The organism is Rathayibacter sp. VKM Ac-2804, assembly GCF_009866655.1.
Classification (GTDB): Bacteria; Actinomycetota; Actinomycetes; order Actinomycetales; family Microbacteriaceae; genus Rathayibacter.
On record NZ_CP047420.1, the window covers coordinates 2194134 to 2304786 of the forward strand.

Sequence of the window (110653 nt, forward strand, 5' to 3'; positions counted from 1 at the left end):
CCCCGGTGGAGCCGGCTCTCAGGAGCCGGCTCCTTCCGTTTTCCGGGCTAGGGTCGTCGCGTGCCCTCCTCACGCTCGGTCGTGTCCCTGCTCCTCCGACTGCTCGGCCGCGCCAGTGCTCCGCGCGCCGACGCCGGCGCTCCCGCGCAGCGGCCGTACCTGAGCACCACGGCGCCGACACCGGGAGCGAACGGCATCGGCAAGACCGCCGAGGTCGATCCCACCCGGCTGCGCGGCGTTCACCTCGGCTACGCGCCGACCCCGGACGGCGATCCCGACCCGGGCGAGGTCGTCTGGACCTGGGTGCCCTACGAGGAGGACGACGGCCGCGGCAAGGACCGGCCCGTGCTCGTCCTCGCGGTCGAGAAGGCCGGCACGGCGCTGGCGATCCGCCTGAGCTCCAAGGAGCACGACGGCTACCTCGCGGTCGGCGCGGGGCCGTGGGATCCGGAGGGGCGACCGAGCTTCGCGGACCCGGAGCGGGTCTTCCGCGTGCACCCCGCAGGGATGCGGCGCGAGGGCGCGGCGCTCGAGCGCGCGCGGTTCGACGCCGTCGCCCGGGTGGTCTCCGCGCGGTACGGCTGGCGCTGAGTCAGCGGTTCCCGCCGACGCATCCCGCCTAGGCGGTCGGCGCGATCCGCAGGAGGTCCGGGTGCTTGGCCGTGCGGCCGTCGCCGGAGGACGTGCCCGTGAGGCGCCGGCGCAGCCACGGCGCGACGTGGGTGCGGTAGTACTGCGCCGAGCCGCCGCTCGAGGTGGCGGGCCGTTCGGGTGCCTCCTCGGCGGCGGGCGGGACCGGGAGGCCCAGAGCGCCGAGCACGCGGGCGCTGACCCGGTGGTGGCCGCGCGGGCCGAGGTGCAGGCGGTCCTCCGCCCAGAGCGTCGGGTCGGCGAAGGCCGGATCGGTCCAGTTGTCGGCCACGATGATGTCCCCGCGCTCACGGGTGCGGCGCAGCACGGCCGAGGTGAGGGCGTCGCCGCGGCGCTTGATCAGCCGGCCGAGCGGGAGGCGCGCGGACGGGTCCGGGGCGGAGAGGGCGATCAGGGTCACGCCCTCCGCGTCGCAGCGGGCGAGGACCTCGAGGTAGCGGTCCGCGATGCGCTCGATGTCGGCGCGCGGACGCAGCATGTCGTTGCCGCCGCCGTTGAAGGACAGGTGGGTCGGGCGCAGGGCGAGGGCGGGCTCGAGCTGCTCGTCGACGATCGGGTCGATGAGGCGGCCGCGGATCGCGAGGTTGGCGTACTCGATCGGCTCGCCGAGCGCGTCGGCCCAGCCCTGCGCGGTGAGGTCGGCCCAGCCGCGGGCGGTGCCGCCGGGGAGCTCGTCGCCCACGCCCTCCGTGAAGGAGTCGCCGATCGAGACGAAGCGGACGGCGGTCATCGGCGCGGCGATCGGCGCGGGGATCGGGTGCGGGGCATCGTCGCACTGTAGCCCGGGAAAGCGTGTACCGTCGGCGGCATGGACCAGGACTCGCCGACCTCCGTCGAACTGCCGGACGGGGTCGGGCGCCTCGTGCTGACCGATCCGGACACGCCGCCGCGGGACTCGCCGCGGCCGTATCTGCATCCGCTGCGGACGCCCGCGGGTCGCGTCGTCAGCGACGTGCGGCCCGCGGACCACGACTGGCACCTCGGGCTGTCGCTCGCCGTGTCGAACATCACGATCGGCGACGACGAGCTCGACACCAATCTCTGGGGCGGGCCGACCTGGCTGACCGGGACGGGCTACCGGCAGGTGGACAACAACGGCTCGCAGCGGCCGGAGGGCGCGGATCCGGGCGACCTCGCGCTGGGGTGGTTCGACGCGCGCGGGCGGCGGTTCCTCGACGAGCGGCGGCGACTGAGCGTCCGCCGGCTCGGGGACGTGACGGTGCTGCGGATCGGGAGCCGCTGGCGCGCGCTCGGGGAGCGGCTCGTCTTCGGCTCGCCGACCACGGCCGGGCGACCGGACGCGGGGTACGGCGGGCTGTTCCTGCGGCTGGATCCGTCGTTCGACGGTAGTGCCGTGAGCGGGCCGGACGGCGCCGTCGGGGAGCCGATGGGGGTCGCGTCGCGCTGGCTGGCGCTGGCGGACGGGAGGGCGACGGTCGCGCTGCGGGCGGACGAGGGCGATCCGGTGGATCCGTCGACGTGGTTCGTCCGGACGAGCGGGACGCCGATGCTGTGCGCGGCGCCGTTCTTCGGCGCGACGTGGACGCTGGAGGCCGGCGCCGAGGCGAGCTGGAGCTGGCAGCTGCTGCTCGCGGACCGGGTGCTGACGGTCGAGGAGATCGAGGCGAGCTGGGGGCGGGGCGCTTGAGGGCTGGTAGCGGGGGTCTCGATACGCCGCTTCGCGGCTGCTCGACCAGCATGAGGGGCCGCTGGGCGGCTGCTCGACCAGCATGAGCTGAGGGGACGGTGCCCCGGGAGGCGAGGAGAGGGACATGGAGCGGACCGGGAGGCTGGTGCTGCACGGCGCGCGGAAGGTGGACGCGGAGGGGACGGTCGCGGACTTCTGGCTGCTCGCGGTCGACGGCGTCGTCGCCGAGGTCGGCACCGGGCGCGGCTGGGAGCGGGTGGCCGAGGGAGCGCGGGTGCAGGACGCGGACGGGCTGACCGCGACTCCCGGGTTCGTCGATCTGCACGTGCACGGCGGGGGCGGGCGCAGCTTCGACGAGGGGGCGGACGGGATGCGGGCGGGGCTCGCACTGCACCGGGCTCTCGGGACGACGCGCTCGCTGGTGAGCCTGGTCTCGGCGCCGCTGGCCGGGCTGGAGGCGTCGCTGGACGCAGTCGCGTCGCTGGCGGCGGAGGATCCGCTCGTCCTCGGCGCGCACCTGGAGGGGCCGTTCCTCGCGCCGTCGCGCTGCGGGGCGCACGACCCGGAGGCGCTGATCGCGCCGACACCGGACGCGGTCGAGCGGCTGCTCGATGCCGCGCGCGGGGGACTCCGGCAGATCACGATCGCGCCCGAGCTGCCGGGAGCCCTCGCCGCGATCGAGCGGCTGAGCGAGGCGGGGGTCGTCGTCGCCGTCGGGCACACCGAGGCGGACGCGGCGACGACGCGCGCGGCCATCGAGCGCGGCGCACGGCTGGTCACCCACGCCTTCAACGCGATGCCGGGCATCGGGCACCGGGCGCCGGGACCGATCCCGGTGGCGCTGGCCGACGAGCGGGTGGTGCTGGAGCTGATCCTGGACGGCGAGCACGTGGACGCGGACGTGGCGCGGCTCGCGTTCGCGTCGGCGCCCGGACGGATCGCGCTCGTCACCGATGCGATGGCGGCGGCGGGAGCGGGGGACGGCGCGCACCGGATCGGCCGGCTGCGGGTGGACGTGCGGGGCGGGGTCGCGCGCCTCGAGGGCACCGCGACGCTCGCCGGCTCGACGCTCACGCTCGACGCCGCGCTCCGCCGTGCCGTCGAGGCGGTCGGCCTGGGGCTCGAGGCCGCGGTCGGCGCCGTCACCGCGACTCCCGCGCGCGTGCTGGGCGCCGGGGACCGGCTGGGGTCGCTGGCGGTCGGCCGGGCGGCCGACGTGGTGCTGCTGGACGACGCGCTGCAGGTGCGGGCCGTGTGGGCCGCGGGCGAGCCGGTCCCGACGGCCTAGACCCTCCGGAGCACGAGCCGCAGCGGCGCGCCGCTCCGCAGATCCACCGAGAGCGTCCGCGGGTCGACCCGGAGCACTCCGGCCGTCGCCTCCTCCGGCTCGACGTCGACCGGCAGCCGCACGAGCACGCGCTCGCCCAGCCGGGCCGCCGCGGCCTCGGCGGGACTGCGGAGCACGCAGTCCACGGTGTCGGGCGTCCAGGCGAGCGACTCCACCCGGAGCGCGCCGCGCAGGTGCAGACCGGCGATCCGCCCCGCCGCCCAGCGCGCGGGAAGGGCGGGCAGCAGGTGCAGCGTCGTCCCGTCCGAGTGCGCGAGCATCCGCGCCACGAGGGCGGGCAGCCCGCCTGCGGCGTCGACGTTGACGATCGCGTCGGCGTCGTGGGTCGGCATCATGTTCGGGCGCCAGTGCAGGCGGGCGAGCCAGTCGACGCACTGCAGCGCCGCGTCCGCGTCGCCGAGGGTCGCGGCGGCGAGCCCGGCCTGCACGAGACCGAACGCCATCTCCATCCGGCCGGGCGGGGCGGTCGGCTCCTCGGCGCGCCAGCGCAGCCGGGCGCGGACCGCCTCGAGCGCCGCGGCGCCGACAGCGGGATCGGCGGCGGCGGGGTCGCCCTCGTACCACCACGGGTAGAGGTGCGAGGCGTGCCGGTGCTCCGGTCGGTCGGTGAGCACCGGATCCTGCCACTCGGCGAGCTGCCCGTCGGGGCCGGCGCGGTAGCCGGGCAGCCGCGAGGCGAACGACTCCCACTCGTCGGCGGTGGTGGAACCGCCGGGCGCGACCCGCCGCTCGATGCGCGCGGCGAGCAGCAGGGCGTCGCGGATCATCGCGACCTCCGAGGTGGCGTCGCGCGTGATCGGCGTCTCCTGGTCGCCGGGGTGGTTCTCGGGGGAGTAGCCGGGCGAGACGTGCGCCGTCCCGTCCTCGTCGAGCACCAGGGCGTGCCGGTAGCAGGCGACGACCTCGCGGGCGAAGGGGCGGGCCCACTCGCGGAGGAACTCCTCGTCGCCGGTGCTGGACCAGTGGTCCCAGGCGAGGCGGAGGATCCAGCCGCCGCCGCCGAGCCAGTACTGCAGCGGGTACTCGGCCGTGAAGTGGTTGGCGCGGCCGTGCCCGGAGATCCGGGTGGGCAGCAGGAAGCCGGGCGCGCCGAGGATCCGCTCGGCGTTGAGGCGGTAGTCGTCCTCGAACTCCGCGACGGCGGTGAAGAAGGAGCGCAGCAGCTCGGGGGTGCCGGTCGTGCCGAGCGAGGCGACGCCGCCGTTCTGCACATTGCCGTTGAGCGTGTAGTCGGAGGACCAGGCCGGCGCCCAGGAGCCCGCCCAGACGCCCTGCAGGCTGGCGGGCAGCTCGCCGGTCGCGGCGACGATCGCGTGCCGGCCGGCGGCGAAGGCGCGCTCGACGAGCTCGTCCGCGGCGGCGGGATCGGCGCGCACCTCCTCGATGCTGCGCGGGGTCGCGGCGGCGAGCGAGAACGAGCAGGCGCCGACGAGCCGCTCGTGCGAGGTGCTCGCGGCGGCGTAGCGGGCGAGCACCGGCGGGGCGACGGGGGCGGGCGCGGTCGAGGTGACCGAGACGCGCAGCTCCAGCGCGAGCTCGTGCGCGCCGGAGACGCGCCAGGCGGGCCAGGGCGCATCGCGCTCCCGCTCGACGGACTCCTGGCCCCGCAGCAGGCGCGCGACGACGAGGGCGGAGCGGAAGCCGGTGGGGCGCGGGTGGCGCGGCACGGTCTCGAGAGCGAGGGTCTCGCCGCCGTCGACGGCGCGGACCAGGGCGTGCTCGCGGTGGTCGCGCGGGGCGTCGGGGCCGAGGTCGGGCGTGGTCGGCTCGTCGGCGGGGGCGAGCCGGAGGAGGCCGGAGAAGGGCGAGTCGGCGCGCACCGTGACGAGGAGCCGGTCGGCGCCGCGGTCCGCTCGGACGCTGACGGAGAGGCCGGTCGGGAGCGTCAGAGCCGCGGTGCCTGTCGTGTAGTCGACGGAGCGCCCGCGGGCGCCGCCCGAGGACCCGGTGGTCAGCTCGAGTCGCAGCACCCCCGCGGGCACCAGCGGGTCGGCGTCGAGCAGCGAGCCGTCGTGCCCCTCCTCGGCCCAGGCGCGGGTGTGCCACTCCTCGATCCGGGCCGCATCGGCGGCGCTCACCGGGGCCTGCGCGAGCAGCGCCCGGATCGCGGGCAGCAGCGGCGCGAGCAGCGGCGGCCCGACCAGCGGGTCGACCGGCAGCCGCAGCCGCTCGTGCGAGAGCGAGACGACCGCGCCGCCGTCGCCGTCGAGGCCCTCATAGAGCGCCGCGCCGGTCGTCCCGGTGCCGACCATCAGCCCGGTCTCCCAGCCGGTGGCGGCGGTGCTGCCGTGGAAGCCTCCGGAGCCGTCGACGGTACTCATCGGGGTGCTCATCGGCGAGCTCATCGGGGCGCGATCGCGAGCCGCAGGCGGCGCGGCTGGGTCGTGGAGCCGCCGAGGAGGATCCGGGTGCCGGCCACGCGGTCGGCGCCGCCGACGTACGTGAACATCTCGCCGTCGTCGAAGACCGGCGGGACGCCGTCGCCCGGCTCGGTCTCGATCGAGAGCACGGCGGAGTCGGTGGCGACGGTCGCGGTGGCTCCGTCGAGCCACCAGCCGTCCTCGAGCGCCGCCGCGCCCTCCACGAGCGCGTCGCCGTCGACGACGAGCTCCAGCGCGTAGCGCGTCTGGAGCCCGGTGAAGGAGACCCGCACGTCGAGCCCCGTCTCGTCGACCTCGACCGCCACCTCCGTCCGCAGCTCCACCTCGAAGCGCTCGCGGCGGGTGAAGTCCATCACCGAGAAGAAGCGGCCCTCGCTGTCCGGGACGGCGGTGACGGCGGGCGCGTCGGCGCCGAGCGTGTCGTAGTAGCCCGAGACGCGCCGCTCGACGAGCACCCCGCCGCGCTCGGTCTGCTCCAGCGTCTGCGGGCGCGCGCAGCCGAGCGAGAAGAACGCGGGCGAGACGCGCAGCGAGCGCAGGACCAGCCCGTGCGCGCGGGCGCGGACCAGGGTGGCGGAGTTGGCGAGACCGGAGCCGATCCGGCCGGTGCTCGCGAAGTCGCTGCCGGCCGAGACGGACGCCGAGAGAGCGCCCTCCCGGCGGCGGAGCAGCCGGCTGACCGGGTAGGAGCGCGTCACCGAGCCGGGTATCGGCGCGGGCGCGGGCAGCAGTCCGCCGATCTCCGGGCGGCGCAGCAGCTCGGCGAGGTGCCGCTCCGGCTCGCGCAGTGCGCGGCCGAGGATCTGGCCGACGATCCGGGCCGCGTCCGCGTCGCCGTCCTCGATCGCGAGCAGGCGGTAGGGCGAGAGCAGGTTCTCCACGTCGTACGGGATGGTCTGGTCCTGTCGGCGGGAGTGCACGCACTCGATCTCGCCGTCGTCCTCGACCAGGCCGGCGATCGCGCGGAGGTTCCGCCGCACCGGCTCGAGCAGTGCCGGCCGGTCGAGGTCGTGCGCCAGCGTCAGCAGGCTCGGGTTCGTGACCTCGGTGGCGTAGACGGCGCTGCGCTCGCTGTACTGCCCGTCGGCGTCGATGTCGACGCCCTCGGCCAGCCAGGCGTCGGCGCGGTCGAGCAGCGCCGCGGCGAGTGCACCGGAGGCGCCTCCCGCCGAGCGCCCGCCGTGCACGTGCACGGCGAGGGCGGCCAGCGCGCTGGCGAGCTCCCAGCGGTGGTTCGGCGTGTGCACGCCGCCGGCCAGCATCGCGGGCGAGGCGGCGACGGCGATGGCGGCGAGACCGTCCCGGACCGCGTCGAAGCCGGCCGGTCGGTAGCGGTCGAGCAGCTCGAGGCAGCCGCAGAGGTCGTTGATCGTGAACGCCGTGTCGGGCGGCGAGGCGAGATTGCCGCTGCTCGAGAACAGGCCGCTGCCGAGCTGCTGGGCTTCGAGGTGCTGCAGGTACGCCGCGGCGGCGACGCGCGACTCCGGGCCGTCGCAGCCCTCCGCGACGGCGAGAGCGACCAGGGAGGTGATGGCGCGCATGGTCGGGCGCGGGCCGAGCCCGGTGAGCGGCTGCCGGGAGCGCGCGACGAACTCGTCGCCGCGCACGCGGGCGTCCGCGACCAGCCGGGCGGCGTAGGGGGCGTCGTCGACGGTGATCACGGGGTCTCCTCGGGGGAAGGGGCGGACGCGGGGGAGAGGCGGAGGCTCACGACCTCGAAGGGCCGCAGCTCGAGCGCGATCCTGCCGGCGGTGACGTCGAGCAGCGCCGTCCCCTCGGCGTCGCGGTCGAGCAGATCGACCTCGCGGACGGCGGCCAGCGGGTGCGCGACGACGAGCGCCGTGCGCACTCGCCCGCCGAGCGCCTCGTGCAGCCGCACGATCACGTCGCCGCTGCGGTCGGACGCGAGGGTGACGGTGTCGACGACCACGGCCGGGTCCTCGACGGCGACGAGCGCCTCCGGGATCGACCCGCCGAGGACGACGCGCGGCGCGGTGCTCGCGGCGAAGCCCGTGCGGACGGCATCGGCGATGCCGGGCGCGACCGTGAGCGTGCTGAGGAACTCGTGCTCGCCCTGGTCCGCCTCCGGATCGGGGAAGGTCGGCGCGCGCAGCAGCGACTGGCGGACGACGGTGCTCACGCGGCCGTCGTCGATCGTGCGCTGCACGTCGTAGCCGTAGACCGCGTCGGAGGCCACGGCGACGCCGAAGCCCGGCTCGCCGACGTGCAGCCAGCGGTGCGCGCAGATCTCGTACTTCGCCGCCTCCCAGCTGGTGTTGGTGTGCACGGGGCGGCGGACGTGGCCGAACTGCGTCTCGGCGGAGGAGTGCTCGGCGTGCACGTCGAGCGGGAAGGCGAGCTTCAGCAGCTTCCGCCGCTCGTGCCAGTCGACGACCGTGCGGATCCGGACCGCGGGCTCGCGCGGATCGAGGGCGATCGTCTGGGTCGCCGTGCTGCCGGTGCGACCGAAGCCCCGGCGGACGACGACGCTCGCGCCGTCCTCGCCGAGCTCGACCGTGCCGTCGACGAGGTCGACGACGGTGCCGCGGTAGGCGGCGTCGAGGTCCCAGGCGTCCCACTGGTTGGGCTCGTCGCGGTGCAGCTGCAGCAGGTTGCCGACCCGGCCCGCGGGCAGCAGCTCGCGGCCGGAGGCGCGGTCGACGATGCTCGAGAGCTGCCCGGTGGCCGTGACCACGACGGTGAGCAGCGGCGACTCGAGCACGAAGCCCCCGCCGTCCCCGCGGACGGAGAGCCCGTCGACGGCCGCCGCGACTGCCCCGCCCCGCGCCGGCACCCCGCCGACGACGACCGGTGCCGCGTTCACCGCGATCCGCCGCTCGCCCGGCCCGACGACGAGCGCGAGCCGCTCGGCGATCATCCGCTCGAGCGCCTCCGTCACCTCGGCGTGCGTGCGCTCGGCCTCGCGGTGCACCCAGGCGATCGCGGTGCCGGGGAGGATGTCGTGGAACTGCAGCAGCAGCACCCGCCGCCAGAGCGCGTCGAGCTCGTCGAACGGGAACGGGACGCCGTGGCGCAGGACCGCGACGCTCGCCCAGTACTCGGCCTCGGCCAGCAGCCGCTCGTTGCGCCGATTGCCCTGCTTGGTGCGGGCCTGCGAGGTGAGGATGCCGCGGTGGAACTCGAGATACATCTCGCCGGACCACACCGGCGGGTCGGCGTACTCGGCCTCCGCGGCCTCGAAGAAGTCGCGGGCGGAGGAGAACTCGAGTCGCGGCGAGCCCTCGAGATCGGACTGCAGCCGCGCGAGCGCCATCATCTCGCGGGTGGGCCCGCCGCCGCCGTCGCCGTAGCCGAACGGCATCAGCGAGCGCGTCGCCCGCCCGTGCTCCTGGAAGTTCCGGACGATGCGCGCCAGCTCGGTCGGCCGGAGGTCGCCGCTGTAGGTGTTCGACGGCGGGAAGTGCGTGAAGATCCGCGAGCCGTCGAGCCCCTCCCAGACGAAGGAGTGGTGCGGCATCGCGTTGGTCTCGTTCCAGCACATCTTCTGGGTGAAGAACCAGCGCAGCCCCGCCTTCCGCAGCAGCTGCGGCAGCGCGGCCGGGTAGCCGAACGAGTCGGGGAGCCAGCCGACCTCGCTGATCGCGCCGAACTCCTCCTGGAAGAAGCGCGCCCCCTGCTGCAGCTGGCGCACCAGCGACTCGCCGGAGGGCATCGTCACGTCGGACTCGACCCACATGTTGCCGACCGGCACGAAGCGGCCCTCGCGGACCCGCTCGAGAATGCGGGCGAAGATCCCGGGGTGGTGCTCCTTCATCCAGGCGAACTGCTGGGCGGAGGAGCAGGTGAAGACGGCGTCCGGGTCGCGGTCCATCAGGTCGAGCACGTTGGAGAAGGTGCGGGCGCACTTGCGGACGGTCTCGCGGGTCGGCCAGAGCCAGGCGGAGTCGATGTGCGCGTGGCCGGTCGCCGAGATGCGGTGCGCGGAGTGCGCGGCCGGCGCGGCGAGCAGGGGAGCGATCAGCGCGCGCGCCTCGGCGACGGTGCCGGCGAGGTCGTCCGGGTCGAGGGCGTTCAGGGCCCGGGTCAGCCCGGCGAGGATCTCGTGCCGGCGCGGTTCCGTCGGCGACAGCTCGTCGTGCAGTCCGCGGAGGACGCTCAGCTCGAGGCCGAGGCGCTCGGCGACGGTGTCGACCAGCACGAGGGAGAAGCGGCCGAGCCGGTAGAGCGGATCGGCCGGCGCGGTGGCGCGGTCGCCGAAGGGGGTGGGGGCGAAGGCGCCCGGGCCGGCGAAGTCGTTCCCGCCGGTGAGGTCCGGGTTCGACGCACCCTCGACCCAGATCAGGAACGACTCCCCGGGGGCGGCGTCGAGCGGAACGTGGTGGTTGCGCGGTTCCAAGCCCTTGAGCACCCGGCCGTCCGCGGCGCGGGCGAGGCCCTCGCACTGGAAGCCGGGCTTGGCGCGGTCGAAGCCCAGGTCGAGCGAGAGCTCGATCCGGAACCGATCGCCCGCGTCGCCCCGGCCCGTGTCGCCCCAGGCCGCGGGCACCGTCCCGGTCACCCGGAACCAGGTGGTGTCCCAGGCGGCGCCCCACGGCGCTCCCGGCTCGATCGTCTCGTAGTGGTTCCGCGGGTCGCTCGCGGTCTCGAAGCCGACCGGCTCGCCGACCGCCGTCCACGCGGCGACGGCGAGCGGGATCCGCTCGGCCGTCGCCGCGAGGGGCAGGCGCTCGGCGAGGAAGCGGTCGACGCGGGCGGCGGCCTTCAGGTCGTCGTGGTGCATGACTAGTCGCGCAGCCCCGCATTGATGTCGGACCCGGTGATGTACTTCTGGAACACCAGGTAGATCGCCACCAGCGGCAGCATCGAGAGCACCGAGGCGGAGAGCAGGATCGCCCAGTCGATGTTCTGCGCGCCGATCAGCTGGCGCAGCGCGATCTGCAGAGTGAAGTTCTTCGGGTCGCTGAGGATGATCAGCGGGAAGATGTAGTCGTTCCAGCGCCACTGGAACGAGATGATCGACAGCGTCAGGATGATCGGCTTCGACAGCGGCAGCATGATCCGGAAGAAGATCGAGAGCTCGCGCGCCCCGTCGATCCGGGCGGCGTCGAGCAGCTCGTCCGGCACCGTGATGAAGAACTGCCGGAACATGAAGACGCCGGTGGGCGTGAGGATCGACGGCATGATGATGCCCATCAGCGTGTTGTACATGCCCAGGTCGCGGACCACGGTGAAGACCGGGTTGAGGATGACCTCGCCGGGCAGCATCGTCGTCGCGAGGATGCAGAGCGCGAGCACGCTCAGCCACGGCGACTTGTACTTGGCCAGCGCGTAGCCGGTCGTCGCGCTGAAGAAGACGGTGAGCAGCGTGGTCAGCGACGCGACCACGAAGGTGTTCGAGAAGTAGCGGAGGAAGTCGACCCGCTCCAGCGCGCGCTGGTAGCCGTCGAGGGTCCACTCGCGCGGCAGCAGCGAGAGCGGGTAGGTGAAGAGGTCGCCGCCGCCCTTGAACGAGCTGAGCAGGAACCAGAGCAGCGGGAAGAGCGTGAGGATCGCGATCGCCCAGAGCATGGCGGTCGGGCCGATCGAGCGGCGGAACTCGCCGGTCTTCTTCCGGGTCATCAGCGCGGGCGCGGCGGGCGTACGCCGGGAGCGCGTCGTGCGTGCGGGGGCGGGGGTCGTGGTCACCATGCCTGGCTCCTCTTGCTGATGGCGAGCTGGATGGCGGCGATGATCAGCAGGATCACCAGCAGCACCATCGAGGCGGCGCTGGCGTAGCCGACGTTCGACTGCGCGAATCCGGTCTGGAAGATGTACTGGACGATGAGCTGGTTCTCGGTGCCCGGGCCGCCGTTGTTGAGGGCCTGGATCATCGCGAACTCCTTCATGTGCCCGAGCGTCGAGAGCAGGACCACGAGCAGCGTGGTCGGCGCGATGCCGGGGAGGGTGATCGAGACGAAGCGCTGCCAGGGGTTCGCGCCGTCGAGCTCGGCCGCCTCGTAGTGCGAGGTCGGCACGTTGTTCAGCGCCGCGATGAACAGCAGCATGTTGAACGCCGCGCCGCCCCAGGCGGAGGCGAGGATGACGACGAAGAGCGAGAGGTCGGCGTTCGAGGACCACGGCACGGCGCCGCCGCCGAGCGAGGTGATGGCGAAGTTGACGAAGCCGAAGCTCTCGCCGAACATCCAGCGCCAGATGACGCCCGCGACGATGGGGGAGACCAGCCAGGGCAGGAAGAAGATGATGCGGGCACCGATCTTGCCCTTGGCCCGCGCGTTGTTCAGCGCGACGGCCATCAGCAGCGAGAGGCCGCAGGCGAACGGGACCGAGAACAGCGCGTAGACGAGCGTGCGGCCGACCGCGGCGTAGAAGACCGGGTCCTGCGCGAGCGCCGTGTAGTTGTCGAGGCCGACGAACTCGATGTCGCCGAAGCCCCGGTACGAGGTGAAGGAGTACATCACGCCGAGCGCGCCGGGCCAGACGAAGAAGAGGGCGAAGAGGATCGCGACGCCGACCGTCAGCAGGACGGTGCTGACGACGTAGCGGGGGCGGCGCACGGGGCGCTTGCGCGAGCCCTTCGATCCGCGACCCGCGCCGGGGACCGTGAGGACCGCCTCCGGTGGCGAGGACGGCGTGACGAGCGGCTGGACGGTCATGGTGCTCTCCTGATCGGGTGGTCCTGCGAGGGGGAGGGCGGTGCGGGGAGGACCCCGCACCGCCCGGTGGGGGACCTACTCGCCGAGGGCGGCCTGGGTCGTCGACAGGATGTTGTCGATGGTCTCGTCGACGCTCTGCTGGTCGTTGAGGTACTTGATCGTCTCGTCCTTGAGCGGCTCCGACTGGAGGAACTTGCCCTCGTAGCCGCCGATCAGCTGGTCGACGGTCTGCAGCGAGGAGACCGCGGGCGAGGCGGCGATCTCGGCGTTGTAGAGCGCGAACGCGTCCTGGTTGGCCGGGTAGTTCATCTCGAGGCCGGTGACGGCGGGCAGGCAGCCGGCGATCTCGCAGTACGCGGAGTACTGCTCGGGCTGGTAGAGCCAGTCGATGAACTTCTGGGCCTCCTCCTCCTGGCCGGTGCCGTCGAAGGCGACGATCCACGAGGCGGCGCCGTAGTTGGTCGCCTTGACGGGCTGCTGCGGGGTCGGCACCGAGGCCCACTCGAACTCGGTGATGTTGGACTGGAAGTCCGCGATCTGCCAGACGCCGGAGTAGTAGGAGACGACCTGGCCGCTCTTGAAGGTCGCGCTGGCGTCCTCGCCCGCGGTCCAGACCGACTTGGGCATGAAGCCGTCGTCGTTGAGCTTCTTGAAGTACTCCAGCGCCGTCTTGGTCTCGTCGTTGGCGGTGAAGGTGCCGTTGTCGTCGACGATGCCCTCGCTGCCGAACTCGTAGAGGAAGGAGCGCAGGCGGTGCGCGGAGTTGTCCATCACCATGCCGTACTGCGCGCCGGTGGCCGCCTGGACCTCCTCGGACTTGGCGACGAACTCGTCCCAGGTCCAGCTCTGCGTCGCGTCGGTGGGGTAGGAGACGCCCGCCTCGTCGAAGAGCGACTTGTTGATGAACATGCCGACGGAGGTGAGGCTGGTGGGCAGCGCCTTGACCTTGCCGTCCTCGGGGTCGGGCACGGCGAGCAGCGGCAGGATGTCCTGGTCGGTCGCGATCTGCGACAGGTCCAGGATCTGGTCCTTCCACAGCGGGTCGACGTTGGCCGCCGCGGCGAGGGCCGGCAGGTCGTTCGCCTGCGCGCTGTTGCGCAGTCGCGTCGTGAGGTCGTCGCCCGGGACGTCGACGATCTCGACCTCGACACCGGTCTGCTCCTGGTAGAGATCGGCCATCTTCTGGTAGCCGCCGCCCTGGGTTCCGTCGCCGGAGAGGACGAACTGGAGCGGGTCGGAGGCGCCGGCTCCGGAGGAGCCGTTCGCGCACCCGGCGAGAGAAGCGATCAGCACTCCCGTGCCGAGGAGCGCCAGGGTGGCGCGTGCTGTCTTCTTCAACGGAACACCTTTCATGTGTCTGTCAGTCGACGAGGCGCGGGCGCTTCGTCGTCGAGGCGGTAGTGCTTTCTTATCAATACGACCCATATAGGTCAACAAGAATCTTGACGGGGCCGGAAGTCGTGATCGGGCCGTAACTCGCGGAAACAGCGCCGTAACGCGGAGGTGTGCGAGGGGCGTTGTCTCGCGCCGGCCGCCTTGTCCTGCTGGCCGAGAGATGCTTTCATGCCACTGTGACGCAAAATCCTCCGCACGCCGCAGCCCGTCTCGTCGGTGTCGACGTGGGCGGGACCAAGACCCACGTCCGCCTCCTCGACACGGACGGAGCGGAGGCGGATCTGGTCCTGCCCTCGAGCGCCTGGCGCTCGGGCGAGCTCTTCGCCGACCCCGAGAACCTGCCGCGGCTGGCCGAGGTGCTGCTGCGCCTCCGCCCGCTCGCCGAGGACGCCGTGGTGGTCCTCGGTGTGCACGGCTGCGACACCCCCGGGCAGATGCGCGAGGCGACGACGACGCTCTCCCTCCGCCTCGGCCGGCCCGTCACGGTCGTCAACGACGCCGAGCTGCTGGGCTTCGCGGAGCAGGAGGGGCACTGCATCCAGATGATCGTCGGCACCGGCGCCGTGATCTGCGGGACGACGGCGGAGGGCGTCCGGATCACCGTCGACGGCCACGGCTGGCCGCTCGGCGATCGCGGCAGCGCGCACGACCTCGTCTCGACGGCGCTGCGGGAGACCCTCGTCGCGTGCGATCGCGGGGAGATCGACGACCCGCTGATCGGCGCCGTCCTCGCCGCGTTCGGCGCGAGCGACGCCGCGACCCTCGCCGCGGAGGCGACGCGCCTCGCCGGCGGGGCGTCCTGGGGCGCCTACGCTCCGCTCGTCTTCGAGGAGGCGGCCGGCGGATCGGCCCTCGCCGCGCGGATCGTCGAGGACGCCGCACAGGCGCTCGCGGCCGGTGTCGCCTCGCTCGTGCGCCGCGGCGCGATGGGCTCGCTCGTGGTGGCGGGCGGCGGCGTGATCGTCAACCAGCCCTCCTACGAGCAGCGGATCCGCGAGCGGCTGGCCGAGGAGGCCCCGCAGCTGGAGTTCGTCGTCGTGCGGCGCCCGCCGGTGGTCGGCGCGCTGGCGCACGCCCGCGCGCTCGCCGCGGCCGACCGCACCCTCTCGGAGGTGGCCTCGTGAGCCTCACCGGCACCTCCGGCGCCACCGCCTTCGCGCCCGGCATCACGGTCCGCGTCTTCGACTCCTTCGCCGAGGCCTCGCGCGCCGCCGCCGGCCTCGTCGCCGAGCGCGTCCTCCGCGACCCGGCCGCGGTGCTCGGCGTCGCCACCGGCTCGACGCCCTCGCTGCTCTACCGCGAGCTCGCCGGCCGCGTCGCCGCGGGCCGGATCGACTTCTCCGGAGTGAGCGCCTTCGCGCTCGACGAGTACGTCGGCATCGCCCCGGGCCACCCCGAGAGCTACCGCGCCGTCCTCGATCGCGAGGTCCGGCTCCCGCTGCGGATGGGCTCCGTGCACGTCCCCGACGGCACTCGCGCGGACGGCGAGCAGGCGGGGCGCGACTACGACGCCGCGATCCGGGCGGCCGGCGGTGTCGCGCTGCAGATCCTCGGCATCGGCGGCAACGGGCACATCGGCTTCAACGAGCCCGGCACCCCGCACGACGTCGGCACGCACGTCGTCCGGCTCGAGCGGAGCACCCGGGAGGCGAACGCCCGCTTCTTCGACGGACGCCTCGAGCAGGTGCCGGAGTCGGCGATCACGCAGGGGATCGCGACGATCCTCGCCGCGCGCTCGCTGGTGCTGCTCGCCTCGGGCGCGGCCAAGGCGGACGCCGTCGCGCGTGCGCTGCTCGGCCCGGTCGACGTCGACTGCCCGGCCTCGGCGCTGCAGGGGCACCCGGACGTCACGGTGCTGCTCGACCGCGAGGCGGCCGCGCTGCTGGGACGCGACCTGGGCTGAACCGGGCCCTCAGCTGAGGTAGGTCGCCGTCCGCGAGCGGGCGATGATCAGCTGCGCGACGCCGACGAGCGCCGCGTCGGTGCCCAGCTCGGCGGTCGCGATCCGCGGCGGGATGGTGATCCGGCCGACCAGGCGGCGCGTCACCTCCTGGATCGCGTAGTCGGGCTGGCGCGAGAGGTGGCCGGCCAGCACGATCAGCTCGGGGTCGAGCACGGTGCAGAGCGCGATGCAGGACAGGCCGATGTAGTCGAACACCTCGGCCGCCGGCGCCCGCGCGGCCTCCTCGCCGGCCGCCGCCGCGTCGAGCAGGGCGCCGAGCGCGTTCGCCGCGTCGGCCGCGTGCTCGCGGGCGTAGCTGCGGCTGATCCCCGCGATCCGCGACTCCAGGTCGCCCTGGGTCGTGTACGGGCGCTCCAGGTGCGAGCGCTCGGTGACCAGGTAGCCGATCTCGCCCGCGGCCGAGCGCGAGCCGCGCAGCAGCGCGCCGTCGTGCACGATGCCGGCGCCGACTCCGACGCCGAGGACGTAGGTGGCGAGGCTCTGCGCGCCGCGGCCGGCGCCGCGCGACCACTCGCCGAAGCCGATGGCGTTGGCGTCGTTCTCGACCAGCACGGGCACGCCGACGCGGGCCTTGAGGATGCTGCCGAGCATCACGTCGCTCCAGCCGAGCTCGATGGTGTTGGTGACCCGCCCCTCCGGACCGTGCACGATGCCCGGGATGGTGACGCCGACCCCGGCGCAGGGCTTGCGGATCCGCTGGGACGCGGCCGTCAGCAGGTCGACCATCGCGATGGTGCCGGCGAGGCGCTGGTCGGCGTCGGTGCCGTCGCCGGCGAGGTCGAAGGCGAGGACCTCGTCGCGCACGGTCTTGCCGTCGAAGTCGACGAGGCGGCCGTGCGCCTGCGCCTCGGACACCTCGATCGCGGCGACCACGCGGGCGTCGCCGGCGTAGCGGTAGAGCGAGGACGGCCGGCCGCCGGAGGAGCGCTCGCGGCCGTCGAGCACGATGACGCCCTCGCCGAGCAGGGCCGAGCAGAGCCGCTCGACCGTGGCGGGGCTGAGGCCGGTGTGCCGGGCGATGGCGCTGCGGGAGGAGGGGCCGTGCAGGCGGAGGGCGTCGACGATCGCCGTCCGGTTGATCTCGGTGACGACGCGGGTCGTCGCGGTGCGCGGAACCTTCATCCGACCCTCCCTCGCGGAGTTTCCCAGCATAGTGATGCGGATCGGTGTGCTCGTGCGCGGAGCGGTCAGCGCCGGCGCCACCACCGGCGGCGGGGCCGCGCGGGCTCTTGCGGCTCCGGCGCCGCGAACCGGGCGTTCCGGCGCTCGGTCCAGGCGGAGACCTCCGCGTCGATGTCGCGGAGCGGCGTCACCACGGGCGGGCCGCCGAGCAGCTGGCGGCGCGCCTCGACGACGCGCTTGTTGAAGTCGGCGAGCACCGCCCGCACCTCGGACTCGCGCATCAGCCGGTCCAGCTGCTCGTCCAGCCGCCGGTCCTCGGCGCGGAGCAGGAACGCGGCCGGGCCGATGCCGGTGAGGTTCTCGCGCTCGATCTTGCGGCGGATCCACCAGTCCGGGTCGTGGTGCTCGCCGAGGCCCTCCAGCGGCTTCCCGGCGCCGGGGAGGCCGTCGAACTCGCCGCGGCGGATCGCCTGCTGGATCGACGTCTCGATGAACGCGGCGCGGTCCTCCGCGTTCTCGGGCAATGCGCCGGTGCTCTCGTCGCCGGTCTCCGGACGGCCGCCGGCCGCGCGCTCCGCGGCGTAGCGGGCGGCGCGATCCCTGGCTTCGGACATGTCGACCTCCTCTCCTACCAGGCTAGAAGACCCCCGCCGAGGAGGGGTGCGTCGATCCCCGAGCCGGAGATCGATCGGGTCACCCCGGATCGGTCCGCACGGTGAAGAGCCAGCCGGACAGCTCCTCGTCGCCCTCGTTCTGCCGGGCGAAGCCCATCGCGTACGCCGTCCCGTCCGCGTCGGGCTCTGAGTGCGGCTGCCAGTCGATCTCGGGGGTCGGCCTGCGGGTGTCCGCGGTCGAGCGCAGCGGCTCGAGGACCGCGGAGCCGGGACGGGCCGTGAAGGTGCCGTCGGCGAGCTGCGTCAGCCGGGTGCGGATCGCTGCGACGGAGATCACGACACCCTCGATCCAGACGGTGTCGGCGGTGCCGACCGCATCGCCGTAGCGGTCGAGCATCCACGGAGTCTCGTCGAGGTCGCCGCCGAAGTAGCCGCCGCGGTGGGGGACGGCGAGCCGCCGGATCCGGTCTCCGACGGCGACGACCTCGCCGTCCTCGTCCAGTTCGGAGGTCGTGCAGAGCGCCTGGAGCAGCGCGTCGTCCGCGTCCAGGCTCACGGCAGGCGGGAAGAAGTCCATTCGGCCACCGGACCATATCGGGGCTGCAGCGCGCAAGGGCGGTCGACTCAGCCCTCGACGAGGGGGTCGCAGTCGCCGGTGCCGAGCAGGTCGGCCGGGTCGTCGCAGGCGTGGCCGGTCCAGCTCTCGCCGGGGCTGAGCGGCTCCTCGAGGCCGCTGTGCCGGTCGAAGGCGTGCGTCGTGTAGACGAGCAGCCGGGTCGCGGTGCCGCCGACGAAGGCGAAGGAGACGATGGGGTCGCCCTCGGAGGTCGGCGTGCTCCAGGCCAGTTCGGCAGCCTCCCCGCGGGCGGACGCGTCCACGAGGCAGGCGCCGGCCTCGGCGGGGAGCTCCTCGCCCTGCTCGAGGACGTACTCGCCGCAGGTGCCGGTCGCGTCGCCGATGCTCACGATGCCGCCCGCGTCGGGGAGTGCTCGCGCCGCGGCGATCGGATCGCCCTCGGGGGCCCGCGACTCGGGGGCGGGCGCGGACGCGCATCCGCTCAGCAGGAGCGCGACGCCGAGGGCCGTGGCGAGGAGCGGAGGCCGCGGGCTCACGGGCCGCCGAGCCAGTGGTCGATGCGGTGGTGGTCGGGGGTGAAGCCGTGCTCGACGCCCCAGAGGACGGCCTGGGTGCGGCTGGAGGCGCCGATCTTGCCGTAGACGCTGCGGATGTAGGACTTCACCGTGTTGGGGCTGAGGTAAGTGAGGGCGGCGACGTCGGCGTTGCTCTTGCCCTGGGTGATCAGGGCCAGGATCTCGGACTCGCGGTCGGTGATGCCCTCGTGGCGGCCGGGCCAGTCGAGGCCGGGGGCGGTGCCCGCGCGGCGGGGCGGCTCACTGACGACGAGGTCGCCGTTCCGCACGGCCTCGAGGGCGGCGACGAGCTCGCGGGCGGGGAGGGTCTTGGAGAGGTAGCCGCGCACGCCCTGCTCCAGCGCGTCGTGGACGAGGTCCGGGTGGAAGTTCCAGGTGTAGACGACGACGTGCTCGGCGCGCGGGTTGCGGACGAGGTCGGCGAGCTCCTGCAGATCCGACTCCGGCTGGGCGAACGAGTCGTAGAGCACGATGTCGATGCGGTCGGAGAGCGCCGCGTTCGCGTCGATCTCGGCCACGACGACGCGGTCGCGGTAGTGGTCGAACATGTGCGCGAGGCCCTTGAGGACGACGTCGTAGTCGTCGACCAGGGCGACGGTCAGGGGCGCCGGCATGCTCTGTCCATCCATGCTCTGTCCATCCACGGACCGTACCGTGCCGGCGGGCTCCGCGACTACACCCCCAGGGGTGTACCGGCCACCCCTCCGCCCCTGCTTGGGTGGGCCATCGGCTCAGCGACCGCAGAGCCCCACCGCACGGCCCGCCGTGCTCGACCGGAAGGTGACACCCGTGCTCGGACTCATCATCAGCCTCATCGTCGTCGGCCTCATCGCCGGCGCTCTCGCCCGCCTCATCGTGCCGGGACGGCAGAACATCAGCATCCTGATGACCATCGTGCTGGGGATCGTCGGATCCTTCGTCGGCGGCTTCCTCGGCTTCCTGATCTTCCAGCACGACCCGATGGAGGGCTTCCTCCAGCCGGCCGGCATCATCGGCTCCATCATCGGCGCGATCATCGTGCTGTTCCTCTACACCCGCTTCGGCGGACGCGCCCGCAGCCGCGCCTGATCGGATGCGGAACGACACGACGCCGGCCCGGGTTCTCCCGGGCCGGCGTCGTCGTGCGCGCTGAGCGCGAACCGTGCCGCTACTCGAGCAGCTTGCCCGCGGTCGCGACCTCGCGGATCAGCGCCTGGATCTCCTCCGGGACCGCGGGGATCTCCTCGCGGGTGATGCCGGTGGCCGGCGACCAGACCAGGTTCACCTGCAGCGCCGGGTCGATCTCGGGGTAGTCGCTGCGGTTGTGGCAGCCGCGGCTCTCGCGGCGCTCCAGCGCGGCCTCGAGCGTGGCCCGGGCGGCCATCGCGGCGGACTTCAGGTCGAAGGCGTGCGCCAGGTCCTGGAAGCCGGCGATGTCCGGGTGGATGCCGATGTCGGCGATGCGCGCCTCGATCGCGTCCAGCTCGGCGAGACCGGCGAGCAGGCCCGCCTCGTCGCGCACGACGCCGGCGTGCTCGGTCATGGTGTTGCGGATCGCGCGCTGCAGGGCCCGCACGTTCTCCTCGCCGTCGGCGGCGAGCAGGTCCGCGATCTCGTCGCGGGCGACCTGCACCGACGCTGCGGAGCGGGTCTGCGCGGTCAGCGATGCGGAGTACTCCGCCGCCGCCCGGCCGACGATCCGGCCGAAGACGAGCAGCTCGATCAGCGAGTTGCCGCCCAGGCGGTTCGCTCCGTGCAGACCGCTGGAGGCTTCGCCGATGGCGTAGAGGCCGGGGACGTCGGTGCTGTGGTCGTCCGAGCGGACCCAGACGCCGCCCATCGAGTAGTGCGCCGTCGGCGCAATCTCGATCGGGTCCTTCGTGATGTCGAGCATCTGCAGCTCGAGCATCGTCTGGTAGACGCGGGGGAGCCGGGTCATGATCGTCTCGCGCGGGAGGTGCGAGACATCGAGCCAGACGCCGCCGTTCGGCGTGCCGCGGCCCTCCTTGATCTCGGTGTAGCAGGCGAGTGCGACGCGGTCGCGGGTCGAGAGCTCGAGGCGCTCCGGGTCGTACTTGTGCATGAAGCGCTCGCCGAGGCCGTTGCGGAGGATGCCGCCCTCGCCGCGCGCCGCCTCGGAGATCAGCGTGCCGCCCGCGTTCTCGGGCTCGATGATGCCCGACGGGTGGAACTGCACCAGCTCGGGGTCGCGCAGGCGGCCGCCGGCCTCGACGGCCAGGCGGAACGAGTCACCCGTGTTCTCGTCGCGGCGCGAGGAGGTGCGGCGCCAGATCCGGTTGTGCCCGCCGGCGGCCAGGATCACCGCGTCGGCGTGGATGAGGTAGCGGGTGCCGTCGACGAGGTCGAAGCCGTACGCGCCGAAGACGGCGCCGTCCTCGTTGACGAGGATCCGGGTGACGTAGACGGTGTCCAGGATCGGGATCTCGAGCTGCGCCGCCCGGTTGACCAGCGTGCGCTGGATCTCGAGGCCGGTGTAGTCGCCGGCGAAGGCGGTGCGGCGGTAGGTGTGCGCGCCGAAGAAGCGCTGCGAGATGCGGCCGTCGTCCTCGCGGGCGAACGGCATGCCGTAGCGCTCGAGGTCCTGGATGCCGCGGGCGGCGTTGGACGTGACGATCTCGACGGTGCGCGGGTTGGCGAGCAGGTAGGACTCGGTGATGGTGTCGGCCGCGTGCTGCTGCCAGCTGTCGTCGGGGTCCATCGTCGCGAGGGCCGCGTTGATGCCGCCGGCGGCGAGCGAGGTGTGGGCGTCCGACTTCGAGCGCTTGCCCAGCGCGAGGACGTCGACGCCGGCCTCGGCCAGCTCGATCGCGGCGCGGAGGCCCGAGCCGCCGGTGCCGATGACGAGGACGGAGGTGGAGATCCGGCGCTCCGCCGTGGCAGTGGGTGCTGAAGTGGTCATGACTCCACGCTAGGCACGGCGCTTCTATTACTCCAATGCATAAAGCTGGGGCTCGGCATGCGCTTACGCTATGGGCATGAACTTCGAGCAGCTGTCCGGCTTCGTCGAGGTCGCGCGCCTCGGCAGCTTCACCCGCGCCGCGGAGGAGCTGCATCTCGCGCAGCCCTCGCTGAGCCGCCAGATCTCCGCGCTGGAGCAGGACCTCGGCTCCGAGCTGTTCCACCGCGCGCGCTCCGGCAGCACCCTCACCTCGGCCGGCGAGCTGCTGCTGCCGCTCGCGCGCCGCATGCTCGCCGACGCCGAGTCGGTGCGCCGCGAGCTGGCCGAGCTCGCCGGTCTCGAGCGCGGCCGGGTGCGCTTCGGCGCGACGCCCACCCTCTGCATCAGCCTCGTCGCGGAGGTGCTGCACGCCTTCCACGCAGCGCACCCGGCCATCGAGCTGCACCTGGCCGAGGACGGCTCGCGCAGCCTCTTCGACCGGCTCGCGCGCGGCGAGCTCGACCTCGCGCTGGTCACGACCTCGACGGCGGCGGCCGTGGGCGCCTTCTCCGTGACGCCGCTGCTCGTCGAGGAGCTGGTGGTGGTCTCCTCCGCGGCCGAGCCCGCGCTGAGGGACGGCGACGCGATCGATCTGCCGGCCGTCGCCCGCCTCCCGCAGATCGTCTTCAACACCAGCTACGACCTGCGCCGCACGACCGACGCCGCGTTCTCCGCCGCAGGGCTCGTGCCCGACGTCGTGCTGGAGGGCGCCGAGATGGACGCGGTGCTGCGCTTCGCCGAGCGCGGTCTGGGGGTCGCGATCGTCCCGGCGATGGTGCTGCAGGGCCGCCCCGGACTGCGCTCGATCCGGCTGGAGGAGCCGACTCTCAGCAGGACGATCAGCCTCGCCCGCCCGGCCGACCTCGCGCCGACGGCGGCGGTGCGGGTCATGCGGCGCACGATCGCGGCGACGGCACGGGCGTTCGCCGCCCGGGCGGGCGGCACGATGCGGCTGGCGGAGGGTCAGTCGGAGACGACCGGCTCCTCCGCCGCGATCTCGTTGAGGTAGTTGTAGATCGTGAACCGGGTCACCGCGAGCGACTCGGAGATCATGTCGACCGCGTCGCGGAGCATGAAGAAGCCGCGGTGCTTCAGCTCGAGCACGACACCGACCTTGTGCTTCTTCTTCATCGCGGAGACCGGCACCCCGGCGGCCGCGATCGCCTGGCTGACCAGCAGCGCGGCCAGCTCGTCCACGTCCTTCACGAAGGTCTCGCCGCGGTCGGGCACCGCGGCGGGCGCTCCTGATCCGGCCACCATCTGCGTCACGAGCGACTGGATGGACAGCCAGGCCGAGATGTCGGTGTGCACGCACAGCGCGGCGACCGGGTGGCCGGCGATGTCGCGGATGATCAGCGTCGAGGAGCGCATGCGGTTGCCGTTGGGCAGCGTCGACTCGTAGTTGAGGTTGTAGTCGTCGAAGCCGCGGGCGGCCTGCTCGAGCAGCACGTCGGTCGGCGGATCGCCGATACGGCGGCCGGTGACGTCGCCGTGGATGGCGACGATCGAGTTCGGCACCAGGCTGAGATCGTGCAGCACCACCTCGGTCGAGGTCGGCAGCGCCCGCGCGAGCGGCTCGACGAGCGAGGTGAAGAGCGCGACCAGGCGCTCGCCGTCGACCGTCCTCGGCACGGAGAATCCTGCCCCCGGTGCCGGAGGCTCCGTGCCCGCGGCCCGCTCGACCGCGGTCATGGTGCTGCTGCTCTCATAGCGGTGTCCTTCGTCGACGTCGTCGTCCTCGCCGGGCGGCCGGAGGCGGGCGCCCGGGCGGAGATCAGAGTAACCGTGCCGCCTAGGAGAGCTCGGCGCGGACGACCACCGCGATGTCGCTGTCGCCGTCGCCCTCGCGCTGCACCCGGGTCAGCGTCTCCAGCATCGCGGTCACCGCGGGCAGCGGGTCCGGCGACGAGTGCAGCATCAGCCGTGAGTCCTTGGCGAGCAGGTCCGCCGAGAACTGGGTGTCGGCGAATCCGTCGGCGAGGATCATCGGCCCCTTCATCCCGGCCATGAAGCCGAGACCGGTCTTGTCCAGCATGGCGAGCACCTCCTCGGCGTCGACCCCGTTCGCACGCCCGAGCCGGAACGACTCGACGAGCCCCTGCAGGCTGACGGCGATGGCGAGGTTGGCGATCAGCTTGCCGACCGCCGCCTTGGCCGCCGAGCCGGTCACGCGGATCCGCTCGGGATCGCTCCAGAGCCGCACCAGCGGCAGGACGTGCTCGACGTCCGCCTCCGCGCCGCCGACCAGCACGCCGAGGGTGCCCGCGCGGGCGGGGGCGAGGGTGCCGACGACCGGGCTGTGCACGTAGCGGGTGCCGCGGGCGTCGGCCCAGGCCTGGAACTCGTCGGCGTCGGCAGGGGCGACGGTCGTGACGTCGAGCCACACCGCCTCGGCGGGGATCGGCAGATCCGCGGCGGTCACGACCTCGCGCACGGTGTCGGGACCGAAGAGCACGGTCATCACGACGTCGGCGCCCTCGATGGCGGATCGGGGGTCGTCGGCCCGCGCGGCGCCGGCGGCGACGATGCGGTCGGCGCCGGCGGGGGTGCGGTTCCAGACGGTGAGCTCGTGGCCGTCGGCCAGCAGATGGACGGCGAGCTCGTGGCCCATGCGGCCGGTTCCGAGCAGGGAGATCTTCATGACGGGGTCCTCAGGATCGAGATGGAACGGACGTTTCGGCGGCTCACTGCTGGCCGGGCAGGCGGGGCACCGGGGCCGCGAAGCGCGCGGCCGGATCGAGCAGCCGGGCCGGCCGGAAGGTGCGGAGCGCCTCCTGCTCCTCGCCGTCGATCTCCCGCGCCACCCAGTCTCCCAGCGCGAGCGAGAGCGTCACTCCGCTGTGGGTGGCGACGACGTAGAGCGGCGAATCGGGTGCGAGGCGGCCGACCGCGGGCCAGCCGTCCGCCGGCATCGCCCGCTGGCCGACCACGAAGGACTCGATCTCGGCGCCGCCGGCGTGCCGGAACAGCGCGCGGAAGCGGTCGCGCAGGGTCGTCGCCACCTCGGAGTCGAGCCCGTAGCGGCGGGCGGAGTCGGCGTCGGCGTCGAGCACGGTCGACTGCAGCAGGAAGCGGCCACCGCCGGCCGGCCGGACGTTGAGGCCGGTGTGGCTGAGCAGCGGGGCGAAGTCGACGGGGACGGGGGTGGTGACGGCCAGGTAGCCGACCCCCGCGCCACCCACCTCCGCGGTCGAGACCATCGGCACGGGGCTGCCGAGCATCCCGGTGAGCTGCTCGGTCCAGCGGCCGACGCAGCTGACGACGGTGTCGACCTCGAGGCTCGCGCCGTCGGTCGTCCGCACGATCGCGCCCTCGCCCTGCGGCTCGATGGCGGCGACCGGCGTCCGCTCGCGCACCTCGACACCGGCGCGCCCGCAGCGGCGGAACAGCTCGACCAGCAGCAGGGCCGGATGCACGTACCCCTCGCTCGGGAAGAAGGCGACCCGCTGGTCGTCGGGCATCCGCAGTCCGGGCGCGCGGCGGCGGGCCTCGGCGGAGTCGAGCCACTCGACCGGGTAGCCGTAGCTCTCCAGGCGCGCCACGCGCGTCTCGAGGTCGCGGGCGTGCGCCGCGTCGACGGGCCACTCCAGGTGCCCGGAGCCGACGAACCAGTCGGAGCCGCCGCCCTGCTCGTGCATCAGCGCGAGACCGCGCAGATTGAGGTCGTAGTACTCGCGCGGCGACTTGCCGTTCGAGTTGATCCAGGCGTAGGACGTGCTCGACGTCCCCGAGCCGACGGTGCCCGCCTCGAGCACGACGACCTCGTGCCCGCGGCGGCCGAGCTCGGCGGCGACCGACAGGCCGACCACTCCGGCTCCGATGACGGCGATCCTGCTGCGGGTGCGGCTCATGCGCGTGCTCCTTCGTCGATCTCGTTCTCCTCCAGCAGGACGCCGCGCAGGAAGGCCCGGGTGCGGGGCTGCTGCGGGCGGACCAGGACCTGCTCGGGCGGGCCCTGCTCGACGACGACGCCGCCGTCCATGAAGACGACGTGGTCGGCGACCTCGCGGGCGAAGGCGATCTCGTGGGTGACCACGATCATCGTCATGCCGCTGTCGGCCAGGTCGCGCATCACCTCGAGCACCTCGCCGACGAGCTCGGGGTCGAGCGCGGAGGTCGGCTCGTCGAAGAGCATCACCTTCGGCTGCATGGCCAGGGCCCGGGCGATGGCCACCCGCTGCTTCTGGCCACCCGAGAGCTGGTTCGGGTAGGCCGTCGCCTTCTCGCGCAGACCCACCCGCTCCAGCAGCGCGTGCGCCTCGCTCCGGGCCTGGGTGGGAGCGACACGCTGGATGCCGACGCGGCCCTCCATGATGTTCTGCTCCACGGTCAGGTGCGGGAAGAGGTTGAAGCCCTGGAAGACCATGCCGATCTCCTGGCGCTGCCGCGTGACCAGGCGCTCCTTCATCTCGTAGAAGCGGCCGTCGCGCTCGGTGTAGCCGATCAGCCGGTCGTCGACGAAGACGCGCCCGCTGTCGATGCGCTCGATGTGGTTGATGCAGCGCAGCAGCGTGGACTTGCCCGAGCCCGACGGGCCGAGCAGGCAGGTGACCTTCTCGCGCTCCATCGTCAGATCGATGCCCTTGAGCACCTCGAGCGAGCCGAACGACTTGTGCACGCCCTCGAGGCGCACCATCGGAAGGGTCTGGATGCTCACGGCTGTCCTCCTGTGATCGTGGGTCCTGCGGCGGCGGGGGTGGAGGCTCCGGAACTCCGCCGCTGCAGGCGCACCGCGGCCTTCCAGAAGCCGGTCCGGCCGGCGCTCGTGGGCCCGTGCCCCTGGCCGAAGTGCCGCTCGAGCAGGTGCTGACCGGCGGTGAGCACCGTGGTGACGAGCAGGTACCAGATCGAGGCGACGATCAGCAGCGGCACGGTCAGGTAGTTGACGGCGTAGATCAGCTGCGCGGAGTAGAGGAGCTCGGGGAAGGCGACGACGCTCACGATCGAGGTGGTCTTCAGCATCGAGATGACGTTGTTCCCCGTCGGCGGCAGGATCACCCGCATCGCCTGCGGCAGGATGATCCGGCGCAGGATCCGCGCCCGGGTCATCCCCATCGCCTGGCCGGCCTCGCGCTGGCCCTGGTCGATGGAGGCGAGTCCGCCGCGCACGATCTCGGCCATGTAGGCGCCCTCGTTCAGGCTGAGTCCGAGCACCGCCGCGAGCCACGGCGTCATCAGCTCGCGCATCTCGGCTTCGACGAGCGGGCCGTCGGCGAACGGCAGCCCGATCGACACGGTCGGGTAGAGCGCTGCGATGTAGCCCCAGAAGAGCAGCTGCACGAAGAGCGGAGTCCCGCGGAAGAACCAGATGTAGAGCCACGCGATCTTCGAGAAGACCGGATTGGTCGACTCCCGCATGATCGCGACGAGCACGCCCAGCGCGATGCCGACGATCATCGAGATCGCGGTGAGCTCGAGGGTGTGCCAGAGCCCGGTCAGGATGCGGGACGAGAAGAGGTACTGCCCGACGACGTCCCAGTGGTAGTTCTCGTTCGTGACCACCGTCGAGGCGAAGCCGGCCAGCAGCAGCAGGAGGATCCCCGCGACGATCCGGCGGCCCCAGTGGCGCACGGGCACCACGGTCATCGCGGGCGGCGCGGTCCGCTCCTGGGTGCGGGGGAGCAGGTCCGTCATCAGCTGTTCGCTCCGTTGACGACCGACTCCTCGATGGCGATGTCCTCGAGGCCGTACTTCGCGATCAGCTCGTCGTAGGTGCCGTTCGCCATCAGCTCCGTCATCGCGGCGTGCACGGCCTCGGTGAAGGCGCCGCCCTTGGGCAGCGCGACGCCGCCGGGGTTCGGGTTCTTCGTCGCGGGGCCGGCGATCTCGAAGGCGTCGTTCGCCTGCTGCGCGAGCACGAGCGGCGGCACGTCCGCGAGGACGGCGTCGACCTGGCCGGCGGTGAGGGCGAGCAGGGCCTCCGGGGTGCCGGCGAAGACCGCCTCGGTCGGAGCCTCCTCGCCCTCCGCGGCGCAGGTCTCGGCCTGCGGCGGGAGCATCGTCGACTGCTGGAGCGAGCCGCGGTTCACCGCGACGGTGGCACCGCAGAGCGCGGTCGCGGTGAGGTCCATCGGGTTCCCCGCTCCACGAGCGCGACGGTGCCGTTGTGGTAGTAGGTGACGAAGTCGACGACCTCCTCGCGCTCCTTGGTGTCGCCGATCGAGTTCATCGCCATGTCGTTCGTGCCGGACTGCAGCGAGGGGATGAGACCGTCGAAGGAGGTGATCGAGAACTCGACCTCGAGGCCCATCAGCGCGGCCATCTCCCGGGCGAGATCGGCGTCGAGCCCGACGAGGGTCTCGCCGTCCTCCTCGGAGATCGAGCCGAACGGCGGGTAGGCGCCGTCCAGGCCCATGCGGATGACGCCGGCCTCGGCGATGTCGTCGGGGACGAGCGCCTGCACGTCCGGGTCCACCTCCGACGCGACGCCGGCGGAGGAGCCGGAGCCGGCGGAGGACGCGTCGTCACCCGCGCTGCACGCCGTCAGCGTCAGCAGGAGGGCGGCCGTTCCGGCGGCGGCGGACAGGCGGAGCAGGGAGCGAGAGGACATGATGACCTTCCAGGGCGCACGGGGGGAGGAATTACTGCTTCTGTTGAGAGTGCAGCAATTCTTACCCGAGCCGTTGAAGTGAAGCGCGCACGAAGCGGTTCCAGGGCTGCTCTTTTACACAGCAGTAACAAAAAGAGCCTCCACGAAACATGAAGGCCGGTCCGGAGGCTCGGGAGGCGACGCCCCGTTCGTCCCTACACTCGGACGATGCGACACGGCATCGTCATCCTCCCGCAGGAGCCCTGGTCCACCGCCCGCCGCAAGTGGCAGTCCGCGGAGGGGCTCGGCTTCGATCACGCCTGGACCTACGACCACCTCTCCTGGCGCTCGCTCGCCGACCAGGTCTGGCACGCGACGATTCCGACGTTGACGGCCGCCGCTGTCGTCACCGAGACGCTGCGGCTGGGCACCTTCGTCGCCTCGCCGAACTTCCGCCACCCGGTGCCGTTCGCGAAGGAGATCGCGACGGTCGACGAGATCTCGGGCGGCCGCTTCGTCCTCGGGGTCGGCTCGGGCGGGACGGGCTTCGACGCGACGGTGCTGGGGCAGGAGCTGCACTCGCCGCGGGAGCGGCACGAGCGCTACGTCGAGTTCGTCTCGGCGCTCGACGTGCTGCTCCGGCACGAGGCTCCGGGCTCGGGCGGCATCGATCTCGACGGCGCGTGGTTCACCGCGCGCGGCGCCCGGATGGTGGGGGAGCCGGCGCAGTCGCCGCGCGTGCCGTTCGTGCTCGCGGCGAACGGGCCGAAGGGCCTCGCGCTCGTGGCCGAGCGGGCGCAGGGCTGGGTGACGACGGGTCCGGAGGGCCGCAGCACCGAGGAGTGGTGGGCGGCGGTCGCCGAGCTCTCGCAGCGCCTCGACGACGCGCTCGAGGCCGCCGGGCGCGACCCGCGTTCGATCGAGCGGCACCTCTCGCTCGACTCCGGGCCGGACTACTCTCTCGAGAGCGTCGACCGCTACGCCGACTCGTCGGGCCGCGCCGAGGCGCTGGGCTTCACCGACGTGATCGCGCACTGGCCGCGTGCCGAAGGGCTGTACGCGGGGGACGAGGACGTGCTCTACGAGGTCGCCGCGCGGTTCTGACCCGCCCGCTGGCGGCGCAGTCCACGGGTCGCGAGCGCGACGCAGGCGAGGATCGCGAGCGCGGTCGCCGCGAGCAGCAGCGGCATCGGCAGGGCGACGGCCAGCGCCGCCAGGATCGCCGGCACGAGGAAGCCGGCGTAGGTGACGGAGTAGTAGACGGCGGTGACGCTCGCCAGCTCGCGGGTCTCGACGAGGGCCTGCGACGCGGTGAGGCCGGAGACCATCGCGAGGCCGTAGCCGCAGCCGAAGACCGGCGCGGCGACGAGGACGGGCCAGAGCTCCTGCCCGACCGCGGCGGGGATCAGCAGCAGGGCGCCGAGGGCGGTGAGCGCACCGCCGACGAGGGCGCCGCGACCGCGCAGCAGCACCAGCAGCGGACCGGAGAAGAGCTGGGTGACCCAGCCGCAGCCGAGCGTGATCACGGTGACGAGGGTCGCGAATCCGACGGTGAGGCCCGGCAGCCGGCCGGCGACCAGGCTCGGCCCGACCGCGAAGGACAGGGCGGGCGCCGCGAAGACCCAGGGTGCGAGCGGCAGGACGACGGCGGCGAAGCGGGCGCGGGCGGGGCGCGGGATGCTGAGCTCGCCGGTCAGGCGGCCGGCGGACGAATCGTAGGCCCGCGTCTCCGGCGCGCGGAGGAGAACCGCGACGGCCGCGATGCAGGCCGCCGACTGCACGACGTAGGGCAGCACGGTCGGCCAGGGGCCGAACTGCGCGAGCGCCCCGCCGACGCCCGCGCCGCCGCCGAAGCCGATGGTGAGCATCGCGGAGGCGCGGCGGGCGCCGGCCGAGGACGCTCCGGTCGCGATCGAGAGCTCCTTGATCCAGGCCGTGCCGACGACCATCCCCGCCGCGACGCTGAGCCCGCTGACGAAGCGGCCGACACCGAGTCCGAGCACCGAGGCGGGGGAGCAGGCGAGCACGACGCTGCCGAGGATCCCCAGCACGAGGCCGGCGAGCAGCACCGGCCGGCGGCCGAAGCGGTCGGACCAGCCGCCGGCCAGGGCGAAGCCGGGCACGATGCCGAGGACGTAGGCGGCGAGCAGGATCGTGACCTGCGTCTGCGTGTAGCCCTCGAGCTGGCGGTAGAGCTGCATGAGCGGCAGGAACTGGTTGCCGCCCCAGCCGAGGACGACGAGCGACGGCGCGACGAGCAGCCAGGAGCGGGCGGAGGGCCCGGGGGAGGGGAGCGGCACGGTTCATAGTGGCGCACCGCGGGGGCTCGCGGTCAGAGCAGCACGACGAGCTTCCGCGCCGACACCCCCGCGTGCAGCCGGTCGAGCGCGCCCTGCACGGCGCCGAGCCCCGTGCCGACGACCTCGGGCTCGGGCGCGCAGCGGTGCCGGCCGTCGGCGAGGGCGCTCGGCAGGTGGTCGCGCCAGAGCATCGGCCCGACCTCGTTGCTCATCAGGGTGGCGCCCCAGACGTAGCGGGCACGGATGCCGCGGCGGCGCGCGGAGAGCTGGAGCGCGAGGTTCCCCCGGACCAGGCGCGACATCGTCCGCGCGAAGGACAGGGAGAGCCCCGCGCGGCGCGGCAGCGAGCCGAAGGAGACGGAGGGGCTGGCCAGGGCGACGCGGCGGGCGCCGGTGGCGGCCGCGACGGCGACGCAGGGCTCGGCGGAGCCGGTACCGACCGCGAGGATCCCCGCCACCTCCGCGCCGCCGATCGCGGCGACGACGTCGGCGACCGCGCTCGGGCCGCGGTAGTCGAGCACGGCGTCGGCGCCGAGCTCGCGCAGGCGGGCGTGGTTGGCGGGCGAGGCGGTGGCGACGACGCGGTGCCCGGAGGCGACGGCGAGCTGGATCGCGTTGCTGCCGACGCTGGTGGCGCCGCCCCAGACGACGACCGTCCGCCCGGTGGCCACGGGAGCGGCCGACGGGTGGGGCAGCGCCAGGTGGTCCCTCTGGAAGAGCGCGGTCGCGGCGGTGGAGACCGCGAGCGGCAGCACCACGGCCTGCTCGTAGGCCAGCTGCGCCGGGATCGGCGCGGCGAGGTCCGCGCGGACGACCGTGTACTCCTGGAAGCCGCCCTCGGCGTCGTGCCGGCGCCCGCGCTCCATCCCGACCGCATAGGCGACGACGCGGTCGCCGACGGCGAAGCGGTCGACCCCCGGACCGACGGCGGCGACCTCGCCGGCGACGTCCTCGCCGAGGACCGAGGGGTAGGGGAGCCAGCGGTACATCAGGTCGCCGGTCCACTGCTTGACCTCGTCGAGCGGATTCACGGCGACGGCGCGGTTGCGCACGAGCAGCTCGCCCGGCCCGGGCTCGTGCAGCGCGGCGGGACCGACGACGAGGTCGGCACGGGGCGAGGGGAGGCGCGCGGCGGTGTTCGGGGCGGCGGCGTTCGAGGGCACGTGATCTCCAGAGCTCGATGACAGGACGTGTCGTCACCGTACACCCGATGACACGTCGTGTCATCGACTAGCCTGAACCCATGTCACGCTGGGCCCCCGACGCCGCACTGCGCCTGGAGCGCGCCGCCATGGAGCTGTTCGCCGAGCACGGCTACTCCGCGACGACGGTGCCCTCGATCGCCGAGCGCGCCGGGCTCACGACCCGCACCTTCTTCCGGCACTTCGCCGACAAGCGCGACGTGCTGTTCCTGCGCGAGCGCGAGTTCCCGGAGGTGGTGGCGCGGCTGCTCGCTGGCGCGCCCGCGGGACTCGATCCGCTCGGGCTGCTGATGCACGGGCTCGAGACGGTCGCGGCGGGCGATCTGGAGGGCTGGCGCGGCGAGATCGCGGCGCGCCGGGCCGTCGTGCTGTCCGAGCCGGCGCTGCGCGAGCGCGAGCTGCTGAAGTCGGCGCTGCTCACCGACGCGATGCGCGACGCGCTGGTGCGCGCGGGCGTCCCGGCTGCCGAGGCAGCGCTCGCCGCGCGCACGGCGGCGGCGCTGTTCGACACCGCGCTGGAGCAGTGGCTCCTCGCGTCGGCCGGGACCGCGCTGGTCGTGGTGCTCCGCGAGCAGCGCGCGCGGCTCCGGCGCCTCGCTGGCTAACCTGGACGGATGGCCAGAACCGTCTCCACCACCACCGCCGTCGACCGCGACGGCATGCTCGACTTCGTGCGACCGCGGCACCGGATGCTCGTCGCCACCACCCGCGCGGACGGCCGGCCGCAGATGTCGCCGGTGTCCGGCGGCGTCGACGCCGAGGGCCGCCTGGTGGTCTCGACCTACCCCGGCCGGGCGAAGACGCGCAATGCCGAGCGCCGCTCCGCGACGTCGGTCCTCGTGCTCTCCGACGACTGGAACGACGCGTGGATCCAGGTCGACGGCGAAGCCGAGGTGCTGCACATGCCGGAGGCGGAGGACGCGCTCGTCGACTACTACCGCAGCATCTCGGGCGAGCACCCGGACTGGGACGAGTACCGCGCGGCGATGCGGCTGCAGGACAAGTCGCTGCTGCGCATCACGCCGACGCGCTGGAGCCCGATCGCGACCGGCGGCTTCCCGGCCGACGTCGCGGCGCGGCTCGACGCCCCTCGCCGCGACGACCGGGCGTGACCGGCCCTCGCCTCACCCGGGCCGGCCGGGCCTGGCGCGACGCGGTCGCCGGCCCGCGGCTGCTCCTCGCGCTGAAGACCGCCGTGGCGGTGGGCATCGCCTGGGCCGTCGCGCCGCACGTGCCGGGAGTCGCGGAGCAGTACCCGTACTACGCACCGCTCGGCGCCCTGGTCAGCATGTACCCGACGCTGATGGGCTCGGCGAAGACCGGGCTGCAGACGCTGCTCGGCCTCGCGGCGGGGATCGGGCTGGCCGTGCTCGTGGTGGTGACGGTCGGGCCGACCTGGTGGACCATCCCGCTGATCGTCGGCATCGGCGTCGTGCTCTCAGGCACCGGCTGGTTCGGCGCCGGTCGCGAGTACGTGCCGATGGCGGCGCTCTTCGTCCTGATCATCGGAGGAGCGCGCGCGGAGGACTACTCGCTCGGCTATCTCGTGCAGATGGCGGTCGGGGTCGTCGTCGGGCTGCTGGTCAACGTCGTCGTCGTCCCGGGGCTCACCTCCGAGGCCGCGACCGCGCGGGTCGACGAGTTCGAGCGCCAGCTCTCGACCCACCTGCACGACATGGGCACCGCCCTGGAGGAGACCTGGCCGCCCGAGCACGAGGCCTGGTCGACCAACGGCGAGCAGCTGGCGGCGACCGCGGCCGAGGTGCGCCGAGCGCTGGTCGACGGCGACGAGAGCCGGAAGGGCAATCCGCGCGCGCTGCTGCACCGGCACAGCTCGCAGACCGACCACCTCCGGCTGGCGACCCTCGACGGGACGCTCTTCCACGTCCGCGACATGACAGCCGCGCTGGCGGACACCATCTGGGACCGCCCGGGCGCGCTGCCGTTCGACGCGGAGCTGGCCGCGCCGCTGAGCGCCGCCTGCCACGCGGTCGGCGACGCGGTCGTGACGGGCGACTCCCCGGAGGACCGCTCCCTCGAGCCTGCGGAGAGCGCCGTCGAGGAGCTCGTGCGCGCGGTCGACGCGCGTGCCGCGGCGACCGGGACGAGCATGGGCCCGGGCGTCCTGGTCGCGATCCACCTCCGCCGCATCCTCGTGGAGCTGCGCAGGGACGACCCCGTGCGAGCTCGAGGATCGCGTGCGGAAGGATGAGGGGATGACTCCGGAGCTCCTCGACAGGTTCGCGCACTGGTTCGACGAGGGGGCGCCGGTCGCGCCGTCGCTGAGCTGGGCGCTGTTCGACCGCGACGGGCTGATCGCTCAGCACGGTCGCGGGGAGCACCGCCTCGACGGCGCGGTGCCCGCACCCGGCACCGTGCACCGCATCGCCTCGATGTCGAAGAGCTTCGAGGCGGCGGCGGTGCTGATCCTCCGCGACCGCGGACTGCTCGACCTCGACGACCGGGTGAGCGCGCACGTGCCGGAGTTCGCGGACCCGATCGACGCCGCAGGCCGGGAACTGCCGGTGACGATTCGGATGCTGCTCAGCAACTGCTCGGGGCTGCCCGAGGACAACGGCTGGGCCGACCACGTGATGGCGATGCCGCGCGCCGAGTTCCTCGAGCTGATCGCGCGCGGGCTGACCTTCACGGAGCGGCCCGGCGAGGTCTACCAGTACTCGAACATCGGCTTCTGGCTGCTCGGGGTGATCGTCGAGAACGTCTCCGGCGAGGACTTCGTCGCCTTCGCGACCCGGACCGTCCTGGAGCCGCTCGGTCTCGCGAGCACGCGCTACGACGTGGGCGCCTACCCCGCGGGCGCCGATCTCGCGCGGGGCTTCAGCAGCTTCGACGAGGGCGCGACCTGGACCGCCCGCCCGTCCACCGGCACCGGCGTGGGCGCCTGCGCGGCGAGCATGTACAGCACGGTCGGCGACATCGCGCGCTGGAGCGGGTGGCTGTCGGCGGCGTTCACGGGCGACGACGCCGCGGAGAACGGCGACGAGGCGGTGCTCAGCCGCGCCTCGCGCCGCGAGATGCAGCGCGGCTGGACGCCGGTGCCCGCCCTCAGTCCCCGCGTCGGCGAGAGCACCCTCGACGGCTCCGCCTACGGCCTCGGCCTCGTGATCGAGCAGGACGTCCGCTTCGGCGCGATCGCCCACCACTCCGGCGGGCTGCCCGGCTGGTCCTCCAACATGCGCTGGCACCTGGAGTCGGGTCTGGGAGTCGTGGTCTTCGCGACCACCAACGGCGCGAAGCTCGCCGCCGCGGCCACGGGCCTGCTCCGCGCAGCGCTCGAGGACACGGACCCGCCGGCCCGGACCATCGCGCTGCACCCGTCGACGCTGGCGGCAGCGGAGGCGATCGAGGCCGCGATCGCCGGTCCCGGCGACCTTCTGCGGGCGGAGGAGCTCTCCGGCGGCGTCCTGTTCAGCCCCAACCTCCTCAGCGACGTGCCGGCCGAGGTGCGCGCCCGCCGCCTCGCCGCCGTGCTGGCGGAGGTCGGCGGACTCAGGGAGCGGCCGACCGTGCTCCCCCTGCGCGAGCGGCTGGTCTGGAGCGCCTCCGCGGCCCAGGTCGCCTTCTCCCTGCCCGGCCGGGACGGCGAACTCGAGGTCCGACTCGAGATGACGCCGACGATCCCCGCGCTGCTGCAGCGCCTCGACATCGTGAAGCGGGAGGCGCTCGAGTCGCCCCCGGTGGTGCGCTCGTACCGCCCGACCCTGGACTGAGCGCACATCGGAACAGGGCAGGCTGGTCGGATGACTGCGCGCACTCCCGACGACCACCGCCTCGACCGGGTCCGCGTCCGCGGCGCCCGCGAGAACAACCTCCGCGACGTGGACGTCGACATCCCGCGCGACGCCCTGGTCGCCTTCACCGGCGTCTCCGGCTCGGGCAAGAGCTCGCTCGCGTTCGGCACGCTCTACGCGGAGGCGCAGCGCCGCTACTTCGAGTCGGTGGCGCCGTACGCGCGGCGGCTGATCGACCAGGTCGGGGTGCCGGACGTCGACGCGATCGACGGACTCCCGCCGGCCGTCGCGCTGCCGCAGCGCCGCTCCGGCGGCTCGGCGAGGTCGACGCTGGGCAGCGCGACCACACTCTCGTCCGTGGTGCGGATGGTCTTCTCCCGGGTCGGCACCTACCCCGAGGGCGCGCCGATGCTCCTCGCGGAGGACTTCTCCGCGAACACCGTCCAGGGGGCCTGCCCCGCCTGCCACGGGATCGGCCGCGTCTACGACGTGCCCGAGGAGCTGATGGTGCCGGACGGCTCGCTCTCGATCCGCGACGGCGCGCTCGCGGCCTGGCCGACCGCCTGGCACGGCAAGCAGCTGCGCGACAGCCTGATCTCGCTCGGCTACGACATCGACGTGCCATGGGCGACGCTGCCGGCGGAGGAGCGCGAGTGGATCCTGTACACGCAGGAGTCGCCGCAGGTGCCGGTCTGGACGGATCGCGGGCCGGCCGAGGTGCGGGCGGCCGTGGCGGCAGGGGCCGAGCCGCGGTACATGAGCACGTTCCTCGGGGTGAAGCGCTACGTGATGGACACCTTCGCCGGCTCCAAGAGCGCCCGGATGCGCGAGCGCGCGGCGACCTTCCTGGTCAGCGTCGCCTGCCCGGACTGCCACGGCAAGCGGGTCAAGCCGGAGGCCCTGGCGGTGAGCTTCGAGGGGCTGGACATCACCGAGCTGTCGGCGCTGCCGCTGGAGGAGCTCGCGGCACTGCTGACCCGCGTGCTCGAGCCGGAATGGGTGCCGGTGGGCGGAGCGCCCCTTGCTCCGGAGACGCGGCTCGCCGCCCAGCGCCTGGTCTCGGATCTGCTCGGCCGGATGGCGCCGATCGTCGACCTCGGCCTCGGCTACCTGTCGCTGGACCGCTCGACGCCGACGCTGTCCTCGGGCGAGCTGCAGCGGATGCGCCTCGCGACGCAGGTGCTCTCGCGCCTGTTCGGCGTGGTCTTCGTCCTGGACGAGCCGTCGACCGGGCTGCACCCGGCCGACACCGAGGCGCTGCTCGGCATCCTGCGCGCGCTGAAGGACAGCGGCAACACGGTCTTCTTCGTCGAGCACTCGCTCGACGTGATCCGCGAGGCCGACTGGATCGTCGACATCGGCCCGGCGGCCGGCTCGGGCGGCGGCACCGTCGTCTACTCGGGCGAGCTCGACGGGCTGCGCGAGGTGGACCACTCGATCACCCGGCGCTACCTCTTCCCCGAGACCGCGGAGCCGACGCCGCCGCTGCCCGAGCGGCGGACGCCCGACGCGCGGGTCCGGCTGGTCGACGTGGCGCGGAACAACCTGCGCGGGCTCGACGTCGCGTTCCCGCTCGGGGCGCTGACCGCGGTGACGGGAGTCTCCGGATCGGGCAAGTCGACGCTGGTCAATCAGGCGCTGCCGGAGCTGCTGCGCGCGAGCCTGCAGGCCGATCTGGCGGGGGAGAGCCCGGAGCCGGACGAGTCGTCCTCCGACGACCCGCTGCTCGACGCCGACTCCGGCGTCACGACCGGCAGCGCGACCGGACCTGCCGAGCGGCTGCGCCGGGTGGTGCAGGTCGGCCAGACGCCGATCGGTCGCACCTCGCGCTCCAACGTCGCCACCTATACCGGCCTGTTCGACCGCGTCCGCGCGCTCTTCGCGGCGACTCCCGAGGCGAAGTGCCGTCGCTACGGGGCCGGCCGCTTCTCCTTCAACATGCCCAGCGGCCGCTGCCCGGTCTGCAAGGGCGAGGGGACGATGGAGGTCGAGCTGCTCTTCCTGCCGACGGTGCAGGCGCCGTGCACGGCGTGCGGCGGCACGCGCTACAACGCCGAGACGCTCGAGGTGACCTGGGGCGGACGGTCGATCGCCGAGGTGCTCGCGCTGAGCGTGGCGGAGGCCCGCGAGGTCTTCGCCGAGGAGACGGAGATCGGCCGGCACCTCGACGCGCTGCTCGACGTGGGTCTCGGCTACGTGGCGCTGGGGCAGCCGGCACCGGAGCTCTCCGGCGGTGAGGCGCAGCGGGTGAAGCTGGCCTCGGAGCTGCGGCGGGCGCAGCGCGGCGACACGCTCTACCTGCTCGACGAGCCGACGTCGGGTCTGCACCCGGCCGACGCGGACCGGCTGCTCGGCCACCTGCAGCACCTCGTCGACGCGGGCAACACGGTGATCGTCGTCGAGCACGACATGCGGATCGTCGCCGACGCGGACTGGGTGATCGACCTCGGCCCGGGGGCGGGCGACGCGGGCGGCTCGATCGTCGCCACGGGCACGCCCGAGCAGGTCGCGCGGGCGGAGGGCAGCCGGACGGCGCCGTACCTGCTGGCCGCGCTGGAGCGGCGCTCGTAGGGCTTGCCCGGCGCTGAGGGGAGTACCCGGCGACCGGCGGAGGGGCTAGCGTGTGCCGCATGCCCGCCCCCGCTCGCCGTGTCGTCCCGGCGCTCCTCGCCACCGCCCTCGTCGCCGGGGCTCTCGCGCTCCCGGCTCCCGCCCTCGCCGACACGGCCGTGAAGGCCGGGACGAGCGGCGGCACCAGCTCCGGCGACCCGTACTTCCCCGGCCTCGGCAGCTCGGGCTTCGACGCCCTGAGCTACAGCCTCTTCCTCACCTACGACCCCGCTCCGCGGGCGCTCACCGGCCGGGCCGTCGTGACCCTCGCGCCGACGCAGGAGCTGAGCTCGTTCTCCTTCGATCTGCGCGGGCTGACGGTCTCGAAGGTCTCGGTGAACACGCGCGGCGCCGCCTTCAGCCAGGTCGGCGACGAGCTGACGATCACGCCGTCCCGCTCGTTGAAGAAGGGCGCGCCGACCCTGGTCGACATCCGCTACGCCGGCACGACCGGCAACCCGGTCGACGGCACCGGCGCCCCCTACGGCTGGTGGTCGACGGACGACGGCGCCCTGGTCGCGAGCGAGCCCGACGGAGCGTCGACCTGGTACCCGGTCAACGACTCGCCGGCCGACAAGGCCCGCTACTCCTTCACCCTCACCGTGCCGGAGGGGCGCACCGCCGTCGCGAACGGCGTCCCGGTGGGCTCGCCCGTCACCCGCAACGGCTGGACCACCTCCAGCTGGGTCGAGACGAGCCCGATGGCCAGCTACCTGGCGATGGTGAACATCGGCGACTACGACCTCGTGCGCTCGCGCGCGGGCGGAGTGGTCAGCATCGACGCCGTCGACCGCGACATCACCGGCGACGCGCGCGCGAGCACCAACGCCGCGCTCGCGCGCCAGGGCGACATCATCGACTACTTCACGCGGGTCTTCGGCCCGTACCCGTTCCGCTCGGGCGGAGCCGTGGTCGACGACGACGAGATCGGCTACGCCCTCGAGACGCAGGGACGGTCGTTCTACTCGGGCGGCGCCGACACCTCGACCGTCGCGCACGAGATCTCGCACCAGTGGTTCGGCGACAGCGTCACCCCGCGGGTGTGGGCGGACATCTGGCTGAACGAGGGCTTCGCCACCTACGCCGAGTGGCTGTGGGCGGAGCACGACGGCGGCCCGACCGTCGCGGAGTCCGCCGCCGAGGTCGCGGCGATCCCCGCCGACGATCCCTTCTGGGCGACGGAGGTCGCCGATCCGGGAGCGCTCGGCCTCTTCGACAGCCCGATCTACGCGCGCGGCGGACTCACGCTGGTCGAGCTGCGCTCCACGATCGGCGAGGCGGCCTTCGGCACGCTGCTGCAGCGCTGGGCGGCCGAGAACCGCTACGGGAACGTGACCACGGCCGACCTGCAGGACCTCGCCGAGTCCGTCTCGGGCCAGGACCTGACCGCCTTCTTCGACACCTGGCTCCGCACGCCGTCGAAGCCCGCGGGGCTGTAGCGGGCTGGCGCCGCCTCGCGGAGCGGTGGATCTCGATACGCCCTCTGCGAGGGCCCCTCGATCAGCATGATGGAGCGCGGCGGCACGCCTGCAGGAGGAAGCGCGGCGGCGCGCGTGCATGCTGGTCGAGTAGCGCGCAGCGCGTATCGAGACCCGCGTCCGTCAGAACGGGGGCGGTGCGTCCTCGAAGCGGGGGCCCGGCGGCGCCCCGGCCAGGGCCGGCGGACGGACGACGACGAGGCGGCCGGTCGGCGTGGTCCAGACGATGCTGCCGTCCGGGCGGCGGACGTAGGTCCACCGGTCGCCGTGGCGGACGTGGTGGTGCGACGTGCAGGGGCAGACGAGGTTCTCGAGGGACGTCTCTCCGCCGTTGCGCCACTCGAGAGTGTGGTCGGCCTCCGCCCGGGAGGCGGTGCGGGTGCAGCGGGCGTGGTCCCGGCGATGTCGCCGTCACGCAGCAGATCGGTGAAGACGTCCGCCTTCAGCTGCGCCAGCGTGCGCTCGTCGCCACCGTCCCGGAGAATGCGGGCGATGCGGTCGACGCGATCAGCGATGCCCATCGCGTCCGGCGCCGGCAGCAGCGCGCACAAGGTCGCCATCCCGTCGACCTCGGAGGCGACCCAGACGGCACGGTCCTGGCGAGCGCGGACGTGCCGCCGGGTGAGCGGCTCCTCGTGCAGCTCCTCGCGCAAGCGGGCGACGATCCTCCTCAGCTGCGTCGGCGTCACCTCCGGGGCGACCTCCGCCGCGCGCTCGTCGAACGCGGCGCGGGAGGTCGTGGGCAGGGTCGCGGCGGTCGCGCCGATGATCTCGCCCGACTCCCACAGCAGGCGGCCCTCGGCCAGCAGAGCACGCGTGCGCGGCAGATCCTCGACCAGCAGGAGCGCGTGATCCAGCACCTTCGACGCCTCCCGCTCGGACACTCGCAGCCTGACCGCGAACTCCGCCCGGATCGACCGCTCGGCGAGGTCGCTCGCCTCGCTCCTCGACAGGCGGCTGCCGCGCGCGAACTCCTGCGGGACCGTCAGTGCCGTGCGGTAGGCGAGGTGCATCGCCTCCGCACGTGCGAGGAGGAACTTCGCCGACGTGCGGCCGAGGTCGGCGGCGACGTCCAGCACCGCCCCGACGGCGGCGACAACCCCGGGCCGACCCTCCGTCGCTTCTGCTCCGTTGTACTCATCCATACGCGTATTGAATCAGGGACCACCGACACTGCACCGAGCGCGGGACCGGACCATCGGACAGCCTCGAGGAATCCGGTCTGTGGAGGAGCGATAGTCGCGCCCGACCCGGCGACGCACGATCGGTGCGCTCTGTCAGGACGACCCGGCGCCACCGCCGGTTCGCCCGCGCAGAGTGACGATCGGCGCCACCTCCGTCCAGCCGAGGCTCGTGTAGAGCGCGCGCCCGCCGACGCTCGCCATCAGGAGTCCCGTGGTCGCGCCGTTCTCCGCCGACCAGGCGCTGAGGCCGGTCATCACCAGGCCGCCGAGGCCGCGGCGGCGGAACCGCGGAGTCGTCTCGATCCGATCGAAGACGGCGTCACCGCCGCTCAGCGCCGCCTGCCCGCGCGCCGCGATCTCGCCCTCCACCTCGATGCGGGCGTGCGCGACACGACCGTTCTCTTCGATCCGCACCTGCGGCGGCCTCGCGGCCGTCCGGAGCCGGGTGGTCATCATCCGCTCGTCGCTGGTCACGGCGTCGAGGCCGGCCACCGCGTCGCGACCGCGCTCGTCGAGGTCGCCGACGATCGTCAGCCAGACGTCGGGCGTGGTGACGGCGGCGGCCAGTCGGTGCAGCTCGGGCAGCGACGGCTCGGCGACCACGTACTCGCGGGAGCGGGTCTCCGCCGCGACCTCGACGAGCCGGCCGTCCCCGTCGCTTCGCGCGAGCATCCCGCGCGATGCGCACCACCCCGCCACCCAGCGGTCCACCAGCTCTCGCGACGCGTTCATCACGGCACCGTACCCGGACAACCCGGCCCGGTCGCTCCTGCCGATCACGGCACGAGGTGCTGGGTGATCGATCCGCTCGCGCCGTTCAGCCGGACGTCCGCGAGCGCGCCGTTCACCAGCGGCAGCTGCGGCGGCTGATGTCCCGTGTCGAAGTCCAGGACCACGGGGAGATTCAGATCACCGAGCGCCCGACGCACCGCCTCGTCCTGGCTGAGCTCGGGAACGGCACCGCCGCCGGTCCGGCCGATGAGGACGCCGTTCGCGTCCTCGAACCAGCCCGCGAGGCGCAGCGAGGTGAGCATCCGGAGGACGGTGACGGCGTCGGACTCGGCCGCCTCCAGGTGGACGATCGTCCCCTCCGGTGCGTGCCGGCGCGCGAATCCGGGGACGTCGCCGTACGGCGTGCCCGCCAGCAGCGAGACCGTCTCGAGGCAGCCGCCGATCAGACGGCCGCGGATCGCGACGTCCGCACTCCCGTCGAGGGAGCGCCAGCGGGTGGGCGTCTCGTAGGCGCGATCGCGGTCGAGCGGCTCGTCCGCCCACGCTCCCCAGGGCCGGCCCCGGCGGCGCGGCGCGGCGCGCTGGGTGAAGGAGCTCCCGGGCGCGAGGGCCGCGACGTCCGTCCACCGCTCGAACTCGAGGGGGAGCTCCCAGGGCTCGTCCATCAGGTTCGCGCCGTTCAGCGTCGCCAGCCCGGTGATCGTCGTCAGCGGTAGGAGCAAGGTGGAGACGTCCGACCAGCCCACGAACCACGCACGAGCGTCGGCCAGAGCCTGCCAGTCGACCGCGTCGAGCAGCTCGATCGCCAGCTCACCGCCCCACGGCGGCAGGACCGCGTCGCCCGTCCGGAAGGCGTCGTGCAGATCGGCGACCCGCTCCGCGGCGGACGCCGGCACGAGTCCGGGCGTGAGGGCGTGCGGACGGACCCGGACGTCGAAGCCGCGGGCCGAGAGGCTTCCGACAGCCGCATCGAGCCGCTCGTGCAGGTGCTCCGGCACGCCCATCGACGGCGCGGGGACTTCGACGCGCGCTCCCGGGCGCAGCGGAGCGGGGTAGGTGATGCTCGCCATCAGGCGACGGTAGCAATCCCGTCCGGCGAGGATTCGCGACGAGAGCGCTCGGCGCAGGACGACCCCGGCAGAAAGCGCGGGCGGAGCCTCCTCGGGGCCGACGCCGTCCCGTGGGTGGATCTCGATACGCCCTCTTCGAGGGCTACTCGATCAGCATGAGGGGGCGCTGCCGTGAGAGGGAGGCATGCTCCTGTGCGTGGGGGTCGAGTAGCGCGCAGCGCGTGTCGAGACCCGGTCGCCGGGTGACGGTGGATCTCGATACGCCCTCTGCGAGGGCTACTCGATCAGCATGATGCGCGAGAGCGACACCTGTGTCTCTGCATGCTGGTCGAGCAACCCCGCAGGGGCCTGTCAAGAGCCCAGCTGCCCCGAGGACGGCGGTCTGATCCGCGCCCGTGTCACTTCTCCGGGGTCACGACGAGGCCGACGCCGCCGCCGCGGCGGACGGGCTCGGCGGCCGCGGTCATCAGGCCGGAGGGGTCGACCTCGATGGCGGCCACTGCGCCGATCTGCGCGGCCGAGGTGAAGGTGTCGCCCGAGGGCGTCAGCTGCTGCCCGAAGGGCGCGAGATCGTCGGCGTACGCCTCGATGAACCCGGGCTCGGCGGAGGTCGACGCGGTGTTGCGCTGGGAGGCCCGCGGCGCGGCCACCGCCTCCGGCAGGGTCATGCCGAGGTCGATGCGGTTGACCAGCGTCTGCAGCACCGTCGTGATGATCGTCGCTCCGCCCGGCGAGCCGACGACGAACTTCACCGCGCCGTCCTCGAGCACGATCGTCGGCGACATCGAGGAGCGGGGGCGCTTGCCCGGCTCGATGGAGTTCGGGTCGCCCTCGACGGGGGTCGCGGAGAAGTCGGTCAGCTCGTTGTTGAGCAGGAAGCCGCGGCCGGGGACGGTCATCGCCGAGCCGCCCGTCTGCTCGATCGTCAGCGTGTAGGACGCCGCGTTGCCCCACTTGTCGACGACGGAGAGGTGGGTGGTCGAGACGTTCTCGGTGTCGGGCTGCTCCGCGGTGAGGGCGGTCGCGCAGCCGACGCCGTCGAGCGCTCCCGGGGCGACCGGCCGGGTGGAGGCCGTCGCCGGGTCGATGGTGCAGTCGCGGGAGTCCGCGAACTCCTGGCTGAGCAGCGTCTCGGTCGGCACGTCGACGTAGGCCGGGTCGCCGACGTAGGCGCCGCGGTCGGCGAAGGCGCGGGCCGAGGCCTCGAGGTAGAGGTGCAGGGCGCTGCCGGTGTCCTCGGCGGAGAGGTCGTGATTCTCGAGGATGTTCAGCGCCTCGCCGATCGCGATCCCGCCCGAGGAGGAGGGCGCCATGCCGTAGACGTCGAGCCCGCGGTAGGAGACGTGGGTGGGCGCCTGCTCGGCCACCGAGTAGCCGGCGAGGTCGTCCTCGGTCATCGAGCCGGCCGGGGCGGGGAGGGTCGAGCCCTCGGCGAGACGCGGGTTCTGGACCGTGTCGGCGATCTCGGCCGCGAGCGGTCCGTCGTAGAACGCGCTCGGCCCGCGGGCGGCGATCCGTGCGAGGGTCTTCGCGAGATCCGGATTGCGGAAGGTGCTGCCGACCGCCGGGGCGTCGCCGCCGGGGAGGAACAGCTCAGCGGTGTCGGGGAACTGCTGGAAGCGCTCGAGGTTGTCGAGCGTCTGGCTGCGGAAGGTCTCGTCGACCGGGAAGCCGTGGGCCGCGAGCACGATCGACGGGGCCAGCACGACGGGGAGCGGGAGGGTGCCGAAGCGGTCGACCGCGGCGTCCCAGGTCGCGACGGTGCCGGGGACGCCGACCGCGACTCCGGACGAGACGAGCTGGGGGGTGAACGGGTACGGCGCGCCCGTCGCCGGGTCGAGGAAGGCGTCCGGAGTGATGCCGGCCGGCGCTGTCTCGCGGCCGTCGATGGTGCTCACGTCGCCGGTCTCCGCGTCGAAGTAGACGAAGTAGCCGCCGCCGCCGATGCCGGCGCTGTAGGGCTCGGTCACGCCGAGGGCGGACGCCGTGGCGACCGCGGCGTCGGCCGCGTTGCCGCCGCGCTTCAGCACCTCGAGACCCACTCGGCTGGCGAGCGCGTCGACGGAGGAGACCGCACCGCCGTAGCCGACCGACGTCGACGGCGAGACGACCGGACCGCCGAGGGCGTCGCGGAGCTCCTGCGCGGACGGAAGACCGCCGCTCGGGACGCCGGGGAACGGCCAGTCGAGCGCGGCGGCGGGTGCGGCACCCGCCACTCCGAGGGAGGCGACGGCGACCAGCGCGAGCGCCGCCCGTCGGAGACTGCGAATCGTGGCCATGAGGTTCCTCCATCGGAACTCGGTGCGGGTGGAGCAGGTGCCTCCAACCTAGGGCGGTGGCGGGTCGCGGGGCCAGGGCTCCGCGCCTCCGAGACGGGGAGGCGGGCCCCGGGAACGGCGGAAGGGCCGCCCCGGCGGGGACGGCCCTTCTGCGATCAGTGCCCGAGGATCAGCGCTTCACGGTGAAGGCGAGGGTGATCGCCTTGCCCGACTGCGCCCCGGTGACCGTCACGCTGTAGTCCCCGGGGGTGGTGGGGGCCTTCGCCGTGGCGGTCAGCGCGCCGTCGGCGAGGTCGCGGGTCGCGGTGCGCTCCGTGAAGAGCGGCGCGGAGCCGACGAGCTGCGTGTCGCCGTCGAAGCCCTCGGCGGTCAGGGTGATGCGGGCTCCGGGGGCGAAGGTGCTGCCCGAGAGCTCGGCGGTGGCGCCGAAGCTCAGGTTCCGGATGTCGCGGTCCAGGCCGAGCGCGTTCGTGATGGTGAAGAACGTGTCGGTCTGGTCGGTCAGGCCGGCGACGTTCGCCGCGCCGGGCCCGTAGGCGGCGATGCGCAGCTGCGTGCCGGTGTGCTGCTGCGAGCCGCCCTCGGCGGCCGTGCCGTAGGACACCTTCATCGTGCTGCCGTCGACCGTCTTCAGCGCGGTGCTGAGCGAGGTCGGCGGGGTCGAGTCGACGATCTGGCTGGAGTGCGCGTGGTCGGCGGTGACGATGACGAGGGTGTTCCCGTCCGCCTCGGCGAACGCGAGCGCGGCCTGGACGGCCTCGTCGAGGTCGACGGTCTCGCCGATCTGGCCGCAGGCGTTCGCGGCGTGGTCCTGCTTGTCGATGCTCGCGCCCTCGACCTGGAGGAAGAAGCCCTCGTCGCCGGTGTCGAGCAGGTCGATCGCCTTCTCGGTCATCGCGCGCAGGGTGGGCTGCTCGGCGGGACGCGAGGGGTTCGCCACGCAGGTCTGCGGCGCGGCGTCGGCGCCGCCGACGGTCGCGGGGGTCGGCGCGTAGCGCACCGGCAGGTTGCCGGAGTTGAACAGGCCGAGCACCGGCGCGTCCTGGTCGGCGACGGTGAGCGCGTCGAGCTGGTCCGCGGTAGCGGCCGTCGTCGCATCGCCGAGCACCTGGTAGCCGCGCTCGTCGGCCTGCTGGAACAGGGTCTGCCCGGCCCAGTCGCCCGCCTTCGCGGTCTGCGCGAACGTGGCGGAGCCGCCGCCGAGGGTGAGGTCGGCGCGGGTGTCGAGGATCTGCTCGCTGATCGAGCCGAGTCCGCCGTTCTCGAGCGCATCGTCGCCGCAGCTGGCGCTGTCGGGTCCGTAGCAGCTGCGCGCGTCGACGTGCGCGGCCTGCACGGCCGGGGTGGCGTCCTGGATCTCGGCGGTGGTGACGTTGCCGGTCTTCAGGCCGTTCGCCTTCGCGATCTCGAGGAGGGTGTCCTTGCGCTCCTGGTCGATGTCGACCGAGATCGCGTTGTCGTAGGTCTTGGTGCCGGTGGCCCAGGCGCTGCCGGTCGCGGCGGAGTCGGGGACGTAGTCCGGGGCGCCCTTGACCGCGCCGGTGGCGGGGTCGTCGGCGCGGTAGAGCGAGTAGGTCGTGTACTGGCCGGTGATCGGAAGGGCGTCGATGCCGGGGAAGCGGCCGGCGGCGCCGTAGGCGTAGTTGCGGGCGACCGTGATCTCGGAGTCGCCCATGCCGTCGCCGATCAGGAGGATGACGTTCTTCGCGTCCTGCTCCTTCACCGCCGCGCGCAGCGAGTCGGAGAGGTCGGCGTCGACGGGGGAGATGCGGGCGGCGCCGCCGGTGGCGGAGAGGTCGGCCGCACCGATGGCGGTGGCCGCGCCGGGGGCGGCCAGGGCGGCGCCGCCGACCAGGGCGACGGCCGCGAGGGCCAGTGCGGTGCGTCCGCGGTGCGCGGAGCGGGGCAGTCGTGTCACGTCGTGGACTCCTTGGGGTGAGGGCCCCTGAGAAGGGGCTCACCCAGCACACTCCTGATCCCCGCTCCCGTGGGTGAACGGAGATGCATAGCCGGGTGAACTTTCCGCGCGCCGGACCCCGTGGCGAGCGCGCGCAGTGACCCCGTGCGGGGGACAACTCGGGCGGAACCGGCACCGGCCTGACCGGCGGGCGCTAGCGTGACGCCCGGTGTCCGCCGCGCCGCCGATCCCGCCGAGAGGACCTCCCCCCATGACCACGCCCCGCCCCGTCTCGCGCCGCACCGCGACGACCGCCGCCCTGTGGAGCGCCCCCGTCCTCTTCGCCGCCTCCGCCGCTCCGCTCGCCGCCGCCTCCGGGGAGGTCCGCGCCGCACTCGCCGTCTCCGGCGGCCTCACGAACGGTGGCGGCGACCTCTACGCCGGCCAGTTCACCCCGGTGGTCTCGGCCTCGCAGGACAGCGAGCCCGTGCGCGACATCCTCGCGCGGGTGACGTTCGACACGGGCGACAGCGACGTCGTGCTGACCGACTTCGTCCTCGAGGACGGTCCCTGGGTCGTCCGCGAGGCGCTCGGGTCCCGCACGCCGGGCGTCGTCGTCCTCGCCTGGTCGGACGCGACCGGCCTCCGCGACGGCGAGTCGCCGGTCCCGCCGCAGTTCAGCGTCCACTCCTCGGGGTACATCGTCAGCTGCCTCGTGGCGCTGTCGAGCACCTCGGCCGCTCCGTCCAGCGACTACCTGATCATCGCGGTCGTCTGACCGCCGGCCCTCAGAGCGCCCGCGGCCGGTACGTCTCGATCAGCGCGTCGAAGAGCCGGTCCGTCCGCTCGTCGACGGTCCGCCGCGCCGGGTCCGCGTCGTACCACTCGACGATCTCGCGCGCGCCGTCGCTGAAGCGGGTCGAGGGCGAGAACGCCGGCACCAGGCTCCGGATCTTCGCGTTGTCGAAGACCATCGAGTGCGCCTTGTCGCCGACGATGCCCGCGCCGAGCTCCGGGTCGGCGGCGGCGATCGCGTCGGAGGCGATGTGCACGATCCGCGCCTCGGTGCCGGCGGCGGCTGCGAGGTCGTGGTGGATGCGGTCCCAGGTGGGCGCCTCGTCGCCGGTGATGTGGAACGCCTCGCCGATCGCCGCTGACGCGCCGAGCAGCCCGACCAGGCCGACGGCGACGTCGCGGCTGTGGGTGATCGTCCACAGCGAGGTGCCGTCGCCGGGCACGACCACCTCGAGTCCGCGCCGCATCCGGTCGATCACCGTCCAGCCGCCGTCGACCGGGAGCGCGGTGCGGTCGTAGGTGTGCGAGGGCCGGACGATCGTCACCGGGAAGCCGGTGCGCCGGTACTCGCCGACCAGCAGGTCCTCGCAGGCGATCTTGTCCCGCGAGTAGCTCCAGTACGGGTTCCGCAGCGGCGTCGACTCCGTCACCGGGAGTCGCGCCGGCGGCTTCTGGTAGGCCGACGCGGAGCTGATGAAGACGTACTGGCCGGTGCGCCCGGCGAACAGGTCGATGTCCTGCTGCACGTGCTCGGGGGTGAAGGCGGCAAACTCGATCACCGCGTCGAATCGCTCGTCGCCGAGCGCCTCGCGCACCGAGCCCGGATCGCGGACATCGGCGGTGAGCGTCCGGACGCCGTCGGGCAGCGGGCGGATCGAGGTCCGACCCCGGTTCAGCACGGTCACCTCGTGCCCGACCGCGAGCGCGCGGCGCACGCCCTCCGAGCTGATGATGCCCGTTCCTCCGATGAACAGCACGCTGAGGGGCACGGCGGACCCGACCTTCCGTTGAGGGGCGCGCGCGCCGCTCCGGGAGCGGAGGGACGTCGTCGGGCACCGGCTCCATCCCCTCACACCGCTGCGGTTCCGTCGAGGGGCTAGCGTGAGGGGTGACGGTTCTGCGGGGGGCCGACTCGGGGGAGTCATGAACGGACGGTTCGACGGACAGCGCGACGAGCAGCGCGACGGACGGCGCGCATGGACGGCGTGGCGGCGGTTCTGGGAGCGCGGCGGGTTCCGGCGAGCCCTCCTGCTCGCTGCCGTCTACTACGGCCTCTACGAGCTGATCGGCTACCTGCTCGGCTTCGTGGTCGGCGACACCGGCAGCGCGCTCCACGGCGAGGAGGGCTCCGCGACCGACGTCTTCTTCTCGATCGGCCTGCCGATCCTCCTCGCGAGCGTGCTGCTGGTGCTCTTCGCGCTCTCGCTGGGGTGGCTGCGCGAGCTCTTCGCGACGCAGACGATCCGCGGCCGCGGCTGGATGTGGATCGGCACCGGCGTGATCCTCGCGATCAACGTCTCGGCGCTGCTCGACATCGACTACGCCGATGCCGGGGGAGCACTCGTCGCCTCCTGGCTGCTGACCGGGCTGTTCGTCGGCTTCGCCGAGGAGACGCTCACCCGCGGATTCGTCGTGAACCTGATGCGCAAGCGCGGCCACGGCGAGATCCGGGTCGCCCTGGCCTCGGCGGGGATCTTCGCCGCGCTGCACATCGGCAACGTGTTCACGAGCGACCAGGGCGTCGCCGTCACCGCGCTCCAGGTCGTCTACACCTTCGGCTTCGGCATCGTGATGTACCTGGCGCTCCGGGCGACCGGCAGCCTGCTCGGGCCGATCCTGCTGCACGCCTCCACCGATCCGACGCTGCTCCTGCACGCCGAGCACCCGGCGGGGACGATCGCCGGGCTCCTGCCCGCGTTCAGCACCTACCTCGTCATCGCGACGGGACTGATCCTGCTGCTCGTGCTCGTCGTGAGCGAGCGGCGCCGGCGGCGCAGCGCCCTCGAGCAGGGAGCGACGGCATGAGCGCCGAGCGCCGCCCGGTCCCGCGCGTCATCGCCGTGGGCGTCGCGGCCGCCGTGCTCTACGTGCTCATCGCCGCCGGCGTCGGCACGCTGCTCGATCCGCTCGCGGGCGGCGACGAGACCCTCGACTTCGTCATCGGCACCTGGCTCCCCGTCGGGGTCCTCATCGCCCTCGGTGTGCTGTTCCTGCGGCGCGCCGGCTGGCTCCACGAGGCGTGGACCGCCCCGTCGCCGTTCACCGAGCGGCGGCGCTGGTGGCTGCTGGCGATCCCCGTCGTCCTCGTCGTGCAGACCGTCCTGCTCCTGCTCGCCGTGCCCTGGGCGGAGCGGGAGCTGCCGATGGTGCTGGTCTTCCTGGTCGGCTGCCTCCTGATCGGCGCCGGCGAGGAGCTGTACTTCCGCGGCCTCTTCCGCGTCGCGGTCCTCGGCCACCACGGCGAGCTCGCCGCGCTGCTGATCACCTCGATCGCCTTCGGCCTCGCGCACACCGCGGGCTACCTGCTCAACGGCGTCCCGCTGCCGGCGACCGCGCTGGCCGTCGCCTTCCTCGCGATGGACGGCGCGATCTTCTACGGCGCGCTGCGGGCGACCGGAACGCTCTGGGTGCCGATCGTGCTGCACGGCCTGGGCGACTTCGCCCGCTTCCTGCAGCAGGGCGGCGACGACCAGTCCGCCACTCCCGGCCTCGGCGGCGACACCACCACCGCGCTCGTCGAGTACGTCCTCATCGGCCTCTCGATCGCGATGGTGGTCAGCGTCGCCCGCAGCGACCGGCGCGAGCGGCGCGCCCGGAAGGCGCGGGCCGCGACGACGTGACGTCCTGCCGCGGTGCCCGTCCCGACGGGTACTGCCAACCCCTCCCAGCGGCCGCGCTCGCGTTCTAGCGTGGAGGGATGACTCAGCAGCTCACCCTCAACAACGGCGTCACCCTTCCCGCTCTCGGGCTCGGCGTCTTCCAGAGCGCGCCCGAGGAGACGACGGCCGCCGTGCTGTCCGCCCTCGAGGCCGGCTACCGCCACATCGACACCGCCGCCGCCTACGGCAACGAGCGCGAGGTCGGCGAGGGGATCCGCCGCTCGGGCCTGGACCGCTCGGAGGTGTTCGTCGAGACGAAGATCTGGGTCACCGACTACGGCTACGACGAGACGCTGCACGCGTTCGAGAAGGCGACCGGCAAGCTCGGCGTCGAGCAGCTCGACCTGCTGATCCTGCACCAGCCCGTCCCCTCCCGCTTCGACAGCACGATCGCCGCGTACCGGGCGCTCGAGAAGCTCCTCGCCGACGGCGGGGTGCGCGCGATCGGCGTCAGCAACTTCACGCCGGCGCACCTCGCGCGGCTCCTCGCCGAGGTCGACGTGATCCCCGCCGTCAACCAGGTCGAGCTTCACCCCTACTTCAGCCAGCCGGATGTGCGCCGCGAGGACGCGGAGCGCGGGATCCTCACCCAGGCCTGGTCGCCGATCGGCGGGATCACCTTCTACCCCGGCTGGGGCGACGAGCGCCGCAGCGTGATGGACGACGCGACGATCGGCGCGATCGCGACCGAGCACGGCAAGAGCCCGGCGCAGGTGATGCTCCGCTGGCACCTGCAGCAGGGCCGCTCCGCGATCCCCAAGTCGACGAACCCCGAGCGGATCGCCGCGAACATCGACGTCTTCGACTTCGAGCTGAGCGACGACGAGCTGACCCGGATCGACGAGCTCGACACCGGCGTCCGCAGCGGCCCCGACCCCGACGTGGAGCGGCCGGCGCTGTTCGAGCGCACGATCCCCGAGGCGTGAGGGCCGACGGTACGGGTGCCGGCCCTCTCGGCGGGGGAGCAGGAGCGGTCGGATACCGTGACGACGCACCCCGAGCACAGCCACCCCGACGCACAGGAGGAGACACCATGACCGACCCGATCGGCATCCCCGAGGCCACCGCCCTCGAGAGCACCCGGCGCACCATCGCGATCCTCGGCGCGGGGGGCGACCTCACCGAGCGGCTGCTCCTGCCGGGCCTGGGCCGCGTCGCCGAGCTCGCCCGCGACTCCGAGCTGACCCTGATCGGCGCCGCGCGCACCCCGCAGACCGACGACGAGTGGCAGGGCCTCGTCCGCCGCAGCCTCGAGTCCGCCGGCATCGCCGCGCACACCGTCGACGACCTCGCCTCGCGCGCCCGCTTCGTCGCCACCGACGCCTCCGACCCGGACCAGCTGAAGGCCCTGCTCGACGCCTGCCCGTCCACGCCCGTGCTCTACGTCGCGCTGCCGCCGGCGATGGGGCACAGGGTCGCCGACTCGCTCTCGAAGCTCGAGCTCCCGGAGGACCTGGTCGTCGCGATCGAGAAGCCGTTCGGCGAGGACCTCGACGACGCGATCGCGCTGAACGCCGCCTTCGCTCCGGTGATCTCCGAGGACCGCCTTTGGCGCATCGACCACTTCCTCGGCAACGCCACCGTGATGGGCATGCTGGGCATGCGCTTCGGCAACCGCCTGCTGGAGGCGAGCTGGAGCGCCGAGCAGATCGAGAAGATCGAGATCGTCTACGACGAGACCCTCGGGATCGAGGGCCGCGCCGCCTTCTACGACGGCACCGGCGCCCTGCGCGACATGCTGCAGAGCCACCTGCTGATGGTACTCGCGCTGACGACGATGGAGCGCCCGGAGGAGGTCTCGCCCGAGCATGTGCACGAGCGGATGGCCGAGGCGCTCGGCGCCGTCCGCCTCTGGCGCGACGACCCCGCCACCGCCCGGCGCGCCCGCTACACCGAGGGCCGGGTGGACGGCCGCTTCTTCCCCTCCTACGTCGACGAGCCCGACGTCGACCCCGAGGCCGGCACCGAGACTCTCGCGCAGCTGCTGCTCCAGGTGGACACCCCCCGCTGGGCCGGCGTGCCGTTCGTGCTGCGCTCCGGCAAGGCCGTCGGCGACCCGCGCCACGAGGTCGCCGTGCACTTCCGCGCCGCGACGCCGCCGCGGGGCCTGCGCTCCGGCGACGACGCGTCCGGCACGGTCCTGCGGATGTCGCTCAAGGGCGGCGACGTGAGCCTCGACCTGCTCGTCAACAGCGCCGACGACCTGACCGACGTCGAGCGCACCACCCTGGAGGCGCAGCCCGGCGCGGCCACGCTCGACCCCTACGCGCAGGTGCTCGCGGGGATCCTCCAGGGCGACACCCTGCTGTCGGTCCCGGGCGCCGTCGCCGAGCAGTGCTGGCGCATCGTCACCCCGGTGCTCTCGCACTGGGCCGAGGGCGGCACCCCCCTCGACGAGTACGAGGCCGGGAGCGCGGGCCCCGAGGGCTGGTAGCGCGCGCTGCAGGACGGTCGAGCAGCCCAGGCGCGCATCGAGACCCGCGCCCGCAGCTCTCAGACGTCGACGAGGACCGTGCGGGTCGGAAGGCCGAGGAACGCGGGGGCCTCACCCGTCGTCTCGGGGGAGACAGGGCCTCGCGTCACGGTCGCTGTGACACGGAAGCGGCCGGGGGGAAGCGGCGTCAGTGCGCAGAACATCCGTCCCGGTCCGAGGGGCGCCACCTGCATCAGGCGTCCTTCCCGGTCCGTGTACATGCCGCGGCTCGGCGAGCTCCCGGCCGGGATCACGAGGTGGGCGCAGCGTGGCCGGTCGACGACGAGCCACTCCGACCAGTGCCCGACGTCGTGCTCGGCGGTGACGTCCATCCGGGCGTCGCTGAGGAGCTCGACGGGTGCTCCGGGCGGTCCGCTGTGCGCTGCCCGGAGCTCGAGGACGAAGTTCCCCGACGACAGGGAGTCCAGGAAGAGGCCGACGTACGGCCCGACCTCGAGTGGTCGCGGGGCGGATGCGGCGGCTGCGGGCGCGCCGACCGCCGTGGCGATGACGGGCGCCGACCACGCCATCGCCATCGCGGCCCGGCGGGTGACTCCGGGTACGTCGGGACGACTGTCGGACACGAGAGACCTCCCTGTGGTCGGGCGGCTCCTCGCGATGCATCGAGCCGCTGATGCCGGACGATCCCGCCATCCTCGGCCTCCGGTTCTGATCCGCCGAATCCGTGGCGCGATGCAGCAGACCTGGCACGAGGTCGTCCGGTCAGGCCACGAGGCTGAGGGTCTGCGTCCCGAAGCCGAGCGCCGTCTGCGCCTTCGGATCGGCGCCCGGGTGGACGCGACCTCGCGTCACGGTGGCCGTCACAGCGAACCGTCCCTTGGGTTGCGAGGTGAAGCTGGAGTACCCGCTCCCCACGATCCTCGCCACCTGGAGGGTCACCCCGTCCTTGCCGGTGTACGACCCGGCCGAGGGGTAGGACCCGGCCGGGAGCAGGAGATGCCCGGCCCGCGGGCCGTCGACGACGATCCCCGCGGCCCAGGTCTCGACGTCGTGCTCCGACGCGATGTCCACCCTCGCCTCGTCGGCGAGCACGACGGGAGACCCGGCCGGTCCGCTCCTGGCGACCCTCAGGTCGATCCGGAACTCGCCCGCACGGCGGGGGATGAGGATGAGCCCGACGTACGGTCCCTGATCCACCGGCACCGGTGCGGAGGAGGCCGCGCCCGGCGCTGCCACGGCGGCCGAGACCACGGGGGTGGTCCACGCGACCGCCGCCACGGCGGTCCGGCGCGTCACCCCCCGCTCGGCGCCGTCCCCCTGATCGAAGCGTGCATGGTCCCGTCGAGCGTCCGACATCGTCTCTCCCTGATCGCGCCGGTGCTCGTGACAGGCGGGAGACGTGCACCGATCCTCCGCTGGAAGTCCGAAGTCTCCGGTCCGGGGGCCGACGCCGCCGAATCGGTGGCACGATCCCGTCGATCTGGCAGCGACAGGTCGGCGTCAGCTGGGCGTCAGGGCGTCGCGGAGGCGGACGCGGGAGCCCATGCGCAGCAGGGAGTTGGTGTAGATCCGGCTGGCGACGGCCATCACGGCGGCGGTGGCGACGACGAGGAGGCCGAGGGAGAGCAGCGGCTCCCACCACTCGGCCTCGCCGAAGAACAGCCGCACCGGCATCGCGACCGGAGCGCTGAAGGGCACGTAGGACAGGATCGTCATCACCAGCGGGTTGTCGCCGAAGAGCACGACGCCGAAGTACGGCACCATCACGAGCATCATCGCGGGGGTCATCACCGAGCCGGTGTCCTCCTGCCGGGAGACGAGCGCCGCGCCGGCCGCGAAGACGCTCGCGACCAGGACGAAGCCGAAGACGAAGAAGACGACGAACCAGATCAGCGGGGCCGACAGCAGGTCGAGCAGCTCGGTCTGGCCGGTGATCGCGAGCCCGAGGGCGGACGCGGCGGCGATCGCGGCGGCCGTGCCGACGCCGATCACCGAGTTGCCGAGGATCTTGCCGGCCAGCAGCGCCCGGGCGGGCACCGCGGCGAGCAGGATCTCGACGATGCGGGACTGCTTCTCCTGCACGGTGTTCTGCATGATCGTCGCGCCCGAGCCGAGCACGGCGAGCATGAACACCAGGCCGAACGCCAGGCCGATCAGCGTGCGAAGACCCGACGGCGTCTCGGAGGGCTCGAGGAGCTCGACGGCGGGGCTCGCCGAGAGGGCCGCGACCAGTCCCTCCGGTGCCTCGTCGAGGGCGAGGACCGCGAAGCCGAGCGCGTCATCGCTGGGGACGAGCGCCGCGTCGACGTCGCCGGAGCGCACCAGCTCCTCCGCCTCCGCCGCCGTGGCGACCTCGGTGACGTCGAGGGTGTCGGCGGGGACCACCGAGGAGCCCGCGGAGCCGACGACCGCGACCGGAGTCGCGTCGGCGGTGCGGCTGCCGAGCACGTTCGAGAGCACGATCCCGCCGATCACCAGCACGAGCGTGATGACCGTCGAGATGAGGAACGCCTTCGACCGCACCTGGGAGAGGATCTCGCGCTCCGCGACCAGGAGCGTCGCGCCCCAGGTGCTCAGCCGGCCGTCCTGCGCGCCGGTGCCGGTGCTCCTCGTGCTGCTCGTCGTCATCGGACCGCCTCCGTCTCCTTCTCGGCGCCCGCGGGCGCGCTCACCACGATGTCCCGGAAGATCTCTCCGAGGGTCGGCCGCACGGGCCGGAACGACGACACGGTGCCGCGCTCGACGGCGGCGCGGAGCACGGCGTCGGCGGCTCGCGGGTCGGCGTGGAAGAGCACCGACGTGCCGGCCAGCTCCTCCACTTCGACGCCGGGGACGCCGCGGACCCAGCCCGCGTCGCCGTCGATCTCGAGCGACCACCGGTCGCCGGAGTACTGCTCGCGCAGCGCCTCGCGCTCGCCCGCGGCCTTCACCTGGCCGCCGGCGATGATCACCAGGTCGTCGCAGAGCCGCTCGACCACGTCGAGCTGGTGCGAGGAGAACAGCACCGGGATGCCGCGTGCGGCGTGCTCGGCGATCACCGTGACCACCTCGTCGACCGCGAGCGGGTCGAGTCCGGAGAACGGCTCGTCCATGATCAGCACGTCCGGGTCGTGCACGAGGGCCGCGGCCACCTGCACGCGCTGCTGATTGCCCAGCGAGAGCGCCTCGAGCTTGTCGCGTCGGCGCTCGATCAGGCCGAGGCGCTCGAGCAGGTCGTCGGCACGCTGGACGGCGGTGGCCTTGTCGATGCCGTGCAGCCGGGCCAGGTAGGCGAGCTGCTCGCCGATCTCCATCTTCGGATAGAGGCCGCGCTCCTCGGGCATGTAGCCGAAGCCGTGCAGCGCCGCCTGGCCGACCGGCGTGCCGTCGAGGAGGACCTCGCCGGAGTCCGGGCGCAGGACGCCGAGGATCATCCGCATCGTCGTGGTCTTCCCGGCGCCGTTCCCGCCGACGAAGCCGGTGAGCCGGCCCCGCCCGACATCGAAGCTGACGTCGTCGACGGCGCGATGGGCGCCGAAGCTGCGACTGATGTTCTGCACGCTGAGCATGCGACCTCCTCGGATCCGACTGACCCCTCCACGCTAGGGAGGGCGCGTCTCCGGCACCTCCGGCGCGGGACTGAACGGCGGCCTCCACCTCGGGGCGGAGGAGGCGCGCGCGGACGCAGGCGGGGTCAGAGGGAGAAGCGGATCGTCCGCGACGCCAGGCCGATCGCGCCGTAGCCGCGGCCGTCGGTGCCGGTGTAGACCGGACCGCGGGTCACGGTGGCCGTGACGGTGACCAGTCCCTTCGGGAGAGGGCTGAACGTCGAGGACAGCCCGGAGGCGGCCGACCCCAGCTGCAGGGTCGCGGTGTCCTCCAGGGCGATGCTCCCCACGTTCCGGTAGGAGCCGGGAGGGATCACGAGGCGGCCGGCCCGGGGACCGTCGGCGACGATCCCTCCCGACCAGACGTCGACGTCGTGGTCGGTCGTGATGTCGATCCGCGCCTCGAGGGGGAGGACGACGGGGGAGCCGGCGGGCCCGGTCCGCGCCACGCGGACCTCGACGACGAACTCGTCGATCGCCTCGGCACTCCGGGTGAGCACCACGCCGACGAAGGGCCCCTCCGCGGACGGCGGGGCGGACGCTGCGGCCCCGGGGGCCGAGACGGCCGCCGCGATCACGGGGATCGTCCACGCACCCGCCAGGGCGGTCCGTCGCTGGAGCCCCGGTGCCGGCGAGTCCGCTCCCTGTCCGTGCGTGCCCTGGGTCATCGTCTCTCCTCCTGCGCCGGTGCGCGTCCCCGGTGGGACCCCGATCCTCCGGCGTGCGGCTCGTCGCCGGGAGTCTCCCGCCTCCCCTCCGACGCTCCGCAATCGGTGGCGCGGTGAGCGGTCTCTGGCGGGATCGCTCAGGACGCGGGAGCCTCCGGGGCCCGCCGCGGGTCGACCAGGCCGGAGCGGTAGGCGAAGGCGACGGCCTGCACGCGGTCGCGGAGGGACAGCTTGGCGAGCACGTTCGAGACGTGGGTCTTCACCGTCGCCCGCCCGACGGCGAGGAGCTCGGCGATCTCGTCGTTGGAGAGCCCCTGGGCGAGCAGGCGGAGCACCTCGAGCTCGCGGGCGGTCAGCGTGTCGGGGGCCGCCGAGGGCGGCGGCGCCGGGAACGGCGCGGACGACCGGTCGCGCTCGCGGGCGACGGCGCGCTCGATCACCGCCCGGGTCAGCTCGGGCGCGAGCAGGGCGTCGCCCGCCGCGATCGCGCGGACTCCGGCGACGAGGCGCTCCGGCGGCGAGTTCTTCAGCAGGAAGCCGCTCGCGCCCGCCTCGAGCGCCGCGACGAGGTAGTCCTCGCGCTCGAACGTGGTCAGCACGAGCACTTGCACGGTCGCGTCCGGCTCGGCGAGGATCCGCCGGGTCGCCTCGAGCCCGCCGATCCCGGGCATCTCGACGTCCATGCAGACGACGTCCGGGCGGGTGCGCGCGACGACCTCGACGGCCTCCTCGCCGCTGGAGGCCTCGCCGACCACCTCGATGCCGGCCTGCAGCGAGAGGATCGTGCGGATGCCCTGGCGCATCAGCGCGTGGTCGTCGACGAGGACGACGCGCACGCCCGGACCGCCGCTCACGCCCGCACCGCGAGCGGCACGGCGACGCGCACGACCCAGCCGGAGCCGGCCCGCGGCCCCGTCTCGAGGACGCCGTCGAGGGTCGCCGCGCGCTCGCGCATCCCGAGCAGGCCGAGGCCGCCGCCCTGCCGGCGCGGGCCGGGGCGCCCGAGTCCGTCGTCGGCGACCTCGAGCTCGACGGAGTCGCCCTCGTAGCGCAGGTGCACGCGCGCGCGGGTGCCGGGTCCGGCGTGCTTGAGGACGTTGGTGAGCGACTCCTGGGCGATCCGGTAGAGGTTCAGCCCGACCAGCGCGGGGAGGTCGACGGGCTCGCCGACCACCTCGAGCGAGACGCGCAGCCCCGAGGCCTCCGCGTCCGCGATCAGCGCCGGCAGCGCGCCCAGGTCGAGCGAGGCGGTGACCGGGTCGAGCACGGACTCCTCGTCGCGCAGCGTGCCGAGCAGCTGGTAGAGCTCGCCGACCGCCGCGCGGGACGTGCCCTCGAGCGCCTGGAGCTGCTCGTGCGCCTTCGCCGGATCGGCGTCGACGAGCATCCGCGCCGCTCCGGCCTGCACGCCCATCAGCGAGACGTGGTGGGCGACCGCGTCGTGCAGCTCGCGCGCGATCCGCAGCCGCTCGATCGTGATGGCCTGGCGGGCGACGGTGGACTGCTCCTCCTCGAGCTGGCGGGTGCGCAGGTCGGTCAGGGCGCGCTGGCGGGCGGAGGCCCAGGCGTGGTCTCCGAACCACCAGGCGCCGGCGAAGTAGAGGACGTTGATCAGGATCTGCTGGAGCATGTACGCCGCGACCGGGGTGAGCGCGCCGATCCCGGCACCGTCGAAGTCGAGGTCCTGCGTGCTCGCGCGGAAGAACGTGACCAGCAGCCAGACCGCCATCACGGCGACGAGCACGCCGCGTGCCCAGCCCGCCCGCGTCCGGTTCGGCTCCCACGCGCCGACGCTGTAGAGGGCCATGAACAGGGCGATGTTGCTGATCGTGAGCTCGGGCACCCTCAGCTCGCCGACCAGCAGGAACGCGGCCCCGATGACCGCGAGGACGGGCACGGGCGCCACCCGGCGGAACGCGAGCGGCAGGATGACGACGGCCAGCACAGCGGCGCTGAGCGCGGGCGACGCGGGATCGGTGAACAGCCCGATCGCGCGGCCCAGCACCAGCGAGAGCACGGCGGCGCCGAAGAGGACGGCGGCGGTGGCGGCGTCGGCGCGGCGCTGGTCGGGCGTGGCGGGCGACCGCCGCCAGGCGCGGGAGTCCGGAGCGGCAGTCATCCCGCCAATGTAGCCGGGACGCTCAGGACTGCGGGTGCGGGTGCGTCCGCTCGAGCGCGGCGCCCTCCAGGTCGACGTCCGGGAGGAGGCGGTCGAGCCAGCGGGGGAGCCACCAGGCGGAGCGGCCGAGCAGGTGCATCAGCGCCGGCATCAGCAGCATCCGGACGACGAACGCGTCCAGCAGGACTCCGAACGCGAGGCCGAAGCCCATCGAGCGGATGATGGTCGACTCCGAGAAGATGAAGCCGCCGAAGACCGCGACCATGATCAGGGCAGCGGCGATCACGACCGCCTTCCCGGCCTGGAAGCCCTGCGCGACGGCGAGCCGCGCGCTCGCCCCGTGCACGTAGGCCTCGCGCATCCCCGAGGCGAGGAAGAGCTGGTAGTCCATCGCCAGCCCGAAGAGGATCCCGACCAGGATCACCGGCAGGAAGCTCAGGATCGGCCCGGTCGAGTGCAGCCCGATCAGGTCGGCGCCCCAGCCGAACTGGAAGACCGCGACGATCAGCCCGTAGGTCGCGAACAGCGACAGGATGAAGCCGCCCGTCGCGATCAGCGGCACGAGGAGCGAGCGGAACACCAGGATCATGATCAGCAGCGAGAGCCCGACGACGACCGCCAGGTAGGTCGGCAGGACATCGTTCAGCCCCTCGGAGATGTCGATGTTGGTCGCCGCCTGGCCGGCGACGCCGAGGACGATGTCGTCGGCCACCGGCGGCAGGGCGCGGAGGTCCTGCACGAGGGCCTCGGTCGAGGCGCTGTTCGGGCCGTCGGTCGGCAGCACCTGGAAGGCGAGCAGGGTGCCGTCGTCGGAGGCGGCGACGGGCGCCACGGCGACGACATCGTCCTGCTCGGCGATCGTGCGGGCGACGTCGACCTGGGTGGCGAGGAGCGCGTCGTCGGCGACCCCGCCGGGGACCGTCGCGGTCACGAGCAGCGGGCCGTTCGCTCCGGCGCCGAACTCGTCACCGACGATCTCGAAGGTGCGGGCGCTCGTGGAGCCCTCGGGCTCGCTCGCACCGTCGGGCAGACCGAGGCGCATCGAGAGCGCGGGGATCGCGATGACGAGGAGCACGGCGACGGTGCCGACGACGGTGAGGACCGCGCGCAGGGTCGACATCGGCGCGACCGTCTTCGCCGCCGCGTGGTGCACGACGGCCGAGCGGGCCTTGCGACGCAGGAGCCGGGTGCCGAGCAGGCCGAGGATCGCCGGGGCGAGCGTGACCGCGATCAGCACGGCGACCGCGACGCAGACCGCGCCGACCGTGCCCATCAGGCCGAGGAACGGGATGCCGGTGACGTTGAGGGCGAGCAGCGCGACCACGACGGTCGAGCCGGCGAAGACGACGGCGGTGCCGGAGGTGCCGTTGGCGAGGCCGATCGACTCCCGCACCTCGACGCCCGAGAGCAGCTGCTTGCGGTGCCGGTTGACGATGAAGAGGGAGTAGTCGATCCCGACCGCGAGACCGAGCATCACGCCGAGCACCGGGGTCACCGAGGCCATGTCGATGACGCCGGAGAAGGAGAGCGAGGCGGTGACGCCCACGCCGACGCCGACGAGCGCGGTGACGATCGGGAGCGCGGCCGCGACGAGCGAGCCGAGCATCACGATCAGGACGACGCCGGCGAAGACGAGGCCGACCGCCTCGCCGACGCCGAAGATCTGCGGGACGCCCTGCGCGAGATCGGTCGCGAAGCTGACGTCGGCGCCGGCGACCGGGGCGGACTCGAAGTGGTCGATGACGCCCTGCTTGACCTCCTCCGGCAGCTCCAGGCGCGGCTCGGTGAAGGAGACGTTGACGATGGCGGTCGAGCCGTCCGCCGAGACGACGCCGATGCCGTCGGCGAGCGCGAGCAGCTCCTCGCCCTGGTCGAGCGGTGCGGCGCCGGCCTCGAGCTCGGTGCGCGAGGCGTCGAGCGCGGACTGCTGCGCGGTGAGCTCGGCCTGCTGCGCGTCGAGCTGCGCCTGCTGGGCGTCGAGGGCGGCGAGCTGCTGCTCCGGAGCACCGGCGGCGACCGCCTGCTCGCGGACCGCGGTCAGCTGCTGCTGGCCTGCGGTGAGCTGGGCCTGTCCCGCGTCGAGCTGCGCCTGCCCGGCGTCGAGCTGCTCCTGACCGGCCTGGAGCTGCGCCCGGCCGTCGGCGAGCTGCTGCGCGCCGTCGAGCTGCGACTGGCGCGCGGCGAAGGGATCGACGACCGCGGCGACGCCCTCGAGATCGGCGGCCGAGGCGGCCAGCGCCGAGATCGCCGACTCCTGCTCGGCGGAGAGTGCCGAGCCGTCGGCGCTCCGGTAGACGACGGTGCCGGTGCCGCCGGCGGTGTCGGGCAGCTTCTCGGCCAGCTGGTCGGTGACGGCGCCGGACGCGGTGCCGGGGATGTCGAAGCTGTTGGTCAGCGAGCCGCCGACCGCGAGGAAGGCGCCGACGCCGACGCCGAGGATCACGACCCAGGCGACGATCACCGCCCACGCGCGACGAGCGGCGAAGGTGCCCAGACGGAAGAGCAGGGAGGCCAAGGAGGAGTCCGATCGAGAGGGGGGCCCGGCGTCGGGCGGCGGCGGTCGCTAGATCATACGCGACGTCTCGTCTAGCGTCGCTGTACGCTCGACGCATGACGGAGCATCGGAGCGGACCGGTCCGCAGCGCCGCGGCCCGGGAGTCGGTCCTCGAGGCGACCGCGCGGCTGTTCGTGCAGCAGGGCTGGGATCACCTCACGATGGAGGGCATCGCGAAGGACGCCGGGGTCTCCAAGCAGACCGTCTACCGCTGGTGGCCCTCGCGCGGTGCGCTGATCGCGGACTGCATGATCGAGGGCCGGCTGGTCGCGATCGAGGTCGAGCCGCCCGACACCGGCGATCTGCGCCGCGACCTCGGGGTCTGGCTCGCGCCGATCCTGGAGCTCGCCGGCACGGAGACGGGCGCGTCGCTGATCCGCTCGCTGATCGCCGCCGGAGCGGAGGACGCCGCCGTGGGGGAGCGCCTGGGCCGTGCCTTCGGCGTCGACCAGACGCTCTCGGACCGGTTCGCGAAGGCCGTCGAGGCCGGGCAGCTCCCGGCCGACACCCCCGTCGACGAGCTGGGCCTCTCGATCCTCGGGACGATCGTCCTGCCCGTCGTCGGGCGCCGGCCCCTGGTCGCCGCGTCCGTCCTCGGGCACGTCGACTTCCTGCTCCGGCCGCGCGGCTGAGGCGGCGGCCGGAGCAGGGGGGCCTCACCGGATCAGGGCCGGATCAGAGCCGGATCAGGCCCAGGCCCAGGAGGCGAGGACCGACTCGGCGACGGCCTCGCGCTGGTCGTCGTCCACGGTGGGGCTGAACGAGAAGGTGACGACATAGGTCTGGCCCTCGTCGGTGACGTAGTACTGCTCGACGGCGTAGGTCGCCCCCGACGCGGTCAGGTTCGCGCTGAGGTGCGCGGACTCGGCACCGGCGACGACGACGCGGTCGTTCGCCTCGACGTCGGTGGCGCCCGCGCCCTCGAGCTCGGTGACCCCGGCGTCCTCGACCTGCTCGGCGGAGACCTCGCCGGCCGGGCTGAGCACGACGTTGACGTTGTCGGCGAAGCCGTCGGTGTCGGTGAGGTCGGCGGCGAGGGTGTCCGCGCCCATCGTCGCGGGGTCGGCGTCGGGGGCGCCCCAGCCCTCGGGAACGGAGTAGGAGTAGCCGTCGCCGGTGATCGTGTCGCCGGTCGCGGCGGCCGTCTCGATCTCCTCGGCGTCGCTGCCGGAGTCGGTGGCGGCGGGGGAGGAGCAGCCGGCGAGGAGGACGAGGAGGGCGGCGGCGGTGGCCGTGCTGGCGGTGGCGCCGAGGCGCGCGGGAGCGCCGGAGCGCGTGATTCGTGACATCCCGCCACGCTAGCGACGGCGCTCGGGCCGCCGCATCCCCCGTGCCGGGGAGGACGGCGGTCCGACTACGCTGGGGGCCCTATGGCCTCCGACAGTGAACCCTCCGTCACCCTCACCGATCCCCTCGAGGAGCGGCTGCGCGCCCAGGTCGCCCGCGAGGGCGAGCGCGCCGTCGCCCTGCGCTCGGCCGCGCTGCTGACCGGCGGCTACGAGGGCGAGGCGTTCCTGCTCACCGTCGGGGGCGAGCACGCGGCGGGCGTCCTGCAGGGCGCTCCGTCGCTGTACTGGCCCGAGCTCTGGGGCGCCCGCGCCCTGCTCTACGTCTGGGACGACACCGCGGCCGACGCGGTCCTCGCGGGACTGGCCAACCCGGCCTGGCGCGTGCGCGAGATGTGCGCGCGGGTCTGCGCCGAGCGCGTCCTCGGCGGGCAGAAGAAGCTGGCGCGGCTCACCACGGACGAGCACGCGCGGGTCCGCGCGGCCGGCGCCCGGGCGCTGGTCGCCGCGGCCATCGCCGGGATCGGCTCCGGGCGCGACGCGAAGGGCGAGTTCGCGGCGAGTGTCGAGCAGACCCTGACCTCGATGGTCCGCGACCCCGACAAGGACGTGCGCCGCGACGTGCGGGCCTCCCTGGATCTGCTCCGCGACGCCCGCCGCTGAGAAGGCCTGCGTCGGCGGCGCTCAGCCGCCGACGGTCGAGCCGAAGCCGGACTTGCCCGTGCCGCCGAAGCCACCGGCGAGGGTCGCCTTCGAGCCGACCGTGGATCCGGCGGGCGCCTTCTGCACCACGTCGGGCTGCGTCGGTCCTCGAGCCGCGAAGCCGCCCGTCGTGACCGGCGCCCAGCTCGTCGCCCGGGTCGAGTTCCAGCGCGACGACGCGAAGATCAGCGGGCCGATCCAGTAGCCGCCGGCGTAGTGACCGCGGTACTCGTCCGTCGCCTCGCAGAGCTGCTCCGGATCGTCGCCGACCTCCTCGCCCTGGGCCTGGAGCTGCGCGATCTGCTCGCGGACGTCGGCGAGGCAGTCCTCGCGGCTCGCATAGACCGGGCGCTCGGCGTTCTCGGGGATGACGTAGTCCTGGCCGTCGGCCCCGGTGGTGACCACGCCGTCGGTGGAGGGGCTCGCGGAGTTGAGCGCGACCGCGAGGCCGAGGACGCCGACGGCTACGACGCCGCCGATGACGAGGCCGCGCCGCTTCGAGGCGATGCCGCTGATGCCGACGTCGCCCGAGCGGCGCCGCGCGGTGCGGGTGGTGCCGGCGGCGTCGCCGGCGGAGTCGGACGGGGCGTCCTGAGGCCGGTCGTCGGGGGTGGTCATCGGATCTCCTCGTCCTGCGGGCGGTTCTCGCGCGCGTCCTGGGGCCGGCTGTGCTCGGCGTGGCCGAAGGCGGGCTCGTCGATGAAGTGCGGCACGAACTCCGCGAGGTCGCCGGTGATCGGCCCGCCGGTCTCGCGGACGTCGATGCCGGCCGGCGTCTCGCCGACGATCCAGCTGCCGATCACGACCGTCCGCCCGTCGATGCGGGCCAGGTCGGCGAGGGACTGGTGGATGAAGCCCTCCTCGCCGTACGCGCCGCCGTTCTCCGCGACGACCGAGCCGTCCGCGTCGAGGATCGTGACGTTCGCGCCCTCCCGGCCGAGCCGGGGCTTGCGCACCTGCGCGGTGCCGACCAGCGGCTCGACGGAGGCGGGGAGGAGGTTCGGGTGGCCCGGGAACAGCTCCCAGAGCACCACGAGCAGCTGCTTGTTGCTGAGCAGCAGCTTCCAGGCCGGCTCGACCCAGCGGGTTCGCTCGCGCCGGTCGAGCAGGAGCCCGCCGAACTGCTCGCCGAGCATCCACTCCCACGGGTAGAGCTTGAAGATCCGCCGGATCGGCTCGCCGTCGGCGTCGAGGAAGCCGGCGCCGTCGAGCTCGTAGCGGATGTCCTCCACGAAGATCAGCTTCGGGTCGAAGCCCGCCTGCGCCGCGGTCTCGGCCATGTAGGCGACGGTGTCCGCGTCCTCGACGATCAGCTCGCCGTCGCCGGAGTCGTGCAGCGAGGCGAGGTGCAGCCGCGCGCCCTCGTCCAGGCGCCAGCGGTCGACCCGGAGGTGCCGCCACTGCTCGACGAGCTGCTCGTGCAGGCTGTTGAACTGGTCGGCCTCGGGCCCGCGCGTCTGCTCGAGCCACTGCCACTGCGCGGCGGCCGTCTCGACGAGCGAGGTCGGGGTGTCGGCGTTGAACTCCAGCAGCGACACCGTGCGGTCGCCGTCGTAGGCGAGGTCGAAGCGTCCGTAGACCGTCGGGTCGTCCTCGTCCCACGAGGTGCGCACGAGGTCGTGGAAGCGCTCCGGGATGCCGAACTCGGCGAAGCGCCCGGTGCGGACGACGTGCTCGCAGGCGTCCATGCAGCGGTCGAAGAGCTCCTGCGTCGCCGTCTCGAGCAGCTCGATCTCGGCGGGCGTGAAGCCGTAGGCCGCGGACTCGTTCCAGTAGGGCCGGCCGCCCTCGGACGGGAGGTCGTAGAAGCTGAAGCCGACCTCGTCGCACCGGGCACGCCAGTCGGGACGAGGGGTCAGGCTGTGTCTGCGCATGTGCGCTCCAGTCTACGACCGGCCTCCGCCACTCCCTCGGGTCAGAGGTAGTCCACTCCGTAGAGGTCGTCGTAGTCGGGCGCCCCGTCCGCGTGCGGCGCCGTGGGGAGCGGAGCCTCGTCGTGCAGCTCGAGCACGACGGAGCTCGTCGCGGTCAGCAGCACCTCGACCTGCCCGCCGAGCACCGTGCGGAGAGAGAGGAACGCGGGCGCGGCGCGCATCGCCTCGAGGACGGCCTGCTTCGTCCGCTCCATCGTCGCGTCCGCGGCGAGGAGGTACGTCCGCTCGGACACCGTCACCTGCAGCATGCTTCCCCCGTCGTCGTGTTCGGCACATAGGCCCGAGTCCTCAGCGTACGGAGCCGAGCCGATCGGGAAGACCGCGTTGACCCGCCGACGGCCGTCGGGTAGGACGCGGACGCGGGGGCGCTGCGGGACGTCGGCCGCGGGTGTCATGCGCTGTCCTGTCATGCGCTGTCCTGAGTCATGCGCTGTCCTGAGTCATGCGCTGTCCCGCCACTCCGGCCAGGGCGTGACGACCGTCATCGGGTCAGCGGCGCCCGCACCACCGGGGGTGAGCAGCTCCGACAGTCGGAAGGCGGCCGCGCGGGCGATCAGCGCGCGGTCGATGGTGAGCGAGGTGAGGCTGGGGAGCATGGCCGCGCCCAGGCTCAGGCCGTCGATGCCGGCGATGCGGACGTCGCGCGGCACCCTCAGCCCGAGCCGGCTCGCGCGCTGCAGGGCGCCGAGCGCCATCATGTCGTTGAACGCGATGACGGCGTCGACGTCGGGGTGCGCGGCGATCAGCTCGCCGAAGGCGTCGGCCCCACCGGCGATCGTCTCGTCGCCGGCCGTGACCAGCACGGCCTCGCCGGGCTCGAGGCACTCCTCGAACCGGTGCCGACGGGTGCTCGGCGCGTAGTAGCCCGGGTCGGCGTGGTCGATCATGCCGATGCGCCGCGCCCCGCGCTCGCGCAGTCCGTCCACGAGCGCGCGCATCCCGGGCGCGAAGTCCACGGCGATCGCGTGCACGCCGGGCAGCTCGGCGTCGCGCTCGATCAGCAGGACCGGCACTCCCCGCGCCGCCCGGCGGATCGACTCCAGGCTCTCGCGGGCGAGGTAGCCGACGATGACGTCCACCTGGGTGGCGAGGTCCGCCACGATCTGCTGCTCGGACTCGTTCGTCTCGGCGACGACGACGACCTGCCAGCCGCGAGCGGAGAACTCCTCCAGCAGCTCGGCGGCGAGGTCGGTGTAGTACGGGTTCCGCAGCGAGGTGATCACGAGACCGACCGCGATGCTCTTCTGCCGCGCCATGTTCGCGGCGAAGCGGCTCGGGACGTAGCCGAGGGTCTCGCTCACGGCGAGCACGCGCTCGCGGGTCGCGGCGCTGATCTCGGACATCCCGTTCATCGCGCGGGTGACGGTCTGCCGCGAGACGCCGGCCTCGCGGGCGACGTCCCGGATGGTGGCACGGCGGCCGAGCCCGTCGGGGCGCGGGAGGGCGGGCGGCGGCACGTCGGAGCGCTCCACGGTCCTCTCCTTCGGGATCATCCGGTGATGGCAACACGCAGATGGTGCCAACGGCCTCGGCTTTCGCGACATGCGCCTTGACATGCCGACGGCCGCCAGCTTAGCGTGTGGGCATTCACGGCCGTGACCGTTCACGTGAACGGTCACGGCCACCGTGGACACCCGCCCGCCGAACATCCGCCCGCCCTTCGATGGAGAAGAACGCCATGCCTCTGAAGACGACGCCACTGATCACGAGATCGCTCGCCGCAGCGACCGTCCTCGCTTCGACGGCCGGGCTCACCGCCTGCACCGACGGCGGCTCGACGGCCGACGACGGCTCCGTCGACGTCCTGATCGCGCAGAGCACGGCGCAGGTGCCGGTCGGCGAGACCGCCTGGGCGGCCGCGCTGGCGGCGGAGACCGGCTGCACGGTGAACTGGAACACGATCGACGACACCGCGTGGAACCAGCAGAAGAACCCGTCGCTCGCGGCGGGGGACGTGCCCGACATCGCCCTCCGCGCCGTCGGCGCGAACGACGCGGTGCAGTATCCCGGTCTCTTCGAGGACATCGCGCTGCACCTGGACGACCTGCCGAACGTGCAGCGCTTCTTCGAGGAGAAGCCCGACGCGCGCAGGCTGGTCGAGAACGAGAAGGGCGAGATCCACTCGCTCTCCTCCTCGCGCGGCAGCGGCTACGCCGGGTCCGGGCAGCACATGATGATCAACCGGGCCTGGCTCGACGCGCTCGGTCTCGAGATCCCGCGGACGTGGGACGAGCTGACGACGGTGCTCGAGGCGTTCAGGACGCGCGACCCGAACGGCAACGGGCAGGCCGACGAGATCCCCTTCAACATCCGGCGCCTCGACACCGGCGGATTCGGCTGGTACAGCCCGTTCCTGCTGCTCAACTCGACCGGCGTCGTGACCTCGTTCAACAAGGGCCCGTCCTCGCAGGGGATCCGCGTCTCCGACGGCGAGGTGTCCAGCTTCCTCGTCTCGGAGGAGTACCGGCGGGTCGTCGGCTACCTGCACGAGCTGCTCGCGGCCGGGCTCGTCCCCGCCGACGCGCTCACCAAGGACGACTCGGCCTACTACGCCGATCAGAAGGGCGACGGGCGGAACGCCCGCACCGGGCTGATCTTCGGCTGGTCGCTGGCCGACTTCGGCGATCTCCGCGACCAGTACGTCGCGATGCCGGCGCCGGCCGACTCCGCGAGCCGGCCGGCCCAGGACGTGGTCTGGGACGGCTCCGACAACGAGTACGAGGGCGGGAAGCTCGCCGTCTCGGCCGCCGCGGCGGGCGACGAGTGCGTGTGGAAGGTCGTCGACGCCCTCTACAGCGAGAAGTACTCGATCCAGCAGTTCACCGGGTCGATCCCCGAGTACGTGACCGACGACGGCGACAGCACCTACACGGTCACCGAGGCGTACCGCGCGGCGGTCGCCGACGGCCGCGACCCCGCGCTCGCCGATCGACTGGCCGGCTGGATCCCCGACTCGGTGACGCTGAACGGCGACTGGAACCGGGACGACCTCCGCGAGGTCGACGACGTCTACGCCGAGCAGTACTCCCACTACGACCACGTGCGCGACGTGATGCCCGACTACGTGCGCCTCTCCGCGGAGGACGCGACGATCGTCGCCAACAACGACACCGCCGTCCTCAACTACGCCATGCAGAAGACCTCGCAGTGGATCGCGGAGGGCGGCGTCGACGAGGAGTGGGACGAGTACGTCTCCCAGGTGACGTCGATCGGGCTCGACCAGAACGTCGAGCTCTGGCAGAAGGCCTACGACCTCGCCACTGCCGCCTCATGACGCGGACGGCTCCCGCCCCGGTCGCCGCCCCGGTCGCCGCCCTCCGCAGCGTCCGCCACCAGTGGCAGCTCTGGCTGATGGTCCTGCCGGCACTGCTGTTCACCGTCGTCTTCGCCTACGTGCCGCTCTACGGACTGCAGCTCGCGTTCCGGACGTACGTGCCGGCCCTGGGACTGAGCGGCGGCGAGTGGGTCGGCCTCGACTACTTCGTCCAGTTCTTCGAGTCGCCGCTCTTCTCGACGATCGTGCTGAACACGGTGCAGATCAGCCTCTGGACGCTCGCCATGGGCTTCATCGCCCCGATCGTGCTGGCGCTGCTGATCAACCAGATCGGCGCCGGGCGGCTGAAGAGCTTCGTGCAGACGATCACCTACATGCCGCACTTCATCTCGGTGGTGGTGATCGTCGCGATGATCAGCATCTTCCTGCGCCCGGAGAACGGGATCCTCGGCCGGTTCCTCCCGGGACAGAACCTGCTCGCCGAGCCGGACGCGTTCTCGACGATCTACTGGATCAGCGAGGTCTGGCAGCACTGCGGCTGGAACGCGATCATCTACCTCGCCGCGCTCTCGACCGTCGACACCTCGCTCTACGAGGCGGCGCGGATCGACGGCGCCGGGCGGCTGCGGCTGATCCGCTACGTCGACATCCCCACGATCCTGCCGACCGCGGCGATCCTGCTCATCCTCAACATGGGCTCGGTGCTGAGCGTCGGCTTCGAGAAGGTCTACCTGATGCAGAACGCGCTCAATCTGTCGTCGTCGGAGGTCATCGCGACCTACACCTACAAGATCGGCATCCTGAGCAACCAGTTCTCCTACTCGACCGCCATCGGCCTCTTCAACACGGTGATCAACTTCGCCCTGCTGATCCTGGCCAACCACCTCGCCAAGCGCGCAACGGGCTCCAGTGTCTTCTGACGAGCGCGGGCCTTCCGAGCGCGGGCCTTCCGAGCAGCGCTGGGACCCGTGGACACCGAGGGAGAGAAGACCCATGACCTCTGCACCCGACACGCTCAGCATCGTGACGGCCGCGCCCGGGACCGGTGGCCGGGCGCCGCTCCCGCCCCGCCGTCGACGCCGATCGGTGCCGAAGCGCCCGCTGGACCGGCTGATCGACGTCGTCGCCGGCCTGCTGATCGCGGTCGTCGTGCTCGCGGTGCTGTACCCGCTGTGGTTCATCGTCGTCGCGTCGTTCTCCGATCCGGCGGCGGTCTCCTCCGGCCGGCTCACGCTGATCCCCGAGGGCTTCCGGCTCTCGGGCTACGAGCGCCTGCTCCAGGACGAGCGCATCTGGAACGGCTACCGCAACTCCATCGTCTACGCCGTCGTCGGGACGGCGCTCAACCTGCTCGTCACGATCCCGGCCGCGTTCGCCCTCTCGCGCCCCGAGTTCCGGCCGCGGCGGGTGCTGCTGCTGGCGTTCGCGGTCACGCTGTTCTTCTCGGGCGGGCTGATCCCGAACTACCTGCTCTACCGGGACCTCGGGCTGCTGAACTCGATGTGGGTGTTCGTCCTCCCCGGCGCGCTCAGCGTCTTCAACCTGATCATCGCGCGGTCGTTCTTCGAGACCTCGATCCCCGAGGAGCTGCACGACGCCGCCCGCATCGACGGCGTGACCTACCTCGGCTTCTTCCTGCGGATCGTCCTCCCGCTGTCGGCGGCGATCGTCGCCGTGATCGGGCTGTACTACTTCGTCGGGCACTGGAACGACTACTTCACCGGGCTCGTCTTCGTCCGGGACGCCTCGCTCCTGCCGCTGCAGAACATCCTGCAGAGCATCCTCCTGGCGAATCAGTCGGTCGCCGGCCAGGGCGGCAGCGGCGGCCAGTCCGCGCAGCAGTTGCAGGAGACGGCCGATCAGATCAAGTACGGCGTGATCATCGTGTCGACCCTGCCGCTGCTCGTGCTCTACCCGTTCCTGCAGAGGTACTTCACCAAGGGCGTGCTGGTCGGGGCGGTGAAGGGCTGATGGCGTCGCTCGCCGAGCGCTACGAGGCGGCCTGCCGGATGGTCCTGCTCGTCCTGGTGGTCTCGGCGGCGATGCTCGTCTTCACCCTGCGCGGCGCGGTGGTCGCGGGGTTCTTCCCGTCCGTCGCCGCCGCGCACGCCGTGTACCGCGCCCGGCTGCTCGACGCCGACGGACCGTGGTCGCTCCGGCGCACCGTCTCGACGTTCGCGCGCTCCTGGAGCGACGAGTTCCCGCGGGCCAACCTCCCCGGCGCCGTCCTGCTCGGTGTCGGCGCGCTGCTCTGGGCCGACCACCGGATCCTGGGCGGCCTCGAGGTCGACGCCGTCGGCGTCGCGGCCACCGGGGTGCTGCTCGTCGTGACCGTCCTCTTCGCGCTGTTCGCGGTCGAGTTCTGGATCGTGCGGGCGCACTTCGCGGAGCGGACGCGCTGGCAGCTGCGGACGACGGCGCTGCTGCTGCTCGCGCGGCCGCTCTGCACCCTGATGCTGGCCGCGGTGCTGCTCCTGCTGCTGGCGCTCGCGACGAGCGCTCCAGTGCTCGGGCTCCTCGCCGCGGCGGCGGTCCTCCCGTTCGCCGCGACGGCCGTCGTCCAGGCCTTCGGCCGGCTGCCGGGCTTCCGTCCGTCGTCGCCGGCACGTCCGCCGACCGCATGAGGAAGGGCGGGTCTCGATCCGCCGTCAGAAGCGCGGCGGCAGCGCCGCGAGGAGCGCGTCGGGCTGCACCGGGAGGTCGCGGACGCGGACGCCCGTGGCGTGGAAGACGGCGTTCGCGACGGCCGCCGCGGTGCCGACGTTCCCGATCTCGCCGATGCCCTTGCCGCCCATCGGCGCGAGGTGCGGATCCTCCTCGTCCAGCCACTCCGCCCGCAGGTCGAGCACGTCGGCGTTCGCCGCCACGTGGTAGGTCGCGAAGTCGTGGTTGGCGTAGTCGCCGAGCAGCGGATCGAGGGCGCCGTGCTCGTGCAGCGCCATCGACAGTCCCATGGTCATGCCGCCGAGGAACTGCGACCGGGCCGTGCGCGGATTGAGGATGCGGCCGGCCGCGAAGACGCCGAGCATCCGCGGCACCTGGATCTCGCCGGAGTCGAGGTCGACCCGCGCCTCGACGAAGTGCGCGCCGTAGGCGTAGCGCGCGTACTCGCCCATCCCGGCGACGTCCTCCGTGGTATCGACGACCACCTCGAGCCCCTCCGGCGGCAGCGGCTGCCCGTCGCCCAGCAGGGCGAGCAGGCGGTGGCAGGCCTTGGTGACGGCCCAGCCCCAGGAGCCGGTGCCCGAGGAGCCGCCCGCGACCGGTCCCTGCGGCAGCGCGCTGTCGGCGATGACGATCTCGATCCGGTCGACCGGCACGTCGAGCGCGTCGGCGGCGATCTGGGTGAGCACCGTGCGGGCGCCCTGGCCGATGTCGGTCGCGTTGACCGCGATCACGAAGTGGCCGCCCGGGAGGGCGGTGGCGCGCGCCCCGCTCGGCGAGGTGAGCGCGGGGTAGGTGGCGCCGGCGACCCCGGTGCCGACCAGCCAGCGTCCTCGGCGGTCGACGCCGGCGCGTGGATCGCGCTCGTGCCAGCCGAACAGGTCCGCTCCCCGGCGGAAGCACTCGAGGTAGTGCCGGCTCGAGAACGGCGAGCCCGAGTCGGGGTCGACGTCGGGCTCGTTGCGCACCCGCAGCTCGATCGGGTCGATCCCGGCGGCGACCGCGAGCTCGTCCATCGCCGACTCGAGGGCGTACATCCCGGGGCACTCGCCGGGCGCGCGCATCCATCGGGGAGTCGGCACGTCGAGCGCCGCGACGCGGTGGGTGACCAGGCGGTTCGGCGCCGCGTAGAGGTGGCGGGTCGCCTCGCCGGTCTGCTCGGCGAACTCCTGGATCGTGGAGGTGTGCGAGAAGGCCTCGTGCGCGATCGCGGTGAGCCGCCCCTCCGTGTCGGCCGCGAGCCGCACGTGCGAGATCGTCGGTGTGCGGTAGCCGGCCAGCGCGAACATCATCTGCCGGGTGTAGGCGATCTTGATCGGCCGTCCCGTGATGATCGCCGCCATCGTGGCGAGGACGACGTTCGGCCGCGGCGAGCCCTTGGAGCCGAAGCCGCCGCCGACGTGCTCGCTGCGCACCCGGATCACGGAGGGATCGAGCGAGAACAGCGTCGCCAGCGTCGACTGCACCGAGCTCGTGCCCTGCGAGGAGTCGAGGACGTCGAGCCGCCCGTCCGCCCAGGTGACCACCGAGGCGTGCGGCTCCATCGGCGAGTTGAACAGCGCCGGGGTGGAGTAGCGCGCGTCGATCGAGACGGCCGCCGCCGCGATCGCGGCCTCGACGTCGCCGTCCGAGCTGTCGGTCGGGAAGCCGGCGTTGACCTGCGCCGGGGCGTAGAGCTTCGGCTGGTCCTCGGTGAGCACGACGTCGGTCCCGGAGTCGACGTACTCGACGCGGAGGGCGGCAGCGGCCTCGCGGGCGTTCTCGAGCGTGTCGGCGAGGACGAGCGCGATCACCTGGCCGCGGTAGGCCACCGCGTGCGACTGCAGCACCTGCAGCTCGCCGTCGCCCGCGTCCTGGAGCGGCAGCGCGGAGTCGGGCGTGATCACGGAGTGCACGCCGGGCAGCGCGAGCACGGCGTCGACGTCGATCCGCTTCACCATGCCCGTGGCGACGGCCGACTGCACCGGCCAGGCGTGCAGCAGTCCTTCTGGCGAGTGCTCGAACGCGTAGCGCGCGGCTCCGGTGACCTTGTCCCGGCCCTCGAGGCGGGCGAGAGGAGCTCCGAGCGCGGTCATGCCGCCGCCTCCTCGTCGACTCCGGCGAGCTCGGCCAGGACGCCGACGATCAGCCGCGCGAGCAGCGGGACCTTGAAGGCGTTCTGCTCGGTCGGCGTCGCCGCGGCGAGCTCCGCCTCCGCCGCCCGGGTGAAGGCTGTGACGGTCGCGGGGCCGCCGCGCAGCAGGTCCTCGGCGATCCCGGCGCGCCAGGGCGCGTGCGCGACCGCGCCCAGGGCGAGGCGGACGTCGGTGACCGTGCCGTCGGTGACGTCGAGGGCCGCGGCGACCGAGCCGAGGGCGAAGGCGTAGGAGCGGCGGTCGCGGGACTTGCGGTAGGTCGAGGTCGCCGCGAACGGGAGCGGCGGCAGCTCGACGGCGGTGATGAGGGCGCCGGCCGGCAGGTTCGTGTCGCGCTCGGGGTGCTCGCCGGGGAGGCGGAAGAACTCGGTGATCGGCAGGGCGGCCGGCCCGTCGACGGTCTCGAAGCGGATCACGGCGTCGAGCGCGGTGAGCGCGACCGCCATGTCGCCGGGGTGCGTCGCGATGCAGACGTGCGCCGAGTCCGCATCGGTGGCGATGCCGAGGATCGCCAGTTCGCGGGAGACGCCCTCGAGCGCGGAGCAGCCGGAGCCCGGCTCGCGCTTGTTGCACGGCTTCGAGACGTCGGTGAAGGAGGTGCAGCGGGTGCGCTGGAGCAGGTTGCCGCCGGTCGACGCCTGGTTGCGCAGCTGGCCGGAGGCGCCGGCGAGCAGGGCGCGGCTGAGGGCCGGGTAGCGGCGGCGGACGAGCGGGTGCGCGGCGAGGTCGCTGTTCGCGACTCCCGCGCCGATCAGGAGTCCGCCGTCGGGCGTCTCCTCGACACCGCCGAAGTCGACTCGGCTGACGTCGACGAGCGCGGCCGGGCGCTCGACGCCGAGCTTCATCAGGTCGACGAGGTTGGTGCCGCCGGCGAGCGGCTTCGCCTCGGGCGAGGCGGCGAGCAGGCGGACGGCGTCGGCGACGTCGCCGGCCCGCTGGTACTCGAAGGTCCTCATCGCGCGGTCTCCGTCTCGCTCGAGTGCGTGCAGGTGCCGACGTGCGCCTGGGCGTCGTGGACGGCGGGCACGATGTTCGCGTAGGCGCCGCAGCGGCAGAGGTTGCCGCTCATCCGCTCGCGCACCTCCTCGTCGTCGAGCACGACGTCGTCGACGTCGAGCTCGGCGGTGACGTGGCTGGGCATGCCCTCGCGCGCCTCGGCGAGCATGCCGACCACCGAGCAGATCTGCCCCGGGGTGCAGTAGCCGCACTGGTAGGCGTCGCGCTCGAGGAAGGCGGTCTGCACGGGGTGCAGCGCGTCGCCGTCGGCCAGGCCCTCGATCGTGGTGACCTCGCGGCCGTCGACCGAGACGGCGAGGACGAGGCAGCTGTTGGTCCGGCGCCCGTCGAGCAGCACGGTGCAGGCGCCGCACTGGCCGTGGTCGCAGCCCTTCTTGGAGCCGATGAGATCGAGCCGCTCCCGGAGCAGATCGAGGAGGGCGGTGCGGTTGTCGACCTCGACCGCCCTCGGCTCGCCGTTGACGGTGACGTCGATCGCCGTCGACGGCACCGGCCTGGTCTCGCTGCGCTGCGCCATGCGTGAAAGCTACCCGCGGTCGGCTCTCCGCGAGGGGGCCCTTCTCGGACGCGGTGCGGAGGACTACCCTGCGCGCGGGGCGGGATGCGCCGGGTAGAGCGCGACCGCCTCCGGAACGACCGCGAAGTCGACCTCGTCGCCGAGGCCCGCGCCGAGGGCCGCGAGCTGGGCGGGGGAGAGGTCGGCCGCGATGCCGGCGGCGCGGACCCGGACCAGGTCGCCGCGCCGCTCCAGATCGCGGATGCGGGCACGGACGCGGTTCGCGCCGGGTGCTCCCGCGGAGACCGGCGCCACGGTGACCGAGGCCGGGCGGAAGGCGGCCGCCGCCCGTGCACCGGCGGCGACGGAGCCCGTCCCCCTGAGCTCGACGCCGTCGTCCGTGCGCAGCCCGGTGCCGGTCGCGGTGCCGACGAGCAGGTTGAGCGCGGCCAGCTCGGCCGTGAACGGGCTCTGCGGCCGCTCCAGCACCTCGTGGGTCGGGCCGTCCTCGATGACCCGTCCGCCGTGCAGCACCACGACGCGGTCGGCGAGCGTGTAGGCGTCGAGCACGTCGTGGGTGATCAGGATCGTGGTCCGCCCCGGCAGCACGCGGCGCAGCATCCGCCGCAGCAGCGGCGCGACCGAGACGTCGAGCGCCGCCATCGGCTCGTCGAGCAGCAGCAGCTCCGGGCTCGGCGCGAGGGCGCGGGCGAGCGCCACCCGCTGCGCCTGCCCGCCCGAGAGCTGCGCCGGCCGGCGGTCGGCCAGCTCCGCCGCGTCGACCGCGTCGAGCCAGGTGCGCGCGGTCTCCATCGAGGCCGAGCGGCCGGCGCCGGTGCTGCGCGGGCCGAAGGCGACGTTGTCGAGCACGCTGAGGTGCGGGAAGAGCAGCGGGTCCTGGGCGAGCAGGGCGATCCGGCGGCGGTGCGGCGGCAGGTGCAGGCGGCGGGCGGAGTCGAACAGGGTCGATCCGGCCAGGGTCGCCCGGCCCTCGTCGGCGCGGAGCAGCCCGGCGAGCAGCTCGACGAGCGTGGACTTCCCCGCGCCGTTCGGCCCGAGGACCGCCGTGGTCGTCCCCGCCTCGACCCGCAGCGCGACGTCGACGCCGCGGGCGTGCAGCCGCGCGTCGATCTCGAGCGTCACGGGCGCGCCTCCGCCCGGGCGGCGCGCGGCCCGCGGTGCGCGAGTCCGATCACGAGGACCGCGACGACGACCAGCACCAGCGAGAGGGCGACCGCGGCGTCCGGGTCGGTCTCGCGCTGCAGGTAGATCTCGAGCGGGAGCGTGCGCGTCACGCCCTGCAGGCTGCCGGCGAAGGTGAGCGTCGCGCCGAACTCGCCGAGGGCGCGGGCGAAGGAGAGGATCGCGCCGGAGAGCAGCCCGGGCAGGATGAGCGGCAGCGTGACCCGGCGCAGCACGGTCGAGGGTCGCGCGCCGAGGGTCGCGGCGACGCTCTCGTAGCGGTCGCCGGCCGAGCGGAGCGCTCCCTCCAGGCTGAGCACCAGGAACGGCAGCGCCACGAAGGTCTGCGCGAGGACCACCGCGGTGGTCGAGAACGCGATCCGGATCCCGAGCGCCTCGAGGGTGCCGCCGAGCAGGCCCAGCCGGCCGAAGGTGTAGAGCAGGGCGATGCCGCCGACGACCGGCGGCAGCACGAGCGGCAGCAGCACGAGCGCGCGCACGAGCCCCTGGCCGGGGAAGGAGGTCCGGGCGAGCGTCAGCGCCATCGGCACGCCGATGACGACGCAGAGCAGGGTCGCTGCCGCGGCGGTGCGCAGGCTCAGCAGGAGCGCCGCGATCGAGGAGTCGGAGGTGACCAGCGGCACGAAGCCGGCCCAGTCGACGCGGGTCAGGACGCCGACCAGCGGCAGCAGGACGAAGGCGCCGCCGACGACCGCGACGGCGACGACCCAGCGGGGGACTCCGGCGGAGCGGGTCGCGGCGGACCGGGTCACGGCTGACCGGGTCACGGGCGAGCGCGTCACGCCTTGCCGTTCGGCGTCTCCACCACGACCATCGTCGCCTTGACGATCGCCACCGCGGGCGTGCCGGGCTCCAGGCCGAGCTCGCGGACGGCCTCGGCGGACATCAGCGAGACGACGCGGTGGGGTCCGCACTGCAGCTCGACCTGGGCCATCACGGTGTCCGAGACCACCTCGGTGACGATGCCGACGAAGCGGTTGCGCGCCGAGCGGCCGACCTCGCTGAGGTCGACGGGGAGGATCGCGTTCTGCCGTGCGAGGCGGGCGAGGTCCAGCCCCTCGACGACGCTGCGGCCGGAGGCGTCCTTGCTGCTCGCCAGCGTGCCGTTCTCGATCCAGCGGCGGACGGTGTCGTCGCTGACGCCGAGGTAGGCGGCGGCGTTCCTGATGCGGATCTGCGGCATGGTCAGGGTGCTCCTGGTTCGGGTGCTCCGGATCCGGGTGCTCCGAATCCGGCGGCGGCGAAGACGGCGCGGCCCTCGGCGCCGGCGACGGAGGCGGTGAAGGCGGCGGCGAGGTCCGGGTTCGCCGAGCCGGCGACCGGGGCGATCGGGTAGGTGTTCACGGCCTGCGCCGACTCGGGGAACGCGATCCCGGTCACCGCGTCGCCGGCGGCCGCGACGTCGGTGACGTAGACCAGACCGGCGTCGGCCTCACCCGAGGTGACCTTGCCGAGGACGTCGGTGACGGACGACTCCTCGCTGACCGGCCGGAGGTCGACGCCCGTCGCGGTCTCGACGGCGGTGGCCGCCGCACCGCAGGGGACCTGGGGCGCGCAGACCACCGTCGTCACGCCGTCGCGGGCGAGGTCGGCGAAGCCGGTGACGCCCGCGGGGTTGCCCGGGGGAACCGCGATCTCGAGGGTGTTGGTCGCGAAGTCGACGGGATCGCCGGCGATGAGGTCGGCGTCGGCGAGCTTCGCCATGTTCTTCTCGTCGGCCGAGGCGAAGACGTCGGCGGGGGCGCCGTTGCTGATCTGGGTCACGAGGTCCGACGATCCGGCGAAGGTCAGCTCGATCGCGGTGCCCGGGTGCTCGGCCTCGAAGGCCGCCGCGATCTCGGTGAACGTGCCCTTGAGCGACGCGGCCGCGAAGACGGTGATCGAGCCGGACAGCGCGCCGGGGGAGCCTGTGGCCGCGGGCGCCGCGGCGGATGCGGAGCAGCCCGCGAGCGCGAGGACCGCGGCGCCGGCGGCGAGGACCGCGGTGGCGGTGCGGGGGAGTGGCATGGGCAGACCTTCCGGCGTGCGCGAAGCAGGGCCATCTCCGCATCCGCGTCTACAGCCCCACCATAGTGCCGCAGTCCGGGAACCAGCAGGACGGGTCGAGTCAGCGGGTGGCGGCGAGCACCTCCGCGTACCGCTCGCCGGGGTCGAGGGCGAGGCCCGGCTTGACCGCGCGGGCGGTGTCGTCGGCGAGGACCTCGGTGGCGCCGCTCTCGAGACCGTCGAGGGCGGCCGTCACGATCGCCTCGGGGCTCGACTTCGGAGCGTCCGACCAGGAGGCCATGTCGGTGTCGACGAGGCCCATGTGCAGCCCGAGCACCTGGGTGCCCTGCGCGGCGAGGGCCAGGCGCAGGCCGTCGGTGACGCTCCAGGCCGCCGCTTTGGACATCGAGTACGACTCCGAGCCCGGGAACGAGACGAAGGCGGACACGGAGAGCACGTTCAGCACGGCGCCGCCGCCGGCGCGGCCGAGGCTCCCGGCGAAGGCGCGCGCGAGCATCAGCGGCGCGAAGGCGTTGGTCTCGACGGTGCGGCGGATCTCGTCGAGGTCGCCGTCGATGAAGTCGACCGTGGGGGCGATGCCGGCGTTGTTGACGACGATCGAGACGTCGCCGAGGGTCGCCGCGAGCTCGGCGATGCGCGCCTGGTCGGTCACGTCGAGGGCGATCGGCACGACACCCGGCGCGGCCTCGATCGTCGAGACGTCGCGCGCCGCGGCGTAGACGGTGCGGGCGCCGCGGGCCGTCAGCTGCCGGACGAACTCGGCGCCGATCCCGCGGTTGGCGCCGGTCACGAGCACGACGGAGTCCTGGGTCTGCATGGTGGTGCCTTTCTGTAATGGTCGATAAAGAACTGGTGCGACGCACGCTAGCACGTTCCGTAGCGACTGTTATAGAATCGGCGAATGGCAGGACGACCCCGGGGCTTCGACCGCGACGAGGCGCTCGACACGGCGATGCGCCGCTTCTGGAGCGACGGCTACGACGAGACGACCGTCGCCGTGCTCACCCGCGAGATCGGCATCTCGGCGCCGAGCCTCTACGCGGCGTTCGGCGACAAGGACGAGCTGTTCCGTGCGGCGGCGACCTGCTACTCCGACACCGCGGAGGCGACGCTCGCCCGGCTGCTCGACGCGCCGACGGCGTGGGAGGCGGTGGCCGCGGTCGTCCGCTCGAGCGCCGCGGGCTACTCCGACCCGGGCACGCCGTCCGGCTGCTTCGTCCTCAGCGAGCCGCGGCTGGCGGAGCGGCGGCGCGGCATGGAGGACGGCATCGCCGCGCGCATCGAGCGGGGGATCGCCGAGGGCGATGTGCCGGCCGGCACCGATGCCGCCCGCACGGCCGCCTTCGTCGTCGCGGTGCTCGGCGGGATGTCGACGCGGGCCCGCGACGGCGGGAGCCCCGAGCGCGTCGCCGAGATCGGCGAGCTCGCGCTGGCCGCGCTGCCGCGCCCGTGAGCGCCGCCGTTCAGCAGCGCCTCGCTCAGGAGCACCTCGCTCAGGAGCACCTCGCCGCGACCGCCGACCTCGCCCGGCGGCACCTCGAGCACCCGGAGCGCGCCGCCGCGCTGGACCTCCGACTGCACCGGGTCACGGCGCCGACCTCGCTGGTCTACACGCGCTTCCCGCCGACGCTGAGCCTCGTGCTCTCCGGCCGCAAGCGCTCGATCGTCGGCGACTCCGACGAGCAGTGGGGAGCCGGCCGGTTCCTGATCACGCCGGTCGACCTTCCGGTGATCGCCGCCGTCGTCGAGACCGGCGAGCAGGGCGACTTCGTCTCGGCGAACTGGCACCTGGACCCGGTGCTCGTCGCCGAGGTCGCGGGGCTGGTCGCGCACCGTCCGGCCGAGGCGGTGCCCGAGCGGATCGGCACGATCACCGCGGAGCTCGCCGACGCGCTGCACCGGCTGTTCCGGCTCCTCGACGCGCCGGAGGAGATCCCGGTGCTCGGGCCGGCGGTGTCGCGCGAGCTGGTGCTGCGCCTGCTGCAGAGCGATCAGGCGCCGCGCCTGCTGGCGGCGTCGTCCGCCGTCCGCTCGTCGCCGGTGACCCGCGCCGTCGACGCGATGACCGCCTCGCTGGCGCACGGCTGGACGCTCGACGCCCTGGCCGCGGAGGCGCGCACGAGCGTGCCGACGCTGACCCGGCGGTTCCGCGAGCTGACCGGGATGTCGCCGCTCGGCTACCTGCGCCGGCTGCGGCTGGGCGAGGCGCGGCGCCTGCTGCTCGTGCGCGGCGAGACGGCCGCGGGCGCGGCGGCGGCCGTCGGCTACGCGAGTGCGTCGCACTTCGGCCGCGACTACCGCCGTGCCTACGAGACCACCCCGGCCGCCGACGCCGCGCTGCATCCGGGGCGGCTGGTGCAGATCGACTGAGCCGCGGCTCTGCGGGGCCCGGGGATCAGCGCCGAGCGCCGACGATCCCGCCGTCGACCAGCAGTGTCGTGCCGTGCACGTAGGACGCCTCGTCGGTGGCGAGCCAGCGCACGGCCTGCGCGATCTCGTCCGGGCGGCCGGGGCGCCCTGCGGGGGTCGGCGCCGTCATCGCGTCGAGGATCGCCGAGGCGTGCTCGTTGCCGGGGGTGAGCGTCGCGCCGGGGGCGACCGCGACGACGCGCACGCCGTCGGCGCCGTACTCGGCCGCCCACGCGCGCGTCAGATGATCGAGTGCCGCCTTGGTCGCCGGGTAGAGCGCGGTGCCGAGGGTGCCGACCCGCGCCATCCACGAGGTGATGTTGATGATCACGCCGGCGCCGCGCTCCGCCATCGTCGGCGCGATCGCTCCGACGAGCTGGTGCGGGACCCGGATGTTGGTGACGAGCAGCGCGTCGACGTCCGCGTCGCTCAGCTCGGCGGTGGGGCCGACGGGGAAGACTCCGGCGTTGTTGACGAGGACGTCGATCCGGCCGCCGAGCAGGCGCAGCGCCTCGGCGGCGACGGCGCGGGTGGCGTCGGGAGTGCCGCCGAGGTCGGCGACGAGCACGGAGGCGGTGCCGCCGGCCGCGGTGACGGCCCGCGCGACGGCCTCGGTGCGCGCGCGGTCGCGGCCGTGCACGAGCACGTGCGCACCGGACGAGGCGAGCCGGTGCGCGATGGCCTCGCCGAGTCCGCTCGAGGAGCCGGTGACGAGGGCGGTGCGGCCGGCGAGGCGGTCGTCGGAGGGGAGATCGGAAGGGAGGGGGACTGTGGTGTCGGTCATGGATCCAGCCTCGCGGCGCGGGTCGCGGTCGGGTGTCCCGATCGGATCGAGGCCTGTCCTGATCCGATCACGGTGCTGCTGCGAGCTACGCGACCAGCAGGGAGGGGGACACCTCCGTGAGGTTCGGCGCTCCCTGCTGATCGAGCAGCCCGCGGAGCGGGCGCCTCGAGATCCGCCCACCATCAGAACTGCGCGGGAACAGTGTCGAAGCGCGGTCCCGGTGGAGGGTCCGGCGGGCGCCCGGGGAGCGGGGGTGGTCGAGTGCTGATCCGGCGGCCGGTGGGAGTCGTCCACTCGAGCACGCCGTGGTCGTCGACCCGCTTGTAGCTCCACTGGTCGCCGTGCCGGACGTGGTGGTGCGAGGTGCAGAGCGAGACGAGGTTGTCGAGGGAGGTCTCGCCGCCGTTGCGCCACTCGAGGGCGTGGTCGGCCTCGGCGGTCGATGCGCTCCGGGTGCAGCCGGGGAACCGGCAGGTCTGATCGCGCAGTTGCAGGTGGAGGCGCATCTGGGGTGGTGGGACACGCCAGGTGCGGCCGACGGAGTCGACGGCGCCGGTGTCGGGGTCGGTGAGCACCCGGGTGAAGGACGCGGCGGTGCGGATCAGCTCGCGGGCGATGTCCGGGGGGACGGGTCCGTAGCCGTCGAGTTCCGCGGGCGCGTCGTCGAGGCCGACGGCGGTGGACGCTGCGAGCGTGAGCCGCACTTCGGCCCGGATGCCGGGGACGAAGGTCGGATCGGGCCGATGCTCGGCGTCCGGGGTCGTGCCGGCGATGTCGCCGTCGCAGAGCAGGTCGACCGCGGCATCGGCGCTGAGCTGCTGGAGCGTGCGGGGATCGCCCATGTCGCGGAGGGTGCGGGCGATGCGCCGCAGCCTGTCGTGTGCGCCCATCACGGCGGGCGCCGGTCCGTAGACGCAGAGCGTGGCCATCCCGTCGACGTCGGGCGTGACCCAGACCGCGCGGTCCTCGCGGGCGCGGGCGTGCCGCTGGGCGAGGGGATCCTCGTGCAGCTCCTCCCGCCAGCGGCGCAGGGCGCGGCGCAGCTGCGTGGTCGTCATGGTGAGAGCGCCGTCGGCGGTACGCTCGTCGAGTGCCGCGCGGGAGGCCTCGGGGAGGCTGCTGGCGGTTCTGCAGATCGCCTCGCCGACCTCCCAGAGGATCCGCGCGTCCCTCAGCAGCGCGCGGGTGAGGGGGAGGTGCTCCATCAGCATCTGCGCGGCCTCGAGCCGACGGGACACCTCCCGCTCGGACACGCCGAACGCCACCGCGAGCTCGGCACGGACGGACCGCTCGACGAGGTCGCGCGTCTCGCTCCGCGACGCGCCGCGGGCGAACGCCTCCGGGACGGTGAGCGCGATGCGGTAGCCGCGGTGCATCCGCTCCGCCGCTCGGAGGCGTGTCGGCGAGGCGGCGCGCTCGGCGGCCGCGGCGTCGTCGAAGCAGTCGCGCACCTCCGCGAGTGCTGCCGCGTTCTCGTCTTCTGACATACGAGTATTGAATCAGGGACCACCGACACCGGAGCGGGACATCGGGCCGATCGGGGAGAGCGCTGCCGGATCGGGGACTGGGGAGGAGGCCTGCTCTCGGATGCCCGTCGGTGGTGGGTCTCGATACGCGGCCGGAGGCGGCTATTCGACCAGCATGCAGCGCGGCCGGAGGCGGCTACTCGACCAGCATGCAGCGCGGCCCGAGGCGGCTACTCGGCCGGCAGGGACGGGCCCGGCACCCGACCGCGGACGGACGCCACGACGGCCGCCACGGCGCGGTCGACGCTCACGGCGCGGGCGGCGTCGTCCTCCTGCTCGGAGTCGTGCACGAAGACGGTCGTGCCGCGGACGGCGCCGCAGTAGTCGACGACGCCGTGCTCGATCTGGGTGCGGAGGGAGTGCTCGTAGCCGTGGCGCTCGTACACTCCGACGCTGTCTCCGGCGATCGGCACGAGGTGGACCGTGAGGCGGCCGAGGTTCCGGCGCATCCCGTCGACCGGATCGATCTCGAACGCCCAGCCGTTCACGAAGACGCGGTCGATCCAGCCCTTCAGCAGCGCCGGCATCGACCACCAGTAGACGGGGAAGACCAGCACCAGGTGCTCGGCGGCGTCGAGCCGGCGCTGCTCCCGGAGCACGTCGGCCGGGTACTCGCCGCCGACACGGTAGCTGTGCCGGTCGTCCGGACCGAAGCGCGGGTCGAAGCCCTCCGCCGCGAGATCGGCGAGCACGGCAGGCTCGAGCTCCTCCGCGAGCCGCCGGGCGAGGGCGAGGGTCAGCGAGTCGTGGTCGGGGTGGGCGGCGACGAGGAGCGTGTTCACCTGTCCATCCAAGCGGACCCGCTCAGGACTGCGCCGCGAGCGGGGCACGAGCAGGGACCCTCTCGATCCGCGTCGGCGACGTAGGTTCGGAGCATGGACACAGCGCACGAGGACATCGCGGGCTTCCTCGCCTCCCGCCGCGCCCGGCTGACTCCCGCCGAGGCGGGGCTGCCCGACGTCGGCGGCCGCCGCCGGGTCGCCGGGCTGCGGCGCGAGGAGGTCGCGGCTCTCGCCGGCGTGAGCCCCGGCTACTACCGCCGCCTCGAGCGCGGCCAGGCCCTGGGCGTCTCGGAGTCCGTCCTCGGCGGTCTCGCCCGCGCGCTCCGCCTGAACGAGACCGAGCGCGCGCACCTCGACGACCTGGTCCGCGCGGCGAACGCCGCCGTGCAGCCGCGGCGCGAGCGGCCGGCCCGGCCCGGCGACGGCCTGAGCCCCGGCGCCCAGCAGATGATCGCGGCGATGTCGACGGTGCCGGTGTTCGTGCAGAACCGCCGGCTCGACGCCGTCGCGGCGAACGCGCTCGGCCGAGCGCTGTTCGCCCCGATGCTCGCGGCGGGCGAGGATCCCGCGAACGCCGCCCGCTTCGTCTTCCTCGACGCCCGCGCCCGCTCGTTCTACCGCGACTGGCAGGGAACCGCCGAGCAGCTCGTGGCGGTCCTGCGCCGCGAGGCCGGCCGCTCGCCGCGCGACCAGGAGCTGGCCGCCCTCCTCGAACGGCTCGCGTCCGCCAGCCCGGTGTTCCGCGCGCTGTGGTCGTCGCACGACGTCCGGGAGCACCGCACGGGGACGAAGGACGTGCACCACCCCGTCGTCGGCGACCTCTCGCTCTCGTTCGAGACGCTCGAGCTCGCCTCCCAGCCCGGACTCCAGGTGCTCGTGTTCAGCGCCGAGCCCGGTTCCGCCTCGGCCGACGGCCTCCAGCTCCTGGCCAATCTGACCCTCCGACGGCAGGGCGACGCAGCCGCCACCTCACCGACCCCCGCCGCCCCTCCGACAGGAAGAACCCTCTGATGAAGAACGCACGACTCGGCGGCCTGACCGTCTCCCGCCTCGGCCTCGGCGCGATGACCATGGCCGGCACCTACACCTCCGAGGGCGCCCTCGACGACAGCGAATCGATCGCGACGATCCACCGCGCGCTCGACCTCGGCGTCACCCACCTCGACACCGCGGAGATCTACGGCCCGTTCCACAGCGAGGAGGTGGTCGGCCGCGCCGTCGCCGGCCGCCGGGACGAGGTCGTCCTCGCCACGAAGTTCGGCCTCGTCTCGCACGAGGGCGGCGGTCCCGGCACGATCGACAGCAGCCCCGCGAACATCCGGCTCGCGGTCGAGGGGTCGCTGCGGCGACTCGGCACCGACCGCATCGACCTCTGGTACCAGCACCGCGTCGACCCGCACACGCCGATCGAGGACGTCGCCGGCGCCGTCGCCGAGCTCGTCGCCGAGGGCACGGTGCTGCACTTCGGCCTCTCCGAGGCGAGCGCCGCGACGATCCGCCGGGCCCACGCCGTGCAGCCGGTCTCCGCGCTGCAGACCGAGTACTCGCTCTGGACCCGCGACGTCGAGGACGAGATCCTCCCCGTGCTGCGCGAGCTCGGCATCGGCTTCGTCCCTTATTCGCCGCTCGGCCACGGGCTGCTGACCGGCTCGATCCGCACCGTGGACGACTTCGCCGACGACGACTGGCGGAAGACGAACCCGCGCTTCACCGGGGAGAACTTCGCCCGCAACCTCGCGATCGTCGACGAGGTCCGCGCGATCGGCGCGGAGGTCGGGGCGACGCCCGCGCAGACGGCCCTCGCCTGGATCCTCACCCGCGGAGACGACATCGCGCCGATCCCCGGCACTCGCCGCGTCGCGCGCGTCGAGGAGAACACCGCCGCCGACGCCGTCGTCCTCACCGTCGATCAGCTCGACCGGCTCGACCGGCTCACCCCCGCGGCCGGCGCTCGTCACGACGAGGGCAACATGGCGACCATCGACCGATGAGCGAGCCGGTACCGATGAGCGAGCCGGATCCGAGGCGCGAGCCGGAACCCCAGGAGGTCCTGCACCGGGACGGGAGCCTGCGCGCCCGCGGCGCGACGCTCGACGGCGAGATGCACGGGCACTGGCAGTGGTTCCGACTGGACGGCACCCCGCTTCGGAGCGGCTCGTTCGATCGCGGGCGCCGGATCGGTGTCTGGACGACCTACGACCGCGCCGGCGCCCCGCACAAGGAGACCCGCTTCGGCGACTGAGGGGCCGCGCCTCAGGAGCCGCCGCGCGCCAGGACACCGGTGACGAGCAGCTGCACGAGGGCGTCCGTGTCGTAGCGCGGGTCGCCCGCGCCGCCGATGCAGAGGTTGCCGATGCCGCGAAGCAGGCCGTACGCCTCGACGGGTGGCGCGTCCGGCGAGAGCGCCGCCTCGAGCAGCGTCGCGCAGACCGGCACCAGCCGGTCGGTGAAGAACGCGTGCAGGGCGTCCGAGCCTGCGCCGTCGCCCTGCAGCGCGTCCGGCAGCCCGTGCTTGGTGACCAGGAAGTCGACGAACAGCGCCAGCCACTCCCGGAGCGCCGCCTCGGGCGAGTCGCTCTCGGCGAGGAGTCGCGGCCCGGCTTCAGCGCAGGCCTCGACCTGGTGCCGGTAGACGGCGATCACGAGATCCGCGCGGGTGGGGAAGTGCCGGTAGATCGTGCCCGTCCCCACGCCGGCGCGCGTCGCGATCTCGCGAACGGGAGCGTCGACGCCGAACTCGACGAAGACCGCCGCGGCCGCGTCGAGCAGGGCCTGGGAGTCGCGCCGGGGGCGGCCCACGCGGGGGACCGCCGGGCCGGTGGCGTTCTGTTCCGTCACTGCTGCTCCTTGCTTCGTGCGCACCACTTGCTTAACGGAACGCCGCTCCGTATCGTTGCGGAACGTCGCTCCGATAAGCAGTATCGCAGAGCGCGGACCGGAAGGCACCAGCATGACCAGCACCCTCCCCACCATCCTCCCCGAGGCACTCCCCGTCGTCTCGGTCGCCCCTGTCGAGCTCGACGCTCCGGGCCGCCCCGTCCCGCTCACCGTGCGGATCTCCGCTCCGGCGACCGGCACGGACCTCCCCGTCGTGCTCTTCTCGCACGGCAACGGCTGGAACCACGACGGCTACGCGCCGCTCACCGCGTTCTGGGCCTCGCGCGGCTTCGTCGTGATCCAGCCGACGCACCTGGACTCGCGGCGGAACGGCTTCGGCTTCGACCACCCCGTCTTCCCGACGATCTGGGAGCAGCGGATCGCCGATCTCACCCACGTGCTCGACCGGCTCGAGGTCCTCGAGGCCGCCCTGCCCGGTCTCGCCGGGCGGGTCGACCGCAGCCGCGTCGCCGTCGCCGGGCACTCCTGGGGCGCGCAGACGGCGCAGACGCTGCTCGGCGCCCGGATCGTCGAGGAGGGCGACTCCCTCAGCCCGGACCGCTCCGACGGCCGGGTGCGCGCCGGCGTCCTGCTCGCCGCGACGGGCGTCGCCGGCGACGACCTCGAGCCGTTCGCGCAGGCGGCCTTCCCCTTCCTCCGCCCCTCCTTCGCGCAGCTGAGCACGCCGACCCTCGTCGTCGCGGGAGACCGCGATCAGTCGAGGCTCTCCCGGCGCGGGCCGGGCTGGTTCACCGACGCCTACGCGCAGAGCCCCGGCGCGACCGATCTGCTGACCCTGCACGGCGGCGAGCACTCGCTCGGCGGCATCGTCGGCGAGGAGGTCGCCGAGACGACGGACGCGGATCCCGCGCGCCTGGCCGCGATCCAGCGGCTGACCACGGCGTACCTCCGCACCGCTCTCGGCGTCGACGCGGGCAGCTGGGCGGCGGCGCGGACGGCTTTCCTCGAGGAGGGAGCGATCGGCCGCATCGCGAGCAAGTGAGGCCGGGCGTCAGTCCTTCGCCGGCGCAGCCCCGCCGGCGAGGTCGTCCTCCGTCGGCTCGGTCACGCCGATCGTGCTGATGATCGGCATCGTGCCCGTGCGCGCGAGCGGCTCCTCCGCGGTCGGCGCCTGCTCCGGACTCGGGGAGCGGCGCGCGCGCACCGGCGCCACGGCGCGGACGACCGGAGTGCGCAGCCGCCGGTAGGCGATGCGGCCGAGGGTGACGCCGCCCGCGAGGCCGATCGCGATCATGCCCGCCTGGAGCAGCAGCTCGATCCCGCCCTCGGGGCCGCGGCCGGAGGTGAGGTCGAGCACGCCGCGGTAGAGGGTGAGGCCCGGGAGCAGCGGCACGATGCCGCAGGCGGTGGTCACCACGGCGGGCACGCGCCAGCGCTCGGCCAGGGTCTCGCCGAGCAGGCCGATCACGATCGCGGGCACGGCGCTGGCCAGCAGCGGCGCGGCGCCCAGCCCGCTCAGCGCGTCGGAGGCGACCCACGCTCCCGCGCCGGTCAGCGCGGCGACGAGCGCCGGCCGCGGAGGAGTGTGCGACGAGAGCGCCCAGGCTCCCGCGGCGATGCCTGCGCCGAGGACCTGCACACCGGCCGGCCACGGCCGGGCGTAGGAGTCGACCAGCACCAGCTCGACGCCGAGCGTGCGCGCGCCGTCGAGCACGGCGGCGATGCCGACGACGATGCCGAGGGTCAGCAGCCCTACCTCGAGCAGCCGGCCGCCTGCCGTGATCGGGAAGCCGTTGATCGCGTCGTCCGCCGCTCCCACGAAGGAGAGCCCGGCGAGCAGCACGACGACGCCGGAGGCGACCACGAGCGCGGGCGGGAGCACCGCGAACTCGACCGGCAGCTGCGGCACCACTGCGAGCAGCAGCACCGCCACGCCCGTCGCGAGCGCGGCCCCGGCGATCTGCTGGAAGAAGGCGGGCAGCCCCCAGCGGCCGAGCAGCTGGTTGACGCCGTCGATCGCGGCGGTCGTGAGCGCGGCGAGGAGCACGATGAGCGGTCCGCCGCCGAGCAGGATCGCGACGCCCGCGGCCATCACCGCGAGGGTGAGCGTGACGACGCTGCGCCGGTAGCGGTGCGGCTGGACGAGGATCGCGTCGAGCCGCTCGTGCGCCGCCTCGAACTGCTGCCGGGCCTCGTCGCGCGCGGCGGTCGAGTCGACGGTGTCGGCGACCCGCACCTCGGGGGACCCGTCGGTGATCGCGGTGACCAGTGCCGTCACCCGGGCGAGCCGCTCGTAGTCGGCGCTGCGGGAGGCCACGACGCGCAGCACGCTCACGCTGGGCGAGTCCTCGCTCCCGTCGTGCACGACCAGGATCGAGGTGAAGGTGAGGTCGACCTGCACCTCGATGCCGTAGGCACGGCAGACCCGCTCGATGGTCTCGGTGACCTCCGCTGCGGCGGACCCCAGCGAGAGCAGGGTCTCGCCGAGCCGCACCGCCAGCTCGAGCACGCCGCGCACGGTCTGCTCGGCGAGGACGGCGCGCTGCGAGCGCCGGCTGACCGGGGCGGCAGGACGCTGCCCGCTCAGCGTGCCGGCGAGCTGCCGGAGGAGCCGCGGCCGGCGGGGACGCTGCTGGTGGAGACGAGGAGGGCGCACCACCCGAGCGTAGAGAAGACCACCGTCACCGCGGGACCACCTCGTCCCGGACGCCCGCGGTGCGCTCGATCGGCGGGGCCTGCGCAGGCCCACAGGATCGGCCTCGACGCGACGCCGGGGCCGTCACGTCCCGCCAGGGCGGCCTCCTCCGCCATCCGCTCCCCGGCCTGCTCCGAATGATGCATACACATCGACCTCACGACCGGAGCCCGCATGCTCGCCACCGTCCTCGCCCCCCGCTCACCCACCGTCGCCGCCCCGGCCCTGCCGCTGCTCCCGCCGGATTCGGACCGGCTGCTCGTCATCCGCTCCGCCTCGGGCGACGACCGCGCCTACGCCGAGATCGTCCGTCGGCACACCTCGCTGCTGCGCGCGACCGCGCTGCGGATCCTGCGCGCCTCGAGCGAGGTCGACGACGTGGTGCAGGAGACGTTCCTCGCCGCGTGGACGCACATGGACAGCGTGATCGACGGCGAGACCATCGTCGGCTGGCTGCTCACCACCGTGCGCCGCCGCTGCTACGACCGGCTCCGCTCGACCGATCACCAGAACCACGCCGAGCTGGAGCAGGACCTGCCCGAGTCGCTCGACCACTGCCCGACCGCGGTCTCCGAGCGCGCCGCCCTCGTCGCCGAGGCCCGGGACGTGCTCGGCCGGATGCCCGAGCTCCAGCGCCGCTGCTGGGAGCTCCGCCAGCTGCAGCAGCGCAGCTACGACGACATCGCCGCGGAGCTCGGCGTCAGCGCGACGGTCGTCCGCGGGCAGCTCTCCCGCGCGCGGCTGCTGATGGAGGCGACGCTCGCGCACTGGCGCTGAGCCGCCGGCGAGTCGCCCGGCTACCGTGGAGAGCATGGAACCCAGCATCGGCACCCTGCTCACCGGACTCCTGATCAACCTGTTCTGGTTCGCGCTCGTCCTCGTCGCGGTCTTCTTCGTCGTGCGCGCCGCTGTGACGAGCGCGCTGCGGCGGGCCGGCGTCATCACCCCGTCGAGCGCTGCCGCCCTCGACCGCGAGGACGAGGCGCACCGTCGCGCCATCGACGACGAGCGGCGCCCGGAGGCCTGAGCGCCCGCCTGAGCCCCGGGACGCGGCGCTGCTTCAGCTCCCGAGGATCGCCAGTGCCGTCGAGACGATCCCGCAGACGACGCCGGTGCCGACCAGGATCAGACCGGTCAGCCGCAGCGCTCGCACCGGATCGGCGCGGCGGTGCAGCCGGATCCGCTCCGGGTCCTCCTCGCGGTAGTAGACCTCGCGCTGGTCCGAGCCGACCGGCGTCAGCGGATCGTCGGCGGTGAGCGGCCTCGACCGGACCTCGCCGGCGCGGGTGACCCAGTGCAGCGCGCGAGGCGGCCCGTCCTCGAGGTAGGCGGTCGTCGTCGACCACCGCCCGTCGATCAGCAGCCCTACGAACGCCGCGAACAGGAAGAGCAGCCCCAGCGGGAGCGTGATGAGGGAGAGAGCCTCCAGGATCGTCTCCAGCACCGGTCGCCTCCCTCAGGATCCGCTGACGAGCGTACCGGGCGCGGCGCGCGTCACCCGCCGCCGTCAGCCACCCGTGTCAGGCGGATCCGTACACTGACCGGGCGACCGCGGCTCTTCCGCCGCGCGGACGGCTGCACGAGCTGCGGGGGTGGCAGGGACGGATGACGACGACGGGCGGTGCGCGGCACGGACGGCTGAGGCCGCGCTCCGGCCTCCGGAGTCTGCTGCTCGGCGTGGCGGCGACCGTCGCGGTCCTCGCGGTGAGCGGAACCTGCCTGGTCGCTATCGCCACGGCCAGCATCACGAGCAACGTCGCGGGCAACGCGGTCGAGCTCGGCGTCGCCCCCTCCTCGGAGCCGCAGGCGGTGCAGCTCGGCGCGATCGAGGGCGGGTTCGATGTCCTCATCGTCGGCACCGACAACGACGCGGTGCAGGGCGACGCCTTCGGGGTCCGCGACGCCACGCTCAACGACGTCACGATCCTGCTGCACGTCTCCGCCGACCACCGCAGCGCGACGGTGATCAGCTTCCCGCGCGACCTCGTGCTCGACCGCCCGGCCTGCACCGATCCGGAGACGGGCGAGGTCACGGAGGCGACCGCCGACGTGCCGCTCAACTCCGCCTTCGAGCACGGCGGGCTCTCCTGCGTCAACGACACGGTGCAGCAGTTCACCGGCCTGACCGTGCCCTACGCCGGCTGGGTCTCCTTCAACGGCGTGATCGAGATGAGCAACGCCGTCGGGGGAGTGCCGATCTGCCTCACCGGGCCGATCCGCGACACCGACTCCGGGCTCGACCTGCCCGCGGGCACGAGCACCGTCTCGGGTGCGACCGCGCTCGCCTTCCTGCGGACCCGGCACGGCGTCGGCGACGAGAGCGATCTCAGCCGGATCTCCTCGCAGCAGCAGTATCTGGCCTCGCTGATGCGCACGGTCCGCTCGGCCGACACGCTCTCGAACGTCCCGGAGCTCTACGGACTCGCGCAGGCCGTGTCCTCGAACGTCCACCTCTCGACCACGCTGACGAACCCGTCGACGATGATCTCGCTCGCGCTGGCCCTCGAGGACGTCGATCTCGCGCAGATGGTGTTCGTGCAGTACCCGGCACTCGACGACCCGGACCGGCCCGGCAAGGTCGTCCCCAACGCGGTCCTCGGCGGCGAGCTGATGGCCCGCGTGCTGAACGACGAGCCGGTGACGCTCGCGTCGACTCCCGCGGAGGAGCAGCCCGCTCCGCCCGCCGAGGCGCCGGCCGATCCGGGCACCGCTGCGCCTGTCACCGCTGGGCCTGCCCCGGCTGCGCCTGCCCCGGCTGCTGACCCCCTCGACGCCGCCGGGCAGACCGCCGCCGAGGAGACCTGCGCCGTTCCGTCCGAGTGATCGACGGCGCACGGATCCGGCGCACGGGGCACAGTCGAAAACACGATCCTGTCAATGTCCTCGACACGATTCGCGGCCACTTCTAACGTTTCTCCCGATCGTTCCTCGCGCCCGGACCCTGCGTGAGGGGTCCGTCCCGGGTCCTCGGCAGGAAGGGTGCGACCGTGAGCGATCCCGCGGACGCCGTCATCGACGAACTGCTCGCCGTGCTCTCCCCGTCCGGCGGGATCCATCCCGGCCTCGCCCGGCACGTCGGGCAGCAGCTGCGGCGCCTCCGCCCACCGGCCGTGGACGGCGCGGCGCTCTGCGAGCCGTACCTGCGGTGCGGCCCGATCGACGGGGTGGCGATCTCGACCATCGGCAGTCCTTTCGGCGCCGCGACCGTCGCCGCCAGCGATCCCCTCGCGCTGCGCCTGGACGAGATCCAGCTCGAGCTCCGGCAGGGGCCGTGCTGGGACGCGATCGCCGCCGCCGCCCCGGTCGCGATGGTCGACGCCGGCTCCGAGGACCGCTGGCCCGTCTTCAGCGAGGCCGTCGGCGCCATCGACATCCGCGCCGTGTTCGCCTTCCCCCTCGTCGTCGCCGGGCTGCCCGTGGGCGCCGTCGACCTCTACTCCCGCACGGCCGGCCCGCTCGGCGAGGGGCTGGTCGAGGAGCTCGCCGCCAGGACGGCGCGGACGTCGCTCGGGGTCCTGAGCGCCGTGGTGCCCGCGAGCGGGCGCGACGACCTCGGGGAGGCGCGAGCGCCGGAGAGCCTGCGCCGCGCGTCGGACATCCTCGCCACGCGCTACCGCACCTCGCCCCGGGACGCGCTCCTGCTGCTGCGCGCGCACGCCCTCGCCGACGACAGGTCCGTCGACGCGGTCGCGGAGGAGATCGTGTCGGATGCGGACGCCGTCACCGCAGGACCGCGCACGACCCGCACTCGCGCCCGGTGAGCAGGCCCGCCTGAGCCGCCGCGTCAGCCGCCTGTTCCGGCAGCGGGGTGCTCGCGCACGTTCCGCACCACGCGGGCGGGGGCACCGACGACGACGGCACCCGCCGGGACGTCCTTCGTGACGACCGCCGCGGCGGCGATCACCGCGTCGTCGCCGACCGTGACGCCGGGGAGCAGGGTCGCCTTGGCGCCGATCCAGACGTTGGCGCCGACGACGATCCGCGCAGGGTGCAGGTCGCCCCGGCGGCCGGGACCGAGGTCGTGGTTCAGCGTCGCGAAGACGACGTCGTGCCCGATGAGGCAGTCGTCGCCGATCGTGACGCCGCCCTGGTCCTGGAAGGCGCAGCCCGAATTGAGGAAGACGCGCGCACCCAGCCGGATGTTACGGCCGAAGTCGGCGCGGAGCGGCGGGAAGAGCGTCACCGACTCGTCGATCGGCCGGCCGGTCAGCTCCGCGAGCAGCTCGCGCACGCGCTCGGGCCGGTGGTAGCCGCTGTTGAGCTCGGCGGTGATGCGCAACGCCTCCTGGCTGGCGGCGTGCATCGCCGCGTGCAGCGGGGAGCCGCCCTCGATGGTCTGCTGCGCGTCGAGCGCGGCGAGCAGGTCGTCCAGGTCCGGGTTCGCGTCCAGGTCCGGGTTCACGTCGTCGTCCTCTCGTCGGGTGGGCTCAGGCTACGAGCGCGCTGCGGACGGAGGGAACACCCTGCCGGGGCACCCCTGCTGGTCGTCGCGGTCGGCCCGCGTGGAGGGACACGCTCCTGCCGTTCTGCTTCGAGATCCGGTCGCCGCAGCCGCTCACAGGTCCGCCCTGCAGCGCGCAGCGCGGGCCGGGATCCGGCTCAGGGCGGGGTGGATCTCGATACGCCCGCTGCGCGGGCTACTCGATCAGCATGAACGGCCGCTGCGCGGGCTACTCGATCAGCATGAACGGCCGACGCGTATTCGAACGCAGACCACCGACACCCGCACGGCCCCAGCCACGTTCCGAGGAGAGACCGCCGAACCGCCTCCTGTGGCGGAGCCGGACAGTCGGCGCGGGGCCGCAGGAGCGAGTGCGACCGGCTCGTCCTCCGTCTCGCGCACCGCGCCGGTCGTGCGGGCGTCGCCCACGACGAGGCGTCCCCGAACCTTCGAGACGTCATGGCGCGACGGGCCGCCTCGACGTCCAGGAACACCTCGCGCGCCCGTCAGGCGGTGGGCCCGCCGGGGAGCCTCCGCTCGAGGCGCGTCGCTCGGCGTGCGGCCAGAGCGAGCGCGACCAGCACGGCGGCGATGACGGGCAGCGGCAGGACGGCCCTGGCGGCCGGGACGTCCGTGAGAACCGTCGCGCCGAGGGCGTCGATGAGGATCAGCAGCGCCGACAGCCCGACCAGCAGGACGACCGACATCGCCGCCGACACTCGGCCGCGCCACGGCACGACCGCGAGGACGCCGAGCGCGGCCACCGGCCCGGCCGTCGAGAGGCCGGGACCGAGCCAGCCGGCCGACGCCGCGACGAGCGCGATGCTCAGCTCGGTGGTGGCGGCGAGCAGCGCGGTGATCCGCGCGGCGCCGGTCCGGCCGGCGAGGGCCAGGCAGAGGGCGATCGCGAAGAGCGCTCCGGCGACGAAGGAGGGATTGGTGAACGGCCCGATCGCACCCGGATAGCTGATGCCGGGGGACCGGTTCACGACGGTGGAGAAGACGAAGAACGCCGTGGCGAGGGCGAGGGGGATGACCGTCGACGGTGACCGCCCGGCCGTCGCTCGGAGGCGATGGCGCAGACCCCCGACCGCGAGGGTGATCCGCTGCCCGATGCCGGGGGAGCGGCGCCCCCGGTCGTCGGCCTCGTCCAGCAGGATCCCGAGCAGCACCTCGCCGTGCTCGCTCCGCCAGGCGGCCGGGTACCAGCGCAGCGCTCGGCGGAACCGGTCTGTGCGCCTCGCGTCCTCGTTCGTCGTCATGCCGTTCTCCTTCGAAGGGTGGTCGGGTCAGAGCGCGGCGGCCGGCGAGAGCCCGAGGTTGAGCCGCGCTCGGGCGGCGCTCGCCTCCATCCGGGCGACCTCCGCGCCCAGGGCGGATCGGCCGGTGTCGGTCAGCCGGAAGTAGCGCCGCACGCGGCCGTTGATCCGCTCGTCGCCGTCGGGGGAGATGAGGCGCTCCGACTCCAGACGCTCGAGCGCCGCGTACAGGGTTGTGACCCGCAGGCGGACGCGGCCCTCCGACTGCTCCTCGATCTCCTGCAGCAGCGCGTACCCGTGTCGGCGCCCGAGCGCGAGCGCGGTCAGGAGCCAGAAGGTCGTCTCTCGCATCTCGTCGGGCATGACGGGAACAATACTTCACCGGCTGGAGTATCGCGTCGTGAGCCGGTCACTCCTGACGTTCTGCGCCCGCGAGGAACGCGCCGCGCTCCTCGATCAGCCGGCGCAGGTAGCGCGCGAGGACGAGTCGCTCCGCGATCCGGCCGAGGACGCCGAACGGGGCCCGGAAGGAGACCCTGTCGGTCATCACTGAGCCGCCGCCGCCGTCCGCCTCGAATCGGTGCTCGTGCCGGAAGCTGCGGAACGGACCGCGGGTCTGCTCGTCCGTGAAGGAGTGCGGCGCGTCGAAGGCGGTGATCCGGCTGGTCAGCCGGAGGGGGACGCCGAAGTGGCGGGCCCGCCAGGTCACCTCCTCGCCGAGGCCGATGGTGCCGCTGACCACCCCGCCGACGGCGCGCTCCCCCGACGCCGCCTGCGACTCGGTGTGCAGGTCGATGCTCCGCGCGCGATCGAACAGCTCGGCGACGGGCAGCGACGAGCGGGTGACGACCTCGAACGAGACGACCACGGGACCGATGCCGGCCGGTCAGCCGGTCCGCATCGTGTTCACAGGGAGCTGCATGAGGGCGACGGAGTCCGGGGTCTGCGTCCGGGCGACAGGACCGCCGGGCTCACCGAACGGATCCTCGGGGAGCACGAGCGGCTCACGGCGGAACAGCCTCCGGAGAAGTGCCGTCATCCGCGTCATGGCGTCCCCTCACTCGACTGTCATCGCTGATCCACGATATCCGAGTGAGGACGCGCTCAGGCAGCCGAGGGCGCTCCTCCGTCTCACGCCAGCGCGACCTGCCGGCGCAGCGACCGGCGCGGAGCTGCGGCGGCGGGGTGTTCCGTCCGGACGGGCGCGCTGACAGGATGCAGCAGATGGACGAGTCGGAGCGGCGAGAGCTCGCGGAGCTGCGGAGGCGGGCCTACGGGCGAGGGGCCGGCCCGGAGCTCGAGGCTCCCGAGCAGGCGCGGCTGCGGCTGCTGGAGGGGCGTCCGGTCCCGGGGCCGGCGCACCCGGATCCTCACGAGCCGCACCGCGAGCCGGCAGAGGCGCCCGAGACCTCGGCCCCTGTACCGCCGTCCCCCGAACCGCCGCCACCCGCGGTCGCCGGCCGGATTCGCAGGCGGGTCACCGTCCTCTGGGCTCTGTCCGTCGTGACGACGGCGGTCGTCGCGTCCGCAGCCACGGTGTGGGTCACCGGCTCCGCCGATCCCGTCGTGGCCGTCCTGCCGCTGTCCGCGTCGGACCGCTGGACCGGGAGCGGCTTCGCGGACGTCGTCGCCACCGAGGACTTCCACGGGCTGATCCTGCTCCGCAGCTCGGGCGGCGGACCGCCGACGAGCCCCGATCAGTGCCTCGTCGCCGTTCCGACCGAGTCGGACGACGGAGGCCTCGTCGTCAACGGCTGCAGCGCCGGGTCCTTCCCCGCCGTCGCCCAGACGACCGTGCGGAACGGCATGCCGGAGGAGCTCGTCGCCGAGTTCGGCGAGGGCACCGGCCTCCGGTTCACCCTCGACGGCGACACCGTGCGGGTTCAGACGGACTGACTCAGCGGCTTGCGGCCGCGGCGAGCGCCTCGGCGACGGACGCGTGGATCGCGTCGTAGTCCGGGTCCTCCGGATCGACCGCGGGAGGCGTCAGCTCGACCGAGCCGACCGGCTGCGAGCGGGTCCGGAGCGCGAGCTCCAGGAATCCGCCCAGCGCACCCTGCGGGATGTCCGTGCGGACGACCCGCGCGCCAGCGTCGGCGATGTCCTGGAACTTCAGCAGCACGTTCACGGGAGAGAGGCGGGCGAGGATCGCGCCCTGCACCTCGCGCTGGCGGACCATCCGGTCGTAGTCGCCGCCGGCCGAGCCGTAGCGGGAGCGGGCGTAGGCGAGGGCGTTGCTGCCGTCGAGGTGGTGCTCGCCGGGGGTGAGCCAGGCGTTCACGCCGACGAGCTCGCCGGTGTCCTCGTCGAGGACGCCGCCGAAGGGCAGGTCGCCGTCGCCGGTGTAGTCGACGTCGATGCCGCCGAGCGCGTCGATGAGGCTCGCGAAGCCCTGCATGTCGACGAGGGCGTAGTACTGGATCCGGAGCCCGAGGGCGCCCTCGACGGCGTCGCGCGTCGCCTCGATGCCGGGGGAGCTGCCCTGCGCGACCGCGTCCGGGTACAGCTCGGGGCTCTTCAGATCGACCTCGGTGTTGATCGAGTTGAGCATGCAGGGATCGACCGCGCAGTCCTTCCACGGATAGCCGTCGGGGTAGAGCTCGTGCATCGGCGAGTCCTCGGGGAAGGGCGTCCACCGGAGGTTCCGCGGCAGCCCGATGACCGTCGCCGCTCCTGTCGACGTGTCGATCGAGGCGACGGAGATGCTGTCCGGGCGCAGCCCCGCGCGGTCCTCGCCCGCGTCCCCGCCCAGCAGCAGGACGTTGTAGCGGCCGTCGACCGGGTCGGCCGCCCGCCCGTCGCCGAACACCGTCGACAGCAGGCCGCGGGAGACCCCGACCAGGTGGCCGCCGTAACCCGCCGCTCCGACCGAGACGAGCAGCGCGAGGACCGTCGCCGCCCCGAGTGCGACGCGGGCGCGCGGCCCGACCTTCACCAGCCTGGTCAGCCGCAGCGTGTCGAGCGCGAGCACGAGCCAGAGCGCGGCGCAGGCGAACAGGACGCCCTGCACGACGGCGAGCGTCCCGTCGAGGGCGGCGATCGAGAAGACGAGCGAGGGGGCGACGAGGAGCGCCAGCAGCAGCACGACCACGACCGCCCAGAGCAGCATCGTCGCGGCGAGACCGACGCGGCCGAGCCGCCGCGAGCCCGCGAGGGTCTGCGCGGATCCGGGGATCAGCAGCCCGAGCCCGAGCAGCCACCAGGCGCGACGCGTCATCACCGTCCGCGACGCCGTGTCCGGATCCCGCATCGGCGTCCGCCCGCGGACCCCGTTCTCCACCACTGCGCTGCGCACGACGCCCTCCCCGGAACCGACCACCCACGGTAGGGCCTGGAGTCTCGGCCGCAGACCGCGACGCGCTGCTGTCGCGGAGTCCGGGACGGCGCGGGTCAGCTCCGCGACGGGTAGTCGCCGGTCGCGAGGTCGTCGAGGAGGCTCGGGTGCGTCGCCTGCCAGCCGTAGGTGCGGCGGGTCCAGGCGCTGGACGCGGGCTGATCCATCGCGAAGATCTCGCCGAGGGGGCCGAACGTCTCCGTCGGCACCTGCTCGACCGGGAGACCGAGGCGCTCGCCGATGACCGTGGCGATCGCGAGCATGGTGTCGCCCTCGTCGGCGACCGCGTTGACCGCGGTGCCCGCCTCGCCCCGCTCGATCATCAGGCGGAAGAGGCTCGCGGCGTCACGGCGGTGGACCGCCGGCCAGCGCTGGCCGCCGTCGCCGACGTAGGCGGAGACTCCGGAGCTCTGCGCGGCCTGGATCAGGAGACCGGCGAAGCCGTAGGCGACGTCGCGCTCGTGCACCGAGCGGGGGAGGCGGACGGCACTCGTGCGCACGCCCCGTCTCGCGAGGTCGAGGAGGCGGGCGGCGTTGACGCCGCGGCCGCCGACCGGGCCGGTCGTCGTCAGCGGATCCTGCTCCGTCGCGACCGCGCCCGCGGAGAAGGTGGTGCCCGAGACGAGCGAGAACGGCTTGCCGGAGCCCACGAGCGCGGCGCCGATCGCGTCCATCGCCGCGCCCTCCTCGGCGATGCTCCGCTCGAGGTCGGAGAAGTCGTTGCTGAAGGCCAGGTGGATCGCGCCGTCGGTGGCACGGGCGCGGTCCGCCAGCAGGTCGAGGTCGCCGAGCTCGCCGCGGACGGGATCGCCGCCCGCCGCGGAGACCCGGTCGGCGGCGGCGTCCGAGCGAGCGAGGCCGAGTACCTCGTGCCCGTGGGCGACGAGGTCCTCGGTGACGGCGAGGCCGATGGCGCCCGATGCTCCGGTGAGGAAGATGCGCATGGGAGGACTCCTTCTGAGTGATGGGACCGATATCCCATCACCATAGACCCGCGATGCGACTCCTGTCGCGTCACGGTAGGATCTCCCCATGCCACGCTGGGAACCCGACGCCCGCGAGCGGTTCGTCTCCGCTGCCCTGCACCTCTTCACCGAGCAGGGCTACGACGAGACCACGGTGGCGCAGATCGCCGACCGCGCCGGGCTGACGCGGAGCACCTTCTTCCGGCACTTCCCGGACAAGCGCGACGTGCTCGCCGCCGGTCAGGAGACGCTCTCGGCGCTCCTCGCCCAGGGCGTCCGCGAAGCGCCGCCGGAGTCGACGCCGATGCAGGCGATCGCGGCGGGGCTGGTCGCGGCCTCCTCCGCGATGACCCCGTTCAACCGCGAGCTCGGCCCGCGCCTGGAGGCGGTCATCGCCACCAGCGCCGAGCTGCAGCAGCGGGCCCTGCTGAAGAAGGTCGGCATGGCCACGGCGATGGCCGACGCCCTCCGCGAGCGCGGCGTCGCCCCGGCCGTCGCGGACGCGGCCGCGGAGCTCGGGGTGCTCGCCTTCAAGGAGTCGTTCGCCGAGTGGTCCGAGGGCCGGGACGGCGAGCTCGCGACCCTGGCCACGGCCGCCCTCGACCGCCTCCGGGAGGCGCTGACGCAGCTCGGCTGAGGCTCCGGAGTCAGCCGGTCCGCTCCCAGCGGTCCCGGTCCGTCCGCCGCCACTGCTGCCGCGGGGCGTCCGACTCGCGCGCGCCGTCGGTCAGCCACAGGGTGCTGTCGGGGGCCCAGCCGGCGATCACGGAGGCGTACTCGTCGTCGACGGGGATCAGCCGCGTCGCGCTCGAGAGGTAGCCGAGCGTCGTGAGGTGCACGGCGTCCCAGTCGGCGGCGGCGCGCTGCCAGTCCGGGAGGAGCCAGCGGCCCTCTCCGCCGGTGACCCGGTGCCAGTCGTGCCGGCGGGAGGCGGTCACCTCGGCGGGGTAGGCACGGCAGAGCTGGGCCCAGTCCTCGGCGCTGCCGATCTCCAGCGTGCGGCCCGCGCCGGTGACCGGGGTCACGGTCGCGGCGTCGAGGCCGCCGGAGTCCTCGACGAGCTCGAGCAGGTCCTCGATCCGGGACCGGGTGCGCAGCAGACGGAGGGGGAGCGACCACCACGAGCCCGAGACGCTCGCGCGCGGATCGCTCGGGCGCTCCCGGGCGGACTGCTCCTCGTCGGCGCGGCGGGCCGCGGACCACTCGTCGAGGAGCGCGGCGGCGCCGGTGGGGAGCGGGCGGGCGGTGTCGGGGCGCCAGTCGACGGCCCACTGAGTCGTGGTGGCGGGGCTCGTCCACGTGGCCGCGGCGGGGGAGAGCAGCACGTGCTCCGCGACCGGGATCAGTGCCGACCGGATCTCCGGCAGCGCGGCGAGGACGTCCTCGGCGTCGGGCTCCTGCCAGGAGTACGCGGTGTCGACGCTCCTGCGGAGCGCGGCGCGGACCGCGTCGTCCTCCGCGGGGGTCGGCGGGAGTGCCTCGACCATCGCGGCGAGGCTCTCGAGAGTGGGGACCGGCAGATCGCGAGCGTCCGTGCCGTCCTCGGAGGCGTACAGCAGGACCGACTCCCCGCGGCCGCCCCCGGCGTGCGCGAGCAGGAACGCCGCAGTGTGCAGCGCGGGATCCGCCGCCGTCGCGTACTCGAGGCAGAGCCGCCTGCCCCGGGGTCCGCTGAGGAGGGCGTCGGCTGCAGCACTCATGCCTCCACTATGCCCGCCGCCGATGTGCGGGCGTCAGGCGTCCGGATTCATCCAGAACGGGGAGTAGTGGTAGCCGTCGGGGTCGTCGAACTGGCGCTGGTACATGAACGGGTACTCGTCGGTGTCGCCGATGCGGCCGCCCGCGGCGCCGGCGCGCTCGGTCAGCTCGTCGACGGCCTCGCGGCTGCCGAGGTCGAACGAGACGGTCATCGTGGACGGGGTGTCCGGGCCGCCGATCAGCTCCTCCGTGCCGCCGACGCTCGCGTACATCTCGCGGCTGCTGAGCATCAGGTACTGGTCGGGCGCGATCGCGAAGCAGGCGACGTTCTCGTTCGACATCGCCTCGTTCCGGCTCCAGCCGAGGGCTGTGTAGAAGGCGGTGGCGCGCTCGACGCTCGCGACGGGGCAGGAGAGGTAGAGGCTCATGCGGGCAACACTGCCCAGAAGCGCACGGCACGACAAGAGGCGGAGGAGCATCCGCGCCCGGAGCGACCGCCGGGCGTCTGCCAGAGTGCTGGCATGCCCTCTCCGCAGACCCTGACCGAGGAGGACCGCCGGCTCGTCGCCGCCTGGGCCGCCGACTGCGCCGAGCAGGTCCTCCCGCTGTTCGAGGCGGAGGCCCCCGACGACGACCGGGCACGGGACGGCATCGCGCGGGCACGCGCCTTCGCCCGCGGCGAGCTGAGCGCGGCCGGGGAGATCCGGCGCCGGTTCGAGGCGGGCCGGGCGTCGCAGTCGGCGGCGTCGCCCGCGGCGAAGGCGGCGGCCTGGTCGGCGGGACAGGCCTCCGGAGTCGCGCACCTCGGCGCGCACGCCCTCGGCGCCGCGGCGTTCGCAGCGAAGGCGGCCGAGCTGGCCGACCCGGGCCGCGGCGGCGCGGCCGAGATCGACCGGCAGCTGGCGGGAATGAGCGCCCCGGTGCGGACGGCCCTGGCGCGACTGCCGCGGCTCGGCGAGGACCCCTCCGGCCCGCTCGGGCCCGGACTGCTGGCCTCCGGAGCCCTCGGCGCGTTCATCCGCACCGTGCAGACGGCGCTCGCCGCGGGCGACGATCGGTAGCGAGGGACTCGCCGGCGGCGCCTCCACCCGGGCAGCCGCACCGGAGACTCAGGACCGCCGAGAGCAGGACCAGGGAAGCGGCGTCGGCGCCGTCCCGTTCGCGCTCTCGACCGGCGCCCCGACGGCGAGCGGCACGAGCGCCTCCATCGCGCCCAGGACGGCTCGGACGGCGTGCTCGCGCCCACGGGCTCCGGGCGGGCCGCCTCCCGTGCCTCCGGGCCGGGCGCTGCTCACGAGCACCTCCGGGTCGCCGGCACCGAGGAGACCGCCGGGGCGAGGGCCGCGAGGATCTCGCGGCCGCCGGTCAGGCCTGCATCGAGCACGACCTCGACCACGGGGTCCCGGCCGTCGCTCGTCGCGACGACGACGGCCGCGTCGCTGTCGTCGATCGTCCAGTCGACGTCGCGCTCGGTGATGCACTGGGCGGAGGGGCCCGGGTCCGGGACTCCGCAGCGCAGGAGGACCTGGGCGGGCTCGCCCCACGCCCCCGTGCCCTGGGCGTCGGTCTCCCGCTCGGCGAGCCCGACGACGTCGGAGGGGAGCCGCGACACGATCTCCGCGCAACCGACGGCGGACGCGGTCGGGGCGGCCTCCATCGGGACGGCACTGCTGCAGCCGGCCGTGGACAGGGCGAGCAGCACGGCCGCCGGCAGCAGACGGCCGAATCGGGCCGGGAAGGAGGGCACGCCGAGATCCTGTCAGTCCTCCGCCGGCTGCCGCCGCACGCCGCCGGCGAGCACGCGGTCGAGCCAGTCGCGCAGCAGTTCCCGCTCCGCGGGGCGCAGGTCGGCGAGCTGCGGCGCGAGGGCGCGGACGGCGACCACGGCGGCAAGCGGCGCGTCCTCCGCGGCCTCCGGGTGGCCGGTGAGGATCCGGGCGAGCACCCCCTCGAACGCGGCGTCGGCGAGACCGGCGTCCCGCTCGGCAGCGGGGGAGGAGAGCAGGGTCGTCACGACGCCGGTCCCCGCGGCCTGGATCAGCCCGACGGCGCGCTCCTCGGGCACACGGAGCCGACCGGCGGCGGCGACGCGGCGGACGCGGGAGGCGAGGACCTTCTTGCCCGACCGCGCCGCCGGCGAGACCGCCGCGCGGGCCGGGTCGCTGAGCAGCCGGAACAGCGAGGGGTTCGCGACTCCGAACTCGATCTGCGCTGCCCAGCCGGCGCGGAGATCCTCGATCGGGTCGACGTCGCCGGCTGCGGCCTCCTCGACGACAACCGCCTTCTCGGCGACCCAGCTGCTCAGCACGTGCTCGGCGACCGCCTCGAGCAGGCCGTCCTTGTCGCCGAAGAGGCGGTAGATCGCGGGGGCCTGCAGTCCGGCCGCCTCGGCGACGCCGCGGGTGGTGACGGCGGACGGGCCGTCCTCGCGCAGGAGGCGGGCCGCCGCGTCGACGATGCGGGCTCGGGTGTCCGTGGGGGGCGCGGTCATGGATCGACGATATCGCACTCTTGCTATCGCTGGTATTCCAGGGTTATCGTTCGAGCAGTATCACCGATACCCCGGTGAACCCCTCTCGAAAGGCCCTCCATGATCATCGTCACCGGCGCCACCGGAGCCCTGAACGGCGCCACCGTCGACCACCTCCTCGACTCCCTGCCCGCCGCCGAGATCGTCGTCGTCGCGCGGGACACCGCGAAGGCCACCCGTTTCGCGGAACGGGGCGTCGTGGTGCGGCGCGGCGATTACGCCGATCCCGCGTCCCTGCCCGGCGCGTTCGCGGGCGCCGACCAGCTGCTGCTCGTCTCCTCGAACGACCCGGGGGCCGATGCGCCGGCCCTGCACCGCGCCGCCGTCGAGGCCGCCGTCCAGGCCGGAGTCGGGCGGATCCTCTACACGAGCCACCAAGGCGCCGCGCCGGGCACCCCGTTCGGCCCGGGCCGCGATCACGCCGCGACCGAGCAGCTGCTGGCGGAGTCGGGGCTCGCCTGGACCTCGCTGCGGAACGGCTTCTACGCCCACAGCCTCGCGTTCTTCCTCGGCGACTGGCGCTCGACCGGCGTCATCGAGGTGCCGTCCGACGGCCCCGTCTCGTGGACGGCGCGGGAGGACGCCGCGGAGGCAGCCGCTCTCCTCCTGCTCGCGGACGAGGCGCACGACGGACCGGTCACCCTCACCGCCCTCGCGGCGCCGACCTTCGCGGAGGTCGCGCAGCTCGCCGCGGACGTCGCGGGGCGCCCGATCGAGTTCCGGATCCTCGGCGACGACGAGTGGCTCGCGCGCCGCGTCGCCGCCGGGCAGCCGGAGCCGCAGGCCCGCTTCCTGCTCGGGATGCATCAGGCGGCGGCGGCCGGCTTCTTCGCGGGGACGGACCCGACGCTCGCGACTCTGCTGGGGCGGGAGCCGCGCACCGTCCGCGAGCTGCTGGCCGCGGCCGACGGGCGCTGACCGGCCCGCGGACGTCCGGCTCGTCGGAACCGCCACGGCTCGCGGAACCTGCGTGCTCCGACGAGCCGGAGCAGGTTCTGCGAGCCCGAGCTCGGCGGTCACCGCTCCTCGGTGCGCGGGATCCGCGCCGGTGCAGGGCGGGGACGAGGCCGGCGCCTCCCCGGCCGTGCACCGCTCGTTCTCCCGCCGTTGGCCGGGCAGCGCTAGCGTGCCGTCCATGGCGGAGCGAGAGACGGTGAGGACCCCCGCGCAGGACGTGCGGAGCGGACAGGGATCGCCGCGCGGGGCGCTGCTCGCCGCCGCGCTCCTGCTCGGGGCGGCGCTGCTGCAGCTGCAGGCCTCGCTGCAGCGCTGGGTCGCCGCGAGCGAGGGCTGGAGGCGGACGGACCGGTCGGTCGAGGACCATCTCTTCGACTACACGATCCCCGCGGATCCGTGGGAGCCCCTCGGCACGGCGGCGCAGATGCACGGCGCGGGTCTACTGCTGATCGCGATAGCCCTGCCGGTGTCGGCGCGGGCGATCGGCGGGGGCGCGCTCCTCCGCCTGACGGCGCTCGTGGTCGCCGGCGTCCTCGGGCTGAACGGGCTGCACGGAGTGCTGTCGGGGCTGATCGGCGCCCCCACTCCGCTGCAGCTCCCCTTCCTGCAGATGATGCTCGGGCTGGTGCCCGTCGTCGGCCTCGGTGCCCTCGCCGCGAAGGCCTACCGAAGGTCGGTGTCGGCGGCGCTGGCGTACGCCTGCCTGCTCGGCAGCACCCTCCCGGGACTGCTGATCGCGACCTTCGTCGTCGCGCCCGCGATCACCGGCTACCAGTCCTTCGACACGACCCCGTGGACGGAGACCGTCGTCGCCGCGACCGTCGCCGCGGCGGGCTGCGCGATGCTCAGCGCCGCCGCCGTCCTGGCGCTGCGCGGTCGCGCGCGGCGGCGAGGCGCCTGACTCCGAGTCACCCTCCGTCCGAACGGCGAGGCGTCCCGGTGCGGTCGAGGCGTCCACTCGGAGCAGGACGCCTCGACGGCGGCGGGACGTCTCGCCGGCAGAGCGCCGGCCGCGTCAGCGGGGCGGCCGGTGCTCGCGGGGGCTGGCGCCGTGGTGGCGGCGGTAGGCGGCGGCGAAGGCGGCGGGCGTGGCGTACCCGCAGGCCGCGGCGACCACCGCCACGGGGGTGTCGGAGCGGCGCAGCAGGTCTCGGCCGTGCTCCATCCGCAGGGCGGTGAGGTACCGCATCGGCGTCGAGCCGGTCGAGGCGGAGAAGCGGCGGAGGAAGTGGAACGGGCTGAGGTGCACGAGCGCGGCGAGCTCGTCGAGGGTCACCGGGTCGGCGAGCCGGGCCGCGAGGTGGTCGGTCACCAGGGCGAGCTGCGCGCGGGAGAGCGCGGCGGTGCCCGGCGTGGGCTCCGGCAGGGAGAGCAGGTGCGCGACCAGCGCCGTGCCCACCGCGTCGGCGAGCAGGGACGGCGCTCCGGCCCGCGCGGCGCGGGCGAGCTCGAGCATCGCGGAGCGGACGAAGTCGTCGCCGACCGCGAGGAAGTCGAGCCTTTCGGCGGACGCTCCGGGGACGCCCTCCAGCACCCCGGCGACCAGCGGCGCGGCGACGGTGACGTGCAGCGAGCGGAACGTCTCGGAGCTCGTGCTGCGCCATGCCGCACGGATCTCGCGCCCCGGCGCCGTCGCGGCCGAGCGTCCCGGCGCCGCGTGCCCGTGCGCCCAGCGGCCGTGCGGTCGGGCGCTCTCGATCAGGTAGGAGCCGGCGGTCACCAGGATCAACTGCAGCGCGTCGGTCGCCGGCGCGGTCACCTCGTGGTCGTGCGGATCGACGACCTCGCGCACCGCCACGCCGCTCCAGCCCGGGACAGGACCGGTCAGAGCCTCCCGTCCGCCGGTCACTGCGCCGAGCCGAACGCCCGCACCGAGACGTCGTCCCACTCGCGCCAGGTGCGCAGGCGCTCGGCGTAGAGCTCCTCGATCGCGGGCAGGACCGTCCCCAGGATGAGCCGCGCCGGCGGGTCCTCCGCGTCGACGAGCTGCAGGATCGCGGCACTCGTCGCCGAAGGGTCGCCCACTGAGAAGTCCGGCCCGTCCGCGTGCACTGCCGCGTACTCGGGCAGCTCGGCGCTCCGGCGCGAGCCGCGTGCGAGCCAGTCGGTGGCGTAGGGACCGGGCTCGACGCAGGTGATCAGGACGCCGAAGCCCGCCACCTCCTGGCGCAGCGACTCGCTCAGCCCTTCGAGCGCCCACTTCGAGGCGTGGTAGGCGCCGATGCCGGGGAAGGCGCGCACGCCGCCCTCGCTCGTCACCTGCAGCAGCCGGCCCCGGGAGCGGCGCAGCGCCGGCAGCACGGCCTGGGTCACCCAGAGTGCGCCGAAGAAGTTCGTCTCCATCTGCTCGCGGATCTCGCGCTCGGTCAGCTCCTCGACCATGCCGAAGTGCCCGTAGCCGGCGTTGTTCACCACGATGTCGATCGAGCCGAAGTGCTCCTGGGCGCGGTCGACCGCGGCGAGCACGCCGTCGCGGTCGGTCACGTCCAGCGCGAGCGGGAGCAGGCGGTCGGGGAAGCGCTCGGCGAGGTCGTCGAGGCTGCGGGGGTCGCGGGCCGTGGCCGCGACGCGGTCGCCGCGCTCGAGCGCCGCCTCGGCCCAGAGCCGGCCGAAGCCGCTCGACGTGCCGGTCAGGAACCAGGTTCGGGAAGTCGTCATGCCACCACTCTCCCCGTGCCGCGATCCTTCCGGTAGCGACTGATCGGCACGCCGAGCATTCCGTCAAGGAATGGCGCGCGCATACTGGGGCGATGACCCTCGACGTGCACCCGCAGCTGCTCCGCACCCTGGTCGCCGTGCTGCGCACCGGGTCCTTCACCGGTGCCTCCGAGCAGACCGGCTTCACCCAGTCGGCCGTCTCGAAGCAGATCGCCGCGCTCGAGGAGGCGGTCGGCGCGCCGCTCTTCCAGCGCGGTCCGCGCGGCGTCGTCCCCACCCCGGCCGCCGTCGGCGTCGCGCGGCACGCCGCGGCGATCCTCGACCACCTCGACGCCGCCGCCCGGGAGGTCGCCGACCTCGGCCGCCCGCTGCTCGGCCGCGTGCGCCTCGGCGCCTTCCCGACCGCCGCCATGCACCTCGCGCCCGAGACGATCGCCCGGGTGACCCGGGCGCATCCCGCGATCGACGTCTCCCTGCTCGAGTCCTCGACGCCCGTGCAGCTGCGGCGGCTGCGCGCCGGGCGCCTGGACGTCGCGATCGTCGCCGTCGGCTCCGAGCCGGACGGGTACGACCTCGACGGCATCGACACGGAGGCGCTGCCGGCGGCGTCCCTGCACGTCGCCGTGAGCGAGCGGCACCCGTGGGCGCACGCCCGCGCACTCTCCGCCGACGATCTCGCGGACGCCGACTGGGTGGTCGGCCGGGGCGCGCGCGGCGAGCCGCAGTTCGGCGCATGGCCGGCCCTCGCGCAGCCGCGGGTGGTCGCCGAGATCGACGGCTGGAGCAGCCGCCTCGGCTACGTCGCCGCGGGGCTCGGGGTCACCACCGTCCCGGCGCTCGCCATCGCCGGACTGCCGCGGGGAGTGGTCGCCGTCCCGGTCGACGGCCCGCGCTGGACGGGTCGCACCCTCCGCGTCGCCTGGTCGGGCGAGCTCGACCCCGCCGCTCGTCTCGTCCGCTCGTCCCTGCACGCGGTCGCCGCCGACATCGCTGCCGCCCACTCCGCTCCCCGCGAGATGCCACTTGTGAGCGCGACACGCCGGTAGAAGCGTGCACACCTGGCATCTCGCGGGAGGGGAGGGGCCTCAGGCGCGGACGAGGGCCCAGGCGTACTGCTCGAGGTGCACGGTGTCGACGGGGTGGCCGGTGACGAGGTCGGTGCCGGAGACGGCGACGTCGACGGGGTCCTGGCCGTGGTTGATCACCGTGAGGACGTCTCCGCGGCGGGCCGCCTCGACCCAGGGGCTCCCGGTGCGCAGCACGGGGGCGATGCCGGACTCCTGCGCGAGCCAGGCGGTCAGCGCGAGCATGCCCGCGTCGTCCGGGAGAGTCGCGAGGTAGTAGGCGGTGCCCGTGCCGATGCGCCGCGCGGTCAGTGCCGGGGTGCCCACCGCGGGTCCGGAGGAGTAGCGGCCGAGGACCTCGACCGGCCGCTCGTCCGACGGGTCGACGAGCACCCCGAGCTCCTCCGCCAGCAGCTCGCCGCGCAGGACGCCGAAGGGAGCACCGGCGACCTCCGCGCCGGCCGCCCCGATCCCGGCGAACTCGAGGACCGTGACGCCGAGCACCTCGCGCAGCCCGACCTGGAAGCCGCCCTCGCGGAAGGCGTCGTCCTCGTCGACCACGTCGCTGAACGCGGTGACCAGCAGCCGCCCGCCCCGCTCGACGAACGCGGTGAGGTTCTGCGCCGCCGCATCGGTGAGCAGGTAGGAGTGCGCGAGCACGACGAGGTCGTAGGCGGCCAGATCCGCGGTCGGCAGCACGAGGTCGACGGCGAGGTTCTGCCGGTGCAGCGCCGAGTACCAGCGCTGCACGAGCTCGAGCAGGTCGAGCACCACCGGGTGGTCGGGGTTGCCGATCGCCCACCAGTTCTCCCAGTCCAGCACGAGTGCGATCCGGGCGCCGGAGCCGGTCGGTCCGCCGCCGGCCGCCGAGAGCTCCGGCACCTCGCCGAGCACCCGGCCGAGCTCGACGACCTCGCGCCAGGTGCGCGTCCCGACGCCCGCCTGCGGCAGCATCGCCGAGTGGAACTTCTCGCTGCCCCGGCGCGACTGCCGCCACTGGAAGAAGAGCACGCCGTCGGCCCCGCGCCCGACCGCCTGCATCGACAGCGCCGCCATCTGCCCGGGCGCCTTGACGGCGTTCGAGGGCCGCCAGCTGACCGCGCCGGTCGCCTGCTCCATCAGCAGCCACGGCACACCCGGCTTGAGCGAGCGCATCAGATCGCGGGTGAACGCGGCGGTGCGGAACGACTCCGGATCGGCGGGATCGACGTAGTTGTCGTCGCTGACGACGTCGACCTCGGCCGCCCACTTCCAGTAGTCGAGCGGCGGGAAGGCGCCCATGAAGTTGGTCGTGATCGGCTGCGTCGCACCCGAGGCCCGGAGGATGTCGCGCTCCATCGTGTAGAGCTCGAGCAGCGCGTCCGAGGTGAAGCGGCGGAAGTCGAGCAGCCCGGCCGGGTTGTGGCTGTACGGAGCCTTCCGCGGCGGCACGATCTCGGCGAACGACGCGTAGCGCTGCGACCAGAAGAAGGTGCCCCAGCGCCGGTTCAGCGCGTCGATGTCGCCGTACTTCCGCTCGAGCCAGACCCGGAACGCGGCGGCCGCGTCGTCGGAGTAGTCGTGGTGCAGGTGGCAGGCGTACTCGTTGTTGACGTGCCAGAGCACCACCGCGGGGTGGTCGTGGTAGCGCTCGGCGATCGCGGTGACGAGCCGGGCCGCGAGGCGCCGGTAGTCCGGAGAGGTGGGGCGGTAGGCCTGGCGGCTGCCCGGCCAGTAGGTGGCGCCGTTCTCGTCCTGCGGCAGGATGCCGGGGTAGGCGGCCGTGGCCCACGGCGGCGGCGAGGCGGTCGCGGTCGCCAGATCGACCGAGATGCCGTGCTCGTGCAGCAGATCGAGCACGCGGTCGAGCCAGCCGAAGTCGAAGGTCTCCTCGTCGGGCTGGATCCGCGCCCAGGCGAAGATGCCGAGGCTGACCGTCGTGACGCCGGCCTCGCGCATCCGCCGCGCGTCCTCCGGCCAGACGCTCTCGTCCCACTGCTCCGGGTTGTAGTCGCCTCCGTAGTGGATCATCCGTGCCGTGCGCCTTCCGTGGTCGTCGTCATCGAGTCGTGGTGGTGATCATCGCGGAGACGATCGTCGTGAGGGGTCGCGCTCAGCGCG

At 73.7% G+C, this 110653-nt stretch carries 108 protein-coding genes and 1 pseudogene (1 of these 109 running past the window's edge); 41 read left to right on the top strand and 68 right to left on the bottom strand.

Going from position 1 to position 110653, the window contains the following annotated elements; genetic code table 11:
* Positions 1 to 60 precede the first annotated feature (60 nt).
* Positions 61 to 591 (top strand): type II toxin-antitoxin system PemK/MazF family toxin, encoded by a 531-nt coding sequence (locus GTU73_RS10340; protein ID WP_244231595.1) that lies wholly within the window; start codon positions 61 to 63, stop codon positions 589 to 591.
* A 28-nt stretch (positions 592 to 619) separates the two neighbouring features.
* Here the strand turns inward: GTU73_RS10340 and GTU73_RS10345 are convergent, their stop codons facing one another.
* Entirely contained in the window at positions 620 to 1381 is a 762-nt protein-coding gene (locus tag GTU73_RS10345) for an SGNH/GDSL hydrolase family protein (protein ID WP_160089187.1), read from the bottom strand.
* 78 nt (positions 1382 to 1459) lie between these two features.
* Between GTU73_RS10345 and GTU73_RS10350 the strand changes: the two genes are divergently transcribed.
* Positions 1460 to 2299 (top strand): DUF6807 family protein, encoded by an 840-nt coding sequence (locus GTU73_RS10350; RefSeq protein WP_160089189.1) that lies wholly within the window; start codon positions 1460 to 1462, stop codon positions 2297 to 2299.
* Between the two features lie 124 nt (positions 2300 to 2423).
* Positions 2424 to 3587: an N-acetylglucosamine-6-phosphate deacetylase gene (locus tag GTU73_RS10355; protein ID WP_160089191.1), complete on the top strand. Its 1164-nt coding sequence runs from the start codon at positions 2424 to 2426 to the stop codon at positions 3585 to 3587.
* Here the strand turns inward: GTU73_RS10355 and GTU73_RS10360 are convergent.
* The 6 genes from GTU73_RS10360 to GTU73_RS10385 all read right to left on the bottom strand — a co-directional run bounded on the left by GTU73_RS10360 (position 3584) and on the right by GTU73_RS10385 (position 13980).
* Positions 3584 to 5968 carry a glycoside hydrolase family 95-like protein gene (locus tag GTU73_RS10360; protein WP_160089193.1) on the bottom strand — a complete coding sequence of 795 codons (2385 nt, stop codon included), beginning with the start codon at positions 5966 to 5968 and terminating at the stop codon, positions 3584 to 3586. The two genes, GTU73_RS10355 and GTU73_RS10360, sit on opposite strands and share 4 nt — an antisense overlap.
* 20 nt (positions 5969 to 5988) lie before the next feature.
* Positions 5989 to 7689, bottom strand: coding sequence for a hypothetical protein (locus GTU73_RS10365; protein ID WP_160089195.1), 1701 nt, complete (start codon positions 7687 to 7689; stop codon positions 5989 to 5991).
* On the bottom strand, positions 7686 to 10769 hold the full coding sequence (locus GTU73_RS10370) for a glycoside hydrolase family 38 C-terminal domain-containing protein (RefSeq protein WP_160089197.1): 3084 nt from the start codon (positions 10767 to 10769) through the stop codon (positions 7686 to 7688). Before GTU73_RS10370 ends, GTU73_RS10365 begins: the two co-directional genes overlap by 4 nt.
* Before the next feature lie 2 nt (positions 10770 to 10771).
* Positions 10772 to 11677: a carbohydrate ABC transporter permease gene (locus GTU73_RS10375; RefSeq protein ID WP_244231596.1), complete on the bottom strand. Its 906-nt coding sequence runs from the start codon at positions 11675 to 11677 to the stop codon at positions 10772 to 10774.
* Positions 11671 to 12642: a sugar ABC transporter permease gene (locus tag GTU73_RS10380; RefSeq protein ID WP_160089199.1), complete on the bottom strand. Its 972-nt coding sequence runs from the start codon at positions 12640 to 12642 to the stop codon at positions 11671 to 11673. The genes GTU73_RS10375 and GTU73_RS10380 overlap by 7 nt, the downstream gene beginning before the upstream one ends.
* A gap of 75 nt (positions 12643 to 12717) precedes the next feature.
* A complete protein-coding gene (locus tag GTU73_RS10385; protein ID WP_244231597.1) occupies positions 12718 to 13980 on the bottom strand; it encodes an extracellular solute-binding protein in 1263 nt (420 codons plus the stop codon).
* 233 nt (positions 13981 to 14213) lie between these two features.
* On the opposite strand from GTU73_RS10385, the gene GTU73_RS10390 reads away from it, so the two are divergent.
* Both GTU73_RS10390 and GTU73_RS10395 read left to right on the top strand, forming a co-directional pair.
* Positions 14214 to 15161: a BadF/BadG/BcrA/BcrD ATPase family protein gene (locus tag GTU73_RS10390; protein ID WP_160089203.1), complete on the top strand. Its 948-nt coding sequence runs from the start codon at positions 14214 to 14216 to the stop codon at positions 15159 to 15161.
* On the top strand, positions 15158 to 15940 hold the full coding sequence (locus tag GTU73_RS10395) for a glucosamine-6-phosphate deaminase (RefSeq protein WP_244231598.1): 783 nt from the start codon (positions 15158 to 15160) through the stop codon (positions 15938 to 15940). Before GTU73_RS10390 ends, GTU73_RS10395 begins: the two co-directional genes overlap by 4 nt.
* 9 nt (positions 15941 to 15949) lie before the next feature.
* Here the strand turns inward: GTU73_RS10395 and GTU73_RS10400 are convergent, their stop codons facing one another.
* From GTU73_RS10400 to GTU73_RS10420, 5 genes are all read right to left on the bottom strand, one after another.
* A complete protein-coding gene (locus tag GTU73_RS10400; protein ID WP_160089205.1) occupies positions 15950 to 17122 on the bottom strand; it encodes an ROK family transcriptional regulator in 1173 nt (390 codons plus the stop codon).
* A 65-nt stretch (positions 17123 to 17187) separates the two neighbouring features.
* Positions 17188 to 17736, bottom strand: a complete 549-nt coding sequence (locus GTU73_RS10405) for a DUF1992 domain-containing protein (protein WP_160089207.1) — start codon at positions 17734 to 17736, stop codon at positions 17188 to 17190.
* Positions 17737 to 17815: 79 nt separating this feature from the next.
* The gene (locus GTU73_RS10410; protein WP_160089209.1) at positions 17816 to 18313 is read right to left on the bottom strand and encodes a hypothetical protein; all 498 of its coding nucleotides are present in this window, start codon (positions 18311 to 18313) and stop codon (positions 17816 to 17818) included.
* A 47-nt stretch (positions 18314 to 18360) separates the two neighbouring features.
* A complete protein-coding gene (locus tag GTU73_RS10415; protein ID WP_160089211.1) occupies positions 18361 to 18849 on the bottom strand; it encodes a hypothetical protein in 489 nt (162 codons plus the stop codon).
* Positions 18846 to 19502: a response regulator transcription factor gene (locus GTU73_RS10420; protein ID WP_160091325.1), complete on the bottom strand. Its 657-nt coding sequence runs from the start codon at positions 19500 to 19502 to the stop codon at positions 18846 to 18848. Before GTU73_RS10420 ends, GTU73_RS10415 begins: the two co-directional genes overlap by 4 nt.
* A gap of 175 nt (positions 19503 to 19677) precedes the next feature.
* Here GTU73_RS10420 and GTU73_RS10425 point away from each other — a divergent pair, with 175 nt between their 5' ends.
* Positions 19678 to 19956 (top strand): GlsB/YeaQ/YmgE family stress response membrane protein, encoded by a 279-nt coding sequence (locus GTU73_RS10425; protein WP_123445883.1) that lies wholly within the window; start codon positions 19678 to 19680, stop codon positions 19954 to 19956.
* Positions 19957 to 20035: 79 nt separating this feature from the next.
* On the opposite strand, the gene GTU73_RS10430 is transcribed toward GTU73_RS10425, so the two are convergent.
* Positions 20036 to 21787: an FAD-binding protein gene (locus GTU73_RS10430; protein ID WP_160089213.1), complete on the bottom strand. Its 1752-nt coding sequence runs from the start codon at positions 21785 to 21787 to the stop codon at positions 20036 to 20038.
* A 76-nt stretch (positions 21788 to 21863) separates the two neighbouring features.
* Between GTU73_RS10430 and GTU73_RS10435 the strand changes: the two genes are divergently transcribed.
* Positions 21864 to 22835, top strand: coding sequence for a LysR family transcriptional regulator (locus tag GTU73_RS10435; RefSeq protein ID WP_160089215.1), 972 nt, complete (start codon positions 21864 to 21866; stop codon positions 22833 to 22835).
* Here the strand turns inward: GTU73_RS10435 and GTU73_RS10440 are convergent.
* From GTU73_RS10440 to GTU73_RS19570, 6 genes and pseudogenes are all read right to left on the bottom strand, one after another.
* On the bottom strand, positions 22790 to 23458 hold the full coding sequence (locus GTU73_RS10440; protein WP_208543655.1) for a helix-turn-helix transcriptional regulator: 669 nt from the start codon (positions 23456 to 23458) through the stop codon (positions 22790 to 22792). The genes GTU73_RS10435 and GTU73_RS10440 overlap by 46 nt on opposite strands.
* 160 nt (positions 23459 to 23618) lie before the next feature.
* Positions 23619 to 24467, bottom strand: coding sequence for an NAD(P)-dependent oxidoreductase (locus GTU73_RS10445; RefSeq protein WP_160089219.1), 849 nt, complete (start codon positions 24465 to 24467; stop codon positions 23619 to 23621).
* A gap of 43 nt (positions 24468 to 24510) precedes the next feature.
* Positions 24511 to 25677, bottom strand: coding sequence for an FAD-dependent oxidoreductase (locus GTU73_RS10450; RefSeq protein ID WP_160089221.1), 1167 nt, complete (start codon positions 25675 to 25677; stop codon positions 24511 to 24513).
* Complete coding sequence (locus tag GTU73_RS10455) at positions 25674 to 26462, bottom strand: amino acid ABC transporter ATP-binding protein (protein ID WP_160091326.1); 789 nt, start codon at positions 26460 to 26462, stop codon at positions 25674 to 25676. The genes GTU73_RS10450 and GTU73_RS10455 overlap by 4 nt, the downstream gene beginning before the upstream one ends.
* A 17-nt stretch (positions 26463 to 26479) precedes the next feature.
* Positions 26480 to 27460, bottom strand: a complete 981-nt coding sequence (locus GTU73_RS10460; protein ID WP_160089223.1) for an amino acid ABC transporter permease — start codon at positions 27458 to 27460, stop codon at positions 26480 to 26482.
* A pseudogene (locus GTU73_RS19570) lies at positions 27460 to 28376 on the bottom strand (transporter substrate-binding domain-containing protein). Before GTU73_RS19570 ends, GTU73_RS10460 begins: the two are co-directional and overlap by 1 nt.
* Before the next feature lie 207 nt (positions 28377 to 28583).
* Between GTU73_RS19570 and GTU73_RS10475 the strand changes: the two are divergent.
* Positions 28584 to 29459 (top strand): LLM class flavin-dependent oxidoreductase, encoded by an 876-nt coding sequence (locus GTU73_RS10475; protein WP_160089229.1) that lies wholly within the window; start codon positions 28584 to 28586, stop codon positions 29457 to 29459.
* On the opposite strand, the gene GTU73_RS10480 is transcribed toward GTU73_RS10475, so the two are convergent.
* The gene (locus GTU73_RS10480; RefSeq protein WP_160089231.1) at positions 29435 to 30655 is read right to left on the bottom strand and encodes an MFS transporter; all 1221 of its coding nucleotides are present in this window, start codon (positions 30653 to 30655) and stop codon (positions 29435 to 29437) included. The two genes, GTU73_RS10475 and GTU73_RS10480, sit on opposite strands and share 25 nt — an antisense overlap.
* 32 nt (positions 30656 to 30687) lie before the next feature.
* The gene (locus tag GTU73_RS10485; RefSeq protein ID WP_160089233.1) at positions 30688 to 31818 is read right to left on the bottom strand and encodes a zinc-binding alcohol dehydrogenase family protein; all 1131 of its coding nucleotides are present in this window, start codon (positions 31816 to 31818) and stop codon (positions 30688 to 30690) included.
* Positions 31819 to 31898: 80 nt separating this feature from the next.
* Between GTU73_RS10485 and GTU73_RS10490 the strand changes: the two genes are divergently transcribed.
* The 6 genes from GTU73_RS10490 to GTU73_RS10515 are packed head-to-tail and all read left to right on the top strand — an operon-like array spanning position 31899 to position 39658.
* On the top strand, positions 31899 to 32462 hold the full coding sequence (locus GTU73_RS10490; protein ID WP_160089235.1) for a TetR/AcrR family transcriptional regulator: 564 nt from the start codon (positions 31899 to 31901) through the stop codon (positions 32460 to 32462).
* A gap of 9 nt (positions 32463 to 32471) precedes the next feature.
* On the top strand, positions 32472 to 32969 hold the full coding sequence (locus GTU73_RS10495; RefSeq protein WP_160089237.1) for a PPOX class F420-dependent oxidoreductase: 498 nt from the start codon (positions 32472 to 32474) through the stop codon (positions 32967 to 32969).
* Positions 32966 to 34069 (top strand): aromatic acid exporter family protein, encoded by a 1104-nt coding sequence (locus GTU73_RS10500; RefSeq protein WP_160089239.1) that lies wholly within the window; start codon positions 32966 to 32968, stop codon positions 34067 to 34069. The genes GTU73_RS10495 and GTU73_RS10500 overlap by 4 nt, the downstream gene beginning before the upstream one ends.
* A 4-nt stretch (positions 34070 to 34073) precedes the next feature.
* On the top strand, positions 34074 to 35588 hold the full coding sequence (locus GTU73_RS10505; protein ID WP_160089241.1) for a serine hydrolase domain-containing protein: 1515 nt from the start codon (positions 34074 to 34076) through the stop codon (positions 35586 to 35588).
* Between the two features lie 30 nt (positions 35589 to 35618).
* Positions 35619 to 38180, top strand: coding sequence for an excinuclease ABC subunit UvrA (locus tag GTU73_RS10510; RefSeq protein ID WP_160089243.1), 2562 nt, complete (start codon positions 35619 to 35621; stop codon positions 38178 to 38180).
* A 59-nt stretch (positions 38181 to 38239) separates the two neighbouring features.
* A complete protein-coding gene (locus GTU73_RS10515) occupies positions 38240 to 39658 on the top strand; it encodes a M1 family metallopeptidase (protein WP_160089245.1) in 1419 nt (472 codons plus the stop codon).
* Here GTU73_RS10515 and GTU73_RS10520 read toward each other — a convergent pair.
* From GTU73_RS10520 to phoA, 5 genes are all read right to left on the bottom strand, one after another.
* Positions 39541 to 40842, bottom strand: coding sequence for a DUF222 domain-containing protein (locus GTU73_RS10520; protein ID WP_160089247.1), 1302 nt, complete (start codon positions 40840 to 40842; stop codon positions 39541 to 39543). The genes GTU73_RS10515 and GTU73_RS10520 overlap by 118 nt on opposite strands.
* A 132-nt stretch (positions 40843 to 40974) precedes the next feature.
* The gene (locus GTU73_RS10525) at positions 40975 to 41613 is read right to left on the bottom strand and encodes a GNAT family N-acetyltransferase (protein ID WP_160089249.1); all 639 of its coding nucleotides are present in this window, start codon (positions 41611 to 41613) and stop codon (positions 40975 to 40977) included.
* Positions 41614 to 41657: 44 nt separating this feature from the next.
* Positions 41658 to 42683: a S66 peptidase family protein gene (locus tag GTU73_RS10530; protein WP_160089251.1), complete on the bottom strand. Its 1026-nt coding sequence runs from the start codon at positions 42681 to 42683 to the stop codon at positions 41658 to 41660.
* Between the two features lie 398 nt (positions 42684 to 43081).
* Positions 43082 to 44962, bottom strand: coding sequence for a gamma-glutamyltransferase (gene ggt / locus GTU73_RS10535; protein WP_160089253.1), 1881 nt, complete (start codon positions 44960 to 44962; stop codon positions 43082 to 43084).
* A gap of 169 nt (positions 44963 to 45131) precedes the next feature.
* Positions 45132 to 46880: an alkaline phosphatase gene (gene phoA, locus GTU73_RS10540; RefSeq protein ID WP_244231599.1), complete on the bottom strand. Its 1749-nt coding sequence runs from the start codon at positions 46878 to 46880 to the stop codon at positions 45132 to 45134.
* A 250-nt stretch (positions 46881 to 47130) separates the two neighbouring features.
* Between phoA and GTU73_RS10545 the strand changes: the two genes are divergently transcribed.
* The gene (locus GTU73_RS10545; protein WP_160089255.1) at positions 47131 to 47637 is read left to right on the top strand and encodes a hypothetical protein; all 507 of its coding nucleotides are present in this window, start codon (positions 47131 to 47133) and stop codon (positions 47635 to 47637) included.
* 10 nt (positions 47638 to 47647) lie between these two features.
* Here GTU73_RS10545 and GTU73_RS10550 read toward each other — a convergent pair whose 3' ends face one another.
* Positions 47648 to 48643 (bottom strand): SDR family oxidoreductase, encoded by a 996-nt coding sequence (locus tag GTU73_RS10550; RefSeq protein ID WP_244231600.1) that lies wholly within the window; start codon positions 48641 to 48643, stop codon positions 47648 to 47650.
* A gap of 154 nt (positions 48644 to 48797) precedes the next feature.
* Between GTU73_RS10550 and GTU73_RS10555 the strand changes: the two genes are divergently transcribed.
* From GTU73_RS10555 to GTU73_RS10570, 4 genes are all read left to right on the top strand, one after another.
* On the top strand, positions 48798 to 49679 hold the full coding sequence (locus GTU73_RS10555; RefSeq protein WP_160089259.1) for a CPBP family intramembrane glutamic endopeptidase: 882 nt from the start codon (positions 48798 to 48800) through the stop codon (positions 49677 to 49679).
* Positions 49676 to 50494, top strand: a complete 819-nt coding sequence (locus GTU73_RS10560) for a CPBP family intramembrane glutamic endopeptidase (protein ID WP_160089261.1) — start codon at positions 49676 to 49678, stop codon at positions 50492 to 50494. The genes GTU73_RS10555 and GTU73_RS10560 overlap by 4 nt, the downstream gene beginning before the upstream one ends.
* A gap of 77 nt (positions 50495 to 50571) precedes the next feature.
* Positions 50572 to 51459, top strand: coding sequence for an aldo/keto reductase (locus GTU73_RS10565; protein ID WP_160089263.1), 888 nt, complete (start codon positions 50572 to 50574; stop codon positions 51457 to 51459).
* A gap of 107 nt (positions 51460 to 51566) precedes the next feature.
* Positions 51567 to 52967 (top strand): glucose-6-phosphate dehydrogenase, encoded by a 1401-nt coding sequence (locus GTU73_RS10570; RefSeq protein WP_208543656.1) that lies wholly within the window; start codon positions 51567 to 51569, stop codon positions 52965 to 52967.
* Positions 52968 to 53026: 59 nt separating this feature from the next.
* Here GTU73_RS10570 and GTU73_RS10575 read toward each other — a convergent pair whose 3' ends face one another.
* The 8 genes from GTU73_RS10575 to GTU73_RS10610 form a co-directional block, all read right to left on the bottom strand.
* Complete coding sequence (locus GTU73_RS10575; RefSeq protein ID WP_160089265.1) at positions 53027 to 53590, bottom strand: hypothetical protein; 564 nt, start codon at positions 53588 to 53590, stop codon at positions 53027 to 53029.
* A gap of 139 nt (positions 53591 to 53729) precedes the next feature.
* A complete protein-coding gene (locus GTU73_RS10580; protein ID WP_160089267.1) occupies positions 53730 to 54263 on the bottom strand; it encodes a hypothetical protein in 534 nt (177 codons plus the stop codon).
* A gap of 204 nt (positions 54264 to 54467) precedes the next feature.
* Complete coding sequence (locus GTU73_RS10585) at positions 54468 to 55595, bottom strand: ABC transporter permease (protein ID WP_160089269.1); 1128 nt, start codon at positions 55593 to 55595, stop codon at positions 54468 to 54470.
* Positions 55592 to 56515, bottom strand: a complete 924-nt coding sequence (locus GTU73_RS10590; RefSeq protein WP_160089271.1) for an ATP-binding cassette domain-containing protein — start codon at positions 56513 to 56515, stop codon at positions 55592 to 55594. Before GTU73_RS10590 ends, GTU73_RS10585 begins: the two co-directional genes overlap by 4 nt.
* A gap of 125 nt (positions 56516 to 56640) precedes the next feature.
* A complete protein-coding gene (locus tag GTU73_RS10595) occupies positions 56641 to 57222 on the bottom strand; it encodes a hypothetical protein (protein WP_160089273.1) in 582 nt (193 codons plus the stop codon).
* A gap of 137 nt (positions 57223 to 57359) precedes the next feature.
* Entirely contained in the window at positions 57360 to 58076 is a 717-nt protein-coding gene (locus GTU73_RS10600; protein WP_279630793.1) for a response regulator transcription factor, read from the bottom strand.
* On the bottom strand, positions 58073 to 59341 hold the full coding sequence (locus tag GTU73_RS10605) for a histidine kinase (RefSeq protein ID WP_160089275.1): 1269 nt from the start codon (positions 59339 to 59341) through the stop codon (positions 58073 to 58075). The genes GTU73_RS10600 and GTU73_RS10605 overlap by 4 nt, the downstream gene beginning before the upstream one ends.
* Before the next feature lie 22 nt (positions 59342 to 59363).
* The gene (locus GTU73_RS10610; RefSeq protein ID WP_160089277.1) at positions 59364 to 61856 is read right to left on the bottom strand and encodes an MMPL family transporter; all 2493 of its coding nucleotides are present in this window, start codon (positions 61854 to 61856) and stop codon (positions 59364 to 59366) included.
* A gap of 95 nt (positions 61857 to 61951) precedes the next feature.
* Here GTU73_RS10610 and GTU73_RS10615 point away from each other — a divergent pair, with 95 nt between their 5' ends.
* Positions 61952 to 62527, top strand: coding sequence for a TetR/AcrR family transcriptional regulator (locus tag GTU73_RS10615; protein ID WP_160089279.1), 576 nt, complete (start codon positions 61952 to 61954; stop codon positions 62525 to 62527).
* A gap of 54 nt (positions 62528 to 62581) precedes the next feature.
* Here GTU73_RS10615 and GTU73_RS10620 read toward each other — a convergent pair whose 3' ends face one another.
* Entirely contained in the window at positions 62582 to 63184 is a 603-nt protein-coding gene (locus GTU73_RS10620; protein ID WP_160089281.1) for a hypothetical protein, read from the bottom strand.
* 81 nt (positions 63185 to 63265) lie between these two features.
* Between GTU73_RS10620 and GTU73_RS10625 the strand changes: the two genes are divergently transcribed.
* A complete protein-coding gene (locus GTU73_RS10625) occupies positions 63266 to 63844 on the top strand; it encodes a HEAT repeat domain-containing protein (RefSeq protein WP_160089283.1) in 579 nt (192 codons plus the stop codon).
* 21 nt (positions 63845 to 63865) lie between these two features.
* Here GTU73_RS10625 and GTU73_RS10630 read toward each other — a convergent pair whose 3' ends face one another.
* From GTU73_RS10630 to GTU73_RS10645, 4 genes are all read right to left on the bottom strand, one after another.
* Positions 63866 to 64501, bottom strand: coding sequence for a hypothetical protein (locus GTU73_RS10630; protein WP_160089285.1), 636 nt, complete (start codon positions 64499 to 64501; stop codon positions 63866 to 63868).
* Complete coding sequence (locus GTU73_RS10635; protein WP_160089287.1) at positions 64498 to 65757, bottom strand: glutathionylspermidine synthase family protein; 1260 nt, start codon at positions 65755 to 65757, stop codon at positions 64498 to 64500. Before GTU73_RS10635 ends, GTU73_RS10630 begins: the two co-directional genes overlap by 4 nt.
* Before the next feature lie 41 nt (positions 65758 to 65798).
* Complete coding sequence (locus GTU73_RS10640) at positions 65799 to 66065, bottom strand: hypothetical protein (protein ID WP_160089289.1); 267 nt, start codon at positions 66063 to 66065, stop codon at positions 65799 to 65801.
* A gap of 192 nt (positions 66066 to 66257) precedes the next feature.
* A complete protein-coding gene (locus GTU73_RS10645) occupies positions 66258 to 67289 on the bottom strand; it encodes a LacI family DNA-binding transcriptional regulator (RefSeq protein ID WP_160089291.1) in 1032 nt (343 codons plus the stop codon).
* Between the two features lie 206 nt (positions 67290 to 67495).
* Between GTU73_RS10645 and GTU73_RS10650 the strand changes: the two genes are divergently transcribed.
* The 4 genes from GTU73_RS10650 to GTU73_RS10665 all read left to right on the top strand — a co-directional run bounded on the left by GTU73_RS10650 (position 67496) and on the right by GTU73_RS10665 (position 71715).
* Positions 67496 to 69091: an extracellular solute-binding protein gene (locus GTU73_RS10650; RefSeq protein ID WP_160089293.1), complete on the top strand. Its 1596-nt coding sequence runs from the start codon at positions 67496 to 67498 to the stop codon at positions 69089 to 69091.
* Positions 69088 to 70011 carry an ABC transporter permease subunit gene (locus GTU73_RS10655; RefSeq protein ID WP_160089295.1) on the top strand — a complete coding sequence of 308 codons (924 nt, stop codon included), beginning with the start codon at positions 69088 to 69090 and terminating at the stop codon, positions 70009 to 70011. The genes GTU73_RS10650 and GTU73_RS10655 overlap by 4 nt, the downstream gene beginning before the upstream one ends.
* A 73-nt stretch (positions 70012 to 70084) precedes the next feature.
* Positions 70085 to 71062, top strand: a complete 978-nt coding sequence (locus tag GTU73_RS10660) for a carbohydrate ABC transporter permease (protein WP_160089297.1) — start codon at positions 70085 to 70087, stop codon at positions 71060 to 71062.
* A complete protein-coding gene (locus tag GTU73_RS10665; RefSeq protein ID WP_160089299.1) occupies positions 71062 to 71715 on the top strand; it encodes a DUF624 domain-containing protein in 654 nt (217 codons plus the stop codon). The genes GTU73_RS10660 and GTU73_RS10665 overlap by 1 nt, the downstream gene beginning before the upstream one ends.
* Positions 71716 to 71739: 24 nt before the next feature.
* Here GTU73_RS10665 and GTU73_RS10670 read toward each other — a convergent pair whose 3' ends face one another.
* The 8 genes from GTU73_RS10670 to GTU73_RS10705 all read right to left on the bottom strand — a co-directional run bounded on the left by GTU73_RS10670 (position 71740) and on the right by GTU73_RS10705 (position 79430).
* Entirely contained in the window at positions 71740 to 73830 is a 2091-nt protein-coding gene (locus GTU73_RS10670; RefSeq protein WP_160089301.1) for a xanthine dehydrogenase family protein molybdopterin-binding subunit, read from the bottom strand.
* On the bottom strand, positions 73827 to 74846 hold the full coding sequence (locus GTU73_RS10675) for a xanthine dehydrogenase family protein subunit M (protein WP_160089303.1): 1020 nt from the start codon (positions 74844 to 74846) through the stop codon (positions 73827 to 73829). The genes GTU73_RS10670 and GTU73_RS10675 overlap by 4 nt, the downstream gene beginning before the upstream one ends.
* Entirely contained in the window at positions 74843 to 75424 is a 582-nt protein-coding gene (locus GTU73_RS10680) for a 2Fe-2S iron-sulfur cluster-binding protein (RefSeq protein WP_160089305.1), read from the bottom strand. The genes GTU73_RS10675 and GTU73_RS10680 overlap by 4 nt, the downstream gene beginning before the upstream one ends.
* Positions 75425 to 75487: 63 nt before the next feature.
* On the bottom strand, positions 75488 to 76546 hold the full coding sequence (locus tag GTU73_RS10685) for an ABC transporter ATP-binding protein (protein ID WP_160089307.1): 1059 nt from the start codon (positions 76544 to 76546) through the stop codon (positions 75488 to 75490).
* The gene (locus GTU73_RS10690; protein ID WP_244231601.1) at positions 76543 to 77373 is read right to left on the bottom strand and encodes an ABC transporter permease; all 831 of its coding nucleotides are present in this window, start codon (positions 77371 to 77373) and stop codon (positions 76543 to 76545) included. The genes GTU73_RS10685 and GTU73_RS10690 overlap by 4 nt, the downstream gene beginning before the upstream one ends.
* Before the next feature lie 11 nt (positions 77374 to 77384).
* Positions 77385 to 77789 (bottom strand): TOBE domain-containing protein, encoded by a 405-nt coding sequence (locus GTU73_RS10695; RefSeq protein ID WP_160089309.1) that lies wholly within the window; start codon positions 77787 to 77789, stop codon positions 77385 to 77387.
* A gap of 2 nt (positions 77790 to 77791) precedes the next feature.
* The gene (gene modA, locus GTU73_RS10700) at positions 77792 to 78613 is read right to left on the bottom strand and encodes a molybdate ABC transporter substrate-binding protein (RefSeq protein ID WP_160089311.1); all 822 of its coding nucleotides are present in this window, start codon (positions 78611 to 78613) and stop codon (positions 77792 to 77794) included.
* 100 nt (positions 78614 to 78713) lie between these two features.
* On the bottom strand, positions 78714 to 79430 hold the full coding sequence (locus tag GTU73_RS10705; RefSeq protein WP_160089313.1) for an SDR family oxidoreductase: 717 nt from the start codon (positions 79428 to 79430) through the stop codon (positions 78714 to 78716).
* A gap of 84 nt (positions 79431 to 79514) precedes the next feature.
* Between GTU73_RS10705 and GTU73_RS10710 the strand changes: the two genes are divergently transcribed.
* Together GTU73_RS10710 and GTU73_RS10715 are read left to right on the top strand one after the other, a co-directional pair.
* A complete protein-coding gene (locus GTU73_RS10710) occupies positions 79515 to 80066 on the top strand; it encodes a TetR/AcrR family transcriptional regulator (RefSeq protein WP_160089315.1) in 552 nt (183 codons plus the stop codon).
* Positions 80063 to 80983, top strand: coding sequence for an AraC family transcriptional regulator (locus tag GTU73_RS10715; RefSeq protein WP_160089317.1), 921 nt, complete (start codon positions 80063 to 80065; stop codon positions 80981 to 80983). The genes GTU73_RS10710 and GTU73_RS10715 overlap by 4 nt, the downstream gene beginning before the upstream one ends.
* A 25-nt stretch (positions 80984 to 81008) precedes the next feature.
* On the opposite strand, the gene GTU73_RS10720 is transcribed toward GTU73_RS10715, so the two are convergent.
* The 3 genes from GTU73_RS10720 to GTU73_RS10730 all read right to left on the bottom strand — a co-directional run bounded on the left by GTU73_RS10720 (position 81009) and on the right by GTU73_RS10730 (position 84114).
* Positions 81009 to 81806: an SDR family oxidoreductase gene (locus GTU73_RS10720; protein ID WP_160089319.1), complete on the bottom strand. Its 798-nt coding sequence runs from the start codon at positions 81804 to 81806 to the stop codon at positions 81009 to 81011.
* Between the two features lie 182 nt (positions 81807 to 81988).
* Positions 81989 to 83293, bottom strand: a complete 1305-nt coding sequence (locus GTU73_RS10725) for an HNH endonuclease signature motif containing protein (RefSeq protein WP_160089321.1) — start codon at positions 83291 to 83293, stop codon at positions 81989 to 81991.
* Between the two features lie 209 nt (positions 83294 to 83502).
* Positions 83503 to 84114: an NAD(P)H-dependent oxidoreductase gene (locus tag GTU73_RS10730; protein ID WP_160089323.1), complete on the bottom strand. Its 612-nt coding sequence runs from the start codon at positions 84112 to 84114 to the stop codon at positions 83503 to 83505.
* A 93-nt stretch (positions 84115 to 84207) separates the two neighbouring features.
* Here GTU73_RS10730 and GTU73_RS10735 point away from each other — a divergent pair, with 93 nt between their 5' ends.
* The 3 genes from GTU73_RS10735 to GTU73_RS10745 are packed head-to-tail and all read left to right on the top strand — an operon-like array spanning position 84208 to position 86356.
* On the top strand, positions 84208 to 85125 hold the full coding sequence (locus GTU73_RS10735; protein WP_160089325.1) for a helix-turn-helix transcriptional regulator: 918 nt from the start codon (positions 84208 to 84210) through the stop codon (positions 85123 to 85125).
* Positions 85125 to 86105, top strand: a complete 981-nt coding sequence (locus tag GTU73_RS10740) for an aldo/keto reductase (RefSeq protein WP_160089327.1) — start codon at positions 85125 to 85127, stop codon at positions 86103 to 86105. The genes GTU73_RS10735 and GTU73_RS10740 overlap by 1 nt, the downstream gene beginning before the upstream one ends.
* Positions 86102 to 86356, top strand: a complete 255-nt coding sequence (locus tag GTU73_RS10745; protein ID WP_208543657.1) for a hypothetical protein — start codon at positions 86102 to 86104, stop codon at positions 86354 to 86356. Before GTU73_RS10740 ends, GTU73_RS10745 begins: the two co-directional genes overlap by 4 nt.
* 11 nt (positions 86357 to 86367) lie before the next feature.
* On the opposite strand, the gene GTU73_RS10750 is transcribed toward GTU73_RS10745, so the two are convergent.
* Positions 86368 to 86952, bottom strand: coding sequence for a TetR/AcrR family transcriptional regulator (locus GTU73_RS10750; RefSeq protein ID WP_244231602.1), 585 nt, complete (start codon positions 86950 to 86952; stop codon positions 86368 to 86370).
* 112 nt (positions 86953 to 87064) lie between these two features.
* Here GTU73_RS10750 and GTU73_RS10755 point away from each other — a divergent pair, with 112 nt between their 5' ends.
* Complete coding sequence (locus GTU73_RS10755; RefSeq protein ID WP_160089331.1) at positions 87065 to 87994, top strand: alpha/beta fold hydrolase; 930 nt, start codon at positions 87065 to 87067, stop codon at positions 87992 to 87994.
* A gap of 9 nt (positions 87995 to 88003) precedes the next feature.
* Here GTU73_RS10755 and GTU73_RS10760 read toward each other — a convergent pair whose 3' ends face one another.
* Positions 88004 to 89608: a threonine/serine exporter family protein gene (locus GTU73_RS10760; RefSeq protein WP_160089333.1), complete on the bottom strand. Its 1605-nt coding sequence runs from the start codon at positions 89606 to 89608 to the stop codon at positions 88004 to 88006.
* 213 nt (positions 89609 to 89821) lie between these two features.
* Between GTU73_RS10760 and GTU73_RS10765 the strand changes: the two genes are divergently transcribed.
* Together GTU73_RS10765 and GTU73_RS10770 are read left to right on the top strand one after the other, a co-directional pair.
* Complete coding sequence (locus GTU73_RS10765; protein WP_160089335.1) at positions 89822 to 90424, top strand: RNA polymerase sigma factor; 603 nt, start codon at positions 89822 to 89824, stop codon at positions 90422 to 90424.
* 34 nt (positions 90425 to 90458) lie between these two features.
* A complete protein-coding gene (locus GTU73_RS10770; protein ID WP_160089337.1) occupies positions 90459 to 90674 on the top strand; it encodes a hypothetical protein in 216 nt (71 codons plus the stop codon).
* 33 nt (positions 90675 to 90707) lie between these two features.
* Here GTU73_RS10770 and GTU73_RS10775 read toward each other — a convergent pair whose 3' ends face one another.
* The gene (locus GTU73_RS10775; protein WP_160089339.1) at positions 90708 to 91091 is read right to left on the bottom strand and encodes a hypothetical protein; all 384 of its coding nucleotides are present in this window, start codon (positions 91089 to 91091) and stop codon (positions 90708 to 90710) included.
* Between the two features lie 161 nt (positions 91092 to 91252).
* Between GTU73_RS10775 and GTU73_RS10780 the strand changes: the two genes are divergently transcribed.
* A complete protein-coding gene (locus GTU73_RS10780; protein WP_160089341.1) occupies positions 91253 to 92470 on the top strand; it encodes an LCP family protein in 1218 nt (405 codons plus the stop codon).
* Between the two features lie 164 nt (positions 92471 to 92634).
* On the top strand, positions 92635 to 93408 hold the full coding sequence (locus GTU73_RS10785; protein WP_160089343.1) for a transcriptional regulator: 774 nt from the start codon (positions 92635 to 92637) through the stop codon (positions 93406 to 93408).
* A gap of 23 nt (positions 93409 to 93431) precedes the next feature.
* Here the strand turns inward: GTU73_RS10785 and GTU73_RS10790 are convergent, their stop codons facing one another.
* The 4 genes from GTU73_RS10790 to GTU73_RS10805 form a co-directional block, all read right to left on the bottom strand.
* Positions 93432 to 94049 (bottom strand): DapH/DapD/GlmU-related protein, encoded by a 618-nt coding sequence (locus tag GTU73_RS10790; protein ID WP_244231603.1) that lies wholly within the window; start codon positions 94047 to 94049, stop codon positions 93432 to 93434.
* Between the two features lie 545 nt (positions 94050 to 94594).
* A complete protein-coding gene (locus tag GTU73_RS10795; RefSeq protein ID WP_160089345.1) occupies positions 94595 to 95350 on the bottom strand; it encodes a hypothetical protein in 756 nt (251 codons plus the stop codon).
* 27 nt (positions 95351 to 95377) lie between these two features.
* Entirely contained in the window at positions 95378 to 95710 is a 333-nt protein-coding gene (locus GTU73_RS10800; RefSeq protein WP_160089347.1) for a PadR family transcriptional regulator, read from the bottom strand.
* 46 nt (positions 95711 to 95756) lie between these two features.
* Positions 95757 to 96215, bottom strand: coding sequence for an SRPBCC family protein (locus tag GTU73_RS10805; RefSeq protein WP_160089349.1), 459 nt, complete (start codon positions 96213 to 96215; stop codon positions 95757 to 95759).
* A 635-nt stretch (positions 96216 to 96850) separates the two neighbouring features.
* Here GTU73_RS10805 and GTU73_RS10810 point away from each other — a divergent pair.
* On the top strand, positions 96851 to 97243 hold the full coding sequence (locus GTU73_RS10810) for a hypothetical protein (RefSeq protein ID WP_160089351.1): 393 nt from the start codon (positions 96851 to 96853) through the stop codon (positions 97241 to 97243).
* A 1-nt stretch (position 97244) separates the two neighbouring features.
* Here GTU73_RS10810 and GTU73_RS10815 read toward each other — a convergent pair whose 3' ends face one another.
* Positions 97245 to 98642 (bottom strand): LCP family protein, encoded by a 1398-nt coding sequence (locus GTU73_RS10815; protein WP_244231604.1) that lies wholly within the window; start codon positions 98640 to 98642, stop codon positions 97245 to 97247.
* Positions 98643 to 98737: 95 nt separating this feature from the next.
* The gene (locus tag GTU73_RS10820; protein ID WP_160089353.1) at positions 98738 to 99625 is read right to left on the bottom strand and encodes an SDR family oxidoreductase; all 888 of its coding nucleotides are present in this window, start codon (positions 99623 to 99625) and stop codon (positions 98738 to 98740) included.
* 88 nt (positions 99626 to 99713) lie between these two features.
* On the opposite strand from GTU73_RS10820, the gene GTU73_RS10825 reads away from it, so the two are divergent.
* A complete protein-coding gene (locus GTU73_RS10825) occupies positions 99714 to 100283 on the top strand; it encodes a TetR/AcrR family transcriptional regulator (protein WP_160089355.1) in 570 nt (189 codons plus the stop codon).
* Between the two features lie 10 nt (positions 100284 to 100293).
* On the opposite strand, the gene GTU73_RS10830 is transcribed toward GTU73_RS10825, so the two are convergent.
* Together GTU73_RS10830 and GTU73_RS10835 are read right to left on the bottom strand one after the other, a co-directional pair.
* On the bottom strand, positions 100294 to 101346 hold the full coding sequence (locus tag GTU73_RS10830) for a hypothetical protein (RefSeq protein WP_160089357.1): 1053 nt from the start codon (positions 101344 to 101346) through the stop codon (positions 100294 to 100296).
* A 33-nt stretch (positions 101347 to 101379) separates the two neighbouring features.
* Positions 101380 to 101772: a VOC family protein gene (locus tag GTU73_RS10835; RefSeq protein WP_160089359.1), complete on the bottom strand. Its 393-nt coding sequence runs from the start codon at positions 101770 to 101772 to the stop codon at positions 101380 to 101382.
* Positions 101773 to 101865: 93 nt separating this feature from the next.
* Here GTU73_RS10835 and GTU73_RS10840 point away from each other — a divergent pair, with 93 nt between their 5' ends.
* Positions 101866 to 102405 carry a putative immunity protein gene (locus GTU73_RS10840; RefSeq protein ID WP_160089361.1) on the top strand — a complete coding sequence of 180 codons (540 nt, stop codon included), beginning with the start codon at positions 101866 to 101868 and terminating at the stop codon, positions 102403 to 102405.
* 230 nt (positions 102406 to 102635) lie between these two features.
* On the opposite strand, the gene GTU73_RS10845 is transcribed toward GTU73_RS10840, so the two are convergent.
* Together GTU73_RS10845 and GTU73_RS10850 are read right to left on the bottom strand one after the other, a co-directional pair.
* Complete coding sequence (locus GTU73_RS10845) at positions 102636 to 103091, bottom strand: DUF3515 family protein (protein ID WP_208543658.1); 456 nt, start codon at positions 103089 to 103091, stop codon at positions 102636 to 102638.
* Positions 103092 to 103103: 12 nt separating this feature from the next.
* Positions 103104 to 103835, bottom strand: coding sequence for a TetR/AcrR family transcriptional regulator (locus tag GTU73_RS10850; protein ID WP_160089363.1), 732 nt, complete (start codon positions 103833 to 103835; stop codon positions 103104 to 103106).
* Positions 103836 to 103934: 99 nt separating this feature from the next.
* On the opposite strand from GTU73_RS10850, the gene GTU73_RS10855 reads away from it, so the two are divergent.
* Entirely contained in the window at positions 103935 to 104792 is an 858-nt protein-coding gene (locus GTU73_RS10855; protein ID WP_160089365.1) for an NAD(P)H-binding protein, read from the top strand.
* 217 nt (positions 104793 to 105009) lie between these two features.
* The gene (locus GTU73_RS10860) at positions 105010 to 105732 is read left to right on the top strand and encodes a hypothetical protein (RefSeq protein WP_160089367.1); all 723 of its coding nucleotides are present in this window, start codon (positions 105010 to 105012) and stop codon (positions 105730 to 105732) included.
* A 114-nt stretch (positions 105733 to 105846) separates the two neighbouring features.
* On the opposite strand, the gene GTU73_RS19505 is transcribed toward GTU73_RS10860, so the two are convergent.
* Positions 105847 to 106680: an AraC family transcriptional regulator gene (locus GTU73_RS19505; protein WP_160089369.1), complete on the bottom strand. Its 834-nt coding sequence runs from the start codon at positions 106678 to 106680 to the stop codon at positions 105847 to 105849.
* The gene (locus GTU73_RS10870) at positions 106677 to 107489 is read right to left on the bottom strand and encodes an SDR family NAD(P)-dependent oxidoreductase (RefSeq protein ID WP_160089371.1); all 813 of its coding nucleotides are present in this window, start codon (positions 107487 to 107489) and stop codon (positions 106677 to 106679) included. Before GTU73_RS10870 ends, GTU73_RS19505 begins: the two co-directional genes overlap by 4 nt.
* 92 nt (positions 107490 to 107581) lie before the next feature.
* On the opposite strand from GTU73_RS10870, the gene GTU73_RS10875 reads away from it, so the two are divergent.
* A complete protein-coding gene (locus tag GTU73_RS10875; RefSeq protein WP_160089373.1) occupies positions 107582 to 108535 on the top strand; it encodes a LysR family transcriptional regulator in 954 nt (317 codons plus the stop codon).
* Positions 108536 to 108574: 39 nt separating this feature from the next.
* Here the strand turns inward: GTU73_RS10875 and GTU73_RS10880 are convergent, their stop codons facing one another.
* Both GTU73_RS10880 and GTU73_RS10885 read right to left on the bottom strand, forming a co-directional pair.
* Entirely contained in the window at positions 108575 to 110563 is a 1989-nt protein-coding gene (locus GTU73_RS10880; RefSeq protein ID WP_160089375.1) for a beta-galactosidase, read from the bottom strand.
* Positions 110564 to 110645: 82 nt separating this feature from the next.
* Positions 110646 to 110653, bottom strand: the final stretch of a protein-coding gene (locus GTU73_RS10885) for a hypothetical protein (protein ID WP_160089377.1). The gene runs 631 nt beyond the window's last position; the window shows 8 of its 639 coding nt (coding positions 632-639); its start codon lies off the right edge, out of view; the stop codon is at positions 110646 to 110648.

Excerpts from the sequence above, each read along its gene's own strand:
- GTU73_RS10855 (WP_160089365.1), top strand. The coding sequence starts at position 103,935 with ATGATCATCGTCACCGGCGCCACCGGAGCCCTGAACGGCGCCACCGTC.
- GTU73_RS10475 (WP_160089229.1), top strand. The coding sequence starts at position 28,584 with ATGCGACACGGCATCGTCATCCTCCCGCAGGAGCCCTGGTCCACCGCC.
- GTU73_RS10765 (WP_160089335.1), top strand. The coding sequence starts at position 89,822 with ATGCTCGCCACCGTCCTCGCCCCCCGCTCACCCACCGTCGCCGCCCCG.
- GTU73_RS10590 (WP_160089271.1), bottom strand. The coding sequence starts at position 56,515 with ATGCTCAGCGTGCAGAACATCAGTCGCAGCTTCGGCGCCCATCGCGCC.
- GTU73_RS10875 (WP_160089373.1), top strand. The coding sequence starts at position 107,582 with ATGACCCTCGACGTGCACCCGCAGCTGCTCCGCACCCTGGTCGCCGTG.
- GTU73_RS10640 (WP_160089289.1), bottom strand. The coding sequence starts at position 66,065 with ATGCTGCAGGTGACGGTGTCCGAGCGGACGTACCTCCTCGCCGCGGAC.
- GTU73_RS10820 (WP_160089353.1), bottom strand. The coding sequence starts at position 99,625 with ATGCGCATCTTCCTCACCGGAGCATCGGGCGCCATCGGCCTCGCCGTC.
- GTU73_RS10880 (WP_160089375.1), bottom strand. The coding sequence starts at position 110,563 with ATGATCCACTACGGAGGCGACTACAACCCGGAGCAGTGGGACGAGAGC.
- GTU73_RS10725 (WP_160089321.1), bottom strand. The coding sequence starts at position 83,293 with ATGTCAGAAGACGAGAACGCGGCAGCACTCGCGGAGGTGCGCGACTGC.
- GTU73_RS10675 (WP_160089303.1), bottom strand. The coding sequence starts at position 74,846 with ATGAGGACCTTCGAGTACCAGCGGGCCGGCGACGTCGCCGACGCCGTC.
- GTU73_RS10555 (WP_160089259.1), top strand. The coding sequence starts at position 48,798 with ATGAACGGACGGTTCGACGGACAGCGCGACGAGCAGCGCGACGGACGG.
- GTU73_RS10510 (WP_160089243.1), top strand. The coding sequence starts at position 35,619 with ATGACTGCGCGCACTCCCGACGACCACCGCCTCGACCGGGTCCGCGTC.
- GTU73_RS10345 (WP_160089187.1), bottom strand. The coding sequence starts at position 1,381 with ATGACCGCCGTCCGCTTCGTCTCGATCGGCGACTCCTTCACGGAGGGC.
- GTU73_RS10755 (WP_160089331.1), top strand. The coding sequence starts at position 87,065 with ATGACCAGCACCCTCCCCACCATCCTCCCCGAGGCACTCCCCGTCGTC.
- GTU73_RS10520 (WP_160089247.1), bottom strand. The coding sequence starts at position 40,842 with ATGGATGAGTACAACGGAGCAGAAGCGACGGAGGGTCGGCCCGGGGTT.
- GTU73_RS10720 (WP_160089319.1), bottom strand. The coding sequence starts at position 81,806 with ATGACCGACACCACAGTCCCCCTCCCTTCCGATCTCCCCTCCGACGAC.
- GTU73_RS10795 (WP_160089345.1), bottom strand. The coding sequence starts at position 95,350 with ATGACGACGAACGAGGACGCGAGGCGCACAGACCGGTTCCGCCGAGCG.
- GTU73_RS10745 (WP_208543657.1), top strand. The coding sequence starts at position 86,102 with ATGAGCGAGCCGGTACCGATGAGCGAGCCGGATCCGAGGCGCGAGCCG.
- ggt (WP_160089253.1), bottom strand. The coding sequence starts at position 44,962 with ATGGCCACGATTCGCAGTCTCCGACGGGCGGCGCTCGCGCTGGTCGCC.
- GTU73_RS10565 (WP_160089263.1), top strand. The coding sequence starts at position 50,572 with ATGACTCAGCAGCTCACCCTCAACAACGGCGTCACCCTTCCCGCTCTC.
- GTU73_RS10585 (WP_160089269.1), bottom strand. The coding sequence starts at position 55,595 with ATGACGACGAGCAGCACGAGGAGCACCGGCACCGGCGCGCAGGACGGC.
- GTU73_RS10835 (WP_160089359.1), bottom strand. The coding sequence starts at position 101,772 with ATGAGCCTCTACCTCTCCTGCCCCGTCGCGAGCGTCGAGCGCGCCACC.
- GTU73_RS10635 (WP_160089287.1), bottom strand. The coding sequence starts at position 65,757 with ATGCGCAGACACAGCCTGACCCCTCGTCCCGACTGGCGTGCCCGGTGC.
- GTU73_RS10650 (WP_160089293.1), top strand. The coding sequence starts at position 67,496 with ATGCCTCTGAAGACGACGCCACTGATCACGAGATCGCTCGCCGCAGCG.
- GTU73_RS10505 (WP_160089241.1), top strand. The coding sequence starts at position 34,074 with ATGACTCCGGAGCTCCTCGACAGGTTCGCGCACTGGTTCGACGAGGGG.
- GTU73_RS10870 (WP_160089371.1), bottom strand. The coding sequence starts at position 107,489 with ATGACGACTTCCCGAACCTGGTTCCTGACCGGCACGTCGAGCGGCTTC.
- GTU73_RS10830 (WP_160089357.1), bottom strand. The coding sequence starts at position 101,346 with ATGAGTGCTGCAGCCGACGCCCTCCTCAGCGGACCCCGGGGCAGGCGG.
- GTU73_RS10780 (WP_160089341.1), top strand. The coding sequence starts at position 91,253 with ATGACGACGACGGGCGGTGCGCGGCACGGACGGCTGAGGCCGCGCTCC.
- GTU73_RS10850 (WP_160089363.1), bottom strand. The coding sequence starts at position 103,835 with ATGACCGCGCCCCCCACGGACACCCGAGCCCGCATCGTCGACGCGGCG.
- GTU73_RS10740 (WP_160089327.1), top strand. The coding sequence starts at position 85,125 with ATGAAGAACGCACGACTCGGCGGCCTGACCGTCTCCCGCCTCGGCCTC.
- modA (WP_160089311.1), bottom strand. The coding sequence starts at position 78,613 with ATGCCACTCCCCCGCACCGCCACCGCGGTCCTCGCCGCCGGCGCCGCG.
- GTU73_RS10625 (WP_160089283.1), top strand. The coding sequence starts at position 63,266 with ATGGCCTCCGACAGTGAACCCTCCGTCACCCTCACCGATCCCCTCGAG.
- GTU73_RS10710 (WP_160089315.1), top strand. The coding sequence starts at position 79,515 with ATGGCAGGACGACCCCGGGGCTTCGACCGCGACGAGGCGCTCGACACG.
- GTU73_RS10800 (WP_160089347.1), bottom strand. The coding sequence starts at position 95,710 with ATGCCCGACGAGATGCGAGAGACGACCTTCTGGCTCCTGACCGCGCTC.
- GTU73_RS10450 (WP_160089221.1), bottom strand. The coding sequence starts at position 25,677 with ATGAGCCGCACCCGCAGCAGGATCGCCGTCATCGGAGCCGGAGTGGTC.
- GTU73_RS10360 (WP_160089193.1), bottom strand. The coding sequence starts at position 5,968 with ATGAGTACCGTCGACGGCTCCGGAGGCTTCCACGGCAGCACCGCCGCC.
- GTU73_RS10560 (WP_160089261.1), top strand. The coding sequence starts at position 49,676 with ATGAGCGCCGAGCGCCGCCCGGTCCCGCGCGTCATCGCCGTGGGCGTC.
- GTU73_RS10605 (WP_160089275.1), bottom strand. The coding sequence starts at position 59,341 with ATGACTGCCGCTCCGGACTCCCGCGCCTGGCGGCGGTCGCCCGCCACG.
- GTU73_RS10460 (WP_160089223.1), bottom strand. The coding sequence starts at position 27,460 with ATGACGGACCTGCTCCCCCGCACCCAGGAGCGGACCGCGCCGCCCGCG.
- GTU73_RS10400 (WP_160089205.1), bottom strand. The coding sequence starts at position 17,122 with ATGAAGGTTCCGCGCACCGCGACGACCCGCGTCGTCACCGAGATCAAC.
- GTU73_RS10620 (WP_160089281.1), bottom strand. The coding sequence starts at position 63,184 with ATGTCACGAATCACGCGCTCCGGCGCTCCCGCGCGCCTCGGCGCCACC.
- GTU73_RS10770 (WP_160089337.1), top strand. The coding sequence starts at position 90,459 with ATGGAACCCAGCATCGGCACCCTGCTCACCGGACTCCTGATCAACCTG.
- GTU73_RS10695 (WP_160089309.1), bottom strand. The coding sequence starts at position 77,789 with ATGCCGCAGATCCGCATCAGGAACGCCGCCGCCTACCTCGGCGTCAGC.
- GTU73_RS10445 (WP_160089219.1), bottom strand. The coding sequence starts at position 24,467 with ATGAAGATCTCCCTGCTCGGAACCGGCCGCATGGGCCACGAGCTCGCC.
- GTU73_RS10545 (WP_160089255.1), top strand. The coding sequence starts at position 47,131 with ATGACCACGCCCCGCCCCGTCTCGCGCCGCACCGCGACGACCGCCGCC.
- GTU73_RS10705 (WP_160089313.1), bottom strand. The coding sequence starts at position 79,430 with ATGCAGACCCAGGACTCCGTCGTGCTCGTGACCGGCGCCAACCGCGGG.
- GTU73_RS10655 (WP_160089295.1), top strand. The coding sequence starts at position 69,088 with ATGACGCGGACGGCTCCCGCCCCGGTCGCCGCCCCGGTCGCCGCCCTC.
- GTU73_RS10435 (WP_160089215.1), top strand. The coding sequence starts at position 21,864 with ATGAACTTCGAGCAGCTGTCCGGCTTCGTCGAGGTCGCGCGCCTCGGC.
- GTU73_RS10570 (WP_208543656.1), top strand. The coding sequence starts at position 51,567 with ATGACCGACCCGATCGGCATCCCCGAGGCCACCGCCCTCGAGAGCACC.
- GTU73_RS10455 (WP_160091326.1), bottom strand. The coding sequence starts at position 26,462 with ATGGTGCGCCTCGAGGGCGTGCACAAGTCGTTCGGCTCGCTCGAGGTG.
- GTU73_RS10495 (WP_160089237.1), top strand. The coding sequence starts at position 32,472 with ATGGCCAGAACCGTCTCCACCACCACCGCCGTCGACCGCGACGGCATG.
- GTU73_RS10840 (WP_160089361.1), top strand. The coding sequence starts at position 101,866 with ATGCCCTCTCCGCAGACCCTGACCGAGGAGGACCGCCGGCTCGTCGCC.
- GTU73_RS10860 (WP_160089367.1), top strand. The coding sequence starts at position 105,010 with ATGGCGGAGCGAGAGACGGTGAGGACCCCCGCGCAGGACGTGCGGAGC.
- GTU73_RS10490 (WP_160089235.1), top strand. The coding sequence starts at position 31,899 with ATGTCACGCTGGGCCCCCGACGCCGCACTGCGCCTGGAGCGCGCCGCC.
- GTU73_RS10525 (WP_160089249.1), bottom strand. The coding sequence starts at position 41,613 with ATGAACGCGTCGCGAGAGCTGGTGGACCGCTGGGTGGCGGGGTGGTGC.
- GTU73_RS10615 (WP_160089279.1), top strand. The coding sequence starts at position 61,952 with ATGACGGAGCATCGGAGCGGACCGGTCCGCAGCGCCGCGGCCCGGGAG.
- GTU73_RS10375 (WP_244231596.1), bottom strand. The coding sequence starts at position 11,677 with ATGGTGACCACGACCCCCGCCCCCGCACGCACGACGCGCTCCCGGCGT.
- GTU73_RS10410 (WP_160089209.1), bottom strand. The coding sequence starts at position 18,313 with ATGGACTTCTTCCCGCCTGCCGTGAGCCTGGACGCGGACGACGCGCTG.
- GTU73_RS10380 (WP_160089199.1), bottom strand. The coding sequence starts at position 12,642 with ATGACCGTCCAGCCGCTCGTCACGCCGTCCTCGCCACCGGAGGCGGTC.
- GTU73_RS10665 (WP_160089299.1), top strand. The coding sequence starts at position 71,062 with ATGGCGTCGCTCGCCGAGCGCTACGAGGCGGCCTGCCGGATGGTCCTG.
- GTU73_RS10630 (WP_160089285.1), bottom strand. The coding sequence starts at position 64,501 with ATGACCACCCCCGACGACCGGCCTCAGGACGCCCCGTCCGACTCCGCC.
- GTU73_RS10370 (WP_160089197.1), bottom strand. The coding sequence starts at position 10,769 with ATGCACCACGACGACCTGAAGGCCGCCGCCCGCGTCGACCGCTTCCTC.
- GTU73_RS10350 (WP_160089189.1), top strand. The coding sequence starts at position 1,460 with ATGGACCAGGACTCGCCGACCTCCGTCGAACTGCCGGACGGGGTCGGG.
- GTU73_RS10405 (WP_160089207.1), bottom strand. The coding sequence starts at position 17,736 with ATGTCCGAAGCCAGGGATCGCGCCGCCCGCTACGCCGCGGAGCGCGCG.
- GTU73_RS10825 (WP_160089355.1), top strand. The coding sequence starts at position 99,714 with ATGCCACGCTGGGAACCCGACGCCCGCGAGCGGTTCGTCTCCGCTGCC.
- GTU73_RS10430 (WP_160089213.1), bottom strand. The coding sequence starts at position 21,787 with ATGACCACTTCAGCACCCACTGCCACGGCGGAGCGCCGGATCTCCACC.
- GTU73_RS10530 (WP_160089251.1), bottom strand. The coding sequence starts at position 42,683 with ATGGCGAGCATCACCTACCCCGCTCCGCTGCGCCCGGGAGCGCGCGTC.
- GTU73_RS10355 (WP_160089191.1), top strand. The coding sequence starts at position 2,424 with ATGGAGCGGACCGGGAGGCTGGTGCTGCACGGCGCGCGGAAGGTGGAC.
- GTU73_RS10670 (WP_160089301.1), bottom strand. The coding sequence starts at position 73,830 with ATGACCGCGCTCGGAGCTCCTCTCGCCCGCCTCGAGGGCCGGGACAAG.
- GTU73_RS10660 (WP_160089297.1), top strand. The coding sequence starts at position 70,085 with ATGACCTCTGCACCCGACACGCTCAGCATCGTGACGGCCGCGCCCGGG.
- GTU73_RS10680 (WP_160089305.1), bottom strand. The coding sequence starts at position 75,424 with ATGGCGCAGCGCAGCGAGACCAGGCCGGTGCCGTCGACGGCGATCGAC.
- GTU73_RS10595 (WP_160089273.1), bottom strand. The coding sequence starts at position 57,222 with ATGACCCAGGGCACGCACGGACAGGGAGCGGACTCGCCGGCACCGGGG.
- GTU73_RS10735 (WP_160089325.1), top strand. The coding sequence starts at position 84,208 with ATGGACACAGCGCACGAGGACATCGCGGGCTTCCTCGCCTCCCGCCGC.
- GTU73_RS10515 (WP_160089245.1), top strand. The coding sequence starts at position 38,240 with ATGCCCGCCCCCGCTCGCCGTGTCGTCCCGGCGCTCCTCGCCACCGCC.
- GTU73_RS10420 (WP_160091325.1), bottom strand. The coding sequence starts at position 19,502 with ATGCCGGCGCCCCTGACCGTCGCCCTGGTCGACGACTACGACGTCGTC.